Annotated in this window: 126 protein-coding genes and 4 riboswitches (2 of these 130 cut by a window edge); of the genes, 73 read left to right on the forward strand and 53 right to left on the reverse strand. The window is 41.3% G+C overall.

All coding sequences use genetic code 11. The features are described 5' to 3' along the window. A protein-coding gene (locus ACIQXN_RS06955) for an allantoinase (protein ID WP_402963752.1) crosses the window boundary here: on the forward strand, positions 1-124 show its 3' portion. The gene continues 1250 nt to the left of window position 1, outside the view; the window shows 124 of its 1374 coding nt (coding positions 1251-1374); its start codon lies beyond the left edge, outside the window; the stop codon is at positions 122-124. 276 nt (positions 125-400) lie between these two features. After that, positions 401-994: a DedA family protein gene (locus tag ACIQXN_RS06960; RefSeq protein WP_402963755.1), complete on the forward strand. Its 594-nt coding sequence runs from the start codon at positions 401-403 to the stop codon at positions 992-994. Positions 995-1038: 44 nt separating this feature from the next. On the opposite strand, the gene ACIQXN_RS06965 is transcribed toward ACIQXN_RS06960, so the two are convergent. Then, positions 1039-1224, reverse strand: a complete 186-nt coding sequence (locus ACIQXN_RS06965) for a YjcZ family sporulation protein (protein ID WP_402963758.1) — start codon at positions 1222-1224, stop codon at positions 1039-1041. A 211-nt stretch (positions 1225-1435) separates the two neighbouring features. Between ACIQXN_RS06965 and ACIQXN_RS06970 the strand changes: the two genes are divergently transcribed. The 5 genes from ACIQXN_RS06970 to ACIQXN_RS06990 all read left to right on the forward strand — a co-directional run bounded on the left by ACIQXN_RS06970 (position 1436) and on the right by ACIQXN_RS06990 (position 5811). After that, positions 1436-2179: a metallophosphoesterase family protein gene (locus tag ACIQXN_RS06970; protein WP_402963761.1), complete on the forward strand. Its 744-nt coding sequence runs from the start codon at positions 1436-1438 to the stop codon at positions 2177-2179. Between the two features lie 67 nt (positions 2180-2246). Next, positions 2247-2384: a hypothetical protein gene (locus ACIQXN_RS06975; RefSeq protein ID WP_402963764.1), complete on the forward strand. Its 138-nt coding sequence runs from the start codon at positions 2247-2249 to the stop codon at positions 2382-2384. A gap of 160 nt (positions 2385-2544) precedes the next feature. Then, positions 2545-3468 (forward strand): cation diffusion facilitator family transporter, encoded by a 924-nt coding sequence (locus ACIQXN_RS06980; RefSeq protein ID WP_402963767.1) that lies wholly within the window; start codon positions 2545-2547, stop codon positions 3466-3468. Positions 3469-3704: 236 nt separating this feature from the next. Beyond that, the gene (locus ACIQXN_RS06985; protein ID WP_402963770.1) at positions 3705-4394 is read left to right on the forward strand and encodes a response regulator transcription factor; all 690 of its coding nucleotides are present in this window, start codon (positions 3705-3707) and stop codon (positions 4392-4394) included. Further along, complete coding sequence (locus tag ACIQXN_RS06990) at positions 4384-5811, forward strand: sensor histidine kinase (protein ID WP_402964657.1); 1428 nt, start codon at positions 4384-4386, stop codon at positions 5809-5811. The genes ACIQXN_RS06985 and ACIQXN_RS06990 overlap by 11 nt, the downstream gene beginning before the upstream one ends. A 53-nt stretch (positions 5812-5864) precedes the next feature. Here the strand turns inward: ACIQXN_RS06990 and spx are convergent, their stop codons facing one another. Then, positions 5865-6260, reverse strand: a complete 396-nt coding sequence (gene spx, locus ACIQXN_RS06995) for a transcriptional regulator Spx (protein WP_402963773.1) — start codon at positions 6258-6260, stop codon at positions 5865-5867. 248 nt (positions 6261-6508) lie between these two features. Between spx and modB the strand changes: the two genes are divergently transcribed. Continuing rightward, positions 6509-7162, forward strand: coding sequence for a molybdate ABC transporter permease subunit (gene modB, locus ACIQXN_RS07000; RefSeq protein ID WP_402963776.1), 654 nt, complete (start codon positions 6509-6511; stop codon positions 7160-7162). Here the strand turns inward: modB and ACIQXN_RS07005 are convergent, their stop codons facing one another. Continuing rightward, the gene (locus ACIQXN_RS07005) at positions 7163-7609 is read right to left on the reverse strand and encodes a GNAT family N-acetyltransferase (protein WP_402963779.1); all 447 of its coding nucleotides are present in this window, start codon (positions 7607-7609) and stop codon (positions 7163-7165) included. It abuts the gene before it with no gap. 108 nt (positions 7610-7717) lie between these two features. On the opposite strand from ACIQXN_RS07005, the gene ACIQXN_RS07010 reads away from it, so the two are divergent. Together ACIQXN_RS07010 and ACIQXN_RS07015 are read left to right on the forward strand one after the other, a co-directional pair. After that, positions 7718-8212, forward strand: coding sequence for a hypothetical protein (locus ACIQXN_RS07010; protein ID WP_402963782.1), 495 nt, complete (start codon positions 7718-7720; stop codon positions 8210-8212). Between the two features lie 203 nt (positions 8213-8415). Beyond that, on the forward strand, positions 8416-8613 hold the full coding sequence (locus tag ACIQXN_RS07015; protein WP_028393295.1) for a cold-shock protein: 198 nt from the start codon (positions 8416-8418) through the stop codon (positions 8611-8613). Positions 8614-8677: 64 nt separating this feature from the next. Here the strand turns inward: ACIQXN_RS07015 and ACIQXN_RS07020 are convergent, their stop codons facing one another. The 3 genes from ACIQXN_RS07020 to ACIQXN_RS07030 are packed head-to-tail and all read right to left on the reverse strand — an operon-like array spanning position 8678 to position 12444. Beyond that, positions 8678-9097, reverse strand: coding sequence for a flavodoxin domain-containing protein (locus ACIQXN_RS07020; protein ID WP_402963784.1), 420 nt, complete (start codon positions 9095-9097; stop codon positions 8678-8680). After that, complete coding sequence (locus ACIQXN_RS07025; protein ID WP_402963787.1) at positions 9087-10139, reverse strand: ribonucleotide-diphosphate reductase subunit beta; 1053 nt, start codon at positions 10137-10139, stop codon at positions 9087-9089. The genes ACIQXN_RS07020 and ACIQXN_RS07025 overlap by 11 nt, the downstream gene beginning before the upstream one ends. A 40-nt stretch (positions 10140-10179) precedes the next feature. Beyond that, the gene (locus ACIQXN_RS07030; protein ID WP_402964660.1) at positions 10180-12444 is read right to left on the reverse strand and encodes a ribonucleoside-diphosphate reductase subunit alpha; all 2265 of its coding nucleotides are present in this window, start codon (positions 12442-12444) and stop codon (positions 10180-10182) included. 160 nt (positions 12445-12604) lie between these two features. Continuing rightward, positions 12605-12786, reverse strand: a riboswitch (cobalamin riboswitch). 288 nt (positions 12787-13074) lie between these two features. Here ACIQXN_RS07030 and ACIQXN_RS07035 point away from each other — a divergent pair. Then, positions 13075-14007: a manganese-dependent inorganic pyrophosphatase gene (locus ACIQXN_RS07035; protein ID WP_402963790.1), complete on the forward strand. Its 933-nt coding sequence runs from the start codon at positions 13075-13077 to the stop codon at positions 14005-14007. A gap of 70 nt (positions 14008-14077) precedes the next feature. Here the strand turns inward: ACIQXN_RS07035 and ACIQXN_RS07040 are convergent, their stop codons facing one another. After that, a complete protein-coding gene (locus tag ACIQXN_RS07040) occupies positions 14078-14224 on the reverse strand; it encodes a hypothetical protein (protein ID WP_402963793.1) in 147 nt (48 codons plus the stop codon). A gap of 72 nt (positions 14225-14296) precedes the next feature. Beyond that, on the reverse strand, positions 14297-15745 hold the full coding sequence (locus tag ACIQXN_RS07045) for a SulP family inorganic anion transporter (RefSeq protein WP_402963795.1): 1449 nt from the start codon (positions 15743-15745) through the stop codon (positions 14297-14299). 249 nt (positions 15746-15994) lie between these two features. On the opposite strand from ACIQXN_RS07045, the gene ACIQXN_RS07050 reads away from it, so the two are divergent. The 4 genes from ACIQXN_RS07050 to ACIQXN_RS07065 all read left to right on the forward strand — a co-directional run bounded on the left by ACIQXN_RS07050 (position 15995) and on the right by ACIQXN_RS07065 (position 21009). Next, positions 15995-17038, forward strand: coding sequence for an IS1595 family transposase (locus tag ACIQXN_RS07050; protein WP_402963798.1), 1044 nt, complete (start codon positions 15995-15997; stop codon positions 17036-17038). Positions 17039-17070: 32 nt separating this feature from the next. Then, positions 17071-17604, forward strand: coding sequence for a hypothetical protein (locus tag ACIQXN_RS07055; protein ID WP_402963801.1), 534 nt, complete (start codon positions 17071-17073; stop codon positions 17602-17604). Between the two features lie 1297 nt (positions 17605-18901). Beyond that, the gene (locus tag ACIQXN_RS07060) at positions 18902-20206 is read left to right on the forward strand and encodes a CitMHS family transporter (RefSeq protein WP_402963804.1); all 1305 of its coding nucleotides are present in this window, start codon (positions 18902-18904) and stop codon (positions 20204-20206) included. Between the two features lie 170 nt (positions 20207-20376). Beyond that, complete coding sequence (locus ACIQXN_RS07065) at positions 20377-21009, forward strand: superoxide dismutase family protein (RefSeq protein ID WP_402963807.1); 633 nt, start codon at positions 20377-20379, stop codon at positions 21007-21009. Positions 21010-21308: 299 nt separating this feature from the next. On the opposite strand, the gene trhO is transcribed toward ACIQXN_RS07065, so the two are convergent. Next, entirely contained in the window at positions 21309-22274 is a 966-nt protein-coding gene (trhO, locus tag ACIQXN_RS07070) for an oxygen-dependent tRNA uridine(34) hydroxylase TrhO (protein WP_402963810.1), read from the reverse strand. A gap of 158 nt (positions 22275-22432) precedes the next feature. Here trhO and ACIQXN_RS07075 point away from each other — a divergent pair, with 158 nt between their 5' ends. Genes ACIQXN_RS07075 through ACIQXN_RS07085 form a run of 3 tightly spaced genes read left to right on the forward strand, consistent with a single transcriptional unit; the run spans position 22433 to position 24112 of the window. Then, positions 22433-23440 (forward strand): nitronate monooxygenase, encoded by a 1008-nt coding sequence (locus tag ACIQXN_RS07075; RefSeq protein ID WP_402964663.1) that lies wholly within the window; start codon positions 22433-22435, stop codon positions 23438-23440. 2 nt (positions 23441-23442) lie between these two features. Continuing rightward, positions 23443-23904, forward strand: a complete 462-nt coding sequence (locus ACIQXN_RS07080) for a GNAT family N-acetyltransferase (protein WP_402964666.1) — start codon at positions 23443-23445, stop codon at positions 23902-23904. A 43-nt stretch (positions 23905-23947) separates the two neighbouring features. Next, positions 23948-24112 carry a hypothetical protein gene (locus ACIQXN_RS07085; protein WP_402963813.1) on the forward strand — a complete coding sequence of 55 codons (165 nt, stop codon included), beginning with the start codon at positions 23948-23950 and terminating at the stop codon, positions 24110-24112. A gap of 40 nt (positions 24113-24152) precedes the next feature. Here ACIQXN_RS07085 and ACIQXN_RS07090 read toward each other — a convergent pair whose 3' ends face one another. Further along, positions 24153-24731: a GNAT family N-acetyltransferase gene (locus ACIQXN_RS07090; protein WP_402963816.1), complete on the reverse strand. Its 579-nt coding sequence runs from the start codon at positions 24729-24731 to the stop codon at positions 24153-24155. A gap of 106 nt (positions 24732-24837) precedes the next feature. Between ACIQXN_RS07090 and pdxR the strand changes: the two genes are divergently transcribed. Next, entirely contained in the window at positions 24838-26223 is a 1386-nt protein-coding gene (gene pdxR, locus ACIQXN_RS07095) for a MocR-like pyridoxine biosynthesis transcription factor PdxR (RefSeq protein WP_402963819.1), read from the forward strand. A gap of 8 nt (positions 26224-26231) precedes the next feature. Here pdxR and ACIQXN_RS07100 read toward each other — a convergent pair whose 3' ends face one another. Further along, positions 26232-26654, reverse strand: a complete 423-nt coding sequence (locus ACIQXN_RS07100) for a MarR family winged helix-turn-helix transcriptional regulator (protein ID WP_402963822.1) — start codon at positions 26652-26654, stop codon at positions 26232-26234. A gap of 323 nt (positions 26655-26977) precedes the next feature. Next, entirely contained in the window at positions 26978-27181 is a 204-nt protein-coding gene (locus ACIQXN_RS07105) for a hypothetical protein (protein ID WP_402963825.1), read from the reverse strand. A gap of 122 nt (positions 27182-27303) precedes the next feature. Between ACIQXN_RS07105 and ytvI the strand changes: the two genes are divergently transcribed. After that, on the forward strand, positions 27304-28350 hold the full coding sequence (gene ytvI, locus ACIQXN_RS07110; RefSeq protein WP_402963828.1) for a sporulation integral membrane protein YtvI: 1047 nt from the start codon (positions 27304-27306) through the stop codon (positions 28348-28350). Between the two features lie 365 nt (positions 28351-28715). On the opposite strand, the gene ACIQXN_RS07115 is transcribed toward ytvI, so the two are convergent. Continuing rightward, entirely contained in the window at positions 28716-30068 is a 1353-nt protein-coding gene (locus ACIQXN_RS07115) for a hemolysin family protein (protein ID WP_402963831.1), read from the reverse strand. Positions 30069-30660: 592 nt separating this feature from the next. Here ACIQXN_RS07115 and ACIQXN_RS07120 point away from each other — a divergent pair. From ACIQXN_RS07120 to uptA, 4 genes are all read left to right on the forward strand, one after another. Beyond that, on the forward strand, positions 30661-31236 hold the full coding sequence (locus tag ACIQXN_RS07120) for a YitT family protein (protein WP_402963834.1): 576 nt from the start codon (positions 30661-30663) through the stop codon (positions 31234-31236). 88 nt (positions 31237-31324) lie between these two features. Next, positions 31325-32038: a FixH family protein gene (locus tag ACIQXN_RS07125; RefSeq protein ID WP_402963837.1), complete on the forward strand. Its 714-nt coding sequence runs from the start codon at positions 31325-31327 to the stop codon at positions 32036-32038. Positions 32039-32144: 106 nt separating this feature from the next. Continuing rightward, on the forward strand, positions 32145-32318 hold the full coding sequence (locus tag ACIQXN_RS07130; RefSeq protein WP_402963842.1) for a hypothetical protein: 174 nt from the start codon (positions 32145-32147) through the stop codon (positions 32316-32318). Positions 32319-32499: 181 nt separating this feature from the next. Continuing rightward, entirely contained in the window at positions 32500-33135 is a 636-nt protein-coding gene (gene uptA, locus ACIQXN_RS07135; RefSeq protein WP_402964669.1) for an undecaprenyl phosphate transporter UptA, read from the forward strand. Positions 33136-33271: 136 nt separating this feature from the next. On the opposite strand, the gene ACIQXN_RS07140 is transcribed toward uptA, so the two are convergent. The 4 genes from ACIQXN_RS07140 to ACIQXN_RS07155 form a co-directional block, all read right to left on the reverse strand. Beyond that, complete coding sequence (locus ACIQXN_RS07140; protein ID WP_402963845.1) at positions 33272-33433, reverse strand: hypothetical protein; 162 nt, start codon at positions 33431-33433, stop codon at positions 33272-33274. A 302-nt stretch (positions 33434-33735) separates the two neighbouring features. Further along, positions 33736-35073 carry a hemolysin family protein gene (locus ACIQXN_RS07145; protein WP_402963848.1) on the reverse strand — a complete coding sequence of 446 codons (1338 nt, stop codon included), beginning with the start codon at positions 35071-35073 and terminating at the stop codon, positions 33736-33738. Positions 35074-35308: 235 nt separating this feature from the next. Next, positions 35309-36418, reverse strand: coding sequence for an ATP-binding protein (locus ACIQXN_RS07150; protein ID WP_402963851.1), 1110 nt, complete (start codon positions 36416-36418; stop codon positions 35309-35311). 222 nt (positions 36419-36640) lie between these two features. After that, positions 36641-37528 carry a cation diffusion facilitator family transporter gene (locus ACIQXN_RS07155; protein ID WP_402963853.1) on the reverse strand — a complete coding sequence of 296 codons (888 nt, stop codon included), beginning with the start codon at positions 37526-37528 and terminating at the stop codon, positions 36641-36643. Between the two features lie 250 nt (positions 37529-37778). Next, a riboswitch (TPP riboswitch) is annotated at positions 37779-37881 on the forward strand. A gap of 99 nt (positions 37882-37980) precedes the next feature. Between ACIQXN_RS07155 and thiT the strand changes: the two genes are divergently transcribed. Beyond that, on the forward strand, positions 37981-38562 hold the full coding sequence (gene thiT, locus ACIQXN_RS07160) for an energy-coupled thiamine transporter ThiT (RefSeq protein WP_402963856.1): 582 nt from the start codon (positions 37981-37983) through the stop codon (positions 38560-38562). 39 nt (positions 38563-38601) lie between these two features. Here the strand turns inward: thiT and ACIQXN_RS07165 are convergent, their stop codons facing one another. Further along, positions 38602-39126: a universal stress protein gene (locus tag ACIQXN_RS07165; RefSeq protein ID WP_402963859.1), complete on the reverse strand. Its 525-nt coding sequence runs from the start codon at positions 39124-39126 to the stop codon at positions 38602-38604. A 283-nt stretch (positions 39127-39409) separates the two neighbouring features. Between ACIQXN_RS07165 and ACIQXN_RS07170 the strand changes: the two genes are divergently transcribed. Then, on the forward strand, positions 39410-41383 hold the full coding sequence (locus ACIQXN_RS07170; RefSeq protein ID WP_402963862.1) for a transglycosylase domain-containing protein: 1974 nt from the start codon (positions 39410-39412) through the stop codon (positions 41381-41383). A 169-nt stretch (positions 41384-41552) separates the two neighbouring features. Here the strand turns inward: ACIQXN_RS07170 and ACIQXN_RS07175 are convergent, their stop codons facing one another. Beyond that, complete coding sequence (locus tag ACIQXN_RS07175) at positions 41553-41861, reverse strand: hypothetical protein (protein ID WP_402963865.1); 309 nt, start codon at positions 41859-41861, stop codon at positions 41553-41555. A gap of 380 nt (positions 41862-42241) precedes the next feature. On the opposite strand from ACIQXN_RS07175, the gene ACIQXN_RS07180 reads away from it, so the two are divergent. Next, positions 42242-43519, forward strand: coding sequence for an MFS transporter (locus tag ACIQXN_RS07180; RefSeq protein WP_402963868.1), 1278 nt, complete (start codon positions 42242-42244; stop codon positions 43517-43519). Between the two features lie 76 nt (positions 43520-43595). Further along, positions 43596-44099 carry a kinase gene (locus ACIQXN_RS07185; protein WP_402963871.1) on the forward strand — a complete coding sequence of 168 codons (504 nt, stop codon included), beginning with the start codon at positions 43596-43598 and terminating at the stop codon, positions 44097-44099. Between the two features lie 106 nt (positions 44100-44205). Here the strand turns inward: ACIQXN_RS07185 and ACIQXN_RS07190 are convergent, their stop codons facing one another. Next, positions 44206-44604: a carboxymuconolactone decarboxylase family protein gene (locus ACIQXN_RS07190; protein WP_402963874.1), complete on the reverse strand. Its 399-nt coding sequence runs from the start codon at positions 44602-44604 to the stop codon at positions 44206-44208. A gap of 118 nt (positions 44605-44722) precedes the next feature. On the opposite strand from ACIQXN_RS07190, the gene ACIQXN_RS07195 reads away from it, so the two are divergent. The 7 genes from ACIQXN_RS07195 (at position 44723) to ACIQXN_RS07225 (ending at position 48381) form a co-directional block, all read left to right on the forward strand. Continuing rightward, complete coding sequence (locus ACIQXN_RS07195) at positions 44723-45151, forward strand: Lrp/AsnC family transcriptional regulator (protein ID WP_402963877.1); 429 nt, start codon at positions 44723-44725, stop codon at positions 45149-45151. An 87-nt stretch (positions 45152-45238) separates the two neighbouring features. Then, complete coding sequence (gene sigY, locus ACIQXN_RS07200) at positions 45239-45799, forward strand: RNA polymerase sigma factor SigY (protein WP_402963880.1); 561 nt, start codon at positions 45239-45241, stop codon at positions 45797-45799. After that, positions 45756-46100 (forward strand): YxlC family protein, encoded by a 345-nt coding sequence (locus ACIQXN_RS07205; RefSeq protein ID WP_402963883.1) that lies wholly within the window; start codon positions 45756-45758, stop codon positions 46098-46100. Before sigY ends, ACIQXN_RS07205 begins: the two co-directional genes overlap by 44 nt. Then, positions 46093-46311 (forward strand): sigma-Y antisigma factor component, encoded by a 219-nt coding sequence (locus ACIQXN_RS07210; protein WP_402963886.1) that lies wholly within the window; start codon positions 46093-46095, stop codon positions 46309-46311. Before ACIQXN_RS07205 ends, ACIQXN_RS07210 begins: the two co-directional genes overlap by 8 nt. Next, positions 46292-46606 (forward strand): YbjQ family protein, encoded by a 315-nt coding sequence (locus tag ACIQXN_RS07215; protein WP_402963889.1) that lies wholly within the window; start codon positions 46292-46294, stop codon positions 46604-46606. The genes ACIQXN_RS07210 and ACIQXN_RS07215 overlap by 20 nt, the downstream gene beginning before the upstream one ends. Before the next feature lie 102 nt (positions 46607-46708). Next, positions 46709-47251 carry a glutathione peroxidase gene (locus ACIQXN_RS07220; RefSeq protein ID WP_402963892.1) on the forward strand — a complete coding sequence of 181 codons (543 nt, stop codon included), beginning with the start codon at positions 46709-46711 and terminating at the stop codon, positions 47249-47251. Between the two features lie 191 nt (positions 47252-47442). Beyond that, a complete protein-coding gene (locus tag ACIQXN_RS07225; protein WP_402963895.1) occupies positions 47443-48381 on the forward strand; it encodes a catalase family peroxidase in 939 nt (312 codons plus the stop codon). Positions 48382-48446: 65 nt separating this feature from the next. Here ACIQXN_RS07225 and ACIQXN_RS07230 read toward each other — a convergent pair whose 3' ends face one another. Next, a complete protein-coding gene (locus ACIQXN_RS07230; protein ID WP_402963898.1) occupies positions 48447-50117 on the reverse strand; it encodes an ABC1 kinase family protein in 1671 nt (556 codons plus the stop codon). 15 nt (positions 50118-50132) lie between these two features. Further along, a complete protein-coding gene (locus ACIQXN_RS07235; protein ID WP_402963901.1) occupies positions 50133-50435 on the reverse strand; it encodes a phasin family protein in 303 nt (100 codons plus the stop codon). A 206-nt stretch (positions 50436-50641) separates the two neighbouring features. On the opposite strand from ACIQXN_RS07235, the gene ACIQXN_RS07240 reads away from it, so the two are divergent. Further along, positions 50642-51037: a hypothetical protein gene (locus ACIQXN_RS07240; protein WP_402963904.1), complete on the forward strand. Its 396-nt coding sequence runs from the start codon at positions 50642-50644 to the stop codon at positions 51035-51037. A gap of 46 nt (positions 51038-51083) precedes the next feature. Here ACIQXN_RS07240 and ACIQXN_RS07245 read toward each other — a convergent pair whose 3' ends face one another. Then, positions 51084-51875, reverse strand: coding sequence for a TIGR00266 family protein (locus ACIQXN_RS07245; protein ID WP_402963907.1), 792 nt, complete (start codon positions 51873-51875; stop codon positions 51084-51086). Between the two features lie 234 nt (positions 51876-52109). Between ACIQXN_RS07245 and ACIQXN_RS07250 the strand changes: the two genes are divergently transcribed. Next, positions 52110-52574: a CBS domain-containing protein gene (locus ACIQXN_RS07250; RefSeq protein WP_402963910.1), complete on the forward strand. Its 465-nt coding sequence runs from the start codon at positions 52110-52112 to the stop codon at positions 52572-52574. Between the two features lie 51 nt (positions 52575-52625). Here the strand turns inward: ACIQXN_RS07250 and ACIQXN_RS07255 are convergent, their stop codons facing one another. Further along, a complete protein-coding gene (locus ACIQXN_RS07255) occupies positions 52626-54743 on the reverse strand; it encodes a peptidoglycan D,D-transpeptidase FtsI family protein (protein WP_402963913.1) in 2118 nt (705 codons plus the stop codon). A gap of 355 nt (positions 54744-55098) precedes the next feature. Here ACIQXN_RS07255 and ACIQXN_RS07260 point away from each other — a divergent pair, with 355 nt between their 5' ends. Then, positions 55099-55740, forward strand: coding sequence for a DUF3885 domain-containing protein (locus tag ACIQXN_RS07260; RefSeq protein ID WP_402963916.1), 642 nt, complete (start codon positions 55099-55101; stop codon positions 55738-55740). 183 nt (positions 55741-55923) lie between these two features. Here the strand turns inward: ACIQXN_RS07260 and ACIQXN_RS07265 are convergent, their stop codons facing one another. From ACIQXN_RS07265 to ACIQXN_RS07275, 3 genes are all read right to left on the reverse strand, one after another. Next, positions 55924-56289, reverse strand: coding sequence for a hypothetical protein (locus ACIQXN_RS07265; protein ID WP_402963918.1), 366 nt, complete (start codon positions 56287-56289; stop codon positions 55924-55926). Between the two features lie 93 nt (positions 56290-56382). Next, a complete protein-coding gene (locus ACIQXN_RS07270) occupies positions 56383-57471 on the reverse strand; it encodes a DUF2515 family protein (protein WP_402963921.1) in 1089 nt (362 codons plus the stop codon). 109 nt (positions 57472-57580) lie between these two features. Next, on the reverse strand, positions 57581-57748 hold the full coding sequence (locus tag ACIQXN_RS07275; RefSeq protein WP_402963924.1) for a hypothetical protein: 168 nt from the start codon (positions 57746-57748) through the stop codon (positions 57581-57583). Between the two features lie 520 nt (positions 57749-58268). Here ACIQXN_RS07275 and ACIQXN_RS07280 point away from each other — a divergent pair. Then, a complete protein-coding gene (locus ACIQXN_RS07280; RefSeq protein ID WP_402963927.1) occupies positions 58269-60020 on the forward strand; it encodes an ABC transporter ATP-binding protein in 1752 nt (583 codons plus the stop codon). Then, positions 60017-62035, forward strand: a complete 2019-nt coding sequence (locus ACIQXN_RS07285) for an ABC transporter ATP-binding protein (protein WP_402963930.1) — start codon at positions 60017-60019, stop codon at positions 62033-62035. The genes ACIQXN_RS07280 and ACIQXN_RS07285 overlap by 4 nt, the downstream gene beginning before the upstream one ends. Before the next feature lie 355 nt (positions 62036-62390). Here ACIQXN_RS07285 and ACIQXN_RS07290 read toward each other — a convergent pair whose 3' ends face one another. The 3 genes from ACIQXN_RS07290 to ACIQXN_RS07300 are packed head-to-tail and all read right to left on the reverse strand — an operon-like array spanning position 62391 to position 64912. After that, positions 62391-62564, reverse strand: a complete 174-nt coding sequence (locus ACIQXN_RS07290; RefSeq protein WP_402963933.1) for a hypothetical protein — start codon at positions 62562-62564, stop codon at positions 62391-62393. A 57-nt stretch (positions 62565-62621) separates the two neighbouring features. Next, complete coding sequence (gene metC, locus ACIQXN_RS07295) at positions 62622-63803, reverse strand: cystathionine beta-lyase (RefSeq protein WP_402963936.1); 1182 nt, start codon at positions 63801-63803, stop codon at positions 62622-62624. Then, positions 63800-64912, reverse strand: coding sequence for a methionine biosynthesis PLP-dependent protein (locus ACIQXN_RS07300; protein ID WP_402963939.1), 1113 nt, complete (start codon positions 64910-64912; stop codon positions 63800-63802). Before ACIQXN_RS07300 ends, metC begins: the two co-directional genes overlap by 4 nt. Positions 64913-64996: 84 nt before the next feature. Beyond that, positions 64997-65111, reverse strand: a riboswitch (SAM riboswitch). A gap of 286 nt (positions 65112-65397) precedes the next feature. Here ACIQXN_RS07300 and fumC point away from each other — a divergent pair. The 3 genes from fumC (at position 65398) to ACIQXN_RS07315 (ending at position 68490) form a co-directional block, all read left to right on the forward strand. Next, on the forward strand, positions 65398-66780 hold the full coding sequence (gene fumC / locus ACIQXN_RS07305; protein ID WP_402963942.1) for a class II fumarate hydratase: 1383 nt from the start codon (positions 65398-65400) through the stop codon (positions 66778-66780). Between the two features lie 101 nt (positions 66781-66881). Continuing rightward, the gene (locus ACIQXN_RS07310; RefSeq protein ID WP_402963945.1) at positions 66882-67124 is read left to right on the forward strand and encodes a hypothetical protein; all 243 of its coding nucleotides are present in this window, start codon (positions 66882-66884) and stop codon (positions 67122-67124) included. A gap of 172 nt (positions 67125-67296) precedes the next feature. Continuing rightward, complete coding sequence (locus tag ACIQXN_RS07315) at positions 67297-68490, forward strand: MFS transporter (protein WP_402963948.1); 1194 nt, start codon at positions 67297-67299, stop codon at positions 68488-68490. Positions 68491-68524: 34 nt separating this feature from the next. On the opposite strand, the gene ACIQXN_RS07320 is transcribed toward ACIQXN_RS07315, so the two are convergent. Further along, positions 68525-68911, reverse strand: a complete 387-nt coding sequence (locus tag ACIQXN_RS07320; protein WP_402963951.1) for an MFS transporter permease — start codon at positions 68909-68911, stop codon at positions 68525-68527. Between the two features lie 296 nt (positions 68912-69207). Between ACIQXN_RS07320 and ACIQXN_RS07325 the strand changes: the two genes are divergently transcribed. Further along, a complete protein-coding gene (locus tag ACIQXN_RS07325; RefSeq protein WP_402963954.1) occupies positions 69208-70359 on the forward strand; it encodes an anti-sigma factor in 1152 nt (383 codons plus the stop codon). Between the two features lie 164 nt (positions 70360-70523). Here ACIQXN_RS07325 and ACIQXN_RS07330 read toward each other — a convergent pair whose 3' ends face one another. From ACIQXN_RS07330 to ACIQXN_RS07355, 6 genes are all read right to left on the reverse strand, one after another. Then, positions 70524-70841 carry a hypothetical protein gene (locus tag ACIQXN_RS07330; protein ID WP_402963957.1) on the reverse strand — a complete coding sequence of 106 codons (318 nt, stop codon included), beginning with the start codon at positions 70839-70841 and terminating at the stop codon, positions 70524-70526. A gap of 103 nt (positions 70842-70944) precedes the next feature. Beyond that, the gene (locus ACIQXN_RS07335; protein WP_402963962.1) at positions 70945-71079 is read right to left on the reverse strand and encodes a hypothetical protein; all 135 of its coding nucleotides are present in this window, start codon (positions 71077-71079) and stop codon (positions 70945-70947) included. A gap of 496 nt (positions 71080-71575) precedes the next feature. Further along, positions 71576-72232: a Type 1 glutamine amidotransferase-like domain-containing protein gene (locus tag ACIQXN_RS07340; RefSeq protein ID WP_402963965.1), complete on the reverse strand. Its 657-nt coding sequence runs from the start codon at positions 72230-72232 to the stop codon at positions 71576-71578. A gap of 268 nt (positions 72233-72500) precedes the next feature. Further along, a complete protein-coding gene (locus tag ACIQXN_RS07345; RefSeq protein WP_402963968.1) occupies positions 72501-73643 on the reverse strand; it encodes an ABC transporter ATP-binding protein in 1143 nt (380 codons plus the stop codon). A 102-nt stretch (positions 73644-73745) separates the two neighbouring features. Further along, positions 73746-74642 (reverse strand): PucR family transcriptional regulator, encoded by an 897-nt coding sequence (locus tag ACIQXN_RS07350; RefSeq protein WP_402963971.1) that lies wholly within the window; start codon positions 74640-74642, stop codon positions 73746-73748. Positions 74643-74789: 147 nt separating this feature from the next. After that, the gene (locus tag ACIQXN_RS07355; protein WP_402963974.1) at positions 74790-75614 is read right to left on the reverse strand and encodes a MetQ/NlpA family ABC transporter substrate-binding protein; all 825 of its coding nucleotides are present in this window, start codon (positions 75612-75614) and stop codon (positions 74790-74792) included. A gap of 561 nt (positions 75615-76175) precedes the next feature. Here ACIQXN_RS07355 and ACIQXN_RS07360 point away from each other — a divergent pair. Next, entirely contained in the window at positions 76176-76967 is a 792-nt protein-coding gene (locus ACIQXN_RS07360) for an MBL fold metallo-hydrolase (RefSeq protein WP_402963977.1), read from the forward strand. Positions 76968-77071: 104 nt separating this feature from the next. Then, positions 77072-77268, forward strand: a riboswitch (cobalamin riboswitch). A gap of 236 nt (positions 77269-77504) precedes the next feature. After that, positions 77505-77720 carry a hypothetical protein gene (locus ACIQXN_RS07365; RefSeq protein WP_402963980.1) on the forward strand — a complete coding sequence of 72 codons (216 nt, stop codon included), beginning with the start codon at positions 77505-77507 and terminating at the stop codon, positions 77718-77720. Between the two features lie 32 nt (positions 77721-77752). Here the strand turns inward: ACIQXN_RS07365 and ACIQXN_RS07370 are convergent, their stop codons facing one another. From ACIQXN_RS07370 to ACIQXN_RS07395, 6 genes are all read right to left on the reverse strand, one after another. After that, entirely contained in the window at positions 77753-77944 is a 192-nt protein-coding gene (locus ACIQXN_RS07370; RefSeq protein WP_402963983.1) for a hypothetical protein, read from the reverse strand. A gap of 66 nt (positions 77945-78010) precedes the next feature. After that, entirely contained in the window at positions 78011-78214 is a 204-nt protein-coding gene (locus tag ACIQXN_RS07375; RefSeq protein WP_402963986.1) for a YheE family protein, read from the reverse strand. 60 nt (positions 78215-78274) lie between these two features. Continuing rightward, positions 78275-79471, reverse strand: coding sequence for a YheC/YheD family endospore coat-associated protein (locus ACIQXN_RS07380; protein ID WP_402963990.1), 1197 nt, complete (start codon positions 79469-79471; stop codon positions 78275-78277). After that, a complete protein-coding gene (locus ACIQXN_RS07385) occupies positions 79468-80835 on the reverse strand; it encodes a YheC/YheD family endospore coat-associated protein (RefSeq protein ID WP_402963993.1) in 1368 nt (455 codons plus the stop codon). The genes ACIQXN_RS07380 and ACIQXN_RS07385 overlap by 4 nt, the downstream gene beginning before the upstream one ends. A 3-nt stretch (positions 80836-80838) precedes the next feature. Then, a complete protein-coding gene (locus ACIQXN_RS07390; RefSeq protein WP_402963998.1) occupies positions 80839-81912 on the reverse strand; it encodes a YheC/YheD family endospore coat-associated protein in 1074 nt (357 codons plus the stop codon). A 29-nt stretch (positions 81913-81941) separates the two neighbouring features. Next, positions 81942-83291, reverse strand: a complete 1350-nt coding sequence (locus tag ACIQXN_RS07395; protein WP_402964002.1) for a YheC/YheD family endospore coat-associated protein — start codon at positions 83289-83291, stop codon at positions 81942-81944. A 137-nt stretch (positions 83292-83428) separates the two neighbouring features. Here ACIQXN_RS07395 and ACIQXN_RS07400 point away from each other — a divergent pair, with 137 nt between their 5' ends. The 4 genes from ACIQXN_RS07400 to ACIQXN_RS07415 all read left to right on the forward strand — a co-directional run bounded on the left by ACIQXN_RS07400 (position 83429) and on the right by ACIQXN_RS07415 (position 86386). Next, entirely contained in the window at positions 83429-84568 is a 1140-nt protein-coding gene (locus tag ACIQXN_RS07400) for a DUF445 domain-containing protein (RefSeq protein WP_402964005.1), read from the forward strand. Positions 84569-84643: 75 nt separating this feature from the next. Continuing rightward, entirely contained in the window at positions 84644-84994 is a 351-nt protein-coding gene (locus ACIQXN_RS07405; RefSeq protein WP_402964008.1) for a YlbF/YmcA family competence regulator, read from the forward strand. Positions 84995-85147: 153 nt separating this feature from the next. Further along, positions 85148-86014, forward strand: a complete 867-nt coding sequence (locus tag ACIQXN_RS07410; protein WP_402964011.1) for a Cof-type HAD-IIB family hydrolase — start codon at positions 85148-85150, stop codon at positions 86012-86014. Between the two features lie 123 nt (positions 86015-86137). Beyond that, complete coding sequence (locus ACIQXN_RS07415) at positions 86138-86386, forward strand: transcriptional regulator SplA domain-containing protein (RefSeq protein ID WP_402964014.1); 249 nt, start codon at positions 86138-86140, stop codon at positions 86384-86386. 44 nt (positions 86387-86430) lie between these two features. Here ACIQXN_RS07415 and ACIQXN_RS07420 read toward each other — a convergent pair whose 3' ends face one another. The 3 genes from ACIQXN_RS07420 to ACIQXN_RS07430 form a co-directional block, all read right to left on the reverse strand. Further along, positions 86431-86889 (reverse strand): DinB family protein, encoded by a 459-nt coding sequence (locus ACIQXN_RS07420; RefSeq protein ID WP_402964017.1) that lies wholly within the window; start codon positions 86887-86889, stop codon positions 86431-86433. A 273-nt stretch (positions 86890-87162) separates the two neighbouring features. Next, on the reverse strand, positions 87163-89058 hold the full coding sequence (asnB, locus tag ACIQXN_RS07425; protein ID WP_402964020.1) for an asparagine synthase (glutamine-hydrolyzing): 1896 nt from the start codon (positions 89056-89058) through the stop codon (positions 87163-87165). 494 nt (positions 89059-89552) lie between these two features. Next, complete coding sequence (locus tag ACIQXN_RS07430; RefSeq protein ID WP_402964023.1) at positions 89553-90002, reverse strand: DinB family protein; 450 nt, start codon at positions 90000-90002, stop codon at positions 89553-89555. A gap of 282 nt (positions 90003-90284) precedes the next feature. Here ACIQXN_RS07430 and ACIQXN_RS07435 point away from each other — a divergent pair, with 282 nt between their 5' ends. The 10 genes from ACIQXN_RS07435 to ACIQXN_RS07480 all read left to right on the forward strand — a co-directional run bounded on the left by ACIQXN_RS07435 (position 90285) and on the right by ACIQXN_RS07480 (position 97007). Further along, entirely contained in the window at positions 90285-90587 is a 303-nt protein-coding gene (locus tag ACIQXN_RS07435; protein WP_402964026.1) for an urease subunit gamma, read from the forward strand. Between the two features lie 13 nt (positions 90588-90600). After that, a complete protein-coding gene (locus ACIQXN_RS07440) occupies positions 90601-90924 on the forward strand; it encodes an urease subunit beta (protein WP_402964029.1) in 324 nt (107 codons plus the stop codon). Then, positions 90921-92630: an urease subunit alpha gene (gene ureC / locus ACIQXN_RS07445; RefSeq protein ID WP_402964032.1), complete on the forward strand. Its 1710-nt coding sequence runs from the start codon at positions 90921-90923 to the stop codon at positions 92628-92630. Before ACIQXN_RS07440 ends, ureC begins: the two co-directional genes overlap by 4 nt. Positions 92631-92640: 10 nt before the next feature. Continuing rightward, the gene (gene ureE / locus ACIQXN_RS07450; RefSeq protein WP_402964035.1) at positions 92641-93087 is read left to right on the forward strand and encodes an urease accessory protein UreE; all 447 of its coding nucleotides are present in this window, start codon (positions 92641-92643) and stop codon (positions 93085-93087) included. Next, complete coding sequence (locus ACIQXN_RS07455; RefSeq protein WP_402964038.1) at positions 93080-93766, forward strand: urease accessory protein UreF; 687 nt, start codon at positions 93080-93082, stop codon at positions 93764-93766. Before ureE ends, ACIQXN_RS07455 begins: the two co-directional genes overlap by 8 nt. A gap of 51 nt (positions 93767-93817) precedes the next feature. Next, entirely contained in the window at positions 93818-94435 is a 618-nt protein-coding gene (gene ureG / locus ACIQXN_RS07460) for an urease accessory protein UreG (protein ID WP_402964041.1), read from the forward strand. Continuing rightward, the gene (locus ACIQXN_RS07465; protein ID WP_402964044.1) at positions 94432-95247 is read left to right on the forward strand and encodes an urease accessory protein UreD; all 816 of its coding nucleotides are present in this window, start codon (positions 94432-94434) and stop codon (positions 95245-95247) included. The genes ureG and ACIQXN_RS07465 overlap by 4 nt, the downstream gene beginning before the upstream one ends. A gap of 26 nt (positions 95248-95273) precedes the next feature. Beyond that, complete coding sequence (locus ACIQXN_RS07470; RefSeq protein ID WP_402964047.1) at positions 95274-95918, forward strand: urease accessory protein UreH domain-containing protein; 645 nt, start codon at positions 95274-95276, stop codon at positions 95916-95918. 153 nt (positions 95919-96071) lie between these two features. Then, a complete protein-coding gene (locus ACIQXN_RS07475) occupies positions 96072-96470 on the forward strand; it encodes a hypothetical protein (protein ID WP_402964049.1) in 399 nt (132 codons plus the stop codon). A gap of 33 nt (positions 96471-96503) precedes the next feature. Next, positions 96504-97007, forward strand: a complete 504-nt coding sequence (locus tag ACIQXN_RS07480; RefSeq protein ID WP_402964052.1) for a DUF1648 domain-containing protein — start codon at positions 96504-96506, stop codon at positions 97005-97007. A gap of 54 nt (positions 97008-97061) precedes the next feature. Here ACIQXN_RS07480 and ACIQXN_RS07485 read toward each other — a convergent pair whose 3' ends face one another. After that, positions 97062-97925, reverse strand: a complete 864-nt coding sequence (locus tag ACIQXN_RS07485) for a dimethylarginine dimethylaminohydrolase family protein (protein WP_402964055.1) — start codon at positions 97923-97925, stop codon at positions 97062-97064. A 176-nt stretch (positions 97926-98101) separates the two neighbouring features. Between ACIQXN_RS07485 and ACIQXN_RS07490 the strand changes: the two genes are divergently transcribed. Together ACIQXN_RS07490 and ACIQXN_RS07495 are read left to right on the forward strand one after the other, a co-directional pair. Beyond that, positions 98102-99721, forward strand: coding sequence for a long-chain fatty acid--CoA ligase (locus tag ACIQXN_RS07490; RefSeq protein ID WP_402964058.1), 1620 nt, complete (start codon positions 98102-98104; stop codon positions 99719-99721). Positions 99722-99748: 27 nt separating this feature from the next. Continuing rightward, on the forward strand, positions 99749-100540 hold the full coding sequence (locus ACIQXN_RS07495; RefSeq protein WP_402964672.1) for an enoyl-CoA hydratase: 792 nt from the start codon (positions 99749-99751) through the stop codon (positions 100538-100540). 97 nt (positions 100541-100637) lie between these two features. Here ACIQXN_RS07495 and ACIQXN_RS07500 read toward each other — a convergent pair whose 3' ends face one another. After that, complete coding sequence (locus ACIQXN_RS07500) at positions 100638-100826, reverse strand: YhzD family protein (protein WP_402964061.1); 189 nt, start codon at positions 100824-100826, stop codon at positions 100638-100640. 288 nt (positions 100827-101114) lie between these two features. On the opposite strand from ACIQXN_RS07500, the gene cysK reads away from it, so the two are divergent. The 4 genes from cysK to ACIQXN_RS07520 all read left to right on the forward strand — a co-directional run bounded on the left by cysK (position 101115) and on the right by ACIQXN_RS07520 (position 106922). Beyond that, positions 101115-102038: a cysteine synthase A gene (gene cysK / locus ACIQXN_RS07505; RefSeq protein ID WP_402964064.1), complete on the forward strand. Its 924-nt coding sequence runs from the start codon at positions 101115-101117 to the stop codon at positions 102036-102038. A 184-nt stretch (positions 102039-102222) separates the two neighbouring features. Beyond that, positions 102223-103425, forward strand: coding sequence for a metallophosphoesterase family protein (locus ACIQXN_RS07510; RefSeq protein ID WP_402964067.1), 1203 nt, complete (start codon positions 102223-102225; stop codon positions 103423-103425). A 24-nt stretch (positions 103426-103449) separates the two neighbouring features. Then, positions 103450-106446, forward strand: a complete 2997-nt coding sequence (locus tag ACIQXN_RS07515; RefSeq protein ID WP_402964070.1) for an ATP-binding protein — start codon at positions 103450-103452, stop codon at positions 106444-106446. Between the two features lie 68 nt (positions 106447-106514). Further along, the gene (locus ACIQXN_RS07520) at positions 106515-106922 is read left to right on the forward strand and encodes a hypothetical protein (RefSeq protein WP_402964675.1); all 408 of its coding nucleotides are present in this window, start codon (positions 106515-106517) and stop codon (positions 106920-106922) included. Positions 106923-106950: 28 nt separating this feature from the next. Here the strand turns inward: ACIQXN_RS07520 and ACIQXN_RS07525 are convergent, their stop codons facing one another. Next, the gene (locus ACIQXN_RS07525) at positions 106951-108006 is read right to left on the reverse strand and encodes a FecCD family ABC transporter permease (protein ID WP_402964073.1); all 1056 of its coding nucleotides are present in this window, start codon (positions 108004-108006) and stop codon (positions 106951-106953) included. Next, positions 108003-109007 (reverse strand): FecCD family ABC transporter permease, encoded by a 1005-nt coding sequence (locus ACIQXN_RS07530; RefSeq protein ID WP_402964076.1) that lies wholly within the window; start codon positions 109005-109007, stop codon positions 108003-108005. The genes ACIQXN_RS07525 and ACIQXN_RS07530 overlap by 4 nt, the downstream gene beginning before the upstream one ends. A 198-nt stretch (positions 109008-109205) precedes the next feature. Between ACIQXN_RS07530 and ACIQXN_RS07535 the strand changes: the two genes are divergently transcribed. The 5 genes from ACIQXN_RS07535 to ACIQXN_RS07555 all read left to right on the forward strand — a co-directional run bounded on the left by ACIQXN_RS07535 (position 109206) and on the right by ACIQXN_RS07555 (position 113155). After that, positions 109206-110183 (forward strand): ABC transporter substrate-binding protein, encoded by a 978-nt coding sequence (locus ACIQXN_RS07535; RefSeq protein WP_402964079.1) that lies wholly within the window; start codon positions 109206-109208, stop codon positions 110181-110183. A 117-nt stretch (positions 110184-110300) separates the two neighbouring features. Beyond that, positions 110301-111128: an ABC transporter ATP-binding protein gene (locus ACIQXN_RS07540; protein WP_402964082.1), complete on the forward strand. Its 828-nt coding sequence runs from the start codon at positions 110301-110303 to the stop codon at positions 111126-111128. Continuing rightward, the gene (locus tag ACIQXN_RS07545) at positions 111121-111819 is read left to right on the forward strand and encodes a (2Fe-2S)-binding protein (RefSeq protein WP_402964085.1); all 699 of its coding nucleotides are present in this window, start codon (positions 111121-111123) and stop codon (positions 111817-111819) included. The genes ACIQXN_RS07540 and ACIQXN_RS07545 overlap by 8 nt, the downstream gene beginning before the upstream one ends. A 129-nt stretch (positions 111820-111948) precedes the next feature. After that, a complete protein-coding gene (gene yhaM, locus ACIQXN_RS07550) occupies positions 111949-112890 on the forward strand; it encodes a 3'-5' exoribonuclease YhaM (RefSeq protein WP_402964088.1) in 942 nt (313 codons plus the stop codon). 97 nt (positions 112891-112987) lie between these two features. Then, positions 112988-113155: a sporulation YhaL family protein gene (locus ACIQXN_RS07555; RefSeq protein ID WP_402964091.1), complete on the forward strand. Its 168-nt coding sequence runs from the start codon at positions 112988-112990 to the stop codon at positions 113153-113155. Between the two features lie 62 nt (positions 113156-113217). Here ACIQXN_RS07555 and ACIQXN_RS07560 read toward each other — a convergent pair whose 3' ends face one another. Continuing rightward, a complete protein-coding gene (locus ACIQXN_RS07560) occupies positions 113218-114078 on the reverse strand; it encodes a peptidylprolyl isomerase (RefSeq protein ID WP_402964094.1) in 861 nt (286 codons plus the stop codon). Between the two features lie 202 nt (positions 114079-114280). On the opposite strand from ACIQXN_RS07560, the gene ACIQXN_RS07565 reads away from it, so the two are divergent. Both ACIQXN_RS07565 and ACIQXN_RS07570 read left to right on the forward strand, forming a co-directional pair. Next, entirely contained in the window at positions 114281-114364 is an 84-nt protein-coding gene (locus tag ACIQXN_RS07565; RefSeq protein WP_402964678.1) for a YjcZ family sporulation protein, read from the forward strand. Between the two features lie 177 nt (positions 114365-114541). Next, positions 114542-114625, forward strand: a complete 84-nt coding sequence (locus tag ACIQXN_RS07570) for a YjcZ family sporulation protein (protein WP_402868526.1) — start codon at positions 114542-114544, stop codon at positions 114623-114625. A 123-nt stretch (positions 114626-114748) separates the two neighbouring features. Here ACIQXN_RS07570 and ACIQXN_RS07575 read toward each other — a convergent pair whose 3' ends face one another. Beyond that, positions 114749-114931, reverse strand: a complete 183-nt coding sequence (locus tag ACIQXN_RS07575; RefSeq protein ID WP_402964097.1) for a hypothetical protein — start codon at positions 114929-114931, stop codon at positions 114749-114751. 100 nt (positions 114932-115031) lie between these two features. Then, positions 115032-115343, reverse strand: partial view of a DUF3267 domain-containing protein gene (locus ACIQXN_RS07580; protein ID WP_402964100.1) — the 3' portion only. It continues 246 nt past the right edge of the window; only the last 312 of its 558 coding nucleotides appear in the window; the start codon falls outside the window, past its right edge; the stop codon is at positions 115032-115034.

The following is a 115343-nucleotide window of genomic DNA, read 5'->3' on the forward strand; positions in this document are numbered from 1 at the left end:
CACCTTCCCGTGTACGATAAACGCCACATTCAAAAAGGGAAAACCAGTCTATGAAAAGGGTGAAATCACGCAACAGGATCGGGGAACCTGGCTTAAAAGTATGGAAATCGAACCTTCGATTTAATAGTATAGAGTACATGAAGGTGATTCCGAATTATCGGCATCACCTTTTTCCTTTAATACAGCTCATCACTGACTATATTAGAAAAATATCCCGGTAATAAAACGTTGACTCTTTATGAATCATTGTTATAGGATTACGGTATGAAAAAATGTATAAAAAGCATAAATCTACATGTATAATACCGATGAACTGTCCTTTTAGAAAACAAAGGGTGCCCGTAAAGAGCGGGGGCATCCTTTTTTATATGTAACTGTTGAAAGAAAGGGGGAAACCTCTATGGAATCTATAATCATGGATATGATAGAAGCGTTTAAATCTTTATCATATTTCGGAGTATTGCTCGCATTGACATTTGAATTCATCCCTGCCGAAGTAGTGCTACCGCTTGCTGGCTATTGGGTCTATCAAGGTGAAAGGAATTTGATCTTGACGATACTGGCCGGTTCGATTGGTGGGGTGACAGGCCCCTTGACGCTATACGCACTAGGAAGGTATGGGGGAAGGCCACTCGTAATGAAGTTTGGAAAGTACTTTTTGGTTAAAGAGGAGCAACTGAATAAAGCTGAATACTTCTTCGATAAGTATGGAGCAGGAATTGCCTTTTTCGGGAGATTTGTTCCAGGAATCCGTACGGCCATTTCATTACCGTGTGGCATTCTGAAGATGAATATCTGGAAATTCATACTCTATACATATTTGGCGATGCTTCCTGTAACCACTATCTATGTATATCTAGGGTATAAACTAGGACCACAATGGGAGCAGGCTGGAGCGATATTCGCACAATATGCGAACTTTTTGCTCATCCCAATTGTCCTGATTGTCATTTGGTTGTTCTTAAAAGCAAAGAAAAGAAAAGCGAAACAATAACAAAGAAGGCGCCGTTTTCAGGCGCCTTGTTTTTATTTAATGTGTTAGCAGCATCCGCCGTAACCGCCGCCATACCCGCCGCCACCGAAGCCCCAACTACAACCAATGATGACTAGTAGGATGAATAATACGATCAATAAGGCAAACCCGTTATCAAAACCGCCGCCACCGCATCCGTCATTGCAGCCATCGTTACATCCATTATTGTTATTATTGTTATAACCACCCATTAAAATTTCCTCCTCATAACGTTTGTGATTTTCATACCTAGCAAATCATCTTTACTGGGAATACTCCATACTATGTATTCTAGGCCGAAGTGTTTGCTTATTCTTTAAAAATGGGCGTCGGTAGATGAGGGGAGATGAGCCCGAATAATTTTTCCCTGATTTTAAAGGTGTTATAATATACCATATATAGAGAAGGGGGCTGAACTTCATCGTGAAAGTTGCCATTATAACGGATATACATGGTAATGCTTCGGCGTTAAAAGCCGTTCTTAGGGAAATTGATGGAAGAAGTGATATTGAGCAAATTTATTGTTTGGGGGATATGGTCGGAATAGGACCTGATACCAATGACGTCTTGGATTTGTTATTTTCAAGAAAGAATCTATCGATGATCAGTGGAAATCATGATGAAGCCGTATTAGCCATCATTAAAGGGGAAGAACATCCAACGGGACATATTCATGTCAAAGAGCACCATGAATGGATTGCCGAAAGGATGGACCCGATCTTTATCCCCTCCCTGGAAAAATTGCCTCGCACCATGAAAGTTACAATTAATGGCCACACTCTTTTCTTCACCCATTATCATATGGAACAGGAAAAGAGGAATGTACATATCAGTCAAAATCCCTTTAGCACAATCGTCGAGCCCAATTTACCCAACTTGGAGGCCCTCTTTAAAAACCGGTCTGAAGATTTAATAGGGTTTGGTCATCATCATCCTCCTCATCTCTTTAAGAATGATCGAACCATTTACCTGAATCCCGGATCACTTGGATGTAATAGGGAGCCAACTGCACGGTATAGTGTCGTTACGATTGAAGAAAACGGAATTCAGGTCAATCTAGAAAATGCCCTGTATGATAATGCGGCATTTCTGTCATCTTATAAAAGACTACAAGTTCCAGAGCATAAATTCATCATTCGCGCCTTTCATGGAAATCAGATTATATAGATATAAGCATAAAGGACATCTCCTCCGGATATGATAAAAGTCAAATTGACTAAAGGGGGAAAAGGTCATGAAGGACAAGGAACAGGAAAATCAGCTTAAGGATCCGGAGCGGACAGACGATCAGCACAGCCTTGTGTGCAATGATGAATTATTCAATAAGGACCTGCGTGCAATCGTCGATGATACCATGCAAAGTGAACAATAACCTGTAAAGACGCTGTAGGTCATTGCCTGCAGTGTTTATTTTTGTCTTCATGGCGATTGTTATCTTTTATACTTTAAATGGGTAAGTCAATCATTTGAAACCATTCTGAAATTATCCCATACTATATATAAGCTTATATATACCTGAGAGGAGGGGGAACATGGGACATCATGAGGGTCACTCCCATGACCACGGACATCACCATCACCATTCTAATAATAAAAAGGCTTTGTTGGCTTCGTTTGTACTGATCTCCACATTCATGGTAATCGAAGTGATTGGAGGATTCATGACGAATAGCCTGGCCTTGCTATCAGACGCAGGACATATGCTAAGCGATGCAGCCGCTTTAGGGCTTAGTTATACAGCGATAAGGTTGGGTGAAAAAAAAGCGACGCAGTCAAAATCATTTGGATATAAGCGCTTCGAAATCATCGCCGCGTGTTTAAACGGTTTAACGTTAATTGTTATATCGGCATTCATTTTCATTGAGGCGATCCGGAGGTTTGTGAATCCGCCTGAGGTTCAAAGTATGGGGATGCTGATGATTTCAATCATTGGCTTGCTTGTGAATGTCATTGCTGCATGGATCTTAATGAGTGGCGATAAAGAAGAAAATCTCAATGTAAGGAGTGCATTCTTACATGTGATTGGTGATATGCTTGGTTCGGTGGGTGCCATTGCTGCCGCACTCTTGATATATTTTTTCGATTGGGGAATTGCCGACCCAATCGCGAGCATGATTGTTGCGATTTTAATCGTCATAAGTGGATATAGAGTGGTGCGCGATTCTTTCCATATTTTAATGGAAGGCACACCGGATCGGGTCGATATGGAAGAAGTGAAAGAGAGTTTGAAGGAATTGCCGCATGTATCGGATGTCCATGACCTCCATATCTGGACGATCACCTCCGGATTTCTTTCGTTGAGCTGTCATGTCGTCATCGATGCAGGTGGAGATCATGATTCGATTTTGGCGGTAGCGCAAAAATTACTGCATGATCAATATGGGATTGAACACAGCACAATACAAGTGGAAAAACAGGATGTGGGTTGTCCGAATCCGCACGAGACATGTAACTGAAACCAGGCCGGCTCAGTGATGAAGCCGGCCTTTTTGGTGTGCCGGAAACGAACGCCTGTCCCATTTTCCGTACTTTGACAGGTGAATGGGGGATGGTTCAAGATGTCTAGGAATGATTATATGAACATATTCCTGACACATTAAGAGGGTATGATGAAGGATAAAAAGGTCAATTCATACTGGGGTTGGCTAATGCAATATGATTCAACTATAATTTAAGAAGGAGGAATTCCTTTATGAAAAAAATTCTAGTCGTTGAAGATGAAATTGCCATTTCGATGGTATTGAAAGCATATTTACAGCGTGAAGGAATGGAAGTCGTACAGGTCTTCGATGGACTAAAAGCCATTCCAACCTATGAAGAAATGAAACCGGACCTTGTGCTACTTGATGTGATGTTGCCAGGTAAGGAAGGCTGGGACATCTTGAAAGAGATAAGGGAGAAAGACATGTGCCCGGTGATCATGTTGACCGCATTGAACGATGTGGATTACCGTCTAACCGGCTTTAAGTCGGGAGCGGATGATTATATTTCCAAGCCCTTTGTGGCGGAAGAAGTCATGGCGCGGGTGCATGCCGTTTTAAGACGGAGTTCAACACCTGTAGTGGAAGAAAACCATGTACATCAATTTGGGAGCTTATCCATTGATAACAAATCCTATTCCGTACTATTAAAAGGGGAAGAAATCAGCTTGACGCCCCGTGATTTGTCGTTGCTCATTTTTTTTGCGAAGCACCCCAACCATATTTTCACGAGAGAGCAGCTGCTCGATCAAGTGTGGGGCATAGACTATGACGGAAGTGACCGTGCTGTGGACTTAGCCATCAAACGAATCAGGAAAGCTCTTGATGCTTGGCCCTCATCAGAAGGGGAAATTAAAACGTTGCGTGGATTGGGGTATCAATTGAGTGTCTATGAAAACTAGAAAACGGACAACCTTGCAGCTCTATTGGACGAAGAAATATGTATTGACCTTGATTTCTGGCTTATTGATATTGTCCGTTTTTTCTTTATGGTGGATGGAAAAGACGGCCTTGGAATATAGGTTGAGCCTGCTTAAGTATTTAGCGGATGAAACGTCCGACCGGGCCATCAAGGAGAATGGCCAAATTGTCGTTGGTCCCATCCTTTCTGAAATCGTTGAGGAAAGGGAGAAAATCCTTCAGCTCAATAAGCAGCCGATCATATATATCGTCGATCCTGATGGGAGTATCATCTATACGATGCCTCAATTATATATTGATGAGGAAAATAGTAAACTCCCAGGTGCCATCATGAATAATGAAGAATTGATCCAGAAGGTCAAGATTTCAGAGAATAAGGTGTTCGTCGTCAAATCGCCGATCACATTTGAAGGCGAGACAAAGGGATGGGTAGTCATCGCCCAGGAAGAAGGGGCTCTGAAGGAAGTGAACCAAGATCACGGTTTGCTTGCCTTCCTGATTGGTGGTTTGCTTTTACTTGGGACGGGCGTCATTTATTTTCTATCTAGAAAGATATCAAGGCCCATCCAAGATGTGGCTAACGCTGCTGTCCAGGTAAGGGAAGGCAATTATGAGATCCATTTTAAAGAAGAAGAGGAGATACGGGAAGAAGAGATATACGAACTCGTGGAATCCTTTAAAGAAATGACGAACCGATTGAAACTCATGGAAAAATTACGGGCTGAGTTACTTGCTGGTGTCACCCATGATCTAAAAACACCGGTTACTTCCATTAGTGGTTTGATCCAAGCGGTCAGGGATGATGTGGTTACGGGTGAACAGAGTAAGGAATTCCTGGATATTTCCTTGAAGGAAACACAGCGCCTACAGGTGATGATCGAGGATTTATTGGATTATAATGCCTTATCGGCCGGTGCCTTTAAAATCCGATTGGAAAAAGAAAATCTCAACACTTTCATACAGGAAATAGCCTATCGGTGGCACGTCACCCAGGAGGATCAGGATTTCACCCTGGATGTACAGGTTCCGGATGAGTCAATCTTTGGGGAAATTGATTCACTGAGGATGCAACAAATTATCATAAACCTTTTGAACAATGCGAAGCACTCACTTGATGGAAATGGTACAATTGTGATTTGCCTCTATGAAATGGAAGACTCCCGAATTGGTATCGATGTGAAGGATAGTGGCCGAGGGATTCCCCAACATGAACAGCAGTATGTGTTCGAACCATTTTACCGAGGGGAAAACAAAAAACTGAAGGTGCGTGGATTGGGATTAGGTTTACCTTTCAGCAAGATGCTCGCTAAAGCGCAAAAGGGAGACTTATTATTGAAAGAAAGCGATGAAAAAGGGACGATTTTTACCATTACGGTAGAAAAATCCGCACAGGTATAACCAGAAAAGGGTTGTCCATTAAAAATGGACAACCCTTTTTTACAAGTATTGGATTAGGCTAGTTGACTGATTGCACGCCATAATTGAACATGACGAACTTTTCTTGGAAGGAAGCGCCCCATTTCCTCTTCATTGTAACCTGCATGCAAATTCTTATGATCGAAAATGATCGGGCGACGTAGCAAGTCTGGATTGGCTTGGATTAGCATGCATAGGTCGTTCAGTGGCGTATTGTTTATATCGATGTTCAAGCTTTTGAATTTCTTTGAACGGGTTGAGATGATCTCATCTGTACCGCCTTCCGTTTTACGTAAGATCTCTTTGATTTCTGCTATGGATAAAGGTTGAGAATATAAGTTGCGTTCATTGTAGGAAATTTCATTTTTTTGTAACCAAGCTTTTGCTTTACGACATGCTAAGCTGCTTGGGGTAGTATAAATTGTAACCATTTAAAATCGACTCCCTTAAGGTTTCATATTTTTTTTAGGTTTTTGATTTTTATTTTTATGAGTTAAAATTATTTTTGTATTTGTGATACTCTTACTTTAACGTTTGTATGTGTCAGCAATATGTCAAGAAAAATAAACTTAAAAGTTTTTTCAAAAAAGGGAGAATTTCAAATGTGGATTTTTAAAAGATGGGGAGCCCCTGCATCTGATGGAAATCAGGAAAATATAGGTTCTGCGGAGCACGTATCATGACGGCGGAATTTTGGTCACCAGTCAGACTGTCCATTCAAATAGCCGGCATCTCAGGAATCCTAGTCTTTATTTTAGGAATCCTGCTTGCCCGGTTCATGGCCAAAAAGCGTTTCAAGGGCAGGGTCGTCCTGGAAACCGTGTTTTTGCTGCCACTTGTCCTGCCTCCTTCAGTCGTCGGATTTTTACTGATTGTGTGTTTCGGTAAAAATGGAACGCTCGGGCAAATCATCGAGAAGGTATTTAACCAACCGATCATGTTCACCTGGTGGGCGGCGGTCATTGCTTCCACGGTGGTGGCCTTCCCGCTTATGTACCAATCGGCCAAAACGGGATTTGAAGGCATAGATGAAGAGATTGAAAACGCTGCGAGAGTGGATGGAGCAGGCGAATGGAAATTGTTTTTGCTCGTATCTCTCCCATTAGCCGGTAAATCGATTCTCACCGGCGCGATATTAAGTTCGGCCAGGGCCTTGGGGGAATTCGGGGCGACGCTTATGTTTGCGGGGAACATCCCAGGACAGACCCAGACGATACCGACAGCGATATATATAGCCATGGATACGGGGAACATGACTTTAGCATGGCTATGGGTTGCTGTAATCATTGCCATCTCTTTCATCATGCTTTTCATTGTGACGTACATAAAGTGATCATTTTTCGTATAGACTAATGAAAAATTTAGGTGCGACTTCCACATCTTTCGTATGTAGAAAGCCGTTTTTTTCATATAGCTTCCGTGCTGGCTGGTTCAATGCACCGGTCGAAACGGTTAACTTTTCCCATGGAACGGTTTTCTGAAGGTGGGTAAGGAGGGTATTTGCAATTCCTTTGCGAAAATGATCCGGGTGAACGATCATCCGGCAAATCTCTACCCGCCCGCTTTCATCTTTATAGGAAATGGCCCCAGCTATCACATCGTCAACAAAAAAAACGATGAATGTTTCCTGGCAGCGTGAAAATTGGTCAAACGTTTCTAATAGTGGCGGAATTTCGGAATATTTAATCAGTTCTGCTTCCACTGCATAGGCTTTTTTCTGAAGGGAAAAAAGTTGTTGCCCATGGAGGGAATTAAGTTCTGTAATAATTTTCATCGTCATGCGTAAATCATCTCCTTATATACATTATAATAGAAGCTGGCGAAGAGATTTATTGTTTCTTGTGTTATAATCGACAAACAAGATGAACTAATGAAATGAGGAAGAAATTTGTTAACTTTTGAAGAAAAACTAAGCATTATTGAAACATTCCCGGAATTAGAACGGAAAGATGTATCACTAGGACGCGTCAATTTCCATTTTCCAGGTAGTGTCCAAGAGAAGAAAATCGTCGTGCAACATCTTCATCCGAATGGAAATGGCTTTGTGTACGCAGGCCATCTGAAAAAGAAGGAAACAGACCGCAAAGGATTCATCAATATACGTGATTATTCCGAAGAGGATTTGAAAGTATTGATCAAAACTAGCCTATCTTATTTATCGGAACCTCCCGTCATGCAAGAAGAAGAGGAAGACGATGAGTTCGCTAAGTTGGAAGGTACGTGGGTTGGCCAGGAAAAGCAGGAGCTTTCGCTTGTTCGAGAAGATCAGCTTTGGAATGTTTACTCAGGACCGAATTTAGAGGAGTGTTTCGAAAGCCCAATCGAAGCGGAACGCTACTTATTAGATGAAGGATTCCGTCAAAATAAGAAAAGAAAAATGTAGAATATTAGGGGAATTTGTCGGCAAAATTCCAACCATTAATATTGTTTTCAGTTAATTACCCATGCTATAATATGGGTAATTATTTTTGTTCGGAATAAGTTGTTTGATAGAAGGATTTACCGTTTTAGGGTTCCTCTTGAGACATTATCCAGAACCAAAAATAGTAATAAAATGGATTTTTTCCAAACACAGGAGGAACTAACATGGTACAAGGTAAAGTAAAATGGTTTAACGCAGAAAAAGGTTTCGGTTTCATCGAAGTTGAAGGACAAGACGATGTATTCGTACATTTCTCAGCTATTCAAGGTGAAGGCTTCAAAACTCTTGAAGAAGGCCAAGAAGTTTCTTTCGAAATCGAACAAGGCGCTCGTGGACCACAAGCTGCTAACGTTCAAAAATAATCGAACGTTAATAAAGACCCCAATTTGGGGTCTTTTTTAGTATGTTTATAAGATTAAGAGGTTACTAGCTTGTAAAAAGAGCGGCGAATTTTTTGATCCGGGGCAGGTCTGCTTCTTGATACATTTGTTCAACCTTCAAAGTAGCGACTAATCTGCTGTTGGCAAACAGCATGTCTCGGAATTGGTCGACGGCTCCACAGAAATGATGGTAATTCGTTTCACCCGTCCCGAAGACGCCTGTTTTCAGGTGGGATATCGGCATTTGCTCTAACTCCGAATAGAAGGAGGACATTCTGGCAGGAAGTTCGCCATTTCCCCATGTATAGGTCCCGACAATCAACGAGTCATACTCATGCAATGTACTCATATCGAATTCAAGCACACGAAATAGCTCTGCTTCGGGCAAAAAGGAAGCAAGAACTTCAGCAAGCGCCTTTGTATTGCCGCCTGCCGAATGATGGACGATGGCCGTTTTAAAGCTCATCGAACCCGTTGCTTGCATTTACTTGGCTATAGGTCCTTGACTTTTGCTCGAAGAAGTCGGTCTTCGTTAGCCCGATGGATTCATCGTCGAACGTTTTGATCCAGGGCATCGGGTTCTCGCCATATTCTTGATACAAGTTTTCAAGTCCAAGCATGCGTAATCGTTTGTTAGCGATATATTCGATATACTCATTGAATTCTTCCAAATCGAGATCTGCTTTTGTTTGGATATCTTCAAGCATATATTCGGACCATTCCTTTTCAAGTTCTACGGCTTTTTCAATCGTCGTATAGATGAATTTCGTGTTGTCTTCATTATTCAATTCCGGGTATTCATACATCAAGATTTGGACAAGCATGCCAATGAAATCGAAGTGGACCATTTCATCGCGATGAATATAGGAAATCATCGTTGCCGAACCGGTCATCAGATTTTGACGGCCTAAGTTGTAATAGAAGGCGAATGCCAGGTAAAAATAGATCCCTTCAAGGTTGGTGGAATGGATGAGAGCCTCGAATAAGTGCTGAGGGCTAGGATCATCCACAAATGTTTGGTAGGCATCCACGATCGGCTGGTTCCGCTTGATTACTTCCGGGTGCTCTTTAATGCGGTCAAAAAGCTGTTTTTGCTTGCCGACAGGAATCAAAGAAGCAAGAATGTAAGAATACGATTCATTATGAATCGATTCTTGCTGGGCCATGTTGGCGAGGATCGCCTTTGCTGCCGGATCTTTGATGTAGCGAAGGATTTCCACTAATGTCGGCGTTTGCAGGCTGTCCATCCCGGCAATCATTGTGAGGATATCGAGGAAAGCGTCCTGGATATCCTCATCCAATTCCCCCCACTGCTTTTTATCCTGAATCATGTTCACGCTTGAAGGCTTCCAAAAATTATTGATGAGCTGTGTATACGTGTCATAGAACTTTTCATATTGAATGTCATTCCAAAGGAGGAAGCCTGAAGCTTCTCCTTTGAATACGCCGGTCGCTTTGGTAGGATGGGTTGGTTCGAGCATCCTGATTTTCTTGATATGGTTTGTCATCTGTAAAGTCTCCTTCAAAAATTAATTCCGATCAAGCTAGTTAACTAGAGCAGCTCTCGCACGCATTGTCGTATTCGGATGAAGTGGAACGAAGATAATAAGTCGATTTCAATCCACTTTCCCAAGCTGTCAGATGGATATCCAATAACACTTTGGCTTTGATCGTGTTTTGTACATACAAATTGAAACTAATGGCTTGGTCGATATGACGCTGGCGGGCTGCATTTTGCCTGATGCTTTCCTTTTGGTCCAAATGGAAGCGCGTTTTTTTATAGTATTCATACGTATTAGGCGTCAATCCAGGCGCGGTCACTTTGAATTTGAAGTTTTTCTTCTCTTCATAAAATTCAATTTCATATAACGGATCGATTCCATCCGTGGAATGACCGATTTTTGCCGTTGATGAGTTGGGGGCAATCGCCATTAAATAGCCATTTCGTGTGCCATGCTGCTGCACTTCTTCTTTTAATTCCAACCATTTTGAATCCGTATAGTCCCGAAGGTCGAAATACTCTCCCGTATGCCAATCCGACCCTTCGAAATAGGGATAGCTTCCTTTTTCCTTGGCCAATTCATTGGATGCCTTAATGGTTAAGTAAGCGATTTTTTCGTATAAAGTATCGGCAAACTGAACGGCTTCATCAGATTCCCAGTAGATATTTTGGGTTGCCAGTAAATGATGCCAACCGAATGTTCCTAAGCCGATAGATCGGTACCGTTTATTTGAAATGGATGCCTGTTTGACCGGTAAGGTATTCACGTCAATGACGTTATCGAGCATGCGAATCTGAATCGGGATCAGTCTTTCCAACACATCACTGTTCACTGCGCGGGGCAGGTTGATGGAGGAAAGGTTACAGACTACGAAATCCCCGCTTTTGCGAACCACGACGACATCGCCATCTTCTGTTTCATATTCGTCGGTGATCGTTGACGGGCTTAAATTCTGGGCAATTTCCGTACAAAGATTAGAACAATAAATCATCCCTTTATGCTTATTCGGGTTCTTCCTGTTCACCTCATCCCGGTAGAACATATAGGGCACGCCTTCTTCTAATTGTGAAATCATGATGCCTTTCATAATGTCCATCGCGTTGATTTTCTCGAAACTATAGCCTGGAAGTACGCCATTTTCTGCGGCCTCTACAGCGAGGGCGTAATGGTCCCTGAAACTTCCTTCCCCTTTTTTCTCATCATAAAAATCTTCGAGGGAGAACCCAAGGGTCTGCTTCACGGTATGCGGATCGAAAAGATACCATTCCTTCCTGTCGCGCACGGCTTCCATGAACAAATCGGGGATACAAACGCCTGTGAAAATATCATGTGCTTTTAAGCGGTCGTCTCCGTTTTGCGTTTTCAAGTCAAGGAAGCTCATGATGTCTTTATGCCAAGCGTCCATATAGATGGCAATGGCACCTTTGCGTTGACCCAATTGATCGACGCTGACGGCGGTTTGGTTAAAGAGACGAATCCAGGGAGTCGTGCCTGAACTGTTTCCGGAAAAACCGCGGATATCAGATCCGAGCGAGCGGATTTTCCCGACATATAGACCGACCCCACCACCGAATTTGGAAACTTTGGCAGCATCATAGTTTGATTGATAGATTCCGTCGATGGAATCTTCTATCGCATCGATGAAGCATGAACTCAATTGCCCGTGGGTCTTACCGGCATTCGAGAGGGTAGGGGTCGCAACCGTCATATACAGGTTGGACATGGCCCAGTACGCTTCTTTAACAAGCTGCAGGCGATGTTCCGTTTTTTCAAGCCTCATGATTTCCATGGCAATGATCATGAAGCGCTCCTGAGGAAGTTCATAGACCTTGTCTTTTTTTGGACGGGCCAAGTATCTGTCATTCAAAAGATAGATTCCGATATAAGAAAAGAGGTTATCTTTTTCCGGATTGATGACTGAACCCAATTCTTCGATCTCCGTTTTTGTGTAGGAATCGAGAAGCTCCGATTTATAAACAGGGTAACGCTGGCCTTCATGCTGTTGCGAGAGTTCTTTGATTAATTCATAGAAAGGTCCATAGCTTCTGCCTTCATAGCCCCGATTTGTCCGGGCATCGCGATACATGGTATTCAAAAGTTCCCTGGCGGCGACAAATGTCCAGTCAGGCGCATCGATATCGACACTTTCAAGGGCAAGCTGTATTAGTTTTTTCGATGTTTGTTCTTCAGAAGCATCACTTTTTCGATCGAGCCATTTAGTGAAGCGCTTTTTAAATTTGTCCATATCAAGCCGGTCTTCGAAATCCTTTGATAGCATATCAAGCTGGATTGATTTTGTTTCGGTTTCCATAGCCGTGTTATATGTTTGAGTCATGAGTATTCCTCCTTAAAACGTACGTAAATAAAAAAAATCCGCCCAATAAATTGAGCGGATCAAACGATAGGATAAAAGAGCCATGAAAAAATAGCCGTTACACTATCGTTTCATCATCTCAATCCCCGAAGAATAAGAAACTTGAAAAAACCAGGCAGGTCTCCTGACTCATGATCATCCTACTTTGAGTCCTTCCCGTATAGAGAGCTATACAGTGGTTTTCTCATTTCGTCACATTTACAGTTGCGGGGACAGTTCCGGGATCACACCGGATTCCCTTTTCAGCCATCTCTGGCACCTTGGTTCATTTTTTCTATATATAGTTATTTGAGTTGTTAGAAAAGTCAATATCTAGTATTTATACTTCTATAATCGTAAGCCATCTGTGCCGATAATTCAACATTTATATTTAAGAAATCCGATTCATATCTATTGACAAGGTCTAATAACGGAAGAGGATAGTGAAAGAATATAGGGGGGAATCGAAAAATCCCTCGAGGATTGTCAGGTGTTTTGTGTTAAAATAAATTGCATAGCAAAACTAGGGATTCTGCTTATTGAAAAGAAAGAACCCTGAAAATCATTTAGGAAAAAGGAGCAAAAATCGTGGAAAAAATATTAGTTTTTGGACATAAAAATCCGGATACAGACACTATTTGTTCAGCCATCGCGTATGCTGATCTAAAAAAACAGCTGGGCGTGAATACTGAACCAGTTCGTCTTGGTGAAGTCAATGGTGAAACGCAATATGCGTTGGACCAATTCAAATTCGAGGCACCTCGCCTTGTTGATAAAGTGGCTGGGGAAGCGGATGGAGTGATTTTGGTCGATCATAACGAACGCCAACAAAGTGCTGAAGACATCGATCAAGTCCGCGTATTGGAAGTCATCGACCACCACCGCATCGCTAATTTCGAAACAAGTGATCCTTTATATTACCGCGCGGAACCGGTTGGTTGCACGGCTACTATCTTAAATAAGATTTACAAAGAAAATGGGATTGAAGTGCCTAAGGCAATTGCAGGACTTATGCTTTCAGCCATCATTTCCGATTCTTTACTATTCAAATCCCCTACATGCACAGAGCAAGACGTCGCAGCGGCTATGGAATTAGCTGAAATTGCGGGTGTGAATGCTGAAACATACGGTTTAGAGATGCTAAAAGCTGGAGCTGACTTGAGTGATAAAACGATTGATCAGCTCATCACTCTTGATGCAAAAGAATTTGCTATGGGAACGGCAAAAGTTGAGATTGCTCAAGTAAATGCTGTTGATCCGAACGAAGTACTTGCAAAGCAAACAGAAATCGAAGCAGCGATTCAGGCTGTCATTGCCGCGAAAGAACTAGATTTATTCTTATTCGTGGTAACGGATATCTTAACGAATGATTCTGTAGCCTTGGCTCTTGGAACATCAGCGTTTGCGGTCGAAAAAGCCTATAACGTTACATTGAATAACAATATCGCCGTTTTAGAAGGCGTCGTGTCACGTAAAAAACAAATCGTCCCAGTTTTAACAGACATTTTCGCTAAGCTATAAGCCGGGCAGATTACAACAGTTATAAAAAAAGGACTCGATGCCACTTTATAATGGCCTTCGAGTCCTTTTTTTAATTCAATGCATCTTTTTCTTTTTCATACGCAATCACAATCAGTTCTTTGTTTGATTCCTCACGCATTTTTCCTTCAAAGAGTTTTAATTCATTGAGAAGGTCCGGTGATAAGTCTGCGGCTGTATAATCCTGATCAGTTGACATGGTTCTTCCTCCAATCCAGAGTATCCTTCACTCTAGTTTGGCGGTTCATGAAGATTTTATGCAATGTAACGTTTACTTTACATAAGAGGCTAGATTCTTTAGCAACTGGGAACTCTCCTGATCAAGGCCAAGTACCTGAACCGTTTTGCCTTGCACCCTGTATTTTAGGACGACTTTCTCGACGGCATCCACAGCTGAAGCGTCCCATATTTTCGAATCGGAAAAATCAATGATAATGGAATCGGCTTTCTCCATCGGATCAAACTTCGATATGAAGTCCTGGACCGAAGCGAAGAATACTTGTCCCTTTATCCGATAAATGATGTTTTCGGCCGGTTGGTCTGTCGTTTTCTCGATCGACACTTTAGAAATTTTAGCCGAGAAGAAAATCATGCTTAATATTACCCCGGCGAATACGCCTTTGGATAAATCATGTGTATAAAGAACGACGATGACTGTCACGACCATGACGATTGCCTCGGTTTTAGGCGTGATCCGAAGCTTTTTTAAGGAGGACCAGTCAAAGGTCCCGATGGAAACCATGATCATGACTGCAACAAGGGCAGCCATCGGAATTTTAATTAAGACATCATTCAATAATACGATCAAGGTTAACAAAAAGGCACCGGCAACGAAAGTGGATAGTCGGCCTCGTCCCCCGGACTTGATGTTTATCCCGGATTGTCCAATCATTGCACAACCTGCCATCCCGCCGAAGAATCCGGCAACGATGTTCGCGATTCCCTGTCCTTTGGCTTCCCGGTTTTTATTGCTATCCGTATCGGTCATTTCGTCAACGATTTGCGCCGTCAGTAAAGATTCTAACAATCCAACGAACGCAAGGGCGATGGAATAAGGAAAAATGATGGCCAGTGTCTCGAATGTTAAGGGAATATCTGGAATCAAGAACGTCGGTAGAGCTTGGCTCAAATGCCCCATATCTCCTACGGTCCTTACTGAAGCCCCAGTTGCAACAGCCACGATGGTCATGAAGACGATTGCGACCAGCGACGAAGGAATGGCCTTGGTTATCCGTGGGAAAAGATAGATGATGGCGAGTGAACCGGCTGTCATGACATACATGACCCATGATTCCCCTGTGAAATGTGTAAGTTGGGCCATGAAAATCAAGATGGCCAAGGAATTCACAAACCCGGTCATGACAGGCTTCGGTATAAATTTCATGAGCTTCCCGATCTTAAAGACACCCAGTAGAATTTGAAGGATTCCCGTTAAAATGGTGGCGGCAAGCAAGTAGTTCAAGCCGTAATCCTTAACAAGGTCAACCATCACGAGTGCCATCGCCCCGGTTGCCGCTGAAATCATGCCTGGTCGCCCTCCAACAAAGGCAATGACAATGGCGATGCAGAAGGAAGCATATAACCCCACCATCGGGTCAACACCGGCAATGATGGAGAAGGCAATCGCCTCAGGAATTAAGGCAAGGGCTACGACGATACCGGAAAGTACATCCCCTCGGACGTTGCCAAACCACTCCTGTTTTAATGTAGATATATTCACAATGACACTTCCTTTTTTCTTTATATGATAATTCTTAATTGCTTTTATGACGTACTAGATTATAGCATGACTTCTTTATTCCATCTATGGCATCCCTGCCGTTTTACGTTTTGGCTTCGCCATATATGTCTAAAGCTTGAGGCTTGCCACCTTAAACAAAAGGCTTTGTTAAATAACTCTGTTGATATTTGATTAAAACGAACAAATGTTCTGTTATATATACAAGAACATTCATTTGGAGGGTTTGAAATGACGTTAAGAGAATTAATAGCAGAGATAAAAAAATTGAATTCAGCAGAACAACATCGTTTGAAAGAATTCTTCATAAATTCTATTGCGTCATTTTCAGCAAGTGAACCCATATTCCAAGAAGTGACTGAACGTAAAAATAAAGATGGCTACACTTGCATACATTGTGGTTCTAAGCAAGTCGTGCGGTTCGGTAGGTATATGGTAAAACTCGGTCTTAAAGAAGTTGAACGGCAACGATACCGATGTAAAGATTGCCAAAAAACTTTTTCAGATGTAACTTCTACACCTTTATATCGTACTCATAAGCCTGATAAATGGTTAGATTTCATTAAATGTATGTTGGAAGGCTATTCACTTCGCAAATCAGCAGACCTCATTGGCAATGTTCATTTCGTTACTCTTTTCTATTGGAGGCGTAAAGTATTGTCTGCCCTCAATCAAAGGGACTTTGAAACGTTTACTGGAATTGTTGAGATGGATGAAACGTATTTTCTTTACTCCGAAAAAGGCACAAAAGACATTAAAGAGCGTAAGCCTCGCAAACGTGGTGGTTCTTCAAAAATTCGTGGTATTAGTCACGAACAAGTTTGTGTTTTAATTGCGAGAGACCGCCAAAAATCCACCTATTCAGGCGTACTTGGTAGAGGTCGAATTGTGAAAACTCAATTGGATAAGGCTATTGGCTCTAAATTATCATCGGATAATACTCTTTGCACTGATGTTTGGAGGGCTTTTTCTGCCTATGCAAAAAGTAAAGGACTGGAACATTATCGTTTTAAATCTGATGGTACAGAGCGTGTGAAAGGTTTGTATCACATCCAAAATGTCAACAACTATCACAGTAGATTAAAAGGATGGATGCAACGATTCAATGGTGTAGTGACAAAATATCTTAAAAATTATTTGAGTTGGTTTCAATTCTTAGACATTATTAATCACCGTAATGATGATGCTACGGTTATACGAATGATTGTTGAGAGTTGCTTGTTCTCGACATATGCAACTTATGATAATCTAAGATTATCCAGATTTACTAATTAAACCAGTACCTGATATAAGAAAGTAGGAGGAATATGAGCAAAAAACGAATTGCTTTAAGTATCAGCATTTTATTAATAGGAGTTTTAGTTTTTAATTATTTTTCATCATATTCAGAGAAATTGATGAAATCTACAAACCTTTCCAATGAGTCTATTGGAGGAGTAAAAATCCACGAAAGCATAAATAATAGTAGTTTTATAACACAGTATGACAAACCATTAAGTAAAGAAGATAATGACTTATATGATTATTACCATTGGAAAGGCGGATTAGAAACTGCTTCTATTAATTCTGGTAAAGATAAAGGTTCTATAATGCGGTTAATAATAACTGGTACGGATAAAAAACAATTTGATAATCCTCTCCACACCGCAAAAGGAATTAAGTTAGGTGATACAAAAGAAAAAGTTCTTTCTTTTTATGGAAACAAATATTACAAAAGTAATGAGCAAGGAGCTGACATTATCGGATATATTGACCACAAACAAGAGATAACTTTAGAGTTTTGGTGTGTCAATAGTGGTAAAGTTGCTGAAATTCGGTTAGATGATTCAAGTGTTAAGTAAAAGCAATGCCATTGTGGCATTTAAAAATTGTTAAGAGACAGGGGATTCTGTCTCTTTTTGATTTTCTATCCTAAAATGGGTACTTACTGTCACACTTATTAACGAGACTAATTAAACAACATTAATCTTTAACAGAGCCAAACAAAAAAAGACCTGGGATGGTCTTTTTTTGTTTGATTCACAAGTCATTAGCAGCTAAGGAGTTTCTACACTGGGTATGAATAATGGCTATGAATGAGGTTGGTGTTTAATGGAAAGTGGCATCGGGAGAGGAGTTGGTATGGGCTCGCTTATTCTTCTTTATCTATAACGCTAGATTTACAATCAATACAGGTTACTTCTTTATAATGCTTGAAGATAATCTTTCTAAGGTCTCTTCTGGATAACATGGCGAATACGTTATATCTCGTACCGCAAACACACGTATGTTTGTCTTTTACTATATGTCTCTCATCCGTTTTAATAGTAGGAAAAAGCATTTTAACCCTCTTTTAAGCTAATTTTAGGCGAAAAAAAAAGACAAGAATGAATAAATCTTGGCTATCCGTTTACCAATACAATGCTCGGTGTGATTGGTTCGTGGCTTTTCACCTTCAATAATCTTACCATAAAAAAGAGTTAAATCTATAAATATACAAAAAAACATGAAAATGTTTATAAAAATAGAAGGAGGAAGTACAGGCAATAAAAGCTATCCTGGAGTTAGTTTGGGACTTTATGTATGAACTGTTCTCGACAGGATTTACAGGTGATCTCGGGTAATGATTTGAATTTTACCTTTTTCAAATCTTTTTTCTCGAATATTCCTCGATAGTTATGAATAATTCCACATTCACAATAACGCTTATCCTTGATGATATGAACTTTTGCATAATATGTGAAGGTTGGATACATGTTTACACCTCTTTTGTAGGTAAAATATACTGGGTATATTATACTACTTTATTTAGTCAGTGTAAAATAAGTAGGGAGTATATCATTTATATATATAGATGATGGATTGACCGGTGGATCTTCAACTACTAATACTCTGGGCGATGCTATGAATCAATATATTTTTTTCAGAGAGTTCAGGATATCTCACGGGGATGCCCTCTAAACCGAAAAAGACGACGTTGTGTCAACTAGGGTCATGAGTGGGTGTTTCTCGGATTGTTACTCGGGTTGAATTTAAAAACTTGTTTTTTAATGAATTTTCCAATGCTATACTAATTAAAAAAACTGATTTTTCAGAAATATAAAAATATTTTATATTAGTTTAGTAAATATCACTTTCATTTAAAGGGAGGTTTTTAATATGTTGTCAATTATTGGGTTTTGTATGATTTTAACATTTCTTTTCCTGGTCATTTCAAAGCGTCTTTCCGTGGTCGTCGCTTTCATTTTTACTGGCATCCTTTTTGCTTTGATTGGTGGGTTTGCGTCGGAAATGGGTGACATGATGATGGCGGGGATTATGAAGGTAACGCCAACCGCCGTCATGATTGTTTTTGCTATTTTATATTTTGGTTTAATGTTAGATGTTGGTTTATTTGAACCAATGATTTCCAAGATACTAAACCTTGTGAAAGGGGATCCTCTGAAGGTGGTGATGGCAACTGCTGTTATCACGATGTTAGTGGGATTAGATGGAGATGGTTCTTCTACCTTCATGATCACCGTTACAGCCATGTTGCCACTCTATATAAAATTAGGAATGAATAGACTTATATTGGCTTGTGTCGTTGCGTTAGGTGCAGGGGTCATGAATATTATCCCATGGGGTGGTCCGTTGGTGAGGGCGGCGGCCAGTCTGCAAGTTGAAGTATCAGACTTATTCATCCCGCTCATACCGGTTATGATCTCAGGACTGTTATGGACGTTGTTTTCCGCCTATATCCTTGGAAAGAAGGAAAGAGCAAGGTTGGGAATCAGTCAATTGCAGACTACCGTGCTTCCCGGATGGAAAGAACAAGCTGTTGCTGTTGAATCTACTAAGGGAACAGCCAAGCTTTTTTGGTTTAATTGGTTATTGACGGTAGCACTCATGGTGTTTTTGGTGATGGAAGTGTTGCCTCTACAAATCTTATTCGCCTCAGCTTTTGCCATCGCTTTATTTATTAACTTTCCGAATCCAAAAGAGCAGCAGGAAAGGATTTTAAGTCATGCCAATAGTTTTGTGATGATATGTACACTCATTTTTGCAGCAGGAATTTTTACGGGGGTCTTCACTGAAACAAAAATGATGGATTCGATGGCATCTTCCATTGTAGCCGTTATACCAGAGTGGTTGGGTGCTCATTTACCTGTTCTTGTAGCACTTACCAGCATTCCGATGGGGTTCATTTTTTCACCAGATGCTTATTACTTTGGGATCATTCCTATTATTAGTGAAACTGCAGCGAACTTCGGTATTGCTCCAGTGGAAATAGGGAGGGCTGCTTTATTAGGACATTCAACAACAGGCTTTCCTTTATCACCCTTGGTTCCAGCCACATTCATACTGATTGGGCTTGTTGGTGTTGACTTTGGTGATCATCAAAAGTTCTTATTCAAATGGGCGTGTGGGACAACGGTGGTTATGACGATTGTGGCCATCACTCTTGGTGTGATTCCATTATAAATGTGCGTCTAATAAACTATGAAAAGAAATCTTTTACTGTGTTATTAGTAAGGGAGCACTATGCAGGCAAAATCTAAATCCCTATTTATCCCTCTCTCTGTTTACACTTTCAAAATAGTGGAAATGATTAAGAAGACTATACATAATTAATGAGAGAGAGGGAACTGACGATGAACTATAAGCAAAAGCTGATGATGCCTATATGCGCTGCCTTTTTATTGTATGGATGCAATTCAGAGGATCATTCAACGGATACGGAAAAAAGCGCGGAAGATGCGAAACCAGTACAAGGAGTACAGACTGAAGTGGATCCTCAAGCGAAGGCGGAAGTCAAAGATGCCGAGGGTAAAACATTAGGTACTGTCAATTTTTCCGCGGAAGAGAGTTCGGTCTTGATCGAGGCGGTCCTAGAAGGTTTAGAACCAGGTTATCATGGCTTCCATGTGCATGAAAATGCTTCATGTGAAGCAGACGCAAAGGAAGGTCCTTTCACTACTGCGGGGGGCCACTTTAACCCAACGGACGAAAATCACGCCAAGCATGCTGGTGATATGCTTCCTCTGTTTGCTAAAGATGATGGAACGGCCAAATATACCGCCACCTTGGATAACATGACAGTGGAGCAACTGAAGCAAGAAGAGCTGTCTGTCGTCGTACACGCAAATCCTGACAACTTTGCCAATATCCCTGACCATTACGAAGCCGATGGTGAAAAGGGACCGAATGAAGGCACGTTGAAAACGGGGGATGCCGGTGATAGGCAAGCCTGCGGGATTGTTGTTAGTGTGGATGAAAATAAATAAGCGCATGAGCCTTTTCTACGGATGAATCGCTTTAATAGGGTTGGGTTCTAAAGAGGATGAAAAAGAAAGATAGAGTGGGGCGGCCAATTTGGTCGCCCTTTACTAGTAGTCAGCGATTATGGATGAATTCGACCATACAAACCGATGATTCTACCAAACGGCACACAGAAAATTAGAATATAGCTTCAAAAATAGTCTTAAAAAAAGGTTTTTTCTATTTTGATATAGAAGTAAGGAGGAGAGGGAAGAAGAAAAACCCGAACAGAGTCAATGGTCTCCTAATTCGGGTTTGCAAGTTTTTATTCTGCTGTAGTGGTTTCTTTAATAAGTTGTAGTCGTTCTGACACTTCTTCTTCAGATAAGTTATGCTCGACCACATAGCGGTTACGAGGATGGACCCGGCATTCGTGGGAACAGCTACGTAAATGCTTGTGCTCGTTTTCTTCACTGCAAAGGATCTTCTTGTTACACTCCGGGTTCGCGCAGTTTACATAGCGTTCACATGGTTCACCAGAGTATATATCCCGGCCGACAATGACATGTTCCTTTTGATTGATTGGAACGGCGATTCTTTGATCGAATACATACATTTGCCCATCCCAAAGATCGCCTTGAACTTCAGGGTCTTTTCCGTACGTTGCGATGCCACCGTGAAGCTGGCTGACATCTTCAAAGCCTTCTTTGACAAGCCATCCAGAGAATTTCTCGCAACGGATTCCGCCTGTGCAGTACGTAAGGATTTTTTTACCTTCAAACATCTCTTTATTTTCGCGCACCCAATCCGGAAGTTCGCGGAAATTCGTGATATCGGGCTTGATTGCGCCGCGGAAGTGACCTAAATCAAATTCATAGTCATTTCGCGCATCAAGTACGACTGTATTTTCATCTTGCATTTGCTCGTAAAATTCTTTTGGGCTTAAATAATTCCCTGTCGTCTGGTTTGGATCGATGTCATCTTCCAATCGAAGCGTAACCAGTTCATTTTTTGGACGGACATGCATTTTTTTGAAAGCATGGCCATCGGCTTCATCGATTTTATAGACCATATCGGCAAAGCGGGGATCGCTTTTCATCATGTCCATGTATTTGTTTGTTTGTTCGATCGTACCTGAAACCGTACCATTAATTCCTTCTTGGGCAACTAGAATCCGGCCTTTCAGTTCAAGCTCTTTACAAGCCGCAAGATGTTCCGCGGCGAACTCCACGTGGTTCTCGATCGGTGTATAGAAGTAATACAGTAAGACTCTATATGGTTTTGTTTCCATTTTTTAATTACCACCTATGTTTTATATTTGCAAGATATAAAGGGTGATCAGTTAAGACACTTTTTCTCTTACAGACAATCATTATACCAAGAAAATATAACTTTGATAAGTGAATGATGAAAAATGAAAGGGGACGCGTTAAAGTGCTTCAAAATTTAATGGAATATCCCATCATACAAGCTCCCATGGCTGGAGGGGCGTCCACACCGAAGCTTGCTGCTACGGTAAGTAATGCAGGAGGAATAGGATTTCTCGCAGCCGGTTATAAAACTGCAGGAGAAATGGTAAGTGAAATAGAAGAGACTCTTCGGTTGACGGATCGACCTTTTGGCGTGAATGTTTTTGTCCCAAGTAAAGAGGTTGTGGATGAAGCGGTATTATTAGCCTATCGTGAAAAAATACAAAAAGAGGCGCAGAGTGTCGGGGTTTTAATTGGGCAAGCCACTACCGATGATGATGACTGGGACAGTAAAATCACCGCCTTAAAGGAACTCCGGGTCGCCATAGTGAGTTTCACGTTCGGTTGTCCTGAATCACGCATAATCAAGGAACTCCAAGAAGCGGGTTCGCTTGTTGCCATATCGGTAACGAACCTTGATGAAGCAAAAATTGCGGTTGCAGCTGGAGCGGACATTCTTTGTGCACAAGGGATCGAGGCCGGAGGACATCGAGCAAGTTTTGAAAACCAGACAGAAGGTGATCAAGGCCTTATAGAATTGATCAAGATGATAAAAAAAGAAAGTAACGTTCCGATGATTGCTGCAGGAGGATTGATGGAAGGAAAAGATATCACTGCAGTCCTTGCCGCCGGTGCAGTGGCGGCACAACTGGGCACCGCTTTTCTACGATGTCCGGAAAGTGGCGCCAGCCCTGCTCATAAGGCAGCTCTTCATGATTCCCGGTTCTCTAAAACGGCGATTACCCGAGCTTTTAGCGGTCGCCGGGCAAGAGGGTTAGTGAATCGTTTTTTAGAGGAATATGACAGGGAAGCCCCGAACGCCTATCCTCATGTACATCACATGACGAAACAAATGCGGAAGGTGGCAGGGCAGAAAGAACAACCTGAATTGATGGCTCTTTGGGCAGGTCAAGGTCACAGGCGAAGTAGAGAGCTTCCTGCTTCGCAATTGATGGAAAAACTGGTTGAGGAAATGAAAAGCGAATGAAAATGGAGATGAGAAACTTATACCCAAATGAGGTACCGCCAATGGATTTGCTGCTATTGGCAGATCCTTCAGAAGAGTTGGTGAAGGCCTATTTGGAAAGGGGAGCATGCATTGTCGCTGAACTGCACGGTCAGATAATAGGCGTGTATGTATTGCTGGAATTAACCGCTGAAGCAGTGGAGATCGTCAACGTTGCTGTTGCGGAACCATACCAAGGCAAAGGCCTAGGGAAACGATTGGTCAATCATGCGATTGATCATGCTAGATCACAGGGGTATGTCACAATTGAAATCGGTACGGGTAATTCGGGAATAGGGCAACTTGCCCTTTATCAAAAATGTGGATTTAGAATAACGACTATCGATCAAGATTTTTTCACGAGGAATTATCCGGAGGCCATATATGAAAATGGAATCCAGTGCCGAGACATGATTCGTTTATCGCAAACCATCGGGATAAAATAAGTCAACCGTGATTCATCATATATTGGTTATAGGAGGAAATTCCATGTTCTTTGGAGATGCGATTTATCTTTTATTTGCGTTCCTTATGCCCCTTTTTTTCGCTATTGTTGTGTTTATATTCATTCGGTCCACTAAAAAGCAGAATGAAACATTGATGAAAAGGGAGAAGAATCAGGGTGTATTTCATAAAGATTCATCCGGAAAATAATTGAGTGGAGAGTGTCCAAACGAGTGGGCACTCTCTTTATTCATCTTTCCAAAAATCCTTCCAACTTTTGCTTCACGGCCGGCCATTCTTCTTGAAGAATACTGTATACCATGGTGTTACGGACTCTACCATCTTTCAGTTTCCTATCTTTTCGTAACATCCCTTCTTCTATAGCCCCAAGCCTTACTATGGCCGCACGTGACTTACGGTTCAATTCATCCGTCCTGAATTCGACCCGATTCATATGCCAATTCTCAAAGGCATGCTGTAAAAGCAGGTATTTGCATTCGGTGTTGATGGCGGTTCTCCATTTGGAAGGGTGATACCAAGTCGATCCGATTTCCACTGTCTGATTGTCAAATTGGATATCCCTTAGGGAGGTGCTGCCAATGACTGAGTCAGTCAAAGAATCGATTACGACAAAGGGATAGTGTTGCTTCTTTTCCCTCGCTAGAATGCCTTCTTGTACAAAGTCTACAGCGTCTTGATGAGACAAAATCTTCGTGGCGCTCCATTCCCAGATTTCGGTGGGGAGAGAGGCTGTGTAGATCGGCTCGATATGTTTTTCCAACATGGGTACCAGTGACACGTATTTCCCGGTCAATTCAATCGGCTTCATGCTTACTCCTCCTTATACTTGATATCTTGATTATAGAGAGTATCTGGTTCTGCAATAAGGACCAGAACTGGTATAATTTATGGAACCAGTATAAAGGGGGGATTCGGTGTTCGAAATCACTTTTCATCTTAAAAGAACAAAAAATGTACCGTTATATGCTCAGCTATATGAATATTTCAAAGTGGAAATTCAGAATGGACAAATAAAGGCTGGAATGAAATTACCTTCTAAACGAAAATTAGCCGCTCACTTTGGTATTGGCTTGAATACAGTAGATACAGCCTATCAGCAGTTAATTGCGGAAGGGTATGTGGAAAGCCGTGTGAGAAAAGGATATTTTGTAGCGGATATCGATCCCATTTTTCCCATTAAGGAGCAAGTAGGAAGGGTAGGAGAGACATCACAATGTGAAACGGCCATGATAGATTTCAATCATGGCAGCGTTGATGTGGACTACTTCCCACATTCCGTATGGAAAAAGTGCCTGAATAAAACATTATATCTTCAGGAAAGAGAGTTGTTCATCAGTGGCGATCCCCAAGGGGAGCCCGGACTTCGAGAAGAAATTGCAACTTACCTATTTCAGTCAAGAGGGGTTCGTTGTGTTCCCGATCAAATCGTTTTGGGGGCAGGGACACAGTATATGATTCACCTTCTACGGCTCCTTCTTGGTAAGGAGCGTGTATTTGGGCTGGAGGACCCCGGATTCCATCGGGTAAGGGAGGTATTGAAAGTGGAGGGAGCTGAAATGAGGTTCATTCCATGTGATGAGAACGGGTTGAGTGTGGAGTCCTTAAAGGAAAGCCATGCCGATATCGCCTACGTCACACCTTCCCATCAATTCCCTTTAGGGATGATCATGCCCATTTCAAGAAGGGTGGAATTATTAAAATGGGCTAAGGAGTGCAATGGCTATATTATTGAAGATGACTATGATGGGGAATTCCGACATGAAGGTAGACCTATTCCGTCCTTGCAAGGCCTGGATGCATGTGGAAGGGTCATTTATTTAGGGACGTTCTCAAAATCGTTGATTCCTACGATTAGAGCAGGTTATATGGTCCTTCCCCCCGGGTTAACCAAGCTTTATCACGATAAATTGCAAGGATACAAACAGACCATTTCCAAAGTGGTTCAAGAAACGGTCTGTCTTTTTATGAAAGGTGGCCATTGGGAACGGCACCTGAATAGAATGAGAATACTGTACCGAAAAAAGAATCAGGTGTTACTTGCTGCCCTGGAAGAAACGTTCCCTGATGGCATTACCGTAATAGGTGAGAAGTCAGGATTGCATGTCCTACTGCAAGTTACCCTTAACAAATCTGAAACCGAACTCATTCAATCCGCTGCAAAAGTAGGGGTGAAAGTATATCCGACTTCGGTATATCATTCTAAAAAAATAAACAAACCAACTATCTTAATGGGATATGGAGGCTTATCCGAAATGGAAATCAAAGAAGGGATTTTCCTTTTGAAAAAAGCTTGGCTTTAGCTAAACAATTAAGCTCTAATATTATTTAGAATCTTAAGCAATGTCTGGAAAAATAAGTCCTGCTCTTCCTCGGAAATGCCTTCTAAGGCTTTTCCTTCAATTTTATCCGCAATCTTCATGCATTTCATATGTACTTCTTTTCCTCTGGCTGTCAGTTCAATGCGTTTTTCCTCTTCATCTTTTCCAGGTACTTGCTTGATCAAATGATTCTCTTCCATACTGTTCACGGAACGGGTAATGATGACACTACCAACATCCAAGTAATTGGATATGTCATTGATGGTTGTATATCCGCAGTTCTTTAAATAATTCAAGATGGTCCATTGGTTATGGTAAATGTTAAGGCTAGTGATTTGTTCGTTCATATTTTTTACGATTGATCTAGATAATTGTAAATGTTGATGAAATAGCTGATTTTGTTTTGTTGTCATATAATTTCTCCTTCATAATGAGCGGCCACTTCATTATAATTTATAAATGGTAAAAGTCTATGATAAAGAAAAGTGCATACGGGTCATTTTACTCGCAAGAGATTTTATCTTCAAGACATGTAAGGTAGTATCCTACCTATTCTTATACTTTGTGACTAATTGAACATAAATAAGTATCGGAAAGTGGATGGCACTTTGTATTATACGACAAACATGCGGGAATTTTAAGTGGTCTTTCAAAGCATGGGAAATTTTAATCAACTCTTTCGTGCATAAAATCAACCTAAAAAAAAAACCAGCGACCTGCTGGTTTTTTTTAGGGGTTAGATTCTTTCGCTTGAGGAACGATGCTTGGTTTCCTCTTTATTTCGTTCTTCTTCATGTTCGTATTTAATATCTTCCAGCGGCAAATCGTCAATGGGCATGACAACTTGGTCACGTTCTAGCTGTTTTTCTTGGTTTTCTTTAAAGGCTTTGGATTTATCATTCCGTTCTTCCAAGATCTTATCTTTGTCTTTGTTGTCCATTATCGATCCCTCCATCTCTTTGCTTGTCTTTTCCCTTTATTTGAGAAAATAAAACGTAGAAACGAAATATATGGGGAATTGCTTCATAAATATAGGAGAATAAGGCAAGGAGGGTGTGAGGAGTGAAGATAGCTATATTTTTTCGCTGGTTTTGGAGGCTGGCTATCCTTATCGGAATTATATTTTTAATTCCTTATTCGTGGGCGCTGATTTTCGCTTTATTGACCGCGATCATGTTAGATGGTTTAGTCAACTTTATTAGTAAAATGTTAAAGGTACCTCGCCTTTGGGGCGTAATGATAACCTTCATTATTTATGTAGGTGGAGTAATCGGCTTGATTTATTTCTTGCTTTCCGTTTTAATTAAACGAATCATTATCCATTCAGAAATACTACCTAGTTTAGTCAGGGAATTATACCTGACGGCCATTTTACCTGTCATTAGGCAATGGGAGCAGTACTCCCAAACATTGCCAGCCAATCTTATTCAGTCAATTGAACTTACGATGGAAAAAGGAGTCATGGCTCTTGAAGGGTTTACGAAGGATTTTGTCCAAGATATGGTTCAGTTCGTTACGCTCGTTCCCGCTTTTTTCATTGATTTCTTAATCTATTTAATTGCTTTGTTCTTAATCAGCTTAGAGCTTCCCATATTGAAGAAAAAGTTAATCTCTTTTCTAAAGGAATCAACATATCAGAAGATCACCATGGTTTATCAAGACTTGAGTATGGCAGCGGTCGGATTCATTAGGGCCCAAATAATATTGAGTCTATTCACGTTCTTGATGGCCTATTCGGGACTATGGATATTACATGTGAAATACACCTTTATTTTGGCCCTTTTAATTGTCATCGTAGATATTCTCCCGATATTGGGAACGGGGTCCGTTCTCGTGCCCTGGGCGATAATCGTTTGGACGCAAGGTAACCCCCACCTTGGCATTGGGTTAATTATCTTGTTCCTGGTCATTACGGTTGTCAGAAGGATCATCGAGCCCAAAATCTACTCAGCGAATATGGGGTTAACTCCATTAGCTTCCCTTGTCAGCCTTTACTTGGGATTTAAGGTACTCGGGGTAATCGGTCTTTTCCTCGGGCCTGCTTTGCTTATCGTTTATAATACCTTGAAAAAGGCGGGTGTAATCAAGCTTCATCATTTTAAAATATGAACGGACTTTAGCAATTTTTAATGGAGTTTACAGAATTGGACATATCTTTGACCGTTTTTCCTTGTCCTTTGCAGTGATTGCAGTTCCGTGAAAAAAACTGTAGATAGCGAGTTTTGCCTTTTCCCTTGCATTGCTGGCAAATGGTTATGACTTTCATCAGTCTTCACTCCTTCTTAATATAGTTTCTTTAACAGTATGAAACAAGGAAGGTCGAACTATACCTCAACCCATATAAATAGAGGGGGATTTCTTATATAATATGAAAGCTTTTTGATTCATGTACCAAAACGGAAGAGAAATCATGGGGACACCATGATGTATGGGTAGAATAAAACCCCGTCCTAATGAATAGGGCGGGGTCTTTATCAGGAAACGATTTCAGTCTGTGACATTAAGGGGAAATCTTTAACTTCGGTTACTGCTTTTATGGGTTTATAGATTTCGATATAGCTGATATGGTGGTCTTCCATTTCCTTAATCTTGAAATGGTAAGGGCCATAAGTCAGGATATCCCCCTGTTTGGCTTCGTAGTTCTCGGTAAGAATCCAGCCGCCCATCGTATCGATGTCTTCATCATTGATATCGATTCCAAGTAAATCATTGATTTCACTGACCAATACCTTCGCATCGATAATATAATGGTTTTCTTTTACTTTACGAACATCAGGCACTTCATCTAAATCGAATTCATCCCGTATGTCCCCGACGATTTCCTCAAGGATATCTTCGACGGTCACCAATCCTGATGTACCGCCATATTCGTCCATGAGGATGGCCATGTGAACACGTTCTTTTTGCATTTTTAAAAGTAAATCGTGAATGGGAATGCTATCGATGACGCGAATGATCGGACGAACATAACGGTTGATCGTCGATGTTGCCTGATTTTTTTTATCTATCATTTCAGTGAAAAGTTCCTTGATATTGACCAGCCCGATGATATGGTCCTTATCACCATCGATAACTGGATAACGAGTGAAGTTCTCCTCAGACATGATGGAGAAAAATTGTTGTATGGTATCATCTTTAGAAATCGTAGCGATTTCAGTACGAGGGACCATGATCTCCTTCGCTATGCGATCATCAAACTCAAAAATTTTATTCACATATTTAAACTCAGATTGGTTAATTTCGCCGCTTTTATAGCTTTCTGTAACAATGATTCGAAGCTCTTCTTCCGTATGAGCCAAGTCATGTTCAGAAACCGCTTTTAAACCAAACATTCTTGTTAGCACTCGTGCCGAGCCATTCAGTACCCAGATGAAAGGATACATGACTTTGTTAAAACCAATGAGCGGTTTGGCAATGAACAAGGTTACTTGCTCTGCTTTTTGAATGGCCATTGTCTTTGGCGCCAGCTCTCCTACCACCACATGAATGAAGGTAATTAAAGAAAAGGCAATCGCAATTGAAAGGATATGTGAAGCGGATTCAGGGATATTCAATTGAATGAGAAGCGGGCCTAAAATACTTTCAACAGTCGGTTCTCCAAGCCACCCAAGTCCTAAGGCGGTAACTGTAATTCCAAGTTGACACGTTGACAAGTATTCATCGAGATTGGATGTGACCATCTTTGCTGACAGGGCATTCGGCTTGCCTTCTTCAATTAATTGATCGATCCTCGTGCTTCTCACTTTAACAATCGCAAACTCCGAAGCTACAAAAAATGCTGTTAAAGCAATTAAAATGGCAATGAGTACCAAGTTTATTATGTCCAAAAAGTCTCCCTTACATCGCCTGTGAGACGAATAAGGAGTCCACCTCCTACATTTTTAAAATATACAAGTATATTTTTTTTGTCGTGCTGAAAAGTTAAATACGGGCTGGAGTTCCCTTGCCTAACTCCGGTTTTTAAATGAATAGAGTACTAGTATATGTGTTATAGCGATGGATAGACGGGAAAAAGAAGAATTTTGCAAGGAAAATACAAGCAAGATTATTTAGTACCGTACACTTTTTCGCCAGGCAAAGCCACGTCCGTCCGTCAAAACGAACATTCTTTAATGTCCCATCCCAATCACCTCAGTTTAATTGATTTAAATACTTTCATTATAGAAAGAGTTAGCCATACAGTCAAATTGCTTAAAAGACGTAAAATGGTGGATATAGCTTGTAAAAGGTTCTTTTGTTTCACTATTTGACGATTTTTGACCATTTCCTTTTCTATAACCATTATATAATGGAATATTCAGAAAATTAAAGGGCTATTCATATAAAAAAATAAAAAGCTAAGTTTCATTAATTTTTAGCATCTCCATACATAGGATATATGAATTGGACAAGATTATCCATTATAAAGGATGTGGGCTCATGATGATAATGGAAAAGATGGCCGCCATTATAGCTGGAAGTTTGCTTGTAGGCGTTGGCATCAACTTTTTTCTCATACCATACCACTTGTTGGATGGCGGCATGATCGGAATCGGCTTAATCATTCATTATTTCTTAGGGCTTCCCACTGGGTTAGGAGTGATTCTAAGTAGTATTCCCCTATATATATATGCATGGTACTACGAAAAAAAACTATTTCTCAACAGTTTACATGGCCTGCTTTTTTCTTCGTTATGCATCGATATCTTTTCCGAAGCCGTCATTGACTGGAATCTTCCCATCTATATTAGTGCCATAATCGGAGGGGGATTGATCGGGCTTGGAGTTGGGCTCATGCTTCGATATGGAACCTCGACAGGTGGGACGGATATGCTAGCGCAGATCATTTCGAGGAAAAGCGGGCTTAATGCCGGTGTGTTAATTTTCTTTATCGATGGATGTGTCCTCTTGTTTGGGTTAAGCGTAGTGGATTGGGCGGTATTTTTTTATTCCTTCTTGACCATCATTGCGGTGGCCATGCTGACTTCAGTGACCGTAATGCGGACCGCCTCTTAAAAAAATGTATATAAACCGGTTAGTTGGGAAAGATGGGGAATAAAACGGCCGAATAATCGGTTTAATAGGAAGAAGAGGGAAGTTTTCGATGAAGAAATTTTATCTATGTGCCGTATTAATGTTAGCGTTAGTTGGATGTCGGGAAACCGAAAAACCTGAAGATAAAGAAGTGAGCAATATCATTCCGGAAACGATGGAAGCTACCATAGCCGTCAAAGGAACACGGGCTCCCGGAAAAGAGGTCATTCTTGAAACGACAGTAAAAGAAGGAAGTCATCTTGTAAACGAAGCTGGCGAGGTCCTTTTTGAAGTGAGAAAATCGGGACAGGATAAGCGTGAAATGTTAGCGGCGAAGAATACGGGAAGCGGGACCTATCAGGTGATGCACACCTTTGGGAAAGAAGGGAGGTATCATGTCATTGCCCATGTAACCGCCAAAGGCCAGCATGTGATGCCGGAAAAGGAAGTTATCATTACGGACAATGAGAGTGAAGGCACAGCGGTACATCCAAGGTCGGATGTATTGATCGAGTTTCATAGCAACCCGGTGAAGGCTGGAAACAGTTCCACTTTTGAAGCTAATGTACATATGGATGGAAAGCCTTTGACTGATGCAGATGTTCATTTCGAGGTGTGGAAAGAAGGCAGTGACGAAAGTCATTTCACGAACGCAAAAGAAGAAGAAAAAGGGATATATCTAAATAACGTTTCATTTGACGAAGCAGGAACCTATAGGGTCCAAGTGCATGTGGAAAAAGAAGAAGTCCATGAACATCAGCTGCAGACATTACAGGTCAAATAATATTGGTAATATATTACTTTTGTTAAGGATTTCTCCAGAGAGGTTTTAGCCCAACCTTTAATGGGAACGTAAAGGATAAAGAATACAGCAGGAAGGGAGAGTAAGCATGAAGAATGAAATAATGAACAAGTACAAAAATCTCGGAATCCGCATTAAAAAAACGAAATCACGTCAGGAGATTTTCACGAATATTTCTCAAACTGATTCATCCTTACTCGCCTTACAGTCAACAGCGGTTTTTTCTCGATATGTTCAAAAAATGGAAATGAAAGAATGTTAATAAGAAGGAGACCGGGGAATTGCGAGCTGGTCTTTTTTTTGTGGAAAAAAGATTGAAGTATTGAAAAAGTAAGCAAGAAAGGTAGAGCTTCTTCTGAAAAATTGAATAGAAGGGATACTCCCGCAATAGGATAGAAGGACAACCGTGTCAAATTAGCCGGTAAAGGGAGTATAAAAACATGATGTCAGAGCTTATCATGAGAATACTGAATTGGTTTGCGGATATGGGGTATATAGGGATTTTATTGGGGCTGATGGTGGAAGTCATCCCTAGTGAACTTGTGCTTGGATATGGTGGCTATTTAGTCGGGTTGGGCAGAATGAATTTTCTTTTGGCAGTTATTGCAGGTGTGGTTGGAGGGACGATCGCCCAGTTATTTCTCTATTGGGCCGGTTATTATGGAGGTCGGACATTCCTTTCAAAGTATGGAAAATATATATTCATCAAAGAAAAGCATATCGCAATGGCCGAAGAATGGTTCGAGCGATATGGGGTGGGGGTGGTTTTCACGGCCCGCTTCATTCCGGTCGTCCGCCATGCCATTTCGATACCGGCTGGAATCGCTCGGATGTCCGTATGGAAATTCACTTTTTATACGGTTGCCGCGGTCATCCCTTGGACCATTGTATTCCTCTCGCTAGGACGGCTTCTAGGGGAGAATTGGCAACAGATTAGAGAACTCACTACTCCTTATTTAATTCCCGTGGCAGGTTTTTCATTTGTTTTAATCATGTTGTATATCATTTGGAAGAAAAAAAGCCCACCACCAATCGTCACAGTCAAAAAAGTGGGGCATTTCCCTAATAAGAGAACGTAAAAAAGGGGCTGTCACCAAAAGGGTAGGTAAGCCTAAAGTGAATAAATAAAGACAGGCAGAAATGTTGATTTAACAACATTTCTGCCTCTTCAATTTTGCGTTATTTTACTCGGAAAAGGACTTATGAGACATCCCCTCAGACTGTAGACAAAAGGGGGCGAATTGAAAAATTCAGAGCCCCTTTTGAAATGGTGTCTACCTCATATATATCTTTCAACAAGTCATAAATGAAAGTGAAGTCAATGGGAGCATCCATTTTACGATGGTTCGGTTTGATTTTGCTGAAAGAATCAATCATGTTTAGCCTCATCGCCTCAGGTTTTCATACTTCTATTTTAAAACAAAATACTCTAGGCAAAAGTTACAATTTTAGAGGTGAAACAAGTTGATTGGAACGGAAGGTACGAGACTCCTGCGGGAAAAGAGGTCTAGGGGAGACCCCGAAGGCGAAGCCGAGGAGGCTCCCCGACCGCCCGCGGAAAGCGAGTGCATGAAGTGGAAATCAACGTTCTAATTGTACAAAGCCATAAAAAAGACAAACTCGATTTTCCTCGAGTTTGTCTAGAGTGAGATGGCCCTGATATGAAAGGGCCATCTTTTTTAGTCTTGATCCTGTGGAAGGTTTTCCTCAAGCGTTAGTTGCTCCACCTTTTTTGTCACTTCTATAAAACGGATGGCATGTTCATCCATCTCAATTACTTTAAAGCAGAAACCGTCTTTTTCCATGACATCACCGACGACTACATCATAATTCTCGGTTAAGATCCAACCACCGATTGTATCGACATCTTCTTCATCCAGGTGAATCCCCAGTAAATCATTTACTTCCTTTACTAGAAGCTTGGAGTCCAAGATATAGTGCCCATCCTTGATTTTACGAATGGAAGGCACTTCATCGATATCGAACTCATCACGGATTTCCCCGACAATTTCCTCCAGGATATCTTCAACGGTAACGAGTCCGGATGTGCCACCATATTCATCCATCAAGATGGCCATATGAATCCGTTCTTTTTGCATTCTTAGCAATAAAGTATGAATCGGAATGTTTTCCATGACCCGAATGATCGGACGAGTATAATCTTCAATCGTTTTGGATTGGATATCACGGTTTTTGATAAGATCGGAAAAAACTTCTTTCAAATTGACCAAGCCAGTGACATGGTCTTTGTCACCTTCGACTACGGGGTAGCGTGTGTATTTTTCCATTTTGGCAACATCAACGAATCCCTGAACCGTCTCATCTTTAGAGATGGTCAGGATTTCCGTTCTTGGAACCATGATTTCTTTGGCTACACGATCATCGAAATCAAATATATTGCTTACATATTTGAATTCGGATTGATTGATTTCCCCGCTTTTATAACTATCTGACAAAATGAAACGCAATTCTTCCTCCGTATGAGCCAGTTCACTTTCAGAAGCAGCTTTGAAACCAAATAATCCAACAACAAAGCGAGACGAATGGTTCAATATCCAGATGAACGGAAAGGCAATTTTATGGAAGAAAATCAAAGGGCTGGCGATGGCCAATGCAACCTCTTCCGCCTTTTGAATGGCAACAGTTTTAGGAGCCAGTTCACCTACAACGACATTCAAGAAGGTCATCAGGGAAAATGCGATAAGAAATGACAATACACCTGTTACATTTTCTGGGATATGTAGCAATTCGAATAAAGGTTCTATCAATTTAAAGATTGTTGGTTGTCCAAGCCACCCAAGTCCTAGGGCAGTCACGGTAATGCCGAGCTGTGTTGCTGATAGGTATTCATCGAGATCCGATGTCACTTTTTTAGCTGCTAAAGCTTTTTTATTACCTTCTTCAATTAACTGATCGATTCTCGAACTTCGCACCCGAATGATGGAAAATTCGGAAGCGACGAAAAAAGCGGTTAAAGCGATTAAGATTATGACTAAGGCTAAACTAAATATGTCCAATTAGTGAGGGATTAAATCGAACCGTTCATTTTGCTAAACGGATAAATTATCCCAGTCACCTCCCAAAAACAAATATGAATGAATTGTATAATTGTTTATAAAAAAGTAAGATACAATTATTTTGCTAAAATGATTTTTCCGTACAATTATACATATCACCTCATTATAGTATAAGGAACTATAAGGGAATCAGTCAAAAATTACACACTACTTGCCTTGATATGGTGATTTTTACTTATGATTTAGTTTTTACATGTATGGTGAATGTAGTTAAGAAGTCTGTTGAATGACAAGTCAATGTGCCTTGATGCTTCAGGATGATTTCTTTACAAACAAAAAGGCCTAACCCCGTGCCCCTTTTTTTAGTTGTGATAAATGGTTCAAAGATGCTAGGGAGGACCTCGTCAGGTATCTTTGGTCCGTTATTGGAAATATTCAAGGTTAGGAAACCCGAGGATACCGAACCTGAGATGTCTATAACTGGTTGCTGCAAATCGGCTACAACATCTAGCGCATTTAAAATGATATTAAGCAATACTTGTCTGAATTCCTCTTTAGACCCCACGATCTCGGCATCCTCATCGACCTTACAGGATATGGAAGCGTTCGCTTCTAAAATGCTAGGGTATAGAAATTCCAATACTTCCTTTACTAAGGAAGCGATTGGGAATATTTCATTTTGCGAAGAATCCGTTTCCTTCTTGGAAAGATTAAGAAACTGTGTAATCCGATAATTAAGTTGGTCTAATTCTTTTGAAATGATATCCAAATACTTGATTTCAGGCTGTTCGGCTTGCAGCAATTGAACGAATCCCATTATCGAAGTGAGGGGATTCCGAAATTCATGGACAAAGCTCGATGTCATTTGGCCCAATAGTGTCAAGCGGTCTTTATGATTAGGATTAATCAGCTGATATTGCTTCGCGACCTGCTTCGTCTTCAAATCCGTGAAACTGGATAGAGCGAAATAAATGATTTTATCAAAATATGAATTCACCTGATGGATAACGGCAGATATTTCTCCTTTAACGATCTCATAATTTAGAAATTGATCGATGATGATAGACCTTCCAATCGAGGTTATAGAAAAGAAAATATCCATATTTAAATGTTGTTTGACTCGGTTAGCTGAAATTTTTTCTCCTAAATCCTTTAGCATCTCATCCATGTTAGTATCTGTATCTCTCAGTTGTTTCATCAGTGAATTTAAAATTTTTTCTATTTCTTCTTCAAAAAAGTCTATATAACCATCGGGTAAATGTTTCAAGCGCTCTTTCCATTCGGAAAGGATAGTAGTTTTATGAGAAGATAGGAAGTGAAGAGTCATTTCTCGATTCAATACCATTTTGCCCTCCATCGTGTAGGAAAATGAATTTATTTACTTTTAATGAATTAATTAGCATATACTTCCAGAATGTTATATACGTTTTTAATAATACCAGATTAAAAGCTTTCTTTAAATACTCATTTAAGGGGGGAAAAGTACAGGAATTCTGTGGTGATCTATTAATTGCAGGTAAATAACGTGAAAATAAGGTATTGTATATTAAAAAAAAGGTACCGCAACTTAATGACGGGTACCTTTTTTTTGAAAGACATATGGTTCAATATGAACGATGACATGTTTAACGCCATGTTCCTTTAGAAGGTTTTCTTCCACTTTCACAGTGATATCGTGACTTTGGATGACGGTCAAAAGCGGATTGACATGAATGGTAGCTTCGACAAGGATTTCATTTCCGTGCATTCGAGCTTTGATTTCACTCATATCCTTCACTCCATCCGTTAGCAGGATGGTTTGACCGATTTCTTGTAGATGTTGTTCATCGAACCCATCCGTCAAAGAGAGTGAAGCGGCATGGAAAATATCCCAAGCGGTTTTACAAATCATCATTCCCACAACCAATGCAGCAACGGCATCCAACCATGAGATTCCGATTGTGGCCCCGATGATGCCTATGAAAGCGCCGATGCTGACCAAAGCATCCGAACGATTATCCTGTGCAACAGCCTGGATGGAAGCACTCTTTGTCTTTTTGCTCAAAGCTAAATTGTAGCGATAGACTCCGTACATGAAGATGGCGGAGAATAAAGCGACGTAAGCAGTAAACATATCCGGTACAGCTTCCTTATTCTGTGAGAAGAAAGATTCTATGGCACTGTATATGACCTGTAGGCCAACCGTGATCATGATGAAGGCAGCAACCAATGAAGCGACGGTTTCAGCTCTCAGATGACCGTATGAATGATTATCATCAGGTGGTCGCTTTGATATTTTTAAACCTATTAATACAGCAACAGAGGCGATGATATCGGTTGTGTTATTTAATCCATCTGCCCAAAGGCCCTTGGAGTCACCAAAATAACCAAATGTTAATTTGAGGGCTGACAAGAATATATATGCGGCAATACTGATATAGGCACCCTTTTCAGCAGAAATTGAATGTTTATCCATGTCTTTTCCCCCTCGTGCAAAAATAGCCTTAATAAAGATATCAAAACAAAGCCTAGTGAGTCTATAGAAAAATTGTCGACTTAATCCATCTAACTTGGCTTATGGCATGTGTATTGAAGATATAAAAAGAAGTTGGTTGTATGAAAAAATAAAACCAATAAAAGGGAAATTTAAATGAATTTCTTTGCATTTATCTACTTGTTATTTATTGAAACTAGTAGTATATTCTAACCGAGGATTAAAAATTAAATACTTCCACAAGGGGAGCCAAGATGGCTGAGAGTGAACGTTTGAGTTCAGACCCTATGAACCTGTTAGTTAGTACTAGCGTAGGGATGTGGTTTTGGATAGCAATACTGGGCATCCATTACCGCCCTGGTGTTGCTTTTTTGTATGCCAAAAAAGCAACATGGGAACTCATGGGCACTTTTGCACGTGGAGAAGGGTGAGAGATGATGAAAAATAAAACATTATTCATGACAGAGATCGCTATTTTTTCTGCATTGGCATTACTGTTGGATTTAGTCTCCGGATTTGTTTTTGCAAGAATTTGGCCGCAGGGGGGATCGATTTCCATTGCCATGGTGCCAATTTTCTTGATGGCCTATCGCTGGGGGATCAAGGGTGGAATGGCAACCGGTTTATTATTGGGCCTTTTGCAGATAGTCGCTACGCCGGTTCAAATTATGACACCCCTTCAAGGCTTCATTGATTATTTCCTTGCTTTTACCGTCGTTGGGATTTCTGGATTATTCATGAATGGATTCGTGAATAATTATAAAGAGGAGAACCTTATGAAAGCTAAATTATTTGGAATAGTCGGCATGTTCGTGGGCAGTATTCTGAGGTTTATCTGTCATTTTACATCAGGTATCGTTTTCTTTGGTGAATATGCGCCAGAAGGACAACCAGTCGTTCTTTATTCATTAATCTACAATGGGACATATATGCTGATTAGTTTCATCTTATCAGCGGTCGTGGTAATGGCGCTTTACTCGGCTGCTTCGAAAGTATTGATGAGAAAAGCCTATTAAGAGAAAAGGGCCGGCTCAAGAATGAGCCGGCCCTTATTTTTATTTTGCAATAAATACCGAGCAAGGTGCATGCTTGGCAATGGAACTGCTTGTGCTTCCAAGGAAGAATCGTTCCAAGCCACTTTTGGAACTGTTGCCGACGATGATAAGATCGGCATCCGTTTGCTTTGCGTAGGCACATATACTATCGGGGGCATTACCTTCCAATATCTCAATTTCCCCTTTAATATTGTATTCGTTTAGCAGGCTTAGTAAGTTACTTTCGGCGATTCTTGCGTTATTTTCAAAAACCGAGGGAGTATCGTTAGCCCTCATTTGAAGCTGATGTTCCACTTCTGTAACGGGATGTGTTTGTGAGGGGTCGACATAAAAGCCTGCTGCCGGGACGAATCCTGGAGCGGATGCACTTTCGATAATTCGATTTTCCCCCTTTTCATTCAAAACTTGAACAATGGTCAGTACAGCTTCAGGAAAGGCCCTTTTTAGTGTAGCTCCGTATTCTATTGCTCGTTTACTATCTTCATTTCCATCATACGCGGTGACAATTCGTTTCAATTCCTTCATATCGATCATCTCTCCCCATATTATGTCATTACAGGTTATATACCCATTTTTTTTGGCTTCATCCCTTTTTTCAAAGGTATATTGATTAATAAATGAGGGTAAAGGGTATGTGGAATAACTAGACATACATACGATGCATGTACTTTTGCATGGAAAAAGGATTAAAGGAAAAATGTTTGTAAGATAAAACTTTGTCTTTTAACCCATTGCAAGAGTTATCTTTCATAAAAAGGGTAAAATATTTTTAATGAAGCATGTCGCATCTGGGAAAATGGGGGTTCAAATGAAAGGGTTATTGAAAATAGGTCTGATAATTTTATCAATCATTGTGGTAGTGGGAGTTGGTTTGTTCATTTATTTTAAACAAACTGTGGATATAAGTAATCTTCAGGATCAACTTCAGCAGCCGACAAAGATCTATGATGAGGATGGGAATGTAGCAAGTACCATTACGGCTAATAAATCTGAAGGCGTCGCGATAGAGGAAATACCGGACCATGTCATCCAAGCGGTCGTTTCCATTGAGGATCACCGTTTTTATGAACATCATGGTATCGATTATCAAGCAATTACGCGGGCCATGGTGAAAAATGTCAAGGCGAAAGGCGTAGTTGAAGGCGGAAGTACACTTACCCAGCAACTTGTAAAAATTACAATGCTTGAATCAGATCGTACCCTGAAACGGAAGATAGAAGAGTTTTTTATCGCTCAGGAAATGGAAAGTACGTATACGAAAGATGAGATTTTGGAAATGTATGTGAACCAGGTTTACTTTGGGCATGGTGCCTGGGGACTTAAAAAGGCGGCAAACATCTATTTTTCCAAGGATGTTTCAGAATTAACCATCGCCGAAGGAGCTTTACTGGCGGGGGTCATTAACCTGCCCTCGAAGTTAGACCCGTATAAAAATCCTGATGGTGCGGTCAAGAGACGTGATTTGGTCCTTTCTAGGATGACTGAACATGGATATTTGACCGAAAAGGAAGCCACTTCTGCCAAAAAGGAGAAATTGTCACTTCTATTAGGTGAAAATACAGATCCTTTAAAGGGGAAATATCCTTATTATGTGGACCATGTCCTATCGGAAGCCACCAGTAAGTATGGCTTGGAACTTCAAGAACTGCTGACAAGGGGCTATAAAATCCATACTACGCTAAATCAACCGATGCAGCAGGCAGCAGAAACGGTCTATAGCGAAGATGGCAATTTTCCTGCCGGGACAAGCGATGACAAACTGGTGCAAAGTGGAACGGTCCTCCTTCAACCTAAGACTGGAGGCATAAAGGCCCTTGTAGGAGGCAGGGGAGAACACCAATTCATGGGATACAACCGGGCAACACAGCTGAAGAGATCCCCTGGTTCGTCGATTAAACCGCTCGTGGCCTATACTCCTGCGATTGAAGAAGGATATGAAATCACGGATTCTATAAAAGATGAAAAGATGAAGTTCGGGAATTATGAACCAACCAATTTGAATGGTACATACAAAGGGGAAGTGCCTATGTATGAAGCAGTAATGAATTCCTTAAATGTACCGACTGTTTGGCTGTTAAATGAAATTGGTATCGATAAGGGATTGGATTCACTCAAGCGGTTCGGAATTCCTTACGAAAAGAACGACCGTAATCTGTCGATTGCCTTAGGTGGTATGGAGAAGGGCGTTTCTCCACTGCAAATGGCAGGAGCCTTTTCTGCATTTGCCAATGAGGGTAACCGTTATGATGCTCATGCCATTATCAAGATTGAAGATGCGGATGGAAAAGAGATCGCGGTCTGGAAGGAAAAAAAGACAAAGGTAACTTCTAAGGATGTCGTTGACAAGATGAATGCGATGCTTCTTGGGACAGTGAAATATGGAACGGCCGAAAATGCCGCTGTCACTGGCTATGAAGTCGCAGGAAAGACAGGATCGACGCAGGTGCCGATTGAAGGCATTTCTGGGGTGAAGGATCAATGGTTCGTTGGTTATACACCTAATTTAGTAGGTGCTGTATGGGCCGGTTATGATAAAACGGACAAAAAACATCATCTAACCACACACAGCAGCCAGGGAAGTGCAATCATCTTTCAAAAAATCATGGCTCAGGCATTAAAGAACGAAACGACCGAATCCTTCCATGCAGAAGATATCGGACCGTTGATAGCTGAACAGAAAGAAAAGGAAGAAGAAGAGGAAAGAAAGCAATACTGGATTGATAAGGGAAATGAAATTAAAGAAGGGCTAGGTAAATGGAAATCATGGGATATCCCATGGTAAGAGGGAAAGAACCTACTCGACACAAAAAAAAGACTGTCACATGTGGACAGTCTTTTTTCATTCATTAAAAAATGAAGTTTACAATTACACCGATAACGACGATTGCTCCAATAATGGTTAAAATGGTTCTCATTTTCTAACACCTCTTCTAAATCTGATTTTTTATTTATTAGATGCCAACGGTTTGGTTGGACTGAAAGCTTAATTCATTTTCATCATTTTCTTTGCAAATAGCTTGAACTTTATCCAACATTGCATGGACATTTTGTCCTTCCAAGATAACCTTCATATTTACACATTCTTGTAGGATGAGGACGAATGAGACAAAAGTAGAAAGTTTTGTAGCATCGACCATTTTATGATTGCAGATAAAATAAATATTTCCTTTAAATTCCTTTGTTATTTGATATAGGTTCATGATTTGACGCATGGATAACCTTTTATTTGTTTTAATATCAGCAGAAATTACTTTGTTCATTGTTGTTTACTCCTTTAATTTATATACTTTTTTGAAAAGCATAAATCAAAATGTTTGTGCCGTAATATTTTATCTTTTTGTTTTTGTAAGTGGGTTATGATGTATATTTACCCGCGTATATCATTTTAAAACCTATTAGAAAATTTAGACTTGATGGAAGATAAGGCACATACTAACAGTGATAAAGAATGGCGATGTCATAGTACCTAGGAAAAGAACGAAGGATACTATTGGTCAATTTGGTTTTATTGAAGATAAGTTGATTGTTCTGCCCAGTGGAGCAAAGCGTTTGTGAAAGACATCTGTAAATAAATCGTCGTTTTTACTTTCGAGAATTATACTTTTTAGGTAAAATTAACTAAAAAGTCTAATAAAGGGGATTGGACGAGATTATAAAACTTTTTAAAAATAGGAATTATACGAAATTATTTTTAGCGAACGTAACATCGCAAATGGGCGGGACCATCGGCATGACGGCATTCATGTTTTACCTATTAGACCGCTTCACCAATCAGCCGATGTATGCAACGATTACGGAATTAATGTATTCTTTACCAACACTCGCTGTTTTCTTACTTGTTGGTGTTTTTGCTGACAGATTGGACCGGCAAAAGGTAGCATTGTATTGTGATTGGATCTGCGCAGGCTTGTCGGTTTTATTTCTTCTCTCGTTAGAGCAAGAGCTCCTCATGGTCTCGTTTGCCATCATTTTTCTGAGAAGTGCCGTCAGGAATTTCTTTGTGCCAGCAGAGGCAGCGTTGATTCAAGGCATTTTGCTTAAAGAGGATTATACGATGGCGGCGGGTCTAAATCAGATGGTTTCGAGTTTGTTCATGCTTTTCGGAAACGGAATCGGCATTTTCATCTATTGGTCAGTCGGCATCGAGGGAGCAATTATCTTCGATGTGATCGGGTTTATAATCAGCGGCTTCTTGATTCGTTCCTGTCGGATTACACAAGAAATCAGACAGCCGAATGGAGTTTACCATTTGAAGGAACTGAGTGTAACAGGTGTTTGGGCAGATTTTAAAATTGGCTGGCAATATATATGGCAGTATAAATTATTGTTTACGCTAATCAGCGGGTTTCTGGTATTTGGCATTGTAAATGGTGGGTTTTCCGTGATGCAGGTTTTCATCTTGAAGTACAAACTTGAACCTGTTGATTATGAAAAGTATTCGGTCATCTTAGGGGTCATTTTTGGGGTAGGGATATTGCTGGGAAGCATCTTAGCGTCTATGCTGGCCAAAAAAATGAAGCTTCATCATATGATGGTCGTTGGCTTGCTGATATCGGGTGTGGGCACGGTTGCTGCCGGGCTTGTCGAAACGACCCTGCAATATATGATTGGTTTAGCCATCGTTGCTCTATCGCTTCCCATACTTAATGTATCCCTTGGAGGGTGGCTTCCAAGCCTCGTTGCTCCCGAAATGATGGGCAGGGTCCAAGGATGGATCAATCCCTTGGTGATGTTGTCACAATCGATCACCTTATTCTTGATTGCACTTGGATTCCCCGCCTATATTTCAGTAGAAACATTATATTGGGTAGTTGGCGGGTCCCTGCTCTTTGTAGGTTTCCTATATATGACCATCATACCGAAATTCATCCATGAAAAAGCACCAGAAGCTGATGTGATGATGCAAGCAAGTAAATAAGTAAAAAACGGAACAAATCAATTTAAACCGGAGAAAATGTTGCGCTTTACTCCTGGGATTTAATTAGGGGGAGACTATGGAATCGAAGCTAATAATCATACGAGGGAACTCTGGCAGTGGTAAAACAACGATTGCAAAAAGCCTTCAACTTCAGTTGGGAAAAGGAACCCTATTGGTTTCTCAGGATACCGTTCGCCGTGACATGTTAATGGTTCACGATAGAGAAGGGAACCTTTCCATTGATTTGATACGGCAAATCACAGAATACGGCAAAGGCAAATGTGAATATGTCATCTTGGAAGGCATCTTACATAAAAATCTCTATGATGACATGCTCCATCATTTAATTCAGTTCTATAATGAAAAGGTCTATACTTACTATTTTGATTTATCCTTTGAAGAAACAGTCAAACGTCACAACTCTCGTTCAAAAAAGATGGATTTTGGAGAAGAGTCTTTACGTGCTTGGTGGAAGCCGAATGATTGTCTTGGCGTGGATAGAGAGAGGAATTTGACTGATGATATGTCACGGAACGATATAGTGAAACTAATTTTAGACCAGCTACATGCTTCAAATTGATTGGCAAGACTGTGTTTTACATATGCTCTTCAATAAAAAAGCAGAGGAAGTTCCTACGTGAATTCCTCTGCTTTTTATATATTTTTAGAGATGGGGAATACAGACTCTATTTCAACCCCATCATGGCCCCGAAGTATTGTTGGGCGGTAGTGAAACATATGAAGGCTATTAATTCTGATATTTCTTCATCGCTGAATGCTTCCTTTAATACTAAAAAGGTCGTTTCTTCGGTTTTCTCACGTTGTATTAGAAATACTTCTGCAAAGGCGATGGCGTAACTTTCTTTTAGATTCTCCGGTTTTGAAGGGCGGCCCTTCGTCTGGCAGTACGTACAGCCATTTCCATATGCTAGGACCCTTCTGACATTTTCCTTTAATTCCTTCGTAAGCACCCCTTCAGAAGAAAGGGCTTCTGAGAGGTCACTCCATTTATGAGAAATCACTTCATTATGAAACAATTGCTGAAATGGACTTGATCCGAGTTCCGAACTAATAATTCTTGGCATAAACATCTCCCCTTTGAGATAATCATAATATAGTAAGATAGGAAATTTAATTACATATGAAAAGAAAACTAAACAATAAATTAATAAGTAGATAGATAAAGGGGAGAATTATATTCAAATGAAAATAGACGATAAAGACCGTAGCATTTTAGCCGAATTGACCAACGATAGCAGGCTCTCCATGCGGGAACTGGCCAAGAAGGTGGAGATGTCTGCCCCAGCCGTTACAGAGCGTGTCCGGCAAATGGAGTCCTTTGGCATCATTAAAGGCTATGGCACTGAAATTGATTATAAGAAAATCGGATTTCCCATTGAATGTATTGTGGAAGCGACAGTGAAGAATGGGGAATATGACCGGTTCAAAAGGTTTATCGTTGCGCAATCGCATGTCGACTTTTGCTATCGGGTCGCCGGACGTGCATGTTTTATGCTTAAAATCCGCTGTGAAAGCCTTCAAAAAGTGGAAGAATTCATTAATCAAACCATCCCTTATGCTGCAACCGTAACGCATGTCATCCTTTCAGAAGTAGAAATAATCCCGGAATGAAAACTATTTTTACATCCTGGTGAACAAATTCATTTCCTTAAACGTCTTATAAGTATAAAAGGTACGGATCAGGGAGCGGGTGATTAGATGGAAGAGATGGAGCTGGTTAAAGCTGCAAAAAGGGGAGATGATCAGGCGTTAGCCGAATTATTTCAAACCTCCTATCCTTTTCTGCTAAAATATTTGCTTAAATTGACTTTTAATCTGCAAAACGCAGAAGATGTGGCCCAGGAAACCTTTTCAAAGGCAATTGAGAATCTTTCAAGGTTTAAAGGGACATCCAAGTTTTCAACCTGGCTGATTTCCATTTCGACCCGGGTGTACTTGGACCAGAAAAGGAAACAGAAAAGGGAACTGTCCTGGTTAAAGCAAGAGCAAGCTGTCAGGAAGCTAAAATGGGAGACACAAGCCAACAACCAAGCATGGGACGATGTGATGGAAGCATTGGGCCATTTGGAGGATGATTTGCGGATTCCGATCATATTGAAGCATTATTACGGGTTTTCTTACGAAGAAATCGCGAAAATCATGAAGATGCCAGAAGGAACCGTGAAGTCACGTGTCCATACAGGAATAAAAAAGGTTAGAAAGGAGTTGAGCTCGATTGACGAAGAATCAGGATTTACGAAACCGCTTAGCCAAGGGTGATCAAGAGACGGTTAGTCAAATAAAGAAGAGCTTGAAAGATTTCGATGATATGATTTCAATTGAAGTTCCTCAAGTATCTTTTTTTGAGCATAGAATTAAACTACAGCATAAAAAAGCCAGAAAAGAATGGTGGAAAGAGCTGCTGGCGTTTATCGGAACAGCTGCTTTCATTCTCAGCTTCCTATTTCTTTCCTTATTCCATCAGCCGGAAGTATTTCTAACAGTCCAAGTGTTGAGCGTTATTTTCATCGGTTCCTATACGTTTTATGTGAAAAGGAAGGTGGAGAGCAGCCATGAGTAATATGGAAATTTATACGTTGATTGTGTGCGGAGTGGTTTTGCTGGCACAAAGCATTTTTTTATTCACCGATGCAAGGAAGAATAGCTTCAATCATTGGTTGTGGGGAATTCTAGGTTTGATTCAAGCACCCGTGCCGCTAATCTTTTATTTGATCGTTAAGAAAATAAGAAAAAAGGAAGAGGATGAGCTATATGATTATCGTGACTACTAATGAAGTGCCTGGAAAAGATATCAAGGAACTAAAGGGGTTAGTTAAAGGGAATTCGGTCCAATCGAAGCATATCGGGAAAGATATCATGGCAGGTTTCCGGACGATCGTTGGCGGAGAAATCTCTGAGTATACGGAAATGATGCAGGAAGCCAGACAGAAAGCGATCGGCAGGATGGTGGATGAAGCGAAGGAAAAAGGAGCGAATGCGATTGTCGCGATGCGCCTGGAAACTTCGGCAATCATGCAGAATGCTTGCGAAATCATCGCTTATGGAACAGCGGTATATGTAGAATAGAAATAATTTTGGGTCTTTAGTTGTAGGTATTTGAGCTTATTTCTTTCGTTGTCTTTATCGCTATCGTATAATCCTAGATAGATATAAGAGGAGGAATAGCGAGTGGGTATTTATGAATTTTCAGCAGACCGAATAAATGGACAGAAAGTTTCTTTAGAGCAATATAAAGGTGAGGTACTTATCGTCGTCAATACAGCAAGTAAATGTGGATTTGCACCGCAATATGAAGATCTGCAAAAGCTTTATGACCGTTATAAAGATAAAGGACTGAATATTCTTGGTTTTCCATGCAATCAATTCGGAGAACAGGAACCCGGTCAAAATCAAGAAGTGGCAACGTTTTGTCAGTTGAATTACGGAGTGAATTTTCCGCTATTCAGCAAAGTGGATGTCAGGGGAAAAAATGCGCATCCATTATTCAATTATTTAACAAGTGAAGCACCTTTTACAGGACTTGTTGATAAACCGGGCGGAAGAATGCTGCATGCAAAATTGCAAGCGGAGCATCCAGAATTTTTGATCGATGATTCGATCAAGTGGAATTTCACGAAGTTTCTTATTGACCGTGAAGGAAATGTCGTGAAGCGTTATGAAACGGTGGAAGCCCCATTTGATATGGAAAGTGATATTGAAAACCTACTATAAACAACCTTCAATCAATACAATAGGTATACCAAAACGCTTGGGTTTTTCAGGCGTTTTTGTTTATTTTTTCTGTTAAAAATATTTTCATTTGGAAATAAAGAGAATGACGATGTGCTATCTTGTGTTTTATATGGAATAGACGAACCGCATAAGGGGTATTGGTAAGATAAGTAAAATGAAAAGATGAGGTGATGAGCATGAAGGAAAATGAAAGCGTAAAACCGGAATTGGCTGGTCAGGCGGTTGATGCCATTGAAAAAGTCGTGGGCACTTTTCCGGGCAAGCGTCGAGCACATGCGAAGGGAATTTACTATAAGGGTGTTTTTACCCCTAATGGAGATGCTGCTATTTTAACGAGTGCACCACATCTACAGAATCAGGCGGTTCCTGTCACCGTCCGATTCTCTAACAGCTCCCCGAATCCCAATCATACGGATGCCCAGTCTCCCGTGAAGGGCATGGCTATCAAGTTTCATTTGCCTGATGGGGAGGAGACAGATTTAATCACGGTTACGATTCCTTTGTTCTTTGCAAAAAAACCAGAAGCGTTTGTTGAGATACTAGAGTTTGTCAAATCAGCTAAAGATGGGTTTCCAAATTTGAAAGAACTGGCAAAGATCGCGATGAAATACCCTGAAAGCAAAGCAGGCCTCCAGATGATAAAAGAAATGCGTTCTCCCGCCAGCTTTTCAACTGCACGATATTTTTCCATACACGCCTATTATTTCGTTAATGATAGAGGGGAGCGACAGGCAATCAAATACCAATGGGAACCAGAAGCAGGTTTAAGCATGCTGGAAAAAGGTGAGTTGGCTCACCTTCCGGCTGATTTTCTGACCGAAGATATGGAAGAGAGGCTGAAACAAGGACCAATCGTTTTTAACTTGAACATTCAAATAGGCAAGGACAATGCCCCAACTGATGATCCTACGGTGGTGTGGCCGGAAGATAGTCAGGTCATTACCGTTGGGCAGTTATCCATTACGGATAAATTGGAATCTCCTCAAGAGACGATGATGTTTGATCCAACGAATGTGACAGCTGGAATTGAATGCTCGGAAGATGCCATCCTGAATTTCCGCCATAGTGCCTATGCAGTGTCTTACGAACGCCGCATCCATAACCAATGAGTGAATATACATGAAAAAAAGAGAAAATGCCTTGGAAAAGAATTTTCTCTTTTTTTCTGTTGAAGCTACATCCTTCCTGACCTAAAGATGGTATAGAGCATGAGTAGGAACATGAGGGCTGCCACGACAAATCCAATCTCGATGGCCGGTATGTTCCAAAGTATGTTCGCTTGTCCGGCAATCGCAGAACCGACAATGAGGCCAACCATTATAATGCTGAAGGCAAGCAGGATAATGCTGAAAGACAACCGATTCGAGATTTGATCGAGCTTATGTAAGAAAACCTGGAGTTCGGGTATGTTGATGTCTAACCTCAGTTTTCCTTTTTTGATGATGTCGGATACTTCCCTTACATCTTTGGGAAGTTCGGAAAGTGCTTCGGCGGATTCGATAAATTGATTCCATGTTTTTTTAGCAAGGTTCTTAGGGTGGAAACGTTCTTTCAATAACCTTTCACCAAAAGGTTCTGCGGCTTTCATGATACTGAAGTTCGGGTCCAATTCCTCGACAATGGCTTCCATGGTAAGCAAAGCCTTCCCAAGCATCGTGAATTCGGGTGGAATCATGATCTTGTGTTCATTGGCCACGCCAAACAGATCATTGACGGCTCCACCTAAGCTAATCTGGCTTAAGGGAATGTCATAATATTTATTCCGCAATTCATCAATATCATATCGTAATGAAGTCATATCCGTTTCATCCGTGAGAAGCCCCATATTGGAAAGGGTATTGATCAATCCATTGGTACTTCCGCGTTTTAAATTGATGACAAGGGAGGCGAATTGGTACTTCATCTCTTCCTCCAGACGGCCGACCATTCCGAAATCCATCAAGGAAACGACATTCCTCGGTAAAATGACGATATTGCCAGGATGAGGATCACCGTGATAAAACCCATCAATCAAAATCTGCTGAAGCATGGAATTTGCTAACCGTTCCGCGATTATTCTACGGTCGTAACCTTCTTCATCAAGCTGTTTATAATGATTGATCTTGATGCCTTTTATAAAGTCCATCGTCAGGACCTTGCTGGTTGAAAACTCCCAGTGGATCTTCGGTATCTTGATACCTTGATTGTCGATGAAATGATTCGCTATCCTTTCCCCATTCCGTCCCTCGGCATTATAATCGAGTTCAGCTTTAAGGGATTTAGCGAATTCATCGATCATTTTTCTGATCTGATAGCGCCTTGCCCAAGGTATTCTGGCTTCCATGAGCCTAGCCAAGTCATCAAGGATCTCCAAATCCGTTTCCACATTTTTCAGAATATCGGGTCGTTGGACTTTGATGGCCACCACTTCCTGTGAGTGAAGCCGGGCGACATGAACCTGTCCAATCGAAGCAGTTGCAAGTGGGACTTCTTGAAATTCAAGAAAAAGATTTTCCAAGGAATCACCCAATTCAGCTTCAACTATCTGGCGTGCTTTTTCAAAAGGAAAGGGTGTGACCTGATCCTGTAGCTTCTCTAATTCGCGGACAATTTCTTCAGGGACAATATCACGTCTAGTACTGGCAATCTGACCAAGTTTGATGAAAGTGGGACCTAGACTTTGCAAGATCTTATGCAGACGTTCCCCGATCGACCGCAGGTTCAGGTTTTCATCGGGTGCGGCTTTTGAAGCGGATTTACTATCGGATAAACCCAATCGATAAATGAAATAACCTAAGCCGTTTTTCAAAAAGGCATTCGTGATTTCCTGGTACCGTTGTGCGTGTTTCAATCGCTTGCCAAACATTCAATTTCCCCCAGATCAAGGTTGTATGGATTGGTTTTTTTGTTCTAAAGCGGCTATCCGACGCTCTAATGCTTGAACTTCTTCTTTCGTGGCCAGATTTAGGTTGTTCAAGGCTTGGTTGACTTTAATTTTGACGGAATCGTCGATTTGCTTTTGGGCTTGTTCGCCTTTTTCGATCCATTGTTTAATGAGGTCCTTTGATTCTTCCTTGCTGATATCCCCTTTTTTGACAAGTGTATCCACAGTTTTTTCAATCTGTTCCTTCGTTGCAGAAGCAGCACCTATACCTAACGAAAGTATATTTTTAAATAAGTCCATGTTTACATTCCTCCAATATAAAGTTTTTCACACCTTAAAATCCAGAGTAAACCATGTTGATTCTTCCATCATACATGATTCATGAACACTACTAAAATATTATGGGTTTATCTTCGCAATGAAATGAAGAAAAGTATCTACATGGTGAGGGGGTGAACATATGCATTTGATTCTTTCATTAAGCCCAGTTTGGTTGAAGAGGAGAGATGAATAGTTTTGAAAAATATCTGGACAGGTTTGAAGCTGTCTCCCGGGCCAGTCACTATTTTACGGTCTTGGAAAATGGTTTCGGTACGAAGTTCAATCTAATTGTGACAGGCGATGATAAAAATACGATACGAGGGAAACGCTTATCTTTTACGGTAGAGGTATTGCCATTCGGTTCCGAGCTCCCGGTTAAGCAGCAGCTCCATTTTTTCCAGTTCGTACTTGCCGACGGTGTCATCGGCAGGTGTCCATTGAATGGTATAAATGAAATAGTAATCTCTTATCTTACGAAAAATGACGGGGGAGTTGGGGTATTGGTCAAAAATCGCTTTGATATTATATCGCCTCATGTAAGACCATTTAACAAGCTGCATATCGGTTCCACCCTTTTCTAAAAGATGATCTGTGGCCACAAAACCTGTTGGCCACAGATTATAGTTATTATTTATCGTTAAATAAGCTGAACAATCCTTTTGCTATGCTTCCTTCATCTGATGACCCGCCATTTTGCGGCATGGCAGCAAACACACGGCTGGCTAGACGGCTGAATGGAAGGGATTGGACCCAGACGGTTCCAGGACCCTTTAGTGTCGCAAAAAATAGACCTTCTCCACCAAATAGCGCCGTTTTCACGCCTTTAACGAACTCGATATTATAATCCACGCCGCTCGTCATGGCGACAAGACAGCCCGTATCCACACGTAGAACCTCACCTGCAGCCAATTCCTTTTTATGGATCGTACCGCCTGCATGGACGAAAGTCATTCCATCTCCTTCGAGTTTCTGCATGATGAACCCTTCACCGCCAAAAAAGCCCGTCCCAATTTTCCTCTGAAACTCGATTCCTACCGATACGCCTTTTGCTGCTGCTAAAAAAGCGTCCTTTTGGCAAATGATTTTTCCACCAAGCTCGCTCAAGTCCAAGGGGATGATCTTTCCTGGATAAGGGGATGCAAAGGAAACATGTCTTTTTTCATGACTTTCATTTGTAAAAGTGGTCATGAATAAGCTCTCTCCGGTCAGTAGCCTTTTTCCGGCACCAAAAAGTTTTCCCATCATTCCGCCATCACTGCTCGATGATCCATCTCCAAAGATGGTTTCCATTTTGATTTGGTCTTCCATCATCATTAGACTACCAGCTTCGGCAATCACCGTTTCCTTGGGGTCCAATTCGACTTCGACAAACTGCATGTCGTCACCGTGTAACTTGTAATCTATTTCATGATTATTCATCTTCTATTCCTCCAATCCCATCTTATTTTTATTGTAAAAGATATTCACTCAATCTGCCAATATTATTCCATATTTGTTTTGCGGATAAGGGTGATTGCTTACGATTCTATTAAACGCGTGAAAGAAAGAAAGTAGAAAAATTGACAAAGAATGTTTAAATAACATGGTTTTTTAATGATAGAATTAGATGGAAAGCTAGATATGGAATAGCAACTTATCAGAAGGGGTGGTCGAATGTTAGTCAAGGACTTCATGATCAAAGAGGTATATGTTGCACGCCCGAATTTCACATTGAAGGAAATCATGGGACTCTTTATCGAAAATAAAGTTGGAGGGGTTCCTGTAGTCGATGAACAGGATAAGCTTCTAGGGATGGTATCGGATGGAGATATATTACGTTATTTAACGCCGGCAGAAGAATCCATTAAGGGATATTTCACATATGTCACGATTTTACCTGGTGAAGAGCTGGATGAAAAAGTCGCATCTAAAATGAATGACAAAGTCTCGCAAATCATCAAGAATAAGAAAATCACGAAGTTATCTCCGGAAGATCCGTTAGCGGATTTGATAAAGGTCATCTCAAAACATCACTTCAAGAAAATACCGGTTGTGGATGAAAATGATAAAGTGGTTGGCATAATCAGCAGGGGAGATGCACTACGGGCTCTTTATAAAGAATTCGTCCAAAAGCTATAATACTATTGATAAATGAATGGCCTGCTCATAACCTGAGCAGGCCAATTTTGTTCACTCGGGATTGGAGTCTACAGCCTTGTCTTCATCCGTATCCCCTTTTAATCTCTTCTCTTTCAGTTTGAAATAGGCATCCATGACGGCTTCCCCAATCCGTTTGTTAATATCATCGGCAGCGGAACCTTGGTAAACCCATGGAGTTATGACTGAAAAGGCCACTTCCGGTTTATCGTGTGGAGCGTAACCTACGAGTGTGAGATTGATAGTCGGTACAGGTTCGCTATATTCTTTTCTTCGCGGTCCATCATAAAAGGCCTGAGCCGTACCTGTTTTCGCCGCTGGGTGGTATGACTTACCGGCAAAAGCACTATAGGCTGTCCCGCCAGGTTCCTGTGCAACCTGTCTGAAACCTTCTTGAATGCGTTGAATCCAAATATCTTCCCCGTCCAAATCGTTTAATACTTTCGGATCCACGGATTGGAACACAGGTCCCAATGTCCCGTGTTTATCAGAGGGGTCCCTGATTTCCTTAACGACATGGGGCTCTAATCTTTTTCCACCATTTGCAATGGTCGATACGTATTGTGCTAATTGCATCGCTGTATAGGTATCATACTGCCCAATCGATAAATCGAGTAGCAACCCGTCTTTTGAAGTATCCACCCCTTTGAAACCGGCAGATTCATTGGGAAGGTCAATGCCCGTACGGACCCCTAACCCAAATTGCGCATAATGATTTCTAAGTTTGGTGAAGACCCCACTCTCAAGTCCCAATCTTTGATGTGGACTATAATGTCCGCCACCAATCTTGATTGCCGTCAAGAACATATAAACATTCGATGATTTTTTTAATGCTGTTACATCGGATACGTACCCTAAGTTGCTGTATGATTTTTTTGGTTTGGCTCCAGCTAGGTAAAGCGGTTGGTCATAAAGGGTTGTTCCAGGAGAGATGACACCCGTTTGAAAACCTGAGTAAACCGTCGCCCCTTTTACAGAGGAACCAATCGTATAAGATGTGGTGATCGTTCCAAGCGAAAAATCATTGATCTCGGTGGCTCCGGTTTTACTATTACGCCCGTATTGTTTTCCTGCCATCGTCAGGACTTCACCAGTATTGGGATCCATTAATACGACGAAGGCACGATCTAATAAGTAGGTGTTTCCTTTCGCTTTCGTTCTCTGTAATTCTGTTTTAATAATCTTGTCTACAGTTTCCTGAAGCTCCATATCGATGGTCAATACTAAATCTTTTCCGCTTTCCCCCTCGGTTACAGGCACAGTCTCAACCACTTCGCCTTTACTCAGAATGTTTTCCACTTTTGCCTTTTTTCCTTGGAGGACATCTTCATATTGCTTTTCAATGTAGCTTTTTCCGACTCGGTCATTCCGGGTATAGTCCCGTGATAGGTAATAGTCGAGATTTTCGCTAGGAAGGCCTTCTTCAGAGGAGGAAACTTTCCCGAGTACTGACCTCAATGTGTCTCCATATTTATAGGATCTATCCCAATCTGTCGTAACATCGACCCCAGGCAAATCGGATAAATGCTCACTGACCCTAGCAAACTCTTTCTTTGTCACTCCTTTATTCTTAACAATGGCCGGCGTAAGTGCATAGCCGCTATTAAACTCTCGGAAAATTGCTAGAACTTCCAATTCATCCTTAGTGAATTCATTGATGTTTTCTTCAGTAATCCGGTCTAGTTGAAGTTTATACAAATCTTTTTCTTCCAATTTCTTTTCTTCTACTTTCTTTCTGTCAGCTTTCGTGATCAAAGCCTCTGCCTTTTTTGGATTTTTTATGATCCAGAAATCTTTCCTGTCGCGTTCCGTGATTTTCTTTGTATCCTTTGTTATCAAAGTGGCGAGGGTTTCGGCCGTTTTGACCATCTCGGCAGTCTTCGTGTTTGGGTATTTCGTATAGGTAATCGCATTAAGCGGATCATTATCAACAACCGGGTTCAAGTAGCGGTCGTACATTTTGCCACGGGGAACGGGTGTATTGACAACATCATTTTCCGTCCGATCCACTTCACGTAAATAATCATCTCCATAGACGATTTGCACGATACCAAGCCTGATAACCAAGGCGGAAAATAAAACGAATATTAAAAAGAACATAAAGTTCAGTCGGAAAGGAATTGGATTTTTTTTCTTCTTTTCTTTCTTCATTTAATTCATTCCTTTCTATATTAAAAGTAAAAAAATTCCTAAATCTAATGATATATAAAACTGTCTTATTTTTCTATCATTATTCCTTAATATTCTCTTAAATAGAAAAAAATTGATTAAGATATATAAATTGCATAAAAGAAGGCGAGAGATTGTGCAGGAAAAAATGGTGGACCAGTTAGCGGATTTGGCGTACTTCATTCCTTTATTGGATGGAACAAGCATGGCACCAACCGAACTGAGTAAATGGTGAAATCGCAGCGGTGAACCTGTTCTATTTATCTTTAGTTTTAGCTGTGTTGAAGGTAAGGGCTGATATTTTGATATAATGAAAGAAAAGAATTGATGTGGAAGTATGCTTTTAAATGATTATATGAATGAAAATTTTCCTAACTTAAATCTTAGACCAGCTTTGTTTTATAACTGGGAAGTCGGCATACGCTTCGAGTTAGGGATAGAATGGGAAGTTGGAAATCATTTTAAAAACGATCCTTATACACGAGGGGCATACAAGAGGGCTGTCACGTTGTTTGAATCATTGCATTCACAAGAGGAGGACGTTATTGTTGTCGTAGATGTGGATGATTTTGGAGATGGAAAAACCTATAAACACAAAACGAAGATCTTTGCTAAATATATCTACGAAAAAACACTGTTATATAAATTAAAGCATACAGAAATGCCTTATATTTTCCCTGAAGAGGATGAAGAGGGTAAATATAAGACAAATAGATTTACACTACAATGCAAAGTATCAGATATGAGATACATTCCATTGTTAAAAGCAGTATGTAATCAGGATTTAGGTATCCAACCAAGTATTTATCAAAGGATTTATTTTTTAAATATCAAAAGGAGAACCATTTTTCACGTTTATGATGATAGAGGCTGTGATTTGCTTGCTACCTCACCTGACTCTATACGGGACATTTACAATACATACAATGATTGGATATTAGATTACGACAAGGACGTAATCGATAAAGTGTTTAAATGAAAATTAATCCTTGTTTAATAAATGATTGCTTAGAAAAAAGGGACATTCAAGTAAAATGAGCTTAGATATACATTTTGAGCTCATTTTTTATATGGATTTTTAAATCAACCTTTGCCTTTATCCTATCTTTAGTTTTTACTACGCCATGCATGATGACCTTCCTTGGCTATCTAAGCACAATGTTTAATGGCCTTCTTTCTCTCGCGATGTAAGAGTATAGGGTGTACGGTCGGTCACACTGATTATTTCAGTGAAATACCTACAAAGTTCGAGCCACTTTTCGGGATAGATCGCTATAAAACGTTCCATTGCCTCAATGGAATGGAGGATTAGACAATCGATCCGTTTCACTTGTTTATTCTGCAGGTTAAAGAGAAGCACATGTGGAATGGTGTAATACGGATAGAGTTGATAGGGATTCAGTATAACCGGGGAAATATTATTTTCTTCTATAAACTTGGTTGTCACGATTTTTTGGATGGCGAAGCTTTCGCTCGGATGTAAGTCTCCTATGGCGTAATGTGGATTCATCAGTACAATGCCTCTCATTTTGTTTCACCCATTCTTTTTTTGTACCCATTGTTGCCAAATGAAGGAGTGGGTATTCAAGATGGGAGGCATGCATTCAAGATGAAGCATGTATCAAATGAAAGATTTCAGTTCATTGATGGTTTTTAGCTGCTGGACATTTTCGAACACTTTACTTGTCAGGTCCGTTCTTTTAACGCTCGGCAAGGTTTGTAAATCATAGATGAAGGTTTCTTTCGTAAACCAGTCCGTTTGGGGTAAAGGGAAAACGGGACGATCAGGCCAGGCGGTAGGGAGCGTTGGGCTGTAGACTTTCGCTTTGTCACCGGATATGGTTTTAGAGGTGTAGACGTCATCCCAATAATCTTCCCGAGAACCGGTATGAGGAGTGGTGTTTGCGAATTGTTCAACACCTTTTAAAGTCACAGGGTGTTGATAGAGAAGCTGATATAGGAATTTTCCCGTCTCGATTCGTTGAAACGGATCGCCAAATCGCGAAACGGTCAGGCCGGTCAACGAATAAAGTTTTTTCTGATGCGCATAAGGGAAGAGCACAGTCGTAAAGCCTAACAGTTCCTGTAGCCGGAAATCGAGCCTTCTAAGGATGTCACCATGACTGGAGCGCTTCAATACACGTTCCTCAAGCATTCTTTGTTCATTGATAATCAAGGCGGTGGTCAAAAGCCGAGAGTGGGGCTCATTCAAAAAGGATTCCCATATTGGGGCCATGAAGTTGGAAATATGAAAGGATTGCAAAAATTTCCTTAAGGGAATTTTTTTTTGCTTGGCTGTTTCATATAAAAGAAGCTGTGGAAAGACATCTGCAAAGATGGCTGAATTTGCCCGTTCGAGGAAAAGGAAAAATTTTTGCCGATCCTCGCCGGTAAGTAAATGGGTCATGGAAGAACTGGTCAAGTCAGTCATATGGTAGCCTCCGTTCCTGGAAACCATATGAGCCAAAAAGGACCAATGCACTTCGGGGTTGCGCCGGTAATAGGAAAGGTAAGCCTGGGTCCTTGTCAAATTATTCCGGTTCAAGGCCGTAGTCTCCGCTCGGACCCTTTTCATAAGAGACGTTTCATCGGGAAAGAAAACGATGGATTCATTAGTAGGCTCTTTAAGCTCAGTCAATAACTTGGATTTTAATGTATCAAATTTCGCTGGCTCTAAGACTGGTTTAATCTTGAGTGGAGGTTTACCCAACAGCTTCTGCACATATTGCGAGAACATACAATCACCACGGATGTTTTTCGGTTAGTATATGCAGAGCAGTCAAGAAAGGGGCGTTGCTCCTGCAGTGCCCTCATCTAAATCAATGATTTTTCTTCTTATTGCGGTATAAAATAATATAATAGACAATCCAGAAAAGCGCCACAGGAATGAAAGCTAATGGACTGTATTTTGGCGGAACGACAAATGCGATGAAGATCGCCGACAATAAAAACGGAACGGCTAGTAGGATATAGCTTTGCCAATTCATGAAAAGAACCTCCTTAAGGTTGCGTCATTTCTATAGGATAAAGGATTATTCAACAATAATCTAGAAAAGTCACAATTGACAAAAATATACACCCGTAGTACTCTTTAAAAACAAGTTAAATATTTCCAAAGTTACTATCTAAAAGGAGGTGGGCGTCATGACTACATTCGATAGGCAAAAACCAGCTATAATCGTATATCTTCATATGTCAGCCTGCCCTGAAGCATGGTCTTTATAAGCATTAGGCTTATAAGTTTCTTTAGGTTTAACTCGCGCAGGTTGTGGAATATTCGCGGCCTGCTTTTTCATGCGTTTTCTGACGTATATTAAAAAGCTTCCGCTTAATCATGCGGAGCTTTTTTTGTTTAGGGGACCAGGGTGTGCCAAGCATCCTTTCCATATAAAAATGTTGATAGGAGGAATGTCAGATGAGACAAATGACAGGGCTATGTTTACTTCAACCGGGAGATCCCAATAGTGGCTAGTGACTCTTAGGTGACTACGTAAGGAGGATGAATGCATGTTTGCGATATTCAAGAAGCTGGGCTGGTTCTTCAAGGAGCAGTGGCAGCGCTATACCTGGGCAATTATTTTTTTATGTTTAGTGAATGCAATGGAAGTCATTCCGCCAAGGATTGTAGGGAATGCCATCGATGATATGAACAATGGCAGCATGACCCAAGAAGCTTTACTGCAATATGTTATCTATTTGCTTGTTCTTATGTGTGCAAGCTATTTATTTGGATACTTATGGAGTTACCTTTTGTTTGGCGGTGGAAATTTGGTCGAACGAAAAATCAGGTCCGGGTTCATGGGGCATATACTGAAAATGGCACCCACTTTTTACGAGAAAAACCGCACCGGGGATTTGATGGCAAGGGCAACCAATGATTTAAAAGCCATCTCGCAAACGGCTGGTTTCGGGATATTGACACTGGTCGACTCGGTCGTTTTCACGTTCATGGTCGTCATTATGATGGGTATGACAGTCAGTTGGCAACTGACCATCGCGGCTATACTGCCACTGCCGATCATGGCCCTCATGATGCAAATATATGTGAAGAAAATTTATAAGCGATTTACGGAAGCGCAATCAGCTTTTGGTGACCTGAATGATAAAGTCTTGGAGTCCATTTCCGGCGTGCGCGTCATACGGGCTTACGTTCAGGAAAGGGAAGATGAGAAGCGATTCGATGAGATGACGGAGAATGTCTACCGTAAAAATCTTGAAGTGGCCAAAATCGATGCCCTTTTCGATCCGACGATCACCGTCATTATCGGCATTAGTTATTTAATCGGCCTGGGTTACGGGGCATACCTTGTATTTCAACAAGCCATCACGCTTGGAGGCCTTGTGTCATTCAATGTATATCTAGGCATGCTGATTTGGCCGATGATCGCCGTCGGTGAATTAATCAATGTCATGCAAAGGGGGAATGCCTCATTGGATCGTGTTCAAGATACCCTTTCATATGAAGCCGATGTGACAGACCCATTGAAACCAGAGGCAATACTCAATCCGGAGGATATTCAGTTCAACCAAGTCAGCTTTACGTATCCTTCTTCAAAAGTGGTGAATCTCTCCGATATATCCGTGCAATTGGAACAAGGTCGCACTTTAGGGATCGTCGGTAAGACAGGGAGTGGAAAAACGACGTTCGTGAAGCAGCTGCTGCGGGAATACCCTCTAGGAAGCGGGGAAGTCTTGTTTGCGGGGATACCGATAGAACAGCTTGAACTAGCGGATATCCGCGGTAAAATCGGATATGTCCCACAAGACCACTTTTTATTTTCACAGTCTGTGAAGGATAATATCCTCTTTGGAAAACTGGATGCTACGGAAGAAGAACTCGTGGAAGCGATCCGGCTTGCGGATTTTGAGAAGGATGTTACGACACTACCCCATCAGCTTGAAACGCTGGTCGGCGAAAAGGGGGTCGCTCTTTCTGGGGGTCAAAAGCAACGAATTTCAATCGCTAGAGCCCTCATTAAAAACCCGGAAATCCTGATTTTAGATGATTCTCTCTCAGCCGTGGACGCGAAAACCGAAACGACGATCATCAACAACATCCAAAATGAACGAGCGGGGAAAACGACGATCATCACGACCCACCGTTTATCGGCCGTCCAACATGCGGATCATATCATCGTGCTCGACAGTGGTTCGATTATAGAAGAGGGAACACATGTCAGTTTGTTGCAGCAAGGTGGTTGGTATAAGGAGCAATATGAGCGGCAGCAGATTGACGAAGGAACGGAGGTGGGGGCATGAAGGTCGTAAATAAACTCTATCAATATGCCTCTCTATATAAAAAATTAATCATCGGGGCCCTGATTATGCTGGCCCTTTCCGTAGCCGCAGATTTAACGGGTCCATTCGTCGCTAAAAAAATCATCGATTCCCATATAATCGGTATTGAATCAGCTTGGCATGAAACTAAAAAGGGGCAAGATGCCGTTGAGTACGAAACTCGCTGGTACAAAAGAGATACCTATTTTTCAAAAGGGGAGGAGAAAGGACGGGAAGTCCGGGTACTGCAAGTGGGCAGCCAATTCGTATTCGTCGATAAAGCTGTCCCCATGGATGGTCGCCGCAGCTTAGAAGGAAATACATTAATAATTAAAAAAAATGGAAAAGAACAAAGGTCTGCGGTTGAACTCTTATCGAGTCAGGAATTAATGAGGTTTTATCAACCGGAGATTCCTCGGATATTGGGACTCGTCGCCTTTTATTTCGGTTTAGTCCTTATTTCTTCCATTTTTCAATACGGACAGAGCTTTTACTTACAAAAAGCGGCCAATCGGATTATCCAGCGGATGAGGAATGATATTTTCACTCATATTTCCCGTTTACCCATCCGCTTTTTTGATAATATGCCTGCGGGTAAGGTAGTCGCAAGAGTCACGAATGATACTGAGGCCATTCGAGAACTATATGTAACCGTTCTAGCCAACTTCTTTTCGAGCACAATCAATATCATCGGCGTTCTCATCGCTTTGTATATTTTGGATGCACGTGCTGGTCTCATGGGCCTAGTGCTCATTCCCATCATCATAGTCTGGACGAAGGTGTATCGGAAATTCGCCTCGAAATATAACCATATCATTCGGGAGCGTATCAGTGATATTAACGGAATGATTAATGAATCGATTTCTGGGATGAATATCATTCAAGCGTTCAGTCGTGAAAAGGAGACGAAGCAGTCATTTGAAGCATTGAATCGAGATCATTTTTCTTATCAAAACAAGATGCTACATTTAAACTCCTTGACGGGCGGAAACTTGGTCGGTGTCATCAAGGGTGTCGCACTCATCCTATTCGTTTGGTATTTTGGTGGCATGTCGCTCACGGCAACTTCTGCCGTTTCGCTTGGGATGATGTATGCGATCGTCGATTTAATCAGTCGCCTGCTCCATCCACTACATGGAATTGTCAATCAGTTCGCCAACCTGGAACAGGCCCTAGTTGCGGGGGAAAGGGCTTTTAGCTTGTTGGAAGAACCTGGGGTTCAAGTCAGTGATCGAAACATCTCTAGATATAAAGGAAATGTAGTATTCGAAAATGTTTCGTTTGGCTATAAGGATAATGAATATGTTTTAAAGGATATATCATTTTCCGCTAGTCCGGGAGAAACGGTCGCATTGGTGGGTCATACTGGTTCAGGGAAAAGCTCCATCATGAATCTGCTGTTCCGTTTCTATGATACCAATGAGGGATCCATCAAGATTGATGGCATGGATATATTGGATATCCCCCATCAAACCTTAAGGGAACACATGGGGATTGTCCTTCAGGACCCTTATTTATTCACAGGCACGATTGCAACGAATATCAGCCTCGGCCAAGAAAGAATCACCAGGGCTACTATAGAAAAAGCATTAAAGGATGTTGGCGGGGATAAAGTATTGCAGCATTTGCCATTAGGGCTTGATGAACCTGTGATTGAAAAAGGGGGGACATTGTCTTCAGGACAGCGGCAGCTCATTTCCTTCGCTCGCGCCCTGGCATTCGATCCGGCGATTTTGATACTGGACGAAGCAACGGCAAGCATCGATACAGAAACGGAATCCATTATCCAAAAAGGCATGGAGGTGTTGAAAAAAGGAAGGACGACATTCATCATCGCGCACCGACTGTCGACGATCAAGAACGCCGACCAGATCCTCGTATTGGATAAAGGACGGATTGTGGAGCAGGGGACACATGAAGAACTAATGGAACAAAAAGGGAAATACTATCAAATGTATGAACTCCAGGCAGGAACTCATAAGGGGATGGCTGGATAGCCATTTTAAATTTTAAATAGTGAGAGGCAGAAACGTTGCATGAAGAACGTTTCTGCCTCTTTTCATGTATATGGGATATGTTCCTATTGTTAGAGGGGAAATTGCGAAAGCAAGGGCATGAACAAGATTGAATTGGATTATTGGGTCGATAACGAAGTCACTAAGTCCTTATATAAAAGGCTTTGTTCTAATAGACTGTTATTTTTCACAAGGAATATTGAAAAACTTCATATGGTTGACTGGAGCGGAAGTGCGAGACTCCTGCGGGATCAGTGGGACAGGTGAGACCCCACAGGCGTTTACGCCGAGGAGGCTCACCGCCCACCCCGCGGAAAGCGAGCAACTGAAGCGGAAATCAACCACTCGCAACACTTAAGGTTTCTTTAACGATGATTTTTCGAAAGCAAGCTTTTATTTCCTCATCATTGTATGCTTTAAAATACTCAGGGTATAAATTTGCATGTAAATCGTGAACGGTTTTATTCAATTTGGCAACTAATTCAAAATCATTTGTTTGACGAATATGCATCCCTTTTTCTCCTATCCTCATATGTAACCATGATGAAAATTTCCTAGACCCGTTCTCCTATTTTGTAGTAACAGTCTGTCTTTCTGCACTTTTCTTTAGGGCTAAATCAAAGTCCTTGATCAAATCATCCGGATTTTCCAGACCGACGGACAGGCGCAACAAGCTGTTCGTAATGCCACGTTTTTCCCTTTCAGCAACAGGCATGGCCGCATGGGACATTTTGGCCGGGTAAGATAAAATCGATTCGACTGCCCCAAGGCTTACGGCAAAAACGGGAAGCTCGACATGGTTCACGAACGAGCGGAAGGTTTCTTCGCTTTCCAATTCGAATGATAAAACAGCCCCCGCACCAGTTGCTTGATTTTCCTGGATGCTGTGTTGTGGATGGTCGGCAAGACCTGGATAATAGACCTTTGACACTAACTGATGCTGTTTTAAGTATTCCGCAATCTTCTCGGCCCCTTTTTGGGAGTGTTCCATCCGAACTGATAAGGTTTTCAGGCCTCTCATCACAAGCCAGGCATCCTGGACGCCAAGCACCGCTCCGAAAGAGTTTTGGAGGGACCCAAGTCTATCGGCGAGTTCCGGATCCTTTACGACGGCAAGACCTGCTACGACATCACTATGTCCAGACAAAAATTTCGTCGCACTGTGCAGGACCACATCTGCACCGAGGTTTAGCGGTTTTTGCAGGGCGGGCGTCAAGAACGTATTGTCAACAAAGCTCCAAGCACCTATGCTTTTGGCGATATCACATACGGCTTTAATGTCGGTCACCTTAAGTAAAGGATTGGAAGGCGTTTCGATATAGAGTGCTCGCGTATTTGGCTGGATGGCTGCTTTTACACTCTCAAGATCCGTCATATCCACGAAGGTATGCTCGATGTTGAAACGGGTCAGCACGGTTGTTACCATTCGGAATGTGCCCCCGTATACATCTTCAGAGATGACGATATGGTCACCGGCAGAGAGCAGGAGGAAAGCCGTTGAAATGGCAGCCATCCCGGATGAAAAAGCAAATCCGCGCGTGCCTTCTTCCAGTTCCGCAATGATGTCTTCCAGTGCTTCTCGCGTCGGGTTCCCGCTCCGGCTGTAATCGTATTTGCCGAATTGATCAATGTCCGTTTGATGAAACGTGGAAGCATGTTGGATCGGAACACTCACCCCGCCTGTCGTTGGATCGAATTTATGTTGGTTGTGTAGTAATTTGGTTTCAAAACTGAATTCTTGATTTGTCATCGTATTGCCTCCTTTTTTACTTGAGAAAATGCCTGCTGCAGGTCTTCGATTAAATCTCCGCTGTCCTCGATGCCGACAGAGAATCGAAGGAGTCGATTGCAGACTCCATTTGCCGTTCTGACTTCAAGAGGCATATCGGCATGTGTCTGTGTCGCCGGATACGTGATGAAGCTTTCGACGCCTCCAAGGCTCTCGGCAAATGAAATCAATGAAAGGGACTGTAGAAATGGGTTGACCACTGCCTCATCATTGACCCGGAATGAAATCATGCCGCCACGACCTGGATAGAGAACATCCGTTACACATTCATGTTCCATTAAATAATCGACCATGATCTTGGCATTCTTTTCGTGACGCTCCATTCTTAGTGCCAAGGTTTTCATCCCGCGCATCAACAGCCAGGAATCAAACGGACTCAATACTGCGCCCATTCCATTATGGTGGAAGGCAAGGGACTCACATAATTCAGCACCTTTTGCCACAATCAAACCGGCCAACACATCATTATGGCCGCCAAGATATTTTGTTGCGCTGTGAATCACGATGTCGGCACCAAGCAAGAGGGGCTGTTGGATAATCGGTGTGTAGAAAGTGTTGTCAACAATCAAAAGTAAATTGTATTGTTTGGCAAGAGCGGAAACAGCGGCGATGTCTGTTTGTTGCATAAGAGGATTTGTGGGAGTTTCAATGAAGATGGCCTTTGTTTGAGAGGTGATCGCTTTTTCGATATCCTCTATGCAACATGTATTGACATATTCGCATTGTAGCCCCCATTTTTTAAAGCCATGCTCTAATAAACGATATGTACCGCCGTATAAATCTTCGCTACTGATCCACGCATCCCCTGATTTAAATAAGGAAAGGATGGTCGCAATGGCAGCCATTCCCGAGCTACATGCATATCCTTGATCGCCATGTTCAAGTTTGGCGATCGATTGCTCCAAAAGCTGACGTGTCGGGTTTCCTGTTCGCGTGTAATCAAAACCTGTTGATTGACCAATTCCCTCATGGCGGAAAGCCGTCGAGAAGTAAACGGGTGGATTGACCGTTCCCGTAGCCGTTTCACTGCGGTTCCCAAGCTGAGCAAGATAGGTTTCTGTTTTGTACATAATTTTCACGTCTCCTTTTATTTAAATAAAATAAAAAAAGTCTTCTTTAAGAAGAAGACTTGAATAAGTAGGATAGAGTCATTCTTCTTATCTTCCAAGTTACACAAACTTGTGGAATTAGCACCTTTTCATTGGCTGGAAACAAATGAAGGTTGCTGAGGTGTCATAGGGCCATTCCCTCTACCTCTCTCGATAAGAGTTTAGATTATTCAATTTCTTTTGAATTTACTATATATATAAAATTATGTCAAGGGCATTCATTATCGTTGCAGGAAATAGAAGATGAATGATTTTTATCTAGAATTAGAGGGAGGGATTCTGATTAAAGTGATTTTTCTGAAGAAAAAGGTCGGATTTGTTCTGTTTTTTTTGCTTTAAAATAATAAAATTTGTACAATATAGAGGGGATTCATATAAAAAGTCATTATTCATTGCATATACATAACCGTTTCTTAATGGATAGTGCGAACATAGGGGGAGAAGACATGGAATACAGAATCGAACGAGATACGATGGGTGAAGTGAAAGTTCCTGCCGATAAGTATTGGGGTGCACAAACAGAAAGAAGCCGTAACAACTTCAAGATTGGTTATGAAAAAATGCCGATTGAATTAGTTCATGCGTTTGCTTACGTAAAACAAGCGGCAGCTAAAGTAAACTTTGAATTGGGCGATCTTTCCGAAGTGAAAAAGGATGCCATCGTGAAGATTTGTGGTGAAATTCTTGAAGGTACGCTTGATGAACATTTCCCACTAGTGGTCTGGCAAACCGGGAGCGGTACGCAAAGTAATATGAACGTGAATGAAGTGGTCGCTAACAAAGGGAACGAATGGTTGAAAGAAAACGGTGAAACTGAAATGCTTCACCCGAATGATGATGTGAACAAAGCACAAAGCTCTAATGATACATTCCCAACAGCCATGCATATCGCAGCTTACATGGAAGTGGCTGAAAAATTAGTACCGGCGATTAAAGTGCTACGTGATACATTCGCAGCCAAGGAAAAAGAATTCTGGGATGTTGTGAAAATTGGCCGTACCCATCTTCAAGATGCGACACCACTAACTCTAGGTCAAGAAATTTCCGGTTGGAGAGCTATGCTTGATAAAGATTTGGAGATGATCGAAGAGAGCAGCCAAAAATTATTGAACTTGGCATTGGGTGGTACGGCTGTAGGGACTGGAATCAATACGAAAAAAGAATTCCCGGCACTTTCGGCTAAACAAATTGCAGCCGATACAGGGCATTCATTTGTCACATCGGATAATAAATTCCATGCTTTAACAAGCCATAACGAAATTGTTTATGCACATGGTGCTCTTAAAGCGTTGGCTGCTGATTTAATGAAGATTGCCAATGATGTTAGATGGCTAGCGAGTGGCCCAAGAAGCGGAATCGGTGAGATCGCCATCCCTGAAAACGAGCCAGGTAGCTCCATCATGCCAGGGAAAGTGAACCCGACACAATGTGAAGCCATAACAATGATCGCTACACAAGTTGTCGGCAACGATGCAACAATCGGTTTTGCAGCAAGCCAAGGAAACTTCGAGTTGAACGTTTTCAAACCGGTCATCATTTACAACTTCCTGCAAACGGTGAAATTATTGACGGATGGTATTCATTCCTTCAACGATCACTGTGCAGTGGGAATTACGGCGAATGAAGTTCAAATCAAAGAAAATGTGGAGCGTTCTCTTATGCTCGTAACAGCATTGAACCCGCATATCGGCTATGAAAAAGCGGCTAAAATCGCAAAAACTGCATTCAACGACAACTCCACTTTAAAAGAAGCGGCGTTGAAACTTGAATTCTTGACGGAAGATGAATTCAAAGCATGGGTGGATCCTGCTAACATGGTCAATAAATAAGAGATTTTTCGCCCTTCCTTGCATGTGGAAGGGCGTTTTAATGTGTTAAAATGAAAGAATATACCAATACTTAGAATAGATATAGAACAGGAGGAAATGCCATGTCTTTATGCCCGCTATGCAATGGTCTTAGAAAAATGCATTTGGAATGCCCGAAATGCAGCAGTGACCTTGAAGATCAAGGGAAATTCATGGATTATGCCGACGATTACAGTGCTTATATGGATATCGATACATTGAAAAAAAATGACGGCTTTCCCGAATCCCTTCAAAAGGGACAATGCCCGCATATCATGAAATGTCCAAAATGTGGTCATGATGAAGTAATCCTTGTTCAGGAATAAGGTTGAGACAATAGAATAAACCTTAAAAGAGACTCATTCGTAAAACTCCTTTTTATGAATGAGCCTTTTTATTTTTCCGTACATTTGAATATATGTAGTAGAGAGAAGTGAAAGGTAGTCCAACCATACAGTGTTTACAAGTCATCATACATAGAGAACGGAGGTGGCACTCTTGGCCATGCTTTTATTGATTATGATTTACTTGGCTTTCATAAGCCTGGGGCTTCCAGATTCCTTGTTGGGTGCGGCCTGGCCGGTCATGCAGACCGATTTTGCTCAGCCTTTGGAGACTGCTGGGTTACTTTATATGATCATTGCTGCGGGAACCATACTCTCAAGTTTAGCCAGCGGTTGGCTAAATGATAAACTGGGGCCGGGGAAGGTCACGTGGATCAGTGTTACCTTGACGGCGTTGGCCTTATTAGGCATTGGCTATTCAACCTCCCTAGCCTGGCTTGTTATCTGTGCGATACCGTTGGGTCTGGGAGCAGGAGCAATCGATGCCTCCTTGAATAACTATGTAGCGTTGCATTACAAGGCCCACCATATGCACTGGCTACATTGTTTTTGGGGAGTCGGGGCAAGCATAGGTCCCATCATGATGTCTTATTATATGGTAAATCAAGGCTCGTGGAGAGCTGGTTATGTGTCCATTGCTTACATTCAATTCAGCTTGGCATTTTTATTAGTATTGGCTCTTCCGTTATGGGCTATCGTTTCCCAAAAATCGAAAACCGAAGATTGGCATACATTGAACCCGGATGAACCTGAACGGGCTTACGGAGTGAAGCCGCTTAAAATAAGAGGGGTCAAGTATGTGTTGTTCACGTTCTTTTTCTATTGCGGCGTCGAATCCACACTAGGGCTTTGGGGTAGCAGCTACCTTGTGAATAGCAAAGGAATGTCTGCAGTCATGGCTGCCCAAGGAGTATCTTTTTTCTATACAGGGATTATGCTAGGGCGACTTGTTACCGGGTTCATCCTCTTGAAGGTCAGCAACCATCAGCTGCTGATTCGTATTGGACAGATCACGGCACTTATTGGGGCGATGCTCCTCATCCTTCCCTTGCCGGTTCCGATGTCACTTGCCGGCTTTACGATAGTAGGACTGGGCTTAGCCCCTATTTATCCATGCATGATTCACGAAACCCCTGTCAGATTTGGTAAAACACATTCACAATCCATCATCGGCTACCAAATGGCTGTAGCGTACACAGGCACTACCTTTTTACCTCCCATGCTAGGACTAATTGCCTCGTACACATCTATTGGCATATTTCCTTACTTTGCTTTGGCTTATGTAATTGCGATGTTGATTGGTTCTGAAAAATTGAATGAACTGATGAGGAACCGGACCAATGAATAAAGACCGATATCATTATGCGGCGAATAGAGCCCCTTTATACCGTTAATTTCTTTGCGTTCATTTTCCTCATCATATAGCCGAAGAACGTGGTCATGAATAGGACACCTAATATCATAATGATAATGCTGCTTACTAAGTATGCTCGATCCATGCTAAATAAAACTTCCTTTCTGAACCAAGATTGAAAGGGTAACCCGAAGCCTAGCAAAACAGCAAAAAACAATACTTTTACCTTCCAATCCTTTCCTTTCATCTTTTTAATCGCACCATTAACGAACAAACGAAGCAAGGCTAAACCTAAACCGACTGCAAAGAAAACGAGTAAAAACACTTTAACTTCTTCATCCAGTATAAAAGCTTTCACAATCATTCCAACCGCTACTACAAATGATAAAATCATCAGGATATCGGACTTTCTCACATTATTTAAACACCTTTCCTTTATTGACATCTTTAACAACACGTTGGATGTGTGCTTACTTTATTTTGTGCAAACATCCAAAGCAATAAACAAAAACAAACGAGTAGCTATTTAACGATCCCGGGTAAAGTGGCGTTATAGTGACTGTATAACTAATAAATACCTCCCAAAGATCCTATATTTGTATTACTTGTAAGCGTATAATTATTTTGTTCTCCAATTGTAAATATTTTATTTTTTTCAAGGATTATCCTATAAGGAAACAGCTCAAGTAAAGACGCAGGAGGGTGGAAAAAGTGAGTGAAGATTTTAAAAGGAAGTTGGAAGCGTATAATAAGGGGAAACTATCAGGTCCCGAATTGGTAGAAGTCGAAAAAGAATTAGAAAAAATGGAAGAGTACCAACAATTTCTTAAAGAAAGTAAAACGGAAGAAAAGAAGGGCATCGATATAAATGCTAAAAAACAAAAAAAAGCATTGCAGCACAATAAATGGAAAGCCAGAGTGCAAACCGTATGTACTATACTAGGCTTACTTCTTGTTTTTTCTATTGTTACTACCATTCTGACGGGTGTTTACTATTCCTGGGGAAAGCCTGACCGTGTAGAAGTGTTCAGAAATGTAATCGACAAAACGATGACTGTAACGGATCCTTATGGGGAAATTGGTGGAACGAGTACTAATACAAATGCTTATTTCGGTATGGAAGCAACAAGGGATGTAAACAAATCAGTCGGGAATGAAACGATAAAAGTCGGGGAAATCAAGACGGATTTTCTATTCTCCATGATGAATGCTCCAGAACGTGAAGACTTCGGGAAAGTCTCGCAGCCGACTCCGGCATTTATTTATCCCGGAGTCGGAGAGAGGGGGATGTCGGATTGGGATAAGTTAGAGAAGCTTCCTGAAGGAACAGTGGTATCCGCCTATTTGTCTTTTTCAGAATTACTTGAAACGGGTGATGTTTTGAAGAGATTCGAAGGAAAAGATATGGAGCTAGTTTGGTTGGCAGTTGATACTGGTATGGAAGCAAAGGATGAAAATCATGAGGGCATTATCTTTGAGCCGATTGGATTCCCAAGCTATCCAATTTGGCACGATGATGATATGGTTCTAGATTCCAAAGAAGTCGAAAAAGGACTATTTGGTACTCGAACGGTATCAGAAAGTCATTCGTCTCCTGACTATGATGCAGGCGATCAAGAGATTATCCATAAGCAATTTTTGAAAACTCTAGATTTCCTGAGAAAACATGAACGGAAAGCAAACAAGTTTTACTTTGGAGACTTAAACCTCTCAAAACGAATCGATTATCTTGAGAAAAATGGTTTCATGCATTATGGTGTCGTCCTAACGGGACCTACGAAAGAAGTGTTGAAGCTGAAAAAAGAAACATGGAGTGAATCGATAGAAGTGGATGAGGTAAGTTTTTGGAGTTGGGATGAGTGATGATATCCTCATAAAGGCATTTATCCATTGCAAAAAGGGATTTCTATCAAAGATTTTCTGAGCCAGGAGAAAATGAATCCATTACAAGTTATTGAAATAGACCATTTCGACAAAGCGAAATGGTCTATATAAGTCATTTTTTCTAAAAAATATTCAGCTCTTTTTTAGAGAAATAGGATAAAAGTTAATATAACTAGTGATAAAACAAGTAAAATTCTAGCTAAAAGAAAATATTGCTTTTTGAAAAAAATAGATAGGATAACTATTACTCCAATAACCCCCCCGAAAATTCGTGATCCACTATAGTTAGTTGGTAAGCTAGTCAAATAAATATATACCAATATTAGCCCATACAATTGTATGGCAATAAACACAAAGTTGTTTTTAGACCATTTCCCTTTTTTTAAAAACAGAAGAATTATTGTTAAAAAGTCAAATATTAAAATAGCAATAAAAAGAAAAAATAAAAGTCCTAATGCCATAATACATCCTCCAAAATACCATCCTCTGGCTAAGATATTTCAAACATCACAATAAAAAACAAATAACTGGATAAAAAGGTAACTATTCGTTCTTAATGAATAGTTAGTTGTTATTATTACGGGGGTTCTCGCCCTTTTCACTGATTTCTTGATAAAACTCTTTGTCGTGATTATCGGAAGCCACTTTTTCACCTGCTTTTCCCTGACTCTTTCTATTATCGTTGTTGTTGCGAGCCATCACCCCTAAAAAGTTCTTTGTTGCTTACTAATTACCCTAAGGGCTATCTCATAAACTTATGAACTAGAGGTGATAAACGGAACAAAAATCATACGGATGTTAGTATCTTTAACTTTTTTTTGCTAAATGTCAGTATGTTAGAGCATGATTGTTGTAACAATCATACGTTCAAAAGGCCGCAATTTGGCGGCCTTTTTGTCTTTATGTAGTTTTGTTGAACTCTTCCAAATTCCTCGGTAGAATTTGCATTAAACCCATATTCTTTGCCTGATGAGGTTGATGGTATTTCAATATCATAGTTTATATTGTCATAAGTCAAATACAATCCTGATATTTCTACATTTGTTTGATTGTCGACCGTAAAATCAAATCCTCCACGATCTAAAAAAAATGAAAAATTCCACCTATAAATCCTATTAACAAAATTTGTTGTTGAACTAACGACCCAATTAGTTTAAGTACAATATTTCACAAATTGGATTGGTTTTACATATTACTAGATTGTCTCATCCAATTTCTGAATCTTTGAGTGGGAAATTAAATATACATTGCCTAAAATGTCGATTATGTCTCCCTTTACACGTATTGCGCAATCTTTGTTAGACGCATAAATATTAATTTCTTCCGACAAGGGAGACAGTTCATCTTGAACCAATTCAATGTTATTTTCAAGATCAAAATGAGACAGGACGGAAAAATCGTCAAGGCCGATTCCATCGTAAACAGAGCTTATTTCAACTTTATAGCCGAGGTTTTTCGAACATAACCATTTAGCGGACATACTGATTGCACCAGCGCTTGCTCCCATCACAACGGCTCTGCTTTTTTTAATCGAATCCGACAATTCATATTCCATTAAAAACCCATTTTGTTTAAGGGTATTTCCACCCAATAAGAAAATAACTGAAGCATTTTGAATTAAGGTTTGGGCATCTTCCTTCTGTACGCAATAATTAATTAAATGATATTCATCACACGTAATGCCGGCCTGGTCAAACCACGAGCGTTCAGTAGCACCATCATCCTCATAAGATAATGGATTCGAGCTAATCATAGCAAGCGATTTTCTATCGGTTATATCTTCCTGTAACACCCTACCCAGATTATCTGGAAAAAAATTATCAAACCAACCTAAATAATAATGAGTTTTCATAAGTTCCCCCCGTGGCCAAGTGTAAATAACATTATTACTTTCCTAAATTATTCATTCTGTTTTCTTGTTACCAATACACTACCCACTAATTGATAAAATTGTGTCACAATCTATTTCATTTGGCACAGTAAACGAGGCATATGGATACATTGAATGTTGATTCGATGTAATGCCTGAATAGATATTGGTACGATTTGTGAAATAAGTTGAGGGAAGCCTTGAATGATAAGGCTTCCCTCCATTATTATGCAAATCAAAACGTAGTTACTTAAGCCATCCTCGTTTGTTGATTGCCTTCCATTTCCGATTCTTCATCGAAAATGCGCTGCTCGGACTCTTTATCGAAGAAATGGGCTTTATTCATATCGAGTGCTAGATCAATGGTGTCACCAGCCTGTATGATATGTTTGGCATCCACCCGGGCAACGAAGTCCTGTCCCGCAAATGTCGAATAGAGCATGATTTCCGCACCCATGAGTTCGGCTACATCGACCTGTGCCGCGAATGTAGTGGTGGGTGAGGCTGAAATGAATGCTTCTTCATTGTGAAAATCCTCAGGTCGGATGCCAAGGATGATATCTTTTCCGATATAACCTTGATTCCGGAGCGTATTCATTTTTAATTGTGGGACCTCAAGTGTTTGCTCACCAATTTTAATGAAGCCATCCTGGAGTGTACCGGAAAAGAAGTTCATGGCGGGTGAGCCGATAAATCCGCCCACGAAAACATTCACAGGTTTTTCATACACATCTTTTGGTGCGCCCACCTGTTGAATGATGCCATCCTTCATGACAACAAGACGTGTGGCCATGGTCATCGCTTCTGTTTGATCATGGGTGACATAAATGGTCGTCGTGTTGATTCGCTTATGCAGCTTAGCGATTTCAGCACGCATTTGTACCCGAAGTTTTGCGTCAAGGTTGGATAGAGGCTCATCCATCAAGAAGACTTTGGCATCCCGGACTATGGCTCGGCCAAGCGCTACACGCTGGCGCTGTCCACCAGAAAGGGCTTTTGGCTTCCGTTGTAAGAAGTCTTCAAGTCCAAGGATCTTCGCAGCATCATGGACGCGTTGCTTGATTTCCTTTTTCGGCGTTTTCCGGAGTTTCAGCCCAAAGGCCATATTGTCATAGACGGTCATATGCGGGTATAAAGCGTAGTTCTGGAAAACCATCGCAATGTCCCGATCTTTCGGAGGCACGTCATTGACCCGCTTACCATCTATATAGAGATCACCTTGGGATATATCTTCTAGGCCGGCAATCATCCGTAAAGTGGTCGATTTTCCACAGCCAGATGGGCCGACGAACACGATGAATTCTTTATCGGCCACGCTAAGGTTGAAATCTTTTACAGCGGTTACCTTATTATCGTAAATCTTGAAAATATGATCCAATACTAGCTCTGCCATGAAAATACTCCTCCTCTTAAACTCCTAAACTCGTAGTGATTAATTTTAGTCTACTCTATCGAAAAAGAAAAAAATATGGGCACTCTGCACAAAAAGGGATAATTATCCTTTTGGTGAAATCCCGAGAAGCAACAGGTAAGCTGCCAATGCATGCCGGAAATTTCGAACATCCAGTCCTGTTTTATCCGCGAATTTATCAATCCGGTATTGCAGGCTGTTGCGGTGGATATAAAGCTGCTTTGCTGCAGATGAAGCATTGGAATTACATTCGATATACGTCATAACGGTCTTGATCAGTTCCGGATCCTGCCGTGTCTTGCCAAGCAATTCATTGATGTACCAGTTTTTATCGGTCTCGTTACAATCATTCATTAGAGCGAAGGGGATGATATCGGACAAATCCGTCACCCCCACGTCGGACAGGTACATTTTAGCAAGCCTAAAACATTTCCTCTCCTGGTTCAGATGTTGATGAAGGTCGACATCAACAGGGTGAAAACGTCCCGCATAAATTCTGATCTTTACGTAAAAATCACTCTCGAGCGTGGTAGAAATGGCGAGAAGTTCTTGGACCGGTATACATTCATCTATGTCTGATTCAATTAAAATGCCCGCCGATTCATTTTCCCAAATCAAAACTGAATCGGGTGGGAAGAACGAGAGTATCGCTTCCTCGAAATGTTCATGTGAAAAATCGGCGTGGGTCAGGTTGAAGTAGGTGAACCGAACGTTCGTCCAGTTAGTTAAAGGCTGGCAGGCAATGCTTCCTAATAAAAAATCATTCCAGGTGGTGTAAGTTTTCGAGGTGTCTGGTCTTTGGAGTGTTGGAGAATCAAAGAGTAACGAAAGCAAACGAATTTCATCGGCCGAAATTTCTGAGCGGGGGATGCCCAGTGTGTCCCCGAATTGGTCTTCAAACCAGAAATATTCCGTGATGTCTTGTGCATCTTTTTTATTGGAAAGGGAGTTCGGAAATCTATGTTTAAGCTTATTTAACACCATTTTCACCTTCTTTCCATTCCATTATATCCAAAAAGAATAAAGCGGGAAAGAAAACGATGGTTGTGTTCATTGATATCATTACAAGGAATTTAAAAAAGGATAAGGCCTGCACCAAAAATTGGAGCAGGCCTTATCCTATCTGTCTTATCTCATCCACTCAGGCTTTTCGAAACTTGGAAACTTGCTTTCAATCACTTTTTCGAATTCGGCGCCTTTAACCACTGATTGGATATCTTTTGCAAATTGAGCGTCTATATCCTCTGTATTTACAGCAACGACATTTTGGTATGTATCTGGCAAGTCTTCTAAAACAAGAGCATTTTGAAGGCCCATTTTAGCCGCAATCGCAAAGTTACCAGGAATCACCGATAGGTCGACGCTGTCTGTCGCACGAGGTAAATGTGTCAATTCCAGAGGTTTGAATACAATGTTCTTCGGATTCTTTGTAATATCCTTTTCTGAAATTGTTAACGGGTCAGCCTCTGGATCCACTTCAATCAGCTCCTCATCTAATAAGAGATTAAGAGCACGGGCAAGGTTTGCCGGGTCATCGGGAATGGCAATGGTCGCCTCATCTGTAATGGTTGCTAAGGACTTGAATTCTTTCGAGTAAATGCCCATGGGTGCTGACGGTACGATAATGAGATCAGAAAGTTCTAAAGCATGTGCTTGAGCGAAGTTGTCCATATATACTTTGTGCTGAAAGAGATTGGCATCGATCGTGCCATTGGCAAGTGCTTTATTTGGCTGGATACAATCACTGTATTCAACAATGTCCACTTTGTAGCCAAGGTCTTCAAGACCCGGTTGAATGGCTTCTATAGCCATGTCCGCATTAGGACCAGTCGTTGCCCCGATTTTCACTTCTTTTTTGCTTTCCGGTTTTTTTATTCCAGGTTCCTCATTTCCACAAGCAGACAGTCCAAGGGATAAGGCACATATGGATAATAAACAAGTGATTTTTTTCATTAGAAATTCCTCCTGAATGTGTGTGGTAAGTCCAAGTTGAGTTGAAGAATTCTATTGTTTGTGAACAGGGTGTGAAAGTCTATTAATGTTGATTTGTATGATGATTGTCCTTAAATATAAAAAACTGCCTCCGTCATTCAATAAAGGGCAGCAAACTTAATACTCTTCTTAATCATTCAACCAATTCTGAAGGGAGAAATCTGTCCTGCCTGGTGGCAGTTGCCTGGATTACAGGCCCTTTTTACTTCAGTCACTGATAAATAAATTACTATTTTAGTATATTTATACTTTTTTAATATAATATATATTATTTATAAAATACAGTAATGTCAATTGTTTTTGCCATCTTAGAATAATTATGGAAATAACAAATATCGGTAAAATTGGAGAGGTGTTTAGTTGGAATGCTCCTTTTCGTCATAAGCCCTGTATAGTTGTGCTTCTCGGAAATGTTTCTGAAGTAGATGATAATTGCTTGAAAAAAGTATAAAGGGATAATACATTTATTGTAAGGTAAATAAAAGAAAAAGGATATTGGACTATTGAAAGGGGTGGAAAGTCATGCTGAAAATGAAAACGATAAATGATGTGGTTTGCGTCCAAGGAATACCGGAGGGCAACAAATCGGGGATGAGTGTGAACATGTTTTTAACAGATGGCCTGCTAATCGATACGGGTGCCCAAATTCTGTTGCAGGAATTGCTTCCATTCTTTGAATCCGCTGATTTCGATTTGGTTGCGTTGACGCATTATCATGAGGACCACACCGGAGGGGCAGCGTGGATACAGGGACATAGGAACGTTCCAATCTATATTCATCCGATGTCCCTTGATGTATGTGCGAAAGATGCTGAATATCCAGATTATCGCAGAGCCTTTTGGGGGAATAGAGACGCTTTCAAGGCAGAGCCGTTAGGTAGCGTAGTCCATTCACGCACTCAAACATGGGAGCCAATCTTTACGCCAGGGCATGCAAGGGACCATATGGTCTACCTGAATCATAGCAATGGCATGCTGTTTTCGGGAGACCTGTATGTTACGCCGAAGACGAAGCTCATATTAAGGGAAGAATCTGTCCCGTTGATCATCGATTCCATCAGAAGATTGCTTCAGTATGATTTTCATGAGGTTTTTTGCTGCCACGCGGGGTATGTACCGAATGGAAAGGAAATGTTCAAAAAGAAGCTTGATTATTTGGAAAATCTGCAGGGAGAAATATTGCTTTTGCATGGTCAGGGCTTGGAGGTCCATGAAATTCAGCAAAGCGTATTGCCGAACCGATATCCGCTTATCGAGATATCTGGACATGAATGGGACTCGGAGCATATTATCACCTCGATATTAAAGGGATAGGAGTTGCCTTCGGGGTAGCCCGATAGATAGGGATTCGGTAACAAGGGCAATACAGGAGCCACATTGTAATCGGGGTAAAAATTTGATACAGTTAAATGGAAAATAGTATACGCCTAGAAACGGGTGCAGATAGAGTCTTGTTTATCTGCTTAAAAGGGAAGACGGTTAAAATCCGGCGCTGTCCCGCAACTGTAAATGAGAGCGATTCGAGTAAGGCCACTGTCTTTTAGTGATGAAAGATGGGAAGGTTCGAAAAGCGATGATCATGAGCCAGGAGACCTGCCTGTTTTTAGCACAACATCAAAAACCTACGAGGATAGGGGGTGTTAAGTGCGAAAAATTAGCAAGAACATGCTTTCATTTTTTAAATGGAAAGGACATGTTCATCTTTGTTATGTTTCGTTTGCACTCTAACAACTTCTAATGGAGAAGTTGTTTTTTATTTTGTAAAAGTCCATATGAGGACAATTTAAGGGAAATCCTGTTTAGCCAATCGGTTTTTTTCAGGACACAGCTATCTATAGGGGGGGCATTTGAGTGTTTGGTACAGTTGAGCATTTTACGGACTATTTAAAAGCGCAAATCATGCGTAATCTTTCGGCAGAAAAAACGGTTTCTTTATATGATTGCCGTGCAAAGTTGATTGAAGAAATTAAGGTTCAAGCAGAGAGCATAAATAAGAAAGAATATGAAGAAAATCTTGAAAAAGCATATAACCAAGTTAATCTGGAAATGTTCGGACTTCAAGAGTAAGAAAGAGCCACCCAAAAGGGAAGCTCCAAATTTTACGGTTTATTTATATTTGGTTTGGTTTCATCATAAAAGTCATGAGCATGTTCGATGTTCAGGGTGTCCGCAGCTTCATATACATTACCGCCTGCGAGTCCTTCATTGATATAACGATCGACATCGAGGAAAACGGAGTCCTTGCCGTCATACTCGGTATCCTTCAAAAAGGTGACCTTTTGTTTATCCAAATGAAATCCCTCCTCGGCTTTTTTTATATTGTTGCCAAAGAGGGTCTTTTTATTCTGCATGGAAAGTCATTCGTAGACGTGGTATACCATTAAATCATGGATCATGCTCTTAAGCTTTTCTTCATCTGATTTTGCAGGCGGATTGGAGATCCACTCGATGGATCCGTCTTTATGATAGAGGGCTTGAACCGCCAGCTTATTAAAGTAAAAGGTAAGTTTCCATCCCGGTAAATTCTTGTGAAGTGGCTTCCATTGAAAGTGTGTAATCATATGTATAACCTCCATATAGCTGTTTCTCATTTCATTATAATGGAAAACGGTGGATGGAGGTTATTTTATTATTTGATTTGGAAAAGTTAGTTCAATGAAAAGGTTTTTTAAATGCAAAAGGCGATTCGCTTCGATTTCTTCTTCGTCAAATTGCATCGGCTTCGAATTCACTTCATAAATGAAGAGAGTTCCGGAAGTATCTTCACCGATGTCGATGGAGAATTCCCCAAGAAATCCAAACTTCCTTGAAAGGATGATTCCGCATCTTTGAGCTATATCCGCTAACTTCCGATTCAACTTCCTCGTTTGCAGGTGCTGATAAGGAAAGAGCTTCCCGCCCCTTGGTGTATGGGTCGTGATTTCCTGGGTCTGTGACATCCTCACACCTTTGCCGGTCACTTTATAAAACCCATTTTCATAATGGACAAGGATCCGGTAATCATATCGGTGACCATTCAGTTTTTTGGGAATAACCGCTCGTTGGGCCAGGTACCCTCTTTTCAGGAGTGACGCTTTATTTGTATCCCAAAATGCCGAGAAATCAGGATATGATTCAATATGTTTCAGGCTTGAAAATTGAAGAGTGCCATCCGGTTTCTCGAGCAGTGTGTAAATTCCCTTGCCTTGGCTACCTTTGCATGGTTTCAAGTAAATATGTTTGTGAAAATGAAAAAAGTCCGATAGTTGCGTTGGTTCTGATAGGTCAATTGTCGACGGAAGATGGCGGGCTAGAGATCCGTCCTCCGTCAATGCTTCGTACATCAAATATTTATCCAAAAAACAGGGATTGAATAAATGAATACGATGCCCTTTGAAAAAGGAGATGAGCTGTTGAAAGCCTGGTGACGCTTCGCCCCCCCTTTTAGGAATGCGGTTATAAACGATATCGGGCAGTGGAACCGTCACTTCATTCCACGAGCTTGTTGCCGAAGAAAACAGGAAGCCTTTCATGGGGTCAGAAAGCAGGGACTCACTCGTGAATACATAGGCCAATATCCCATAATCCGACAAATAGAGAGATAAGTTTTGAAAAAGCGTCAAGTTTCCCCCAATACCCGATTCCTTTTTTGGGTCAAGGGAGGTCAATATCCCGACGACAAGCACCCGGTTTCCCGGGAACAGGGTGATGGGTACGAGTGTCTGTTGATGATGATCTTCCTTAAAAGCAATTTCCTCATTCGCCACTCCGGCATAAAGATGGATATTTTCTTGGTTATGGCTCCATTTTTCAGAAGTAACATCGTAAAAAATATTCATTTCTGCATACCGATTGATTGCGTAATCGTTTGTTCGGTGAGATAAATCGCATAATCGAGACTTAGCTTCCTGGTTAAAAGTTCAAATTCCTTTAGCTTCGGGTGTGAGAAGATGGAACGGCCGGGCTTCGAATTGGCTTCAAACATCCATACTTGCCCTTTTTTGTCCAAACCGAGGTCGAACCCGATTTCCCCAATGATGCCATCCAGATGTTCCTCAATGCTCTCACTTAATATCAAAGCAGCTTCTGATAACTTTTCCTCGACTTTTTTTGCTTCCTCGTCATCTCCGTAAAGTTCCGCAAGCGTTTTAATGACTCCACCGCTTTTAATATGGGTCGTCACGCTACCGGCCCCGGAAATTTTTGCGGCGATGGCCGTTACTTGCCATACCCCGTTGCTGTCCTTGTTCGTATGGACCCTGAAATCCACTGGACGGTTAGAAGATTTGATTAACGGGATGCCTTGCTGGACAATCAGGTTTTCAAGTGGCCGATTGTGAAAGACATGTTTAAGGATGGCTTCAAGTGTGGAGAACTTTTGTAGTTTATTTTCCTGTGCCTCGTTTTTATATCGGCAATAATAGACGTCTTCATGTTTATCGTAAAGAACTTGATGAATGCCTAAGCCAAGGCTACCATGAATGGGTTTAATATAGACTTGACGGTAATGCGAGAGAAGCGTCTCAACGACAGATAATGATTGAAAGGGATAAGTTTCAGGTAGGAAAGGCAGGGCCCGATCATCCGCATTCAACCGTTCATATACATCCCATTTATTGAAGAAACCGGGATTGTACCAGGGGATCTTATATTCCTTTTGGAACTTTTGTTTCACTGCCTTTGGACCGTCCCGGTTTTCCGTCAACCGGTTCGGTAGCCGATCATATACGACATTGGGGAAAGGGAATTCATTGATTTGCCAATTCTCTTTTTCGTATACATATCCTTTAATCGTTTCTTGGTCCCAATTGATGACATTTTCACCGAAAATAAAGGGGATACAGCCCGTGGTCTGACTTAGAGAGAGCAATTTGGAAAAAAAGACCGAGCGTTCGCCGAGTGGCTTGTTGGAAATGCCGGTGAAGCCCGATGAAAAGATTCCGATGAGCGGTCCGATGTGAAGGCTCTTGCCGTATATAAATAGATGAAGGGGGGTATCAAGTTCATTGAACATCAATGAATCTGCAAGCTTATTTGACAGCACGATCGATTGGTTGGTCGCTGGGTTCGGCTTTACGGTGGCAGGGCATGAATGCTGACCGAAATAGATTAATTCGATATCATCCAATTTCCCAAGGTCAGAAGGATAATAAAGGACTTGACCCGGAATATTGGAAATCTCTGCAGGATAGGTCTTTCTCACGATTTATTCACCTGCTTTCAAAAGATGTTCAGCTAGATATTTGCTATATCTGAATGGAGCTTGATAGATCTCTTTCATGGACTCTGGTTGAAGTGTTTGCACGATTTTCCTACCGGGCTTTGAGTTGATATCCAAAATCCAAATTTGCCCTTTCTTATCGATGCCAAGGTCCACTCCAAGTTCGAATAGCCTGTGAAAAGCTGCTTCGGTTTCCGCCGGGAGAGTCCGAAGGATATGCTGAATCGTTTGTTCGACGATTATGGGAATTGCCTCGGGGCTTTTTTTGGTGAAGGCTTCAAGTGTGAGGGCCTCCCCGCCAGTGGTTAGGTTGGAGGTAATATGGTCCGGTTTCCCAAGACGGACTCCGCGTCCCCGTTCCAACCATTGGTTCTTTTCGTTTTTTTGAAGCAGGATCCGTAAATCAAAAGGTTCATTTTTCTGGGTGCTCAATTCTAAATAAGGCTGGCACAAATAACTATAGCGGGTTAAAAGATGTTGCAACCATTTTTTCAGTTGTGATTTTGATTCGAATTGGCGGTCGTATTTCATCCCTTTTTTGGTCGTGGAAACAGTGGTGGCACCTTCCTTTGTTTTGGTAAGAAGGTAAATGCCAAGTCCGCCAGAACCAAACTCGGGCTTAATGATGATTTTTTCCAAGCGCTCCAAGTGGTCGATAATTTCGTCGGATGTCGTCACCCGCACCGTTTCCGGAAAAAAAGCCTGAAGCAGGGGATGGGTTTTCAATGTTTGATAAACGTCCCATTTACCAGGAAGGCCCAAACCAATGAAGTTCGAGTTTTCTTTTAACCAATTTATTTTCTCGCGTATTTCATTGTTTTCACGTGATAAACCATGGAAACAGCGGTCATATACAAAATCAGGGAGATTGAATGAAGCCGCACGCCAGATTTCTTTCTCTCCATCAAAACGCTCGCCTTTGATTTTCTTCGACTCGATGTCAACATTCTCCGGCACGAACTTACAAACATTCATATCGAGTGATTTAGCCGTCTTGGCCAGTTCGGTAAAATATTGATGTTCTTGCGTATCTTTCGTGGACATTAGCCCTATCAGCACGTTCCAGCAACTCCTTTTATCGATGGTCTTCACTCACTAAGCGCAAGCATGAATTCTATGATGGACTTTACAGATGGACGAAAAGTTTCATAGTTGCCTTGAAATTTTTTCGAAGGCTTCGAATTCACTTCAATCACCCAAGGGTGTTTATCCATATCAAGTGCCAAGTCGATTCCCAGTTCTCCGAATAACTCCGGATGGTTGTCATCCAGTGCAAATGCTGTCTTTTTAGCTAGTCGTATTAGGCTCTGATATAAACGACCGGCCTCTTGGTGATCGAATATTTCCTTTAAAAAGTCCGATCCGTTCTTCATGGCCCCTCCTTGAGCAAGGTTGGAAACGATATTACCGTGATCCCCAATCCGTGCAACCATGGAGGTGACTTTCCATTGATGCTCCCTGTTTTTATGAAGCAAAATACGGAAATCCACTATTTTCTGATCGATTTCGAACAAGGATATCCCCTTTTGAAGAATGTAGGCTTGATTTCTACAAAACTTTTTCATGGCTACGAATAATTTTTCTTTTGATTCTATAGTATGGGTAGCGTGACCAATTCCGGCATGCTCGATTATCCATCGTCCCGATGACTCGGTCAGTTTGCAGATATTCTTCCCTTGGCTGCCTGTAGAGGGCTTTAAGTAGCTTACTGGATGCTGGTCTAAAAATGTCATGAAGGATTCCTGCTCATTAAAAAGTTCGGTAGCCGGTAAATGTGGAAGCAGGCCATATTCTGAAAGCAGGAGTTCATGTACGTCATGCTTCGAAAGGAAACGACCGTTGAACATGGGGACGGCCAGGGACTTCAACTCTGTCAGGAAAGTTTCGAATACAGGTGTCCCTTCCAACTTTCTGGAATGGATTCGATTGTAAAATACATTGGGAATGGGAAGAGGGAGGGACTCCCAACCATTTTTCCCTGGCCAATACCCTGTAAGGGTCCCTTCTGCCAGAGGCTGTGGTTTTGCCAAAAAGAATGGGAAACCTTTTTGATGACAGTAGGTTTCCATTTCCTGATAAAACTTTTCCATTTCACCAAATGTGCCCGTCTGCTGAGGGACCTGGTTAATGAGGACAGCAAGGAAAGGCCCAAGTTGTAGTGTTCTCTCCCTCGTATCAAAGGAAATCGAAACCGGATCCGAAAAGGAAGGCAGAGATAAAAATTGATTCATATCATGGGAGATTTTTATAGTCGGATCCGTTGAGGTGAATGGTTGGACAAGTACCGGTACAGAACGTCGTCCGGCAATAAGCGAAAGCGGTTCTCCGTAATGAAGGCCCCATTCCTGAAATAGTTTCTCTTCGACAAACAACAGTGCTTTCTTTCTTGTAGCAGCGGAGTTTACCTTAATAAAAACTTGTTGATATTTCAAGGTCATAATAATTCCCCGTTTGCACTAAGTTTGATATCCTTTTATAATTAAATGATGGGCAAAAGTGGATATCACATTCTATGTTTTTTAAAATGGAACGTGTCATTTCGCCCCTATTTCAAGCAATAAAAGGAGAAATCATCATGGATGAGTTTTGGGTAAAAATACTGTTTATGGTCGTTGTGGGTGCTGTGATTGGAGGGTTCACCAATTTATTGGCAATCCGGATGCTGTTCAGACCCTATAAGCCCATTTTTATTTTTGGAAAGCAGGTGCCGTTAACACCGGGTTTAATTCCAAAGCGGCAGGATGAGTTAGCAAAGCAATTAGGGAAATTGGTTGTCGAACATTTAATCACGCCAGAGAGCATCCAAAGTAAGGTCATCAATGATGCCTCTATAAAGAATATGAAGATTTTCGCTCAGTCAGAAGTAAAGAAGGCATTGTCCACGGAAAAAAGTACGGCGCAACTATTGGAACAATTGGGGATGAAGAATTCGTCCTTAACGTTGGAACAGCGGTTACAGACGTTTGTCCTTGGCAAATACGAAACATGGCTGCTTGAAAATCGTAAAAAGAGTTTACAAGAGATCATCCCTTTGAACATCCAGCAAAAAGCGGTGAAATCCATACCGGATATTTCGCAATATATCGTAACAAAGGGGAAAGAGTATTTTAACAGTACAGAAGGCAAGGGACGTTTAGAAGAAATGCTTGATGATTTTTTCAAGGAACGGGGAAAAATGATCAACCTGATTCAGATGTTTATCGGAAATGAAAAGTTGATCGATAAGATTCAGCCAGAAATCATCAAGTTCTTTGACCAATCACGGACCGTCGACTTATTATCGGTCATGTTGGAGAGAGAATTGAAAAACCTGGAAAAATGGGATATTGAAAAAGTAGAAGGATTAATTGGAAAAGAAACAATCGGTACGTTGATTAAAGAAAAAACAGGCGAATGGATTCCGGTTGGTTCTATCATGGAAAAACCGGTTCGTGAATTGACGGCTAATTTTGCCGATACCATTGTAAACAAAGGCGTACCGATTTTTGTTGAAAAAGCCGCTGACTATTTAATCGTCCATTTCCAGCCCCTTTTTCAAAAACTACATTTGGATGGTATTGTGGAAGAACAGGTTTCTTCCTTTTCCGTGTCACGATTGGAGGAAATGGTGGTCTCCATCACTAAGAAGGAATTATCGATGATCACCTATCTGGGTGCCTTGCTTGGCGGGATCATCGGTTTATTCCAAGGTTTTGTGACCGTTTTATTAGGATGACGTGTAATTAGCAAAGGGATTTGTTATAGTGGAAAAGGTGTAGGAATACAATGATTACCGGGAGGGGAAAAATTTATGAGTAACGTTTATGATGCAGCATATGAAATGGAAAAGGCAATTCGGGCTAGTAATGAATATGCGGACTTGCAACGTTTATATGATTTGGTCAATTCAGATCCAGCTACGAAAGGAATGTTCGAAAACTTTCGTAACCTGCAAATGACATTGCAACAAAAACAAATGACGGGACAGGAAATCGCTCCTGAAGAAGTGGAGCAAGCTCAAAAAACTGTGCAGCTTGTTCAACAAAACCCAACCATTTCTCAATTGATGGAAGCCGAACAACGGATGAGCATGGTCATTGCCGACCTTAACAAAATCATCATGAAGCCGTTAGAAGATTTATACGGTCCAGCTGAACAATAATGATAACAAGTAAAACTCCTTTGCCTATGGCGAGGAGTTTTTTTTGATAACAAAGATGCACTGGGTGTAAACGAAGACAAGCTGATCAAGTTCTACTCTTTAAATTAAAGTCATAAATTTAAAAAGAGGATACTACAGATGGGGGAGATCAGCATGGTATATCGTTTATTAGCGGTTAACATTGAGGGAACATTGCTTCAGTCCAATGGCCGTTTAAATAAATCGACTAAAGAGGCCATTGAATATGTGCACCATAAGGGTGTCCATGTTGCGCTTGTAACGTCAAGGAATTATCATTCAGCCAAAAAAGTGGCCAAAGCCCTAAAAATAAATCCCATGATCGTTGCCCAACAGGGGGCTTTTGTCGGAGCATCCATTGAGAAGCCCATCATGGTAAAACGAATGTCAGAAGAACTGACTGTGGAACTCGTGCAAATGCTAGAAAAGACCAATTCACAAATCATGCTCCATCATGAAAAGTACTCACTTGGCAATCGATTTAATCTCCCGGAAAACTTACTCGGTAAAACGGTCATGTATATGAATGATCAGAATATTTATGCCCAAAACTTTGTGGATGACATAAGTGAAGAACTTATGGACCATCCCATGGCTCCTACAAAGATTGATATCATCTTTACGGAGCAGGCAGATCAAGTGGAAATGCAAAAGCTGGTAAAGGATATGTTTCCGGAAGTTGAAGTGTTCATGCACCCCGGCCATAGGCTAACGATTGTCCCTAGAGGTGTCTCGAAATGGAGTGGCGTTTTATATTTAGCGGATCATTTAGGGGTGAAACGGACAGAAATCGTAACGATTGGAGACGGAATGGATGATATAGAGATGATTGCTGGGGCAGGCTTAGGTGTAGCGATGGGAAATGCAGACCCTGAAGTCAAAAAAGCGGCGAAGTGGGTGACTCGCTCCAACGATGATGACGGGATTGCCTATATGCTAAGGGAGTTCTTCCGTAAGCAACATCCAATCGATTTTTTACAAAAGATGAATATGCTCAAATAGTATGCAGCACCCTTCATATGAAGGGTCTTTTTTTTGTTTCAATGGTCAGGTTTTTCTGTCCCATAAATAATTTCGGACATTATCCATAAACTAAGCAAATCCCCAATGGAAAGGAAGAATGTAATGGACGTTATCAATGCGAAAGAAGTGCAAGTTGGCGATGAAGTATTTGTGATTTATAATAATCCGCACGTCCCCACGGTTTCGAATGTAAGGGCGGCAGAAGTTGTCCAGCATCCGAAAGACCCTAATGCAGTCGCATTATTCTTGAACGATACTTTTCATACGATTGAAGACGATGATGCATTATTTTCATCGGAGGCCGCTGCGGAACAAGCGTATAGTAATTTTATTAACGATCAATTGACTTGAAAAGGGAGAAGCCCCCGCTTGGATGAGCGAGGGCTTCGTTCGTATCATTTCGCTGCATGGATCACACGCAACATCGCATGGATCTGCCCCATATGGTATGTTTCGTGGAATAGGGCAAGGTTCACCATTTCTCCATATGTTTCAAAACCTTTGAAGGGTTTTTCAAGTTTTTCGGTCAATCGTTCTTCCGGAATGGCAAGGAGACGATCCAGCTGTTCTTTAAATTGCTCAATCAATACTTCAACAGGGGGAACGGCATCTGTCCAGTCTGCAGGGCTCGTACCTTGGGCAAAGAATTCAGCGTAATTGGCCGGCAAGTTTCCTGCTGCCGGATGATCAAGCAAGAATTTTTCCGTTACGAACAATGTATGTCCAAGGTGCCAGTGAATGTTATTGTTAAATCCCTCGGGTTGGATACTTGTCAATTCAGGGGTAATCCGGTCGATGGCTCTTTCGAAAAATTTACCTCTGATGAGTGAAAAACGTTTTTGTAATGGGTTCATGATAGTAGCTCCTTCTAGTTGTCGCAATCAAAACGTCCACCGCACATGACAATGGTACGAATGATAGCCTGTGATATAAGTTAGTCTTCCTAATGATAATCTATTTATAAATATAATCAAGCCGTTCTTAAGCGGGAAGTGGAATTCCGGCAAACGCTTTGTACCGAGGAAAGCCCGACTTCATTATCATTTATCATATAAAAGAAAATATCCCTATCAAGGCTTTGGAAGCTTGATAGGGATATGGATGGAAGACAAGTGATGGTTAAACCATTAAGTAAGTACCGCCTGTCTTTTTGTTTCTTGTTTTTCCTCTATATGATTGAAATCATAGGCATATTCTATATAGATTTGGTGCCAGATCATAAAGACTAAGATGGTCCATAACTTTCTGCTATTATCCTTTTTGCCAGAGACATGTTCCTGCAATAAGTCAAAAACCGCTTTTTTATTTAAAAGGTAATCAGTCGGGCTAGTCCGTATTAAATTGTTGGCCCAATCATACATTTCATCCTTCAACCAATGTCGAATGGGAACGGGGAAGCCTAATTTCTTTCGATTCAGTACATGATCCGGGACGATTCCCTCGGCTGCCTTCCGGAGTATATATTTAGTCGTATTATTTTTGATCTTTTGATCTGTTTGGATTTTTGCCGCTACCTTGAAAACTTCTTTATCCAAGAAAGGAACCCTCAATTCAAGGGAGTTGGCCATCGTCATCTTGTCAGCCTTCAACAGAATATCTCCCTGTAACCATGTAAGGATATCTAAATGCTGCATTTTTGTAACGGCATCATACGATTTGGATTGATTGTAGAAAGGTCCGGTTATGGTCGAATATTCTAAGTTAGACTTGTAGTCTGTCAGCAATGACTTCTTTTCACTTTCTTCAAACATCTTCGCATTGCCGATATATCTCTCTTGTAAAGGAGTGACACCACGTTCGATGAAGTTTTTCCCCTTCACCCCATCAGGTAAGATCCTGCTCATCATTTTCAATAGATATTTGATCGGGTTTGGGATAGAGTTAAACATTTTCAGCGATTGAGGCTCCCTATAGATATTATATCCACCGAAAAGCTCGTCCGCCCCTTCGCCGGATAATACCACTTTTACATGTTTTCTAGCTTCGCGGGCCACAAAATATAATGGAATGGCTGCCGGATCTGCCAATGGGTCGTCCATGTGCCAAATGATTTTAGGAAGTTCTGCAAGATATTCCTCAGGAGAAATGATATAACTGATATTCTCTAAATTAAGAGCATGGGCCGTTTCTTTCGCCACGTCCACTTCACTGAATCCATCTCGTTCAAAACCGACGGAGAACGTCTTTAATTGAGGATTGATCTCTTTTGCGATGGAAACGATAATGGAAGAATCTATGCCTCCGGAAAGGAACGATCCAACTGGTACATCACTTCGCATATGCACATTCACTGAATCTATTAAAACATCACGTATTTCTTTAGTAAGTTGTGTTTCAGATAGATTCATCGGTTTGAAAGTGGGAGACCAATATCGTACGATGTTCAATTTACTTCCTGGTTTACTCGTGAAGTAATGGCCGGGTGCCAGTTTTTTGATTCCGTTTGTCATTGTATCTGGTTCTGGAACGTATTGGAAGCTAAGGTAATGCTGTAAAGAGTCAGAGTCTATTTTCCCTTCCATCGCTAGAAGGATGCTCTTCTTTTCTGATGCAAAATAAGTCAATTCTTCTTGTTCCGAGTAAAAGAATGGCTTAATGCCGAACTGGTCTCTTGCCCCAAACAAAGTTTGCTCAATTTTATCCCATATGACAAAGGCAAACATGCCTCTTAACTGATCTACCATGCGTTCCTTTTGATCACTGTATAAGGCGATGATAACTTCGGTGTCGGATTCGGTAGCGAATTCATACCCTTTTTGTAATAATTCTTTTCGTAATTCAATATAGTTATAGATTTCACCATTAAAGATAATCCAATAACGGTCATTTTCAAAAGATAGAGGTTGATGCCCGCTTTCTATATCAATGATACTGAGTCTTCTAAATCCAAAATTAATATAGTCATCCGCATAATATCCTTCATCATCTGGTCCTCTATGTGTTATAAGAGTGTTCATTTCCTTGAATTTTACCATCTCTGACTTTTTAGGTTCATGATGCATACAACCAACAAATCCACACATTAGGATCACCTACCTTATTAAGTTTTTTATCTGTGAATCTTGTTTTATGTTGGAAAAGTCCGTGTCTAATAGGAGTTCGCCTATATTAGAATGATTGAGGGTTGAGTAGAATAGGATAATCACAAAAGAACAGAATTATCCATATTAGTTTAAATGTTACAACAATTTTACTATTATAATGGTAAATGTTACATTTTTCAACCCTTTTTTACCCTTTTTTATAGGACTAAAAATGATTCGAGTTAGTACTGATGTCTGGTTTTGTCCTTTTGTGTTAAGGGGGTAGCAGCAAAGTATGAAAGAGAAATATGTAGGTATCACAGTAGGCGCTCTTTTTTATGTAAATCTGTGCCAGGAAGGAAAGATAATAAGTCTCTTGGTGAAAAAGACCTAAGTGTGGATGGTAGAGAATTTGGGAGATGGGAATGGAGTGTTCCTTATGACTCGTAAAAAAACCTGCCACTCCGTTTTGGCGTGTCAGGTTTTATTAGTAATCAATTAGATGATTGAATGAGAAGTTTCATGGCATGAATTTGTCCGATGTGATTGGTTTCGTGCAAGACTACAGTGCTAATGAAGTCCTCCACTGTTTCCATGCCCATGAATGGAGTTTCTACTTTATCTTTATACGTTTCTTCTGGAATTTCAAGAATCCGATCAAGTTGCTCCTGTAACTGCTGTTTCAATGTTTCAGTGGAAGGAACGTTCCCTGTCCAATCTGACGGTTTTGAACCATATCCGAATAGCTGTCCGTAGTTTTCCGGTAAGTTACTGCTTTTGCCGAATAAAAACTTGTCCGCTACACAAAGTACATGTCCCAGGTGCCAGTGAATCGTGTTGTTGAATCCTGTTGGCTGAATGTCCATGAATTCTGGAGATAACTCATCGATTTCTTTTATTAAACTGCTCCGTGTCATCTTCAATTGATTTTTTATATAACTCATTTTTCATCCTCCTCATATCGGTTTGTGATTTCTTATTCTGCATTAAAGTATAACAAGTATTGTTGGAATTCTCCAAGATAAGTGAGATGTTAAAAGTGAAGGGATCTTCAAGTTTATTTCCTTTTATTATTGAAATTAACAGAAAATTAAGTATAATTAGAATTATGTAATAAAAACTTACGTAGTTGTGTTATATATCTAAGTTTCATTGAAGTATGATAAGCCGAACAAATGAAATTCATAACGATATCTTGCAGTGTGGATGAAAGAAGGAGAGAGGTCATGCGTTTAACGGCGAGAGAACAGGAGAAATTACTGGTCGTGGTTGCAGCAGATTTAGCAAGAAGGAGAAGAGAGAGAGGATTGAAATTGAATTATCCGGAGTCCATTGCCTTAATCACGTATGAAATCATGGAAGGGGCACGTGATGGAAAGTCTGTAGCGGAGCTTATGCAATTTGGCAGGATGATCCTTTCCAGCGAAGATGTAATGGAGGGGATTCCGGATATGATCCACGATATACAAGTGGAAGCGACGTTTCCGGATGGTACGAAGCTTGTAACGGTACATAATCCGATTCAGTGAGGGAGGTTGTTGCATGATTCCAGGTGAATATATCCTGAAAAAGGATCCGATTGTCTGTAACGAAGGGAAGCCTGTGACGAGCATATCCGTCATCAATCGCGGAGACCGTCCAATTCAGGTTGGCTCACATTTTCATTTTTATGAAGTGAATGATGGATTGGAGTTTTCTCGTGAGGATACTTATGGAAAACGGCTGAACATTCCTGCAGGAACGGCGGTCCGCTTTGAGCCAGGGGATGAAAAGGAAGTAGAACTGATCCCTTTTAGCGGTAAAAGGGAAGTGTACGGATTAAGTAATCGAACGAACGGACCGCTCGATGTGGAGGGTGAAAGATGAGTCATGAAATGTCACGGAAGCAATATAGCGACATGTTCGGTCCTACGACCGGGGATTTAGTAAGATTGGCAGATACGGAACTTTTCATTGAAATAGAAAAAGATTTTACTAAATACGGAGATGAAGTGAAGTTCGGCGGAGGGAAGGTCATACGTGATGGGATGGGGCAACACCCAACCGCTGTTGGGGAAGCTGTCATGGATCTTGTTTTCACGAATGCAATCATTGTCGATTACACGGGCATCTACAAAGCGGATATCGGTGTGAAGGATGGGTACATTGCGGCAATCGGTAAGGCAGGGAATTCACTCTTGATGGATGGGGTGACGATGACGATTGGGGCGGCGACTGAAATCATTGCAGCCGAAGGGAAAATCGTGACGGCTGGAGGAATTGATGCACATATCCATTTCATTGCGCCTCAGCAAATAGAGACTGCATTATCAAGTGGGATCACGACGATGATTGGCGGAGGTACGGGACCTGCAACCGGAACGAATGCCACGACGTGTACACCTGGATCCTGGAATATCCATAAAATGCTTGAAGCGGCCGAACATTTCCCGATGAATCTTGGGTTTTTAGGAAAAGGGAATGCCTCGGCAGAAGAACCCCTTGTGGAACAAATAAAGGCAGGGGCCATCGGGCTGAAATTGCACGAGGATTGGGGAACGACGGCAGCGGCAATCGATTCAAGCTTAACGGTGGCGGATGAATATGACGTCCAGGTTGCCATCCATTCTGATACCCTTAATGAAGGGGGCTTTGTCGAGGATACGATTGCAGCCATCAAGGGACGTGTCATACATACCTACCATACCGAGGGAGCGGGTGGCGGACATGCCCCGGATATTATTAAGGTGGCCAGTTATCTGAATATCTTACCTTCGTCGACCAATCCAACACGTCCTTACACAATCAATACATTGGAAGAACACTTAGACATGCTGATGGTATGCCATCATCTGGATCCATCCGTCCCGGAAGACATCGCCTTTGCCGATTCCCGAATAAGAAAAGAAACGATCGCTGCGGAAGATATCCTCCATGATTTAGGCGTCTTCAGCATGATCAGTTCGGATTCACAAGCCATGGGCCGGGTGGGTGAAGTGGTCATGCGGACATGGCAGACGGCGGATAAAATGAAAAAACAACGGGGAAAGATGGTGGAGGAGAAAGGGGAAGGCGATAATTTCCGTGTAAAGCGTTATGTCGCCAAGTATACGATTAATCCGGCCATCACCCATGGAATCTCAGATGTTGTCGGATCACTGGAAGTAGGGAAATTCGCCGATCTGGTTGTCTGGGATCCAGCCTTTTTTGGGGTGAAACCGGATTTGATCTTAAAAGGGGGCATGATCGCCCACAGCATTATGGGAGACCCCAATGCTTCCATTCCAACACCCCAGCCGGTTTTATATCGCCCGATGTTTGCCAGCTTTGGCCAAGCCGTTTCGAGTACGTCGATTACATTCTTGTCCAAAGTAGCGTATGAGGCGGGAATCCACAAGGAACTTGGATTGAAAAAAATCGTAAAGACCGTCTCTAATATTCGCAATCTTACAAAAAAAGATATGAAGTTAAACAGTGAAACACCCGAGATCGAAGTGGATCCACAAACATATGAAGTGACGGTCGACGGTGATTTAATTACATGTGAGCCGGCAGAAGTTCTGCCAATGGCTCAACGATACTTTTTATTCTGAGGTGAATGGCATGATTGTCGAAAAGGTAGTAGGAAATGTTGAAACTATTGAAAATAAACCAAAACATATGGAGCGGGTTTTTCTCGAAAGCGATGCGTTAAGAAAGAGAATTCAACGGGTGAAAACGGATCATGGCAATGAAATCGGAATCCGTCTCAAGCATCATAAAGATTTAGTGGACGGCGACATTTTGTATATGGATGAGAAGAACATGATTGTGATTCAGACAATCGATGATGATATCTTAACGATCGTGCCTACATCCATTGAGCAGATGGGCAATATCGCACATCAATTGGGTAATCGCCACTTGCCGGCACAATTTGAAGGAGATGAAATGCTAGTCCAATATGATTATCTGGTGGAAGAATTGCTCGCTCAGCAAGGCATTCCCTTTCGCCGTGAAAAAAGAAAGGTAAAACAGGCATTCCGTCACATCGGCCATTCACATGAATGAACGGTTGTTTCCGCTCATCCAGCTTTGTGATTCGAATTTCCCCTCCGGTTCATTCTCCCATTCGTTTGGGATGGAGACCTATATACAGGAAGAGAAAATCCATGATGCACAATCATTCAAGGAATTTTTAAAGGTGTACATTTTGAAGTCCCTATCCTATACAGATGGCCTTGGCTGCCGCATCGCATATAATCTCATTCAAGATCAAGATCTGGAAGGGATTTGGGATCTCGATGAAAAGTTATTTGCGAGTTGTTCTGCCAAAGAGTCAAGGGAAGCTTCAAAGCGGATAGGTCAGCAGATGGCAAAGCTTTGCATGACTCTTTACCCATCGGAAACGCTGTCTGCTTATTTAATGAAAATAAAGGAAAAGGAATGCTATGGTCATCCGGCCATCGTCTTTGCAATGGTTAGTACGGGGCTCGGCATTTCCTTGGACATGGCAATTACAGCTTGCCTGTATGCATCCGTTTCTTCTCTCATACAAAATGCCGTCAGGGGAGTCCCGTTAGGACAGACGGCTGGACAATCGATCTTGCTATGGACACATGGCGTCATTCAATCGGCAGTGGTGTTAGTGAAAGAATTGCCAGAGGACGAACTTGGACGTACGTTGCCGGGATTGGAAATCGCACAAATGAGGCATGAACAATTACATGTAAGGTTATTTATGAGCTAAATGGAAAGGGGTGACCGGTTTTCTCTTAATTAAGAGGGGAACCGACTATAGATGAAGCAGGTTATTAAAATTGGTGTAGGTGGCCCGGTCGGGGCCGGAAAAACGATGCTTGTTGAAAAATTGACACGAGCGATGGCGAATGATTTCAGCATGGCCGTCGTCACGAATGATATTTATACGAAGGAAGATGCTCTGTTTTTAATGAAAAATGGTGTGTTGCCCGAAGATCGGATCATCGGGGTGGAAACGGGTGGCTGTCCGCATACGGCCATCAGGGAAGATGCTTCGATGAACTTCGCCGCGATTGATGAATTGGAGGACCTACATCCCGATCTTGATTTAATTTTTGTCGAAAGCGGTGGTGACAACCTGGCAGCCACCTTCAGTCCGGAACTTGTGGATTTTTCCATTTATATCATTGATGTGGCCCAAGGGGAGAAGATCCCACGAAAAGGGGGGCAGGGGATGATTAAATCGGATTTGTTCATCATTAATAAAACAGATTTGGCTCCTTATGTTGGAGCGAGTCTTGAAGTGATGGAGAGAGATACATTGGCGACACGAGGAAATAAACCCTTCTTTTTTACAAATTTAAAAGATGAAAAAGGATTAGCGGATGTTGTGAACTGGATTAAATCTGAGGCCTTTCTTATAGGATTAGAGCAATGAACTGGACCGGCAGCATCCGCTTAACCTCCGTACTGAAGAAGGGGCGTACGATTGTGAAGGACAGCTATCATGAGGGGGCATTCAAACTGTCCCGTCCCGTTTTTCTGGACGGAACTTCACCCACCTATTTCCTCATTCATGTCGGAGGCGGGTATGTCGGCGGTGACTGTTACCAACAGCACTTTTGTTTAGAAGAAGGGGCTCAGTTGACATTGACGACCCAGTCTGCAACAAAGGTGTATAAGACAACGGGCAAACCGGCAAGGCAGGAGACGGAAATGATATTAAGGAAGGGCAGCTTCCTCACCTATGTTCAGGATCCGTTAATTGCCTATGAAGGTGCACAATATATTCAAGATACGACCATACATATGGATAAGGGCGCAGGGGTGCTGCTTACAGATATCTTCACACCTGGATGGTCCGAGAGCAGAAAGGATTTTACATACGACTGGATCCGCTCGAAAATGAATGTGTTTTATGATGGAAAAAGGCTGATCATGGACCATTTATTATTGCAGCCATCCGATCAGTTGGAATCTATTTTGTTAATGGAAGGATACAGCCATTTCGGTTCGTTATTGTTCATTCATGATGAGCTTAGCGATGGAATTATAACGGAATTAGAAGAAGCGCTATCTGTTTTAGGGCAACAGACAAGGATCGGTTTTTCGAGACTGCCGACACGAGGACTGATGGTAAGGGTATTGGCGAATCATACTCAGTTAATCGAGAAGGTATTTGCTGTTTGCGAGAATCTTCTGCGAAGTCGTGTATTGCAGAAAGAGGTGGTTTTCTACCGTAAATATTAATATTAAAAAAGACGGGATTGAGTGTTATGGAGATGAGTTTATTGCTGGTTTTAGGGGTTGGGTTTGTCTTGGGCATCAAGCATGCTCTTGAACCCGATCATGTTATCGCTGTTTCGACCATTGCTAGTCAAAGCAAAAAAATCTGGAAATCATCGCTCGCCGGGGTTTTTTGGGGAATCGGTCATACGCTGACGCTCCTGGTTTTCGGTATCGTTCTCATCCTATTGAAAGATGAAATCCCGGAAGCGTGGGCCATGTCACTCGAATTTCTTGTGGGAATCATGTTGGTGTATTTAGGGATGACCACGATTTTTTCCTGGAAGAAAGCTCATAAACATGGTCAATCGGAAAGAAGCACCTATCTGAAATCGATGTTCATCGGGGTCGTCCATGGCCTTGCCGGAAGTGCCGCCATGGTGCTTCTTACGATGAGTACAATAGATTTTGCTTGGCAGGGCGCTCTATATATCATCATTTTTGGAGTGGGGACCTGTTTAGGGATGCTCTTGTTTACGACTATATTGAGCATTCCCTTTGTCACAAGCGCTTCTTCTAAGAAAGTGAATCACGCTCTCATTCGTATGACAGGTGTAGTCAGCACGGTTTTCGGCATTTATTATATGTATAACCTTGGTGTAAATGAACAGTTATTTTCGATTTGGTTTGGTTGATCATTTGAACAAGAATATTTAAGTCGGAAACTTTCAGGCGATCAGCTTGGGAGTTTTTACTTTTTATTCTGAATAATCCTATTATTCTTCACAGGTAAACTAGTATAATGAATATATTGGAAAGTATTTTGCTCATTGCAGGAGGTGGAGGCAATGAAGTGGAGATTATCGTTATTTGCACTTTGCCTAGTATCATTAACATTTGTTTCGGGTTGTTCCGATACGGAAGAGCGTATTTCGATTCAAAAACGAATAGATAAAGAAACATATAGATTTGAAGCCTATAAAGAAAATATAAAAATGAAAAGTACGGAAAAGCCGAAAGAGATTTTGGGGAACGCAGAGTGGAAAGAAAACCCCATGAAGGAAGACGATCCGAAAGCGGATTTCATCTTCTACTTCAATGATCGCAACTTGGGGGATAGAATCCCTGTTTACTTCGTATGGGTGAATGCAGGTGAAAGTACGTTGGAAGTTACGAAAGACGATCAGAACAAGTATGTGCAATTAAACGAAGAGGATTCCGCGGTCATCTTGGACTTACTGCACTAATCAATCCTACTTTGCGAAATAGGGGAGGATAATATGAAAAAAGTTCAGCCAGTTTTACATCTGCCCAAAACGGGTGCTGAAAAGATGATGGACATCGTGTCGCTTCTCTTGATCATCATCAACTTCATTTATTTAATCAGTGTGTGGAACACGTTGCCTGAACAAGTTCCGATTCACTTTAATGGGAAAGGTGAAGTCGACGGGTGGGGAGGAAGAGTGGTCATTTGGCTATTACCTACGATCAGTCTTTTTCTATGGTTTGGCTTGACGATTATGGAGAGAGTCCCGCACCTTTTTAATTATCCGATTGAAATCACAGAAAAAAATGCAGTCTTTCAATACAAAAATGCTCGAATGATGAGTTTGTTTTTAAAGGTGGAGATTATCCTTATTCTTCTGTATACGAGTTGGGAATCGGTACATGTTGCGATGGGATATGAAGGAGGTCTTGGAAGGGCAGAACTGCCTATTTTACTGATTTTGATTTTAGGCTCCATCGCCTTCTTTGTAATCCGTTCTGTCCGTAACGCAAAATAAACCGAGTTTGCCATTGAGGCATACTCGGTTTTTGTATGGGCTTATATTAAGATCTTAGTTATGTTTAATCCGAACAAGTGGCATCGTACAGCACCGGAAAGAACCACCTGATTTGATGATTTCGCTTATATCGACTTCAATCACTTCATATCCTCGTTCACGAAGCTGATGATTGATCTTTTTATTGAAAGGAAGACTGAACAACTTCTTATTTCCGATGGATAGTACATTCGTGCCCATCGTGAATTGTTCTTCTCTGTCCACTTCTATCAGTTCATAGCGTGAACCTAAAAAGTCTAGATCCTTCTTGGTAAGGGCATCAGGGAATACGAGCGCTTCAGTTGGCGATATAACATTGAAAATGCAATCCAAGTGGAGAAACTTTTCAACGAAATGAATCGGAATAATCTCGTATTCAGGCAATAAGGTTTGAAGATGGTGTATAGACTCTTCATCTGTTCTATCACCGACTCCGATATAGATGGTTTTCCCGTCGATTATAACATCTCCGCCCTCGATTTGACCCTTACATAAATCGTAAAAAGGAATGGCATTTGCTTCGAGCCAAACTTTCAGTAGAAATTCTTCACCTTGACGGATATCTGTGGCCATTTCGGCTACATATACGGTATTCCCAAGGGTAAAACCGATGTCCCTTGTAAAGACTTGTTCTGGGTAGCTAGATTGGGGCGGTAGTTTGATGACTTCTATCCCTTCATGCTCAAGAGCCTTTACAAAATTCATGTGTTGTTTCATGGCCAGGATCCGATCTATGTTTTCCTCTTTGAATTCTTTTTGAGTTTCGTTGATGATTTCTCGTATCTCCATATATCTTGGTTCACAGACAATAACCTGCGAAAGGGTGGAATATTCACTCGTACAGGAAGCGTCGAGTTCCTCATTAAGATTGTTTACCATTGATAAGCTCCTCTAAATATAATTTACCTATACTTTACCTCTATTTTTGTAAAAAAAACCAAAATAGAAGTCGATTTATAAAATAAAATGTAAAATCATGAAGGAATGGAAAGGATAATTTTTTTTATGGTCGAATATATAATTGGAAGCGGTTTCTATATAAGGAGGAGATTGTTATGATGGACACTCCATTGATTATGACGCAAATCATTGAGAGAGCTGAAAAGTATTTTCCGAAAAAAGAAGTGGTTTCCCGCACGGATGGAGGAATCCATACATTTACGTATGCTGAGACTGCACAGCGTACACGCAGGCTAGCTAGCGCTTTTGAAAAAATGGGCATCAAGACAGGTGACCGAATTGGGACATTGGCCTGGAATCATCACCGGCACTTGGAAGCCTATTTTGCCATTCCTTGTCATGGAGCAGTCCTGCATACAATCAATATGCGCTTATCTCCTCAGCATATTTCTTATATCGTCAATAGTGCGGAAGATCGCCTATTACTTATAGATCCAGATGTTATTCCATTATTGGAAGCCATTAAAGATGAGCTCACAACGGTTGAAGGGTATATCATCATGACGGATAAAGAAGAACTTCCCGAAACCACACTGTCACCCGTCTACCATTATGAGACATTATTGGCTGAAGGAAATCCTGCACAGCCCTTCATTCAGGATTTGGATGAAAATGCTCCTGCCGGTTTATGTTACACATCTGCGACAACAGGAAACCCAAAAGGTGTTGTTTACTCTCATCGTGGAATTTTACTGCATGCGATTGCACTGGGCCTGGCTGATTCCACAGCGATAAGTGAACGGGATATAGCACTTCCCGTTGTGCCAATGTTCCATGTGAATGCGTGGGGAATGCCGTTTGCAAGTGTTTGGTTCGGAACGAAGATGGTCTTGCCAGGACCGAGCTTCACACCGAAGATTTTGGCGGAGCTCATCGAAACGCAAAAGGTGACCATTGCGGCTGGCGTTCCGACAATCTGGCTTGGTCTGCTGAAGGAGCTTGAAGCAGGCGATCATGATACGAGCAGTATGCGCGCCATTTTATGCGGTGGTTCGGCTGCTCCGAAAAGCATGATCAGGACCTTCGAAAAAAAGTGGAACATACCATTTCTTCATGCCTATGGAATGACTGAAACGAGCCCCCTCGTATTCGTTGCAAAACCGAAAAGTTACCAGGAAGACCTGCCTGAGGAAGAGCTATATGACCTCAAGGCCAAACAGGGGCTTGTCGCACCAATGATCGAAATCAAAGTCATCGGCCAAGATGGTGAAGTGAAGCCCGATGGAAAAGAGATGGGGGAATTACTCATAAGAGGGCCTTGGATTGCCGATGAGTATTTTAAGGATGAACGATCAGAGGAAACGTTCAAAGATGGCTGGCTCTATACCGGTGATGTCGTCACTATCGATGAAGAAGGGTTTGTCAAAATTGTCGACCGGACGAAGGACCTAATCAAAAGTGGAGGCGAATGGATTTCCTCGGTTGATATAGAAAATACATTAATGGCCCATGAAGGGATTTTCGAGGCGGCCGTCATTGCCATGCCACACGAAAAATGGCAGGAACGGCCTATAGCTTGTGTCGTCTTAAAAGAGGGATACGAGGGACAAGTGACGCAGGAGGAGATCCTGGAATTTTTAAAACCACAGTTTGCTAAGTGGTGGCTACCAGATGAAATTATCTTTATGGATGAGATCCCAAAAACGGGTGTAGGGAAGTTTTTGAAAAGGGCACTTCGTGATGAGCTTACAGATAAATATCTAAAAAATAAGTGAATGAAAGAGGAGGAAAAAAGATTGAATATTGAGTCATCTTCATCTACAGGTACAGTTTTAGTCACAAGCACGGGGAGAACGGCGACGGTCACCTTGAATCGTCCGGAGTCCATGAATGCAATCAATCCTGAGATGCTAAGCGATTTTATTAATGCTCTGAAAGACGTTAGCGAGAAAGAAGGCATCGACGTCGTCATTTTAAAAGGGAATGGAAAAGCATTCTCTTCAGGTGGAGACATTAAGATGATGCTCGGCTCTAATGAAGAAAATGCCTTTGATAACCTGATGGATGGAATAAGTGAATTGGTCACGACCTTGTATTTCATGCCTAAATTGACCATCAGTGAGATTCACGGTGCAGTAGCGGGTCTTGGATTGAGCATTGCGCTAGCGACGGATTATCTCATTGCAGACTCTGAAAGTAAGGTTGCGATGAACTTCATTGGCATTGGTTTGATTCCAGATGGTGGAGGGCATTTCTTCCTTGAACGCCGCCTTGGCGAAGTGGGAGCGAAAGAATTGATTTGGGAAGGAAAGGTCCTTACTGCTCAAGAGGCTAAGGAAAAAGGTCTCATCCATGAAGTTGTGGAAGGCTCTTTGGAACAGGCAGTCGAGAAAAAAGTACAGACCTGGCTGAAAAGTCCGGTACAAGCGATGATTAAAACCAAAAAGATTCTCAGCGAAAATAATCGTCCCTTGTTAATAAAAATGCTTGAAATTGAAAAAGCCGCACAAATGAAAATGCGTCAAACAGAGGATCACAAAGAAGGAATACTGGCGTTTGTGGAGAAAAGAAAACCAGTTTTCATCGGTAAATGAACACAGAAAGACCGTCATGAAGAAATGACGGTCTTTCTGTTCCTTTTCAAATTCGAGAATAAATAATAGATGTAAAAAAGCGCTTCCAATAATCCTTTTAACGATGAAAAAGCAAAAGTGCTCCTGCAGGTGATGTGCAGCGATGCGTTTGATCTTGATAATTTTTTTCAATCAGGAGTTTCTGACCGATTTCTTTGGCTTGATGATCATTTTCAGCCGTGAATGCCTCGTCCAAAAGCTTTTCTCCTGAAGGTTCAAATACAGTTAATTTGTAGATTTTACTCATTTCAAACTCCCCTTTTCTCTTCATTGACCGTGCGATTTCTCTTTTTCATGTGAAGATACGATTAATGAAAATTTTATCATTTTATGTCAATTTTGACTATTATTATATAAAAGGGGTGTAACCTTGCTTATTAGATATCCTAAATGTATCTATCTATGTAATTTTCTTAATTTTAAGCAATTAGATCCATAGGGTTTTCCTTTACTAAACAAAAATCCATAAATGATATAATGATGAAGGCGCAAGTAAAAGAATAAAGTGAATGTGTTGAAAGGAGTTTTATGAGAAATGACTGTAAAAATCGTACATAATGTCACGGAATTAATCGGGGATACACCCGTCGTTAAAATTAACCGTCTAACAATGGAAGGCGATGCGGATGTTTATGTTAAACTTGAATATTTCAATCCGAGCCGCAGTGTGAAAGACCGGGCAGCCTTTAACTTGATCCGCCAGGCTGAGCTGGACGGACTTATCCAACCGGGGGCAACGATCATTGAGCCGACTTCAGGAAATACAGGAATCGGGCTGGCAATGAATGCTGCTGCGAAAGGCTACCGTGCAATCATGGTCATGCCGGATAATATGTCAAAAGAAAGAATCAATATTCTGAAAGCCTATGGCGCGGAAGTGGTCCTCACTCCGGCGTCAGAACGGATGCCGGGAGCCATTCGTAAAGCGAAGGAGCTGGCAGCGGAAATTACTAATAGCTTTATCCCGCAACAATTCGAAAACAAAGCCAATCCGGATATACACAGGGTGACGACAGCGGTCGAGATATTGGAACAGATGGACCGCAAGCTGGATGTATTTGTCGCAACTGCCGGTACAGGCGGGACCATTACAGGAACCGGTGAAGCATTGAAAGAGGAGCTGCCTGATTTAAAGGTCGTTGTCGTCGAGCCTCAAGGCTCACCTGTTCTTTCAGGAGGGCAACCTGGACCGCATAAGCTGGTTGGAACGAGCCCAGGTTTTGTGCCAAGCATTTTAAATACGGATGTCTTTGATGAAATCGTTCAAGCCTCTGATGAACATGCGATTTCGACGATGAAAGATATGGCTGCGAAGGAAGGTATTTTAATCGGGCCTTCAGGTGGTGCATCTGTCTGGGCTGCACTTCAGGAAGCACGCCGTCTTGGAAAAGGAAAACGGGTACTGTGCATTGCACCAGACAATGGTGAGCGGTACTTAAGCATGGATATTTTCAAATAATTAGTAGAGACCGAATGCAGTGTACTTAAAAAGTGCCGGCCATTCGGTCTTTTTATGTATGAATTTGTCCATACTGTGTTCACTTAAACTAATTGAATGGAGCCAATCTGTAATATGGATGAGAAAGTATGTTCTGTTTATGGTAAGATAAAAGTAAAAATATGTTAAAGAGTGAGGTGGTACGGTGAGTAAGGTTACGTTCATTCATGCGGCAGATCTTCATTTGGACAGCCCTTTTTCAGGTTTGAAGGATTTGCCTGCCTCTATAATAAGCGAAATAAGGGACAGTCCGTTCAAGTCTTTTCAAAAAATCGTCGATCAAGCCATCTCTCATCATGTCGACTTTATACTGATATCAGGTGATTTATATGATGGGGAAAATCGTAATCTTCGGACACAGGTCCGCTTTCGAAGTGAAATGGAAAGGCTTTTGCAACACGAGATACCCGCATTTATCATTCATGGGAACCATGATCACCTCAGCGGTTCATGGATCACCGTCGACCTACCTGAAAATGTCCATGTTTTTTCTGCCGAAATGGAAATGAAAATGTATGAGAAGAAGGATGGAACAACCGTCCATTTATACGGATTCAGTTATCCACGGCGTCATGTAACGGAACGGATGATTGGGGCGTATCGAAAATCAGGGGCCGCCGATTATCATATCGGTCTTCTTCATGGAAATTTAGAAGGAAATTCGGAACATAGCGACTATGCGCCCTTTTCATTGAAGGAGCTTGTGGCAAAGGACTTTGATTACTGGGCTTTAGGGCACATACATAAACGCCAGGTCGCTTCGGAACATCCACTTGTTATTTACCCAGGAAATATACAAGGGCGGAATCGGAAGGAGTCCGGTGTAAAGGGCTGTGTTTTGGTTGAAATGGATGGAGTAGCGAAACATCATACTTTTATCGAAACATCTGGTGTGATATGGGGAAGTGAAACATTGCAAGTCACTGAAGATGCCGGGTTTGATGCTCTATATCAACAGATCAAGGAAGTAATCCGGCAAAAGCGCTTCAGTGGTAGAAGTTATCTTTTGGACATCAAATTGGATGTTGGGGCTTGCTTAGATTTCAGACATGACATGCTTGATGATTTGACCCGGATTTTACAGGAAGAGGAGCAGGGGCCACCATTTGTTTGGCTATATAAGATCACTCTCAATCCCCATTCCTTACGTAAAGAGAGTAAAAGGTTAACGCCTTTCATAAACGAAATTTTCAACCTCGCAGCTGATTTTGCAGAAATGGAAACAGTCTTAGCGCCACTTTATAAACAGGCTGGAGCAAGGAGATTTCTTGAGGATTTGGAGAAGGAAGAGAAGCAAGAGCTCTTAAAAGAAGCGGAAAGATGGCTTTTGCAGGTCTTTGAATCATAATGTCAATTTTAAGGAGGGGTACAAATGAAAATTAAAGACCTCCATATTTATGGCTATGGAAAACTGGAAAATCAGCGGTTTCCAGAAATGGAGCAGCTGCAAATCTTCTTTGGGGAAAATGAGTCAGGAAAATCGACGATCATGTCTTTCATCCACAGCCTTTTATTTGGCTTCCCGACAAAGGTTCAAAATGGTCGCCGCTATGAACCTAAACTGCATGCTAAATATGGTGGGAGACTCACGCTTGTCACAAAAAAAGAAGGAGAAATCATCATTGAACGGGTGAAAGGGAAGGCAGCAGGGGATGTAACGGTCACATTCAAAGATGGGAGGACCGGGGGGGAAGAAGACCTTAATGAAATTCTTCAGGGCATTGACAAAAATTATTACCAGTCCATTTTTTCTTTCGACCTTCAAGGGCTACAGGAACTGCACGGCCTAAGCGAAGGGACCATGAGTAAATATCTGCTTTCGGCTGGAATGATTGGAAATGATAAGCTACTGGAGGCTGAAACGAAGCTGCAAAAGGAGCTGGATTTCCGATTCAAACCTTCGGGACAGAAGCCACTATTAAATGTGAAAATAAAAGAACTTAAGGAATTGCAGAAACAACTTAAAGAAGCCGAAATGGAACAACAGACCTACACCACTTTGTGCGAGGATGAAATCAAGCTAAAAAGCCAACTAGCCGATTTTATGGACCATATTCAAGAGATGGAAAAATGTCTGGTAGAATACCATTCCTTTTTGCGCATCAAACCGTTACTTGAGGACCGTAGAGAAATGGAAGCAAGGCTGAATGACATCGAGGACACGACTTTTCCTGTCGATGGTGTAAAAAGGCTTGAGCGGTTACAGGCAGTTGAAATTCCTACCAATGCGCAACTGATGGCCTTGAATGAGAAAGTGGAGAGAATAGGTCAACATCTTGCGGAACATCAAAGTGGGTCGTTCATTAGGGAACATAAAGAAAAGATTGAATATGCCATGGAACAAGGGGCATTGCTAGATAAGCTAGAAATGGAAATAAGGAAAGCAGAGCATGAAACGCTTGTAGAAGTGAAAAAAATTGAAAAGCTGGGGCAGGAGTTATTTTGGGATGCCACTGAGGAAGAAATCCAAAATCTTGATACCAGTACGTTCATGAAAGAGAAAATAAAGAGGGCGGAAAGGGAAAAGCTTCGTTTGCACATGGATGAAAATCTGCTCGATGAAAGATACAGACAGCAAAAAGGGAATTTGGAAACGACTGAAGCACGAATCAAAGAAATAAAGGCAAGGATAATGAATAGGGATAAAAGAAAAGAGCTAGAAGCCATCGTTAATAACCAACATGACTCCACCTTTGTCGAAGGGAAAAGGCAGCTTCTTGATGAGCAAATTTCAGAGCTTGCGGGTCAATTACACTTACAGAAGAAACGTGAAGGTCAACATAAGCGTTTCCGGTTATTATCTGGCGGATTGATAGCCCTCATATGTGTAATTGCGATAGTGAGTTTTATCAAGGGGCAGAATCTTGGTGGCATGTTCTTACTGAGCACTGCCATTATATTGACAGTTTCCCGCTTTCTCTTAAAAGGCGAAGGTATATTGGTGAGACAGTCGGAGCAACTTGAAGAAGTGAAAAGGAAACGGGCAGCGTTGGAAACGATGGATAAACCGGATCATGGCCTGGGAGAAGCGTCGATAGGGCAGCTCCTTAAGCAAGATAATGACCATCTAAGGCAGTTGGAGCATGAAATGTCTAAATATGAAGAACGGGAAGAAGCCTTCGAATCAACGATCAAGGAGTACGCTGCTTGGGAAGAGAGACAGGCACGATTGCATGAAACGGTGAACACGATCATGACGGCCTGGGGATTCCCTCATCCCGGAGTGGGTATCAATCTCGAAACGGTCTTTGAAGAACTGTTGAAATGGAAGGAAGCGATAGAAAGAAAGCAGGAAAAGGTGGAGCTCCATCGTCTCCTATATGCTGAATATGAAGCTAAATCCGATGCATTATCTCAGTTCGCCTTACAGGTTGGCAAAGATCCATCTACATGGCGCGAAGCCATTAATATATTGAAGGAAGAAGTCAACCGAATGACGGAACAAACAGTAAAGTATACCCAATGGAAACAGGAACTGAACCATTTAATGAGTGAAACAGAAAGACTTAAGGGGGAAAAAGCCTATCTTGACGAGGAGATGGGCAAGCTTTTCACGTTGGCTAAGGTTGATGATGAAAAGGCCTATCGTGAAAAGGCCCTTTTAGACGAAGAAAGGACCGTGCTACAAAAACAATTGGAGTTGCTTGATATTCAGTTGAGCCAAGCGGATATCCAGCCAGAACAAATTCAAGCATTTTCTGAACAAGGAATCAGTGTCTATTCAGTTGAAGATCTTGAACAAAAACGAAAAGATTTAGTTAAGGAAAAGACATTAGTGATGGAAAATCTAGCAGATTCGAAATATAAGATCAAACAGTTAGAGGCGACGGGTGTTTATGATGAGTTGCTGCATCGATTCTATGAAGCAAAAGCTGCTTTTAACGAGGAAGCAAAGGAATGGGCAAAATTGGCACTGGCTAAAAGTTTATTAAATAAAACCTTAGACCGATATAAAAGGGAACGGCTTCCGAAGGTCATTGCTGAAGCGGAACAACATTTAGCATTTTTAACAAATGGAGGCTATCGGAAAATCATTCTTGAGCAAAATGGTGAAGGTTTAAGCTTAGAGCGGAGCGATGGATTGAATTTCAAGGCTGAGGAAGTTAGCCGTGGAACTGCAGAGCAGATATACGTGTCCTTAAGGCTAGCACTTGCCAATCATACTTTTGCCGAAGACCCTTTTCCCCTTATCATTGATGACAGTTTTGTTAACTTTGATGCGAATAGGACAAAACGGATGCTTGAACTCTTAATACAAGTGTCGAATAAGCGGCAAATTTTATTTTTTACTTGTCACGATCATATATTGGATCAGTTCACGGAAAATGACGTGATACATTTGTCAAAGGAAGCTTTGACTCCAAGTTGAGTATGATTTTAACCTCTCCGACATAAAATGAAAAAAACTAAAAAAAAAGAGAGTGAAATAATTTGAAAATGCATGATTTCTTGAATCAATATGATCCTTCGTTACAGTTATTCATCGAGGATGAGTTCCCTGATAGAAGGTGCGTCGGAGGAAAGTATTCGATTACGAATCATACCATCACGTTATATAAAAAAGATATAGAAATCCAATTAAAGCGTTTACTCGGTTCGCTTGAGAGGCTTGAGGAATATGCCTGGATCATATTTGCCCATGAGATGGGCCATGCGTTAGATCCGGAACTTTCGGTGTTGAGCATGGAATTACGCGGTCGGAATAAACGGGAAACGCTCTATCAAATCGAACTCAATGCATGGAACATTGCAGAGGGATTGATTCCATTTATTGATGGGGAGCTATTTATTAGAGTTAGAGACGAGTCGCTAAGTTATTCTACAAAGGACGTGCTTGTCGGATGAAAAACTCTCCGGGTATCGGAGAGTTTTTTTATTTTTTTCGCGATTTTACCAGCAAATAAATAAAGTAGGGAGCACCGATGCTTGCAGTGAACACACCTGCAGGAATTTCAAGCGGTGAAAAGAAGGTACGACCAAACAAATCAGCCAGCATAACTAAAATCCCGCCTAAGAGTGCCGATATGGGAAGCAGTGCTCCATAAGAGGAGCCGACAAGCCTTCTTGCCATATGAGGGGCCATCAACCCAATAAAGGATATCCCACCGGAAAATGCAACTGAGCCGCCAATGAGGGCTGTACTGATTGTCAACAAAGTAAAACGTTGTCTTTGTACATTCCCACCAAGACCTGTTGCAACGTCATCCCCGAGTTCCTGTAGATTAATATTCCTTGCATAAACCATGGCAATGATTATAAATAGGGAAATCCATGGAGCTAAAATCGATACATTTTCCCAGGTGGCCGCAGAAACACTCCCGGTAATCCAAATATTCACCTGGGTCGCATGATAAATGGGTCCCAACGTAATCATTAAGGTCGTAAGAGATTTCATTAGAGTCGCAATCCCGATACCGATCAGAACGAGTCTGATCGGTGATACACCTTTTTTCCAGGATAAGAAATAAACGAGGTAAGCGGTCAGGGTTGCACCGATGAAAGCAGCGACAGGCATCCATTTAATGCTGACGGTCAAAGAATGTGTGGCATCACTGAATATCGCTAAAAAACATACAACAGCAACAGCCGCTCCTCCAGTAATCCCGATAATGTCGGGAGAGGCAAGTGGATTCCGGATGATTCCCTGCAATATTCCACCAGCAACAGCAAGTCCCATGCCGACCAGCAAGGCAATGATACTTCTAGGCATACGAAAAGACTGAATGATGAGTCTGTCTCTATCACTCCCAATGCCAAAAATCACCTGCAACACACGTAATGGGTTGATTTTCAGTTCCCCTAACCCGATACTCATGATGAAAACGGCCATGGTAACGGCTAACAAAGATATAAATACGAACATAGATTGATAGTTCAATAAAAAGGACACTCTATCGTTAAAAAAGCGGATGCTTTTATATTTCTTCATTTACCATTGAACCCCTTTCTAGCGATGTAAATGAAAAATGGGGTCCCGATGATGGCCGTCATGATTCCAACTGGAACTTCCCTTGGCATCATTATGTACCGGGAAGCTATATCTGAAGTAAGGAGTAACATGGCACCAAGGAGAGCGGAAAAAGGAACCACCCATCTATGGTCATTTCCAACTAGATAACGCGTTAGATGGGGGATGACAAGGCCTATGAAACCAATGGGTCCGGCAATAGCGACTGAACCGCCTGCAAGCAGAATGACCACTAAGCCCATCCCTATTTTTAGAAGGACTGTTTTTAAACCGAGTCCTTTTGCTACATCTTCCCCCATCGAGAAGACATTCATTTTCCCTGATAACAGTTGGGCCAGTATCCATCCAGCTACTAAATAAGGTAAAACAGCGGTCAAGTTTTCCAGTTTTCTTCCTGAAACAGATCCCGCTAACCAGAATAATACTTGCTCCAAAGCTGTTTCATTGGAAACGAGTAGGCCCTGTGTCAATGAAGCAAACAGTGCAGCCATGGCTGCGCCTGCCAACGTCAGCTTCATCGGAGTTAATCCTCCCCCGCCAGCAGACCCTATTACATACACGCTAATAGCAGCAATTGCCGCCCCTAAAAAGGCAATCCAAGTAAAGGCTTGAAGATTATTTATTCCAATGACGGTAAGTGTAAGGACGATAGCCATGCTCGCTCCGGCATTCACTCCGAGTATGTCGGGTGAAGCAAGTGGGTTCTTTGTCAGCGTCTGCATTAAAACCCCAGAGACCGCAAGACTTGAACCCACTGCGGCTGCAATGAGAGCACGAGGCAATCGAACACTTTGGATAATGATATGTTCATTCGAATGATCGAAATGGATGAATGACTCAAAGGTCATTTTCCACGTTGTACTTGTATATCCATATACCAGGCTAGAACACAACAGAAGAAGCAGTAATAGAATGGCCACGATTAATCCGGTCCATCTATGGCCTGTGTTTTTCAACAACATAATTGAAACCTTTCGAAAATAGTATTTAAGTAAATTTATCCAATTCTATTTTAATTTTAATTACATGAATTTGTCAATGATTCTGAAAATCATTATCAAATAGTATTGACAGGTAAATAGAAACAAATTATGATAGATTTGCTAGTGAGAATAATTATCAATCACTAAGTATTGCTACTTTTTTTGGAGGATTTTTAGATGAAACGCTCTAAATTACTTTTAGGAATTTTTTCACTATTCGCTATTTTTTTGCTCGCAGCATGCGGCAGTGATAAAAAAACTGCAGGAAACGAAGAAGACGATAAGAAAACAGAAGATACAAGCTATACAGTAGAACATGCGATGGGGACGGCTGAATTGAAAACCACACCTAAAAAAGTGGTCATTCTTACCAATGAAGGGACGGAAGCGCTGCTTGCTTTAGGCGTCAAGCCAGTTGGGGCGGTTCAATCTTGGTTAGGCAACCCATGGTACGAGCATATCGCATCGGATATGGACGGAGTGGAAGTGGTAGGTACAGAATCTGAAGTGAACTTGGAGAAAATTGCCGAATTGGCGCCTGACTTGATCATCGGAAACAAAATCCGTCAAGAGGCTCAATATGATAAACTAAACGCCATTGCTCCAACAGTGTTTGCAGAGAATTTAACGGGAGATTGGAAAGAAAACTTTAAATTATATTCAAAAGCCCTAAACCTTGAAGAAAAAGGCGAAGAGGTACTTGGAGAATTCGATACACAGGTTGAAGAGTTAAAAGGTAAATTAGGAGATAAAGTGAATCAAGAAGTTTCTGTTGTACGGTTCTTGGCTGGAACTTCCCGCCTGTACTATACAGATTCATTCTCGGGTGTCATCCTTAACCAATTGGGTTTCAAACGTGTTGAAGAGCAAGAAAAGCTTTTTACCGAAGATAATAAACTAGCTATCGAAGTCGGTAAAGAAGTCATACCTGCAATGGACGCTGATATCCTTTTCCATTTCACATATGCACCTGAAGGAGATAAAGAGGCTGTGAAAACGGCTGAAGAGTGGACGAATGACCCGCTTTGGAAAAAATTAACTGTCGTTAAAGAGGGTAATGCCCATGAAGTGAGCGATGCCATCTGGAATACAGCAGGCGGCGTTCTTGCAGCAAACAAAGTATTAGATGACATTGAAGAGATGATGGTTAAGTAGATTACTCAATAAGGTGAAAAGACCCAAGCCTAAAACGTAGGCTTGGGTCTTTTTTTGAATTGACATTGAGAATCATTTTCATTAAACTAGGATTATTAGACTAATAAGGGGAGCTGTATGATGCGTCCAGCTATTAACACTCATTCTTTATCGCTCGGTTATGGTGAAAAATTAATTATAAATGAAATGAATATAGAAATCCCCCGTGGAGAGATTACGGTTTTCATTGGAGCTAATGGGTGCGGCAAATCAACGCTTCTTCGTTCGGTAGCCCGTCTATTGAAGCCCCATTCCGGTTCTGTATTGCTTGAAGGAAAAGCGATATCTTCGATGTCATCGAAGGACATAGCAAGAAAGATGGCTATACTGCCGCAAGCACCGCAAGCTCCTGAAGGACTAACCGTTTATCAACTTGTCAAGCAAGGAAGATATCCCTATCAGAGCTGGTTGAAGCAGTGGAGCTCTCTAGATGAGGAAAAAGTTCAACGGGCGATCGAATCTACCAATCTTACAGATTTGAAGGACCGGGCTGTTGATGAATTATCGGGTGGCCAGAAGCAGAGGGCGTGGATTGCGATGACTTTGGCTCAGGATACCGATATCATTTTATTGGATGAACCGACGACTTATCTTGATATGGCACACCAGATTGATATTCTGGATTTACTATTTGATTTGAATGAATCTGAAAACAGGACGATCGTCATGGTGCTGCATGATTTGAATTTAGCCTGCCGTTATGCCGATAATTTGGTTTCCCTTAAAGATGGGAAGATATTTGCCCAAGGACGGCCCGAGGATATCGTCACGCCTGAAATGGTCCATCAAGTGTTCGGGATGAAGTGTCAAATTGCATGTGATCCGATTTATGGAAGCCCGTTATGTATCCCGTTTGGAAAGGGCCGTTATGCAAAAAATACGGCGGAGGTATTGGCCCATGCATAAGTTATCTCCTTCAATCGAAGAAGAGCTGCAAACGTATCGGATTTCTTTTAAAGAGGAAGTATCGGGTTTCAAGACCTTGGGTGATATCGAAGAACTGATTGGTTATGCAATAACCCGGTCTGGATCAGAAACGCAAAGGGTTGCGGCTTCCATGTGGTTCAGGCGTTATGCATTTTTTATTACGGCACAACTGTACATGATCAGTAAACATCGGTTAACCTGGAATGGTTCGCTTTCTGATATCGAGGTCTTGGATGATCCCGAGGAAGACCAATGGTTCCCAAAGTTTTGGCTAAAAGAAAACGGTTGGAGCGATGTTCCGGATGAGGAAAGCACTCAAGCTTTGCAGGCTGTATTAAAAAGATTTGGTTCGGATGTCATTGTTCCTCTTTCTAAATCTGCTAAAGTATCGAAACTCATACTTTGGGAGAATATTTGGGGATATACCGTCTGGATGTATGCAGAGTTGCTGAAGCAATGTAGCATCAAAGAAAGAGTGGAAGCCGATATCGAAAATCTGCTGGACGATGAAATGTGGCTGAATATTGAAAAGCGGTCTCCATTTAAACGGTTCATTGGGGAAAAAACAATCCCGGAATCCATGAATCCATATAAACGAGTGACATGCTGTTTATATTATCAGATTGAGGGTCAGGTAAAGTGCCCTTACTGTCCAAATAATAACTGTTGAATGATTCGTCAAAGAACCAGGCTGGTACACACCAGCCTGGTTTTCTTATCTGTACTTTAATAGAAACTAAACGCACTAACCAAATTGGTATGTTATAATGTTGATATTTAATTGAACGGGGGCAGTCGCATGAAAAATGGGATCATTCACTATGGTATTGGTGAAGTAGTAGATATATATATGTACATCAAAACGAGTACAAAGGCGGTTGCGAGTAATGGCAAGCCATTTTTGACGCTTATTTTGTCTGATAAAACCGGTGAAATCGAGGCTAAGCTTTGGGATGTTTCAGAGGCTGACGAAAAAACATATAGCGCCGAGGCTACGGTGAAAGTGCAGGGAGAGGTCCAGAATTATCGTGGTCGGAGTCAATTGAAAATCCGACACCTTAGACTCACTACGGAAGCAGATGGTGTATCAAAAGGTGATCTGATTCAAACCGCGCCTCTAAGTCAGGAAGAAATGATGGAAACGATTACCCAATTCATCTTCGAAATGAGAAATCCAAATATCCAGAGAGTGACAAGGCATCTGGTTAAGAAGTACCAGGAAGAACTGCTAACGTTCCCTGCAGCCACTAAAAACCATCATGAGTACATGTCGGGCCTAGCATACCACGTTGTCTCAATGCTGGGGCTTGCAAAGGCCATTTCGGGCCTATACCCATCTCTTGATAAGGACCTTTTATATGCTGGGGTCATTTTACACGATCTTGGTAAAGTCCATGAATTATCGGGTCCTGTATCGACTGTCTATACGGTTGAAGGGAACCTTCTTGGTCATATCACAATCATGGTGAATGAAGTCGGTAAAGCTGCGGAAGAACTGGGCATTGAAACAGAAGAGATTATGATCTTGAAACACTTGGTTTTGAGCCATCATGGAAAAGCGGAATGGGGAAGCCCTAAACCGCCTATGGTAAGAGAAGCGGAGGTCCTTCATTATATCGATAATATGGATGCAAAAATCAATATGATGGATCGGGCACTTGAAAAAGTGAAACCGGGCGAATTTACGGAAAGAGTCTTTGCTCTGGATAATCGTACATTCTACAAACCTACGTTTAAATAAAGGGTATGCTTCTTTCTCAACTGGGAAAGAGGCATATTTTTTTTGCTCCTGCATATGCTCTTATAAAACGATAGGGGATATTGAAAGGAGAATGGACATGCCAATATGGATATGGTTCGTGTTTATTGGGATCATTGTCAGTGCCGTCATGGCAATTTGGACAGCGAGGAAGGAACGCATGATAGATGAAGCCTGGATTGAAAAGGAAGGGCAGAAATATATAGACCGGATGAGAGAGGAAAGAGAGAAACGTAAAGAAGCATAGAAAGGATAGTAAAAAGCGAAAGGGAGACGAATCCCTTTCGCTTTTTGTGGTGCCTATTATTATTATTTTTCTGTAGCAGTTTCGGATTTAAGGGAATCTTTTAGATCGTTGTCTTTAACCTTCACGTCTGCTTTTTTCACTTCAGAATCTAAAATGCCTTGAACTTTATTTTGGTCAATCTTAGCAACTTTTAGTTTATTCTCAAGTTCCTTTTTCATATCTTCATATGGTTCTTTTTCTTTTTTATCGAGTAACTGGATAACATGGTAGCCAAATTCAGATTTGACTGGTTTTGAGATTTCGTCTTTTTTCATCTTAGCTGCAGCTTCTTCGAATTCCGGAACCATTTCACCTGTACTGAACCAACCTAGATCTCCACCCTTCGCAGCTGTTCCTGTGTCTGTGGAATATTCTTTAGCAAGTGCAGCGAAGTCTCCACCCTTGTCCAACTTAGCTTTGACTTCGTCAGCTGTTTTCTTGTCTTTCACAAGAATGTGTCTAGCTTTAAGATCTGGTTTGTAGTTCTTGTAAGCTTCTTTCACTTCAGCTTCCTTCACATTGATGTCAGCGATGGCAGCTTTTTCTTGAAGCATGCCGATTTTCAGTGCTTTCTTAAGATCAGCTTCACTATTATAACCAGATGAACTTAGAGCTGTGTCGAAGTTTTCACCCATTTGGTCTTTAAGCTCTTTTACTTTAGCTTTGACTTCTTTATCCGTTACCGTATATTTATCGGAAAGGACTTTTTCGTAGATCATTTCCTGTAGAACTTGATCACCGTATCTGTCTTTCATCACATTATAAAACTCTTCTTTTGAAATATCTCCGGCTTTCGACTCTACTACCGCTTCCTTGTCGCTATTGCATGCTGTAAGTCCGATTAGTCCAGCAGCCACAGCAACCGATAATGCCAACTTCTTCATTTAGTAACAACTCCTAATTTTAAGTTTCTTTTTGTTATTCTTCTTCGAATATCCACAATTTCAACTATAACATATATTGGTTGTTTTACAAAAAATAATATATTGATGTACCATTAAGAATTTTAAAAAAACTGGGTATATGCCCACCCGGATTTTAAACTCATACATATGATAAACCGAAGACAACAATGGAGGTAGCATGATGGGTAATCGATATGGCAGTGGGTTTGCTTTATTGGTTGTTTTATTCGTCTTATTAATGATTGCTGGGGTTGCATATTGTTAGCCGAATGCAACATTAATATGGAAAGCGCCCACTCCTTTTGGAATGGAGATGAATAGGATAGAGTAGCCGCTCATGGAAATTTACAGATGGTTTATCAACCTGTGAAGAATATTTCCTTAAACGGGATATAAGAGTGTGCATGAACTTATTTAATTTAGATGGGAAGGAGGAAGATCAATGTCTGGAGGAGTTGGTGGGGGTTTTGCCCTAATAGTCGTTCTTTTCATCCTATTAGTTATCATAGGAGCATCTTGGTTATAAAAAAAAGACAAAAAGACGAAGCCGGGTGCTTCGCCTTTTTCTTTATGTGGGTAGAAGCGCCAAAATACCACATTAATGTAGGTATGTAATGATTATTACCATTGTATACGCAAGGGTTTTCCGTTACGTATACAAGATTTCAATATAGGAGGATAATAACAGAATAGTGATCAACACATTAATGGTCCTAAATACTTTAGGCTGCTTTTCTTCAGAAATTTCCTTTTGAATACATAAAGAGTTTGTCATTCTATTAATATTATAAAGAATCACAATAGCAAAAATAATAAACCAGAACGAGATCAAAAAATCCCTCCTTGCATAACATCATGTATAAATACGATACCAAATATTAAAGAAAAAAGATACCTTAAAATCTTGGTAGCCGTCATACGGAGACAATTCTTCATTTTTGGACGAGAATATCGTATCCTTCTCCATGTTCTTCAATGAAGGATCGTCCGGGTGATCCTATCAAGTTCTTAGCGTATATGAAATCCGACACACATAAACCTGTATGCAAAGATAATAAAATGGCGAAATAATGGATGTAATGCGGAAAAACAAAGGCACAACTGACTAAAAGAAAGGACATAAGCACAAAGGGAAGGACCAGGGTGATCAGGTATAGGTTTTTTCGGATCGGATGGTGCATATATATTTTACATGTCAGTAAAAGCCGCCATTTAAGGCCCCAACAAGTTTTTACATTTTTACA

Origin of the sequence: Peribacillus sp. NPDC097295 (assembly GCF_044761665.1) — a bacterium.
Classification (GTDB): domain Bacteria; phylum Bacillota; class Bacilli; order Bacillales; family DSM-1321; genus Peribacillus.

Bases quoted from the DNA above. Each gene is read 5' to 3' on its own strand.
- ACIQXN_RS07265 (WP_402963918.1), bottom strand. From the start codon at position 56,289: ATGAGAGGCATTGTACTGATGAATCCACATTACGCCATAGGAGACTTA.
- ACIQXN_RS07570 (WP_402868526.1), top strand. From the start codon at position 114,542: ATGTCTGGAGGAGTTGGTGGGGGTTTTGCCCTAATAGTCGTTCTTTTC.
- ACIQXN_RS07055 (WP_402963801.1), top strand. From the start codon at position 17,071: ATGAGCAAAAAACGAATTGCTTTAAGTATCAGCATTTTATTAATAGGA.
- ACIQXN_RS07065 (WP_402963807.1), top strand. From the start codon at position 20,377: ATGAACTATAAGCAAAAGCTGATGATGCCTATATGCGCTGCCTTTTTA.
- ACIQXN_RS07280 (WP_402963927.1), top strand. From the start codon at position 58,269: ATGTTTGCGATATTCAAGAAGCTGGGCTGGTTCTTCAAGGAGCAGTGG.
- ACIQXN_RS07435 (WP_402964026.1), top strand. From the start codon at position 90,285: ATGCGTTTAACGGCGAGAGAACAGGAGAAATTACTGGTCGTGGTTGCA.
- ACIQXN_RS07525 (WP_402964073.1), bottom strand. From the start codon at position 108,006: ATGAAGAAATATAAAAGCATCCGCTTTTTTAACGATAGAGTGTCCTTT.
- ACIQXN_RS07125 (WP_402963837.1), top strand. From the start codon at position 31,325: ATGAAGAAATTTTATCTATGTGCCGTATTAATGTTAGCGTTAGTTGGA.
- ACIQXN_RS07150 (WP_402963851.1), bottom strand. From the start codon at position 36,418: ATGGTATTGAATCGAGAAATGACTCTTCACTTCCTATCTTCTCATAAA.
- trhO (WP_402963810.1), bottom strand. From the start codon at position 22,274: ATGGAAACAAAACCATATAGAGTCTTACTGTATTACTTCTATACACCG.
- ACIQXN_RS07520 (WP_402964675.1), top strand. From the start codon at position 106,515: ATGCATGATTTCTTGAATCAATATGATCCTTCGTTACAGTTATTCATC.
- ACIQXN_RS07310 (WP_402963945.1), top strand. From the start codon at position 66,882: ATGTCTTTATGCCCGCTATGCAATGGTCTTAGAAAAATGCATTTGGAA.
- ACIQXN_RS07420 (WP_402964017.1), bottom strand. From the start codon at position 86,889: ATGAACCCATTACAAAAACGTTTTTCACTCATCAGAGGTAAATTTTTC.
- ACIQXN_RS07195 (WP_402963877.1), top strand. From the start codon at position 44,723: ATGAAAATAGACGATAAAGACCGTAGCATTTTAGCCGAATTGACCAAC.
- ACIQXN_RS07240 (WP_402963904.1), top strand. From the start codon at position 50,642: ATGAATAGTTTTGAAAAATATCTGGACAGGTTTGAAGCTGTCTCCCGG.
- ACIQXN_RS07085 (WP_402963813.1), top strand. From the start codon at position 23,948: ATGTTCTTTGGAGATGCGATTTATCTTTTATTTGCGTTCCTTATGCCC.
- yhaM (WP_402964088.1), top strand. From the start codon at position 111,949: ATGAAAAATGGGATCATTCACTATGGTATTGGTGAAGTAGTAGATATA.
- cysK (WP_402964064.1), top strand. From the start codon at position 101,115: ATGACTGTAAAAATCGTACATAATGTCACGGAATTAATCGGGGATACA.
- ureE (WP_402964035.1), top strand. From the start codon at position 92,641: ATGATTGTCGAAAAGGTAGTAGGAAATGTTGAAACTATTGAAAATAAA.
- ACIQXN_RS07440 (WP_402964029.1), top strand. From the start codon at position 90,601: ATGATTCCAGGTGAATATATCCTGAAAAAGGATCCGATTGTCTGTAAC.
- ACIQXN_RS07530 (WP_402964076.1), bottom strand. From the start codon at position 109,007: ATGTTGTTGAAAAACACAGGCCATAGATGGACCGGATTAATCGTGGCC.
- ACIQXN_RS06960 (WP_402963755.1), top strand. From the start codon at position 401: ATGGAATCTATAATCATGGATATGATAGAAGCGTTTAAATCTTTATCA.
- ACIQXN_RS07410 (WP_402964011.1), top strand. From the start codon at position 85,148: ATGGTATATCGTTTATTAGCGGTTAACATTGAGGGAACATTGCTTCAG.
- ACIQXN_RS07130 (WP_402963842.1), top strand. From the start codon at position 32,145: ATGAAGAATGAAATAATGAACAAGTACAAAAATCTCGGAATCCGCATT.
- ACIQXN_RS07025 (WP_402963787.1), bottom strand. From the start codon at position 10,139: ATGACAAACCATATCAAGAAAATCAGGATGCTCGAACCAACCCATCCT.
- ACIQXN_RS07485 (WP_402964055.1), bottom strand. From the start codon at position 97,925: ATGGTAAACAATCTTAATGAGGAACTCGACGCTTCCTGTACGAGTGAA.
- ACIQXN_RS07470 (WP_402964047.1), top strand. From the start codon at position 95,274: ATGGAGATGAGTTTATTGCTGGTTTTAGGGGTTGGGTTTGTCTTGGGC.
- ACIQXN_RS07225 (WP_402963895.1), top strand. From the start codon at position 47,443: ATGAGCATGAAGGAAAATGAAAGCGTAAAACCGGAATTGGCTGGTCAG.
- uptA (WP_402964669.1), top strand. From the start codon at position 32,500: ATGTCAGAGCTTATCATGAGAATACTGAATTGGTTTGCGGATATGGGG.
- ACIQXN_RS06980 (WP_402963767.1), top strand. From the start codon at position 2,545: ATGGGACATCATGAGGGTCACTCCCATGACCACGGACATCACCATCAC.
- ACIQXN_RS07105 (WP_402963825.1), bottom strand. From the start codon at position 27,181: ATGGACAACAAAGACAAAGATAAGATCTTGGAAGAACGGAATGATAAA.
- ACIQXN_RS07075 (WP_402964663.1), top strand. From the start codon at position 22,433: ATGGAATATCCCATCATACAAGCTCCCATGGCTGGAGGGGCGTCCACA.
- ACIQXN_RS07230 (WP_402963898.1), bottom strand. From the start codon at position 50,117: ATGTTTGGCAAGCGATTGAAACACGCACAACGGTACCAGGAAATCACG.
- ACIQXN_RS07405 (WP_402964008.1), top strand. From the start codon at position 84,644: ATGAGTAACGTTTATGATGCAGCATATGAAATGGAAAAGGCAATTCGG.
- ACIQXN_RS07415 (WP_402964014.1), top strand. From the start codon at position 86,138: ATGGACGTTATCAATGCGAAAGAAGTGCAAGTTGGCGATGAAGTATTT.
- ACIQXN_RS07455 (WP_402964038.1), top strand. From the start codon at position 93,080: ATGAATGAACGGTTGTTTCCGCTCATCCAGCTTTGTGATTCGAATTTC.
- ACIQXN_RS07250 (WP_402963910.1), top strand. From the start codon at position 52,110: ATGTTAGTCAAGGACTTCATGATCAAAGAGGTATATGTTGCACGCCCG.
- ACIQXN_RS07005 (WP_402963779.1), bottom strand. From the start codon at position 7,609: ATGACGATGAAAATTATTACAGAACTTAATTCCCTCCATGGGCAACAA.
- ACIQXN_RS07030 (WP_402964660.1), bottom strand. From the start codon at position 12,444: ATGGAAACCGAAACAAAATCAATCCAGCTTGATATGCTATCAAAGGAT.
- ACIQXN_RS07175 (WP_402963865.1), bottom strand. From the start codon at position 41,861: ATGAACAAAGTAATTTCTGCTGATATTAAAACAAATAAAAGGTTATCC.
- ureG (WP_402964041.1), top strand. From the start codon at position 93,818: ATGAAGCAGGTTATTAAAATTGGTGTAGGTGGCCCGGTCGGGGCCGGA.
- ACIQXN_RS07275 (WP_402963924.1), bottom strand. From the start codon at position 57,748: ATGAATTGGCAAAGCTATATCCTACTAGCCGTTCCGTTTTTATTGTCG.
- ACIQXN_RS07080 (WP_402964666.1), top strand. From the start codon at position 23,443: ATGGAGATGAGAAACTTATACCCAAATGAGGTACCGCCAATGGATTTG.
- ACIQXN_RS07120 (WP_402963834.1), top strand. From the start codon at position 30,661: ATGATGATAATGGAAAAGATGGCCGCCATTATAGCTGGAAGTTTGCTT.
- ACIQXN_RS07190 (WP_402963874.1), bottom strand. From the start codon at position 44,604: ATGCCAAGAATTATTAGTTCGGAACTCGGATCAAGTCCATTTCAGCAA.
- ACIQXN_RS07300 (WP_402963939.1), bottom strand. From the start codon at position 64,912: ATGTACAAAACAGAAACCTATCTTGCTCAGCTTGGGAACCGCAGTGAA.
- sigY (WP_402963880.1), top strand. From the start codon at position 45,239: ATGGAAGAGATGGAGCTGGTTAAAGCTGCAAAAAGGGGAGATGATCAG.
- ACIQXN_RS07255 (WP_402963913.1), bottom strand. From the start codon at position 54,743: ATGAAGAAAGAAAAGAAGAAAAAAAATCCAATTCCTTTCCGACTGAAC.
- ACIQXN_RS06965 (WP_402963758.1), bottom strand. From the start codon at position 1,224: ATGGGTGGTTATAACAATAATAACAATAATGGATGTAACGATGGCTGC.
- ACIQXN_RS07400 (WP_402964005.1), top strand. From the start codon at position 83,429: ATGGATGAGTTTTGGGTAAAAATACTGTTTATGGTCGTTGTGGGTGCT.
- ACIQXN_RS07100 (WP_402963822.1), bottom strand. From the start codon at position 26,654: ATGACAACAAAACAAAATCAGCTATTTCATCAACATTTACAATTATCT.
- ACIQXN_RS07060 (WP_402963804.1), top strand. From the start codon at position 18,902: ATGTTGTCAATTATTGGGTTTTGTATGATTTTAACATTTCTTTTCCTG.
- ACIQXN_RS07395 (WP_402964002.1), bottom strand. From the start codon at position 83,291: ATGACCTTGAAATATCAACAAGTTTTTATTAAGGTAAACTCCGCTGCT.
- ACIQXN_RS07375 (WP_402963986.1), bottom strand. From the start codon at position 78,214: ATGATTACACACTTTCAATGGAAGCCACTTCACAAGAATTTACCGGGA.
- ACIQXN_RS07090 (WP_402963816.1), bottom strand. From the start codon at position 24,731: ATGAAGCCGATTGAATTGACCGGGAAATACGTGTCACTGGTACCCATG.
- ACIQXN_RS07285 (WP_402963930.1), top strand. From the start codon at position 60,017: ATGAAGGTCGTAAATAAACTCTATCAATATGCCTCTCTATATAAAAAA.
- ACIQXN_RS07565 (WP_402964678.1), top strand. From the start codon at position 114,281: ATGGGTAATCGATATGGCAGTGGGTTTGCTTTATTGGTTGTTTTATTC.
- ACIQXN_RS07490 (WP_402964058.1), top strand. From the start codon at position 98,102: ATGATGGACACTCCATTGATTATGACGCAAATCATTGAGAGAGCTGAA.
- ACIQXN_RS06975 (WP_402963764.1), top strand. From the start codon at position 2,247: ATGAAGGACAAGGAACAGGAAAATCAGCTTAAGGATCCGGAGCGGACA.
- ACIQXN_RS07480 (WP_402964052.1), top strand. From the start codon at position 96,504: ATGAAAAAAGTTCAGCCAGTTTTACATCTGCCCAAAACGGGTGCTGAA.
- ACIQXN_RS07165 (WP_402963859.1), bottom strand. From the start codon at position 39,126: ATGAAGGAATTGAAACGAATTGTCACCGCGTATGATGGAAATGAAGAT.
- ACIQXN_RS07380 (WP_402963990.1), bottom strand. From the start codon at position 79,471: ATGAATATTTTTTACGATGTTACTTCTGAAAAATGGAGCCATAACCAA.
- ACIQXN_RS07015 (WP_028393295.1), top strand. From the start codon at position 8,416: ATGGTACAAGGTAAAGTAAAATGGTTTAACGCAGAAAAAGGTTTCGGT.
- ACIQXN_RS07040 (WP_402963793.1), bottom strand. From the start codon at position 14,224: ATGTCAACTGATCAGGATTATACAGCCGCAGACTTATCACCGGACCTT.
- ACIQXN_RS07170 (WP_402963862.1), top strand. From the start codon at position 39,410: ATGAAAGGGTTATTGAAAATAGGTCTGATAATTTTATCAATCATTGTG.
- ACIQXN_RS07155 (WP_402963853.1), bottom strand. From the start codon at position 37,528: ATGGATAAACATTCAATTTCTGCTGAAAAGGGTGCCTATATCAGTATT.
- fumC (WP_402963942.1), top strand. From the start codon at position 65,398: ATGGAATACAGAATCGAACGAGATACGATGGGTGAAGTGAAAGTTCCT.
- ACIQXN_RS07430 (WP_402964023.1), bottom strand. From the start codon at position 90,002: ATGAGTTATATAAAAAATCAATTGAAGATGACACGGAGCAGTTTAATA.
- ACIQXN_RS07335 (WP_402963962.1), bottom strand. From the start codon at position 71,079: ATGGCTCGCAACAACAACGATAATAGAAAGAGTCAGGGAAAAGCAGGT.
- ACIQXN_RS07475 (WP_402964049.1), top strand. From the start codon at position 96,072: ATGAAGTGGAGATTATCGTTATTTGCACTTTGCCTAGTATCATTAACA.
- ACIQXN_RS07235 (WP_402963901.1), bottom strand. From the start codon at position 50,435: ATGGACTTATTTAAAAATATACTTTCGTTAGGTATAGGTGCTGCTTCT.
- ACIQXN_RS07540 (WP_402964082.1), top strand. From the start codon at position 110,301: ATGATGCGTCCAGCTATTAACACTCATTCTTTATCGCTCGGTTATGGT.
- ACIQXN_RS07355 (WP_402963974.1), bottom strand. From the start codon at position 75,614: ATGAAAAAAATCACTTGTTTATTATCCATATGTGCCTTATCCCTTGGA.
- ACIQXN_RS07360 (WP_402963977.1), top strand. From the start codon at position 76,176: ATGCTGAAAATGAAAACGATAAATGATGTGGTTTGCGTCCAAGGAATA.
- ureC (WP_402964032.1), top strand. From the start codon at position 90,921: ATGAGTCATGAAATGTCACGGAAGCAATATAGCGACATGTTCGGTCCT.
- ACIQXN_RS07545 (WP_402964085.1), top strand. From the start codon at position 111,121: ATGCATAAGTTATCTCCTTCAATCGAAGAAGAGCTGCAAACGTATCGG.
- ACIQXN_RS07555 (WP_402964091.1), top strand. From the start codon at position 112,988: ATGCCAATATGGATATGGTTCGTGTTTATTGGGATCATTGTCAGTGCC.
- ACIQXN_RS07500 (WP_402964061.1), bottom strand. From the start codon at position 100,826: ATGAGTAAAATCTACAAATTAACTGTATTTGAACCTTCAGGAGAAAAG.
- ACIQXN_RS07050 (WP_402963798.1), top strand. From the start codon at position 15,995: ATGACGTTAAGAGAATTAATAGCAGAGATAAAAAAATTGAATTCAGCA.
- ACIQXN_RS07465 (WP_402964044.1), top strand. From the start codon at position 94,432: ATGAACTGGACCGGCAGCATCCGCTTAACCTCCGTACTGAAGAAGGGG.
- ACIQXN_RS07340 (WP_402963965.1), bottom strand. From the start codon at position 72,232: ATGAAAACTCATTATTATTTAGGTTGGTTTGATAATTTTTTTCCAGAT.
- ACIQXN_RS07330 (WP_402963957.1), bottom strand. From the start codon at position 70,841: ATGGCATTAGGACTTTTATTTTTTCTTTTTATTGCTATTTTAATATTT.
- ACIQXN_RS07140 (WP_402963845.1), bottom strand. From the start codon at position 33,433: ATGATTGATTCTTTCAGCAAAATCAAACCGAACCATCGTAAAATGGAT.
- ACIQXN_RS06990 (WP_402964657.1), top strand. From the start codon at position 4,384: ATGAAAACTAGAAAACGGACAACCTTGCAGCTCTATTGGACGAAGAAA.
- ACIQXN_RS07215 (WP_402963889.1), top strand. From the start codon at position 46,292: ATGATTATCGTGACTACTAATGAAGTGCCTGGAAAAGATATCAAGGAA.
- asnB (WP_402964020.1), bottom strand. From the start codon at position 89,058: ATGTGTGGATTTGTTGGTTGTATGCATCATGAACCTAAAAAGTCAGAG.
- ACIQXN_RS07260 (WP_402963916.1), top strand. From the start codon at position 55,099: ATGCTTTTAAATGATTATATGAATGAAAATTTTCCTAACTTAAATCTT.
- ACIQXN_RS07345 (WP_402963968.1), bottom strand. From the start codon at position 73,643: ATGGCAGAGCTAGTATTGGATCATATTTTCAAGATTTACGATAATAAG.
- ACIQXN_RS07020 (WP_402963784.1), bottom strand. From the start codon at position 9,097: ATGAGCTTTAAAACGGCCATCGTCCATCATTCGGCAGGCGGCAATACA.
- ACIQXN_RS06985 (WP_402963770.1), top strand. From the start codon at position 3,705: ATGAAAAAAATTCTAGTCGTTGAAGATGAAATTGCCATTTCGATGGTA.
- ACIQXN_RS07210 (WP_402963886.1), top strand. From the start codon at position 46,093: ATGAGTAATATGGAAATTTATACGTTGATTGTGTGCGGAGTGGTTTTG.
- ACIQXN_RS07535 (WP_402964079.1), top strand. From the start codon at position 109,206: ATGAAACGCTCTAAATTACTTTTAGGAATTTTTTCACTATTCGCTATT.
- modB (WP_402963776.1), top strand. From the start codon at position 6,509: ATGACGGCGGAATTTTGGTCACCAGTCAGACTGTCCATTCAAATAGCC.
- ACIQXN_RS07515 (WP_402964070.1), top strand. From the start codon at position 103,450: ATGAAAATTAAAGACCTCCATATTTATGGCTATGGAAAACTGGAAAAT.
- ACIQXN_RS07560 (WP_402964094.1), bottom strand. From the start codon at position 114,078: ATGAAGAAGTTGGCATTATCGGTTGCTGTGGCTGCTGGACTAATCGGA.
- ACIQXN_RS07245 (WP_402963907.1), bottom strand. From the start codon at position 51,875: ATGAATAATCATGAAATAGATTACAAGTTACACGGTGACGACATGCAG.
- ACIQXN_RS07290 (WP_402963933.1), bottom strand. From the start codon at position 62,564: ATGCATATTCGTCAAACAAATGATTTTGAATTAGTTGCCAAATTGAAT.
- thiT (WP_402963856.1), top strand. From the start codon at position 37,981: ATGATGAAAAATAAAACATTATTCATGACAGAGATCGCTATTTTTTCT.
- spx (WP_402963773.1), bottom strand. From the start codon at position 6,260: ATGGTTACAATTTATACTACCCCAAGCAGCTTAGCATGTCGTAAAGCA.
- metC (WP_402963936.1), bottom strand. From the start codon at position 63,803: ATGACAAATCAAGAATTCAGTTTTGAAACCAAATTACTACACAACCAA.
- ACIQXN_RS07185 (WP_402963871.1), top strand. From the start codon at position 43,596: ATGGAATCGAAGCTAATAATCATACGAGGGAACTCTGGCAGTGGTAAA.